This window comes from Bradyrhizobium sp. DOA1 (assembly GCF_001593325.1).
GTDB lineage: Bacteria > Pseudomonadota > Alphaproteobacteria > Rhizobiales > Xanthobacteraceae > Bradyrhizobium.
On sequence record NZ_JXJM01000001.1, the window covers coordinates 1,756,015 to 1,871,357 of the forward strand.

At 61.5% G+C, this 115,343-nt stretch carries 99 protein-coding genes and 5 pseudogenes (1 of these 104 running past the window's edge); 49 read left to right on the forward strand and 55 right to left on the reverse strand.

All coding sequences use genetic code 11. The features are described from left to right. Window positions 1-992: caspase family protein (locus tag SE91_RS08215; protein ID WP_061851043.1), on the reverse strand; the 992-nt coding region annotated here is incomplete at its 3' end. A gap of 161 nt (window positions 993-1,153) precedes the next feature. On the opposite strand from SE91_RS08215, the gene SE91_RS08220 reads away from it, so the two are divergent. Further along, window positions 1,154-1,936 carry an enoyl-CoA hydratase/isomerase family protein gene (locus SE91_RS08220; RefSeq protein ID WP_061847217.1) on the forward strand — a complete coding sequence of 261 codons (783 nt, stop codon included), beginning with the start codon at window positions 1,154-1,156 and terminating at the stop codon, window positions 1,934-1,936. A gap of 43 nt (window positions 1,937-1,979) precedes the next feature. Here the strand turns inward: SE91_RS08220 and SE91_RS08225 are convergent, their stop codons facing one another. Continuing rightward, entirely contained in the window at window positions 1,980-3,281 is a 1,302-nt protein-coding gene (locus SE91_RS08225) for a site-specific integrase (protein ID WP_156489516.1), read from the reverse strand. A gap of 310 nt (window positions 3,282-3,591) precedes the next feature. Between SE91_RS08225 and SE91_RS08230 the strand changes: the two genes are divergently transcribed. The 3 genes from SE91_RS08230 (at window position 3,592) to SE91_RS08240 (ending at window position 5,537) form a co-directional block, all read left to right on the forward strand. Continuing rightward, entirely contained in the window at window positions 3,592-4,062 is a 471-nt protein-coding gene (locus SE91_RS08230) for a glutamate-cysteine ligase family protein (RefSeq protein ID WP_156489517.1), read from the forward strand. 214 nt (window positions 4,063-4,276) lie between these two features. After that, window positions 4,277-4,756, forward strand: coding sequence for a DUF4142 domain-containing protein (locus SE91_RS08235; protein WP_082813689.1), 480 nt, complete (start codon window positions 4,277-4,279; stop codon window positions 4,754-4,756). 307 nt (window positions 4,757-5,063) lie between these two features. Beyond that, window positions 5,064-5,537, forward strand: a complete 474-nt coding sequence (locus tag SE91_RS08240) for a hypothetical protein (RefSeq protein WP_061847221.1) — start codon at window positions 5,064-5,066, stop codon at window positions 5,535-5,537. Between the two features lie 19 nt (window positions 5,538-5,556). Here the strand turns inward: SE91_RS08240 and SE91_RS38000 are convergent, their stop codons facing one another. Further along, entirely contained in the window at window positions 5,557-5,685 is a 129-nt protein-coding gene (locus SE91_RS38000) for a hypothetical protein (RefSeq protein WP_283806221.1), read from the reverse strand. 134 nt (window positions 5,686-5,819) lie between these two features. On the opposite strand from SE91_RS38000, the gene SE91_RS08245 reads away from it, so the two are divergent. Next, window positions 5,820-6,134: a nuclear transport factor 2 family protein gene (locus tag SE91_RS08245; RefSeq protein ID WP_061847222.1), complete on the forward strand. Its 315-nt coding sequence runs from the start codon at window positions 5,820-5,822 to the stop codon at window positions 6,132-6,134. 15 nt (window positions 6,135-6,149) lie between these two features. Here SE91_RS08245 and SE91_RS08250 read toward each other — a convergent pair whose 3' ends face one another. Next, window positions 6,150-7,265 carry a GGDEF domain-containing protein gene (locus SE91_RS08250; RefSeq protein WP_082813690.1) on the reverse strand — a complete coding sequence of 372 codons (1,116 nt, stop codon included), beginning with the start codon at window positions 7,263-7,265 and terminating at the stop codon, window positions 6,150-6,152. Window positions 7,266-7,616: 351 nt separating this feature from the next. On the opposite strand from SE91_RS08250, the pseudogene SE91_RS08255 reads away from it, so the two are divergent. Then, window positions 7,617-8,290 (forward strand): annotated as a pseudogene (locus SE91_RS08255) (class I SAM-dependent methyltransferase). 222 nt (window positions 8,291-8,512) lie between these two features. Here the strand turns inward: SE91_RS08255 and SE91_RS08260 are convergent. Then, window positions 8,513-8,956: a hypothetical protein gene (locus SE91_RS08260; RefSeq protein WP_197489443.1), complete on the reverse strand. Its 444-nt coding sequence runs from the start codon at window positions 8,954-8,956 to the stop codon at window positions 8,513-8,515. Between the two features lie 261 nt (window positions 8,957-9,217). On the opposite strand from SE91_RS08260, the gene SE91_RS08265 reads away from it, so the two are divergent. Further along, the gene (locus SE91_RS08265) at window positions 9,218-10,678 is read left to right on the forward strand and encodes a glucan biosynthesis protein G (protein ID WP_502687172.1); all 1,461 of its coding nucleotides are present in this window, start codon (window positions 9,218-9,220) and stop codon (window positions 10,676-10,678) included. Further along, window positions 10,666-12,786, forward strand: coding sequence for a glucans biosynthesis glucosyltransferase MdoH (gene mdoH / locus SE91_RS08270; RefSeq protein WP_061847225.1), 2,121 nt, complete (start codon window positions 10,666-10,668; stop codon window positions 12,784-12,786). Before SE91_RS08265 ends, mdoH begins: the two co-directional genes overlap by 13 nt. Window positions 12,787-12,805: 19 nt before the next feature. On the opposite strand, the gene SE91_RS08275 is transcribed toward mdoH, so the two are convergent. Both SE91_RS08275 and SE91_RS08280 read right to left on the reverse strand, forming a co-directional pair. Continuing rightward, window positions 12,806-14,203 carry a TAXI family TRAP transporter solute-binding subunit gene (locus SE91_RS08275; RefSeq protein WP_061847226.1) on the reverse strand — a complete coding sequence of 466 codons (1,398 nt, stop codon included), beginning with the start codon at window positions 14,201-14,203 and terminating at the stop codon, window positions 12,806-12,808. Window positions 14,204-14,251: 48 nt separating this feature from the next. Next, window positions 14,252-15,547 (reverse strand): Nramp family divalent metal transporter, encoded by a 1,296-nt coding sequence (locus tag SE91_RS08280; protein ID WP_061847227.1) that lies wholly within the window; start codon window positions 15,545-15,547, stop codon window positions 14,252-14,254. Between the two features lie 214 nt (window positions 15,548-15,761). On the opposite strand from SE91_RS08280, the gene SE91_RS08285 reads away from it, so the two are divergent. Together SE91_RS08285 and SE91_RS08290 are read left to right on the forward strand one after the other, a co-directional pair. Next, window positions 15,762-16,100: a DUF1236 domain-containing protein gene (locus SE91_RS08285; protein ID WP_061847228.1), complete on the forward strand. Its 339-nt coding sequence runs from the start codon at window positions 15,762-15,764 to the stop codon at window positions 16,098-16,100. 84 nt (window positions 16,101-16,184) lie between these two features. Further along, window positions 16,185-16,604, forward strand: coding sequence for a hypothetical protein (locus SE91_RS08290; RefSeq protein ID WP_061847229.1), 420 nt, complete (start codon window positions 16,185-16,187; stop codon window positions 16,602-16,604). A 79-nt stretch (window positions 16,605-16,683) separates the two neighbouring features. On the opposite strand, the gene SE91_RS35145 is transcribed toward SE91_RS08290, so the two are convergent. Then, window positions 16,684-17,112, reverse strand: a complete 429-nt coding sequence (locus SE91_RS35145) for a hypothetical protein (RefSeq protein ID WP_082813908.1) — start codon at window positions 17,110-17,112, stop codon at window positions 16,684-16,686. 546 nt (window positions 17,113-17,658) lie between these two features. On the opposite strand from SE91_RS35145, the pseudogene SE91_RS37535 reads away from it, so the two are divergent. Then, window positions 17,659-17,951: pseudogene (locus tag SE91_RS37535) on the forward strand (hypothetical protein). Window positions 17,952-19,845: 1,894 nt separating this feature from the next. Further along, on the forward strand, window positions 19,846-20,538 hold the full coding sequence (locus SE91_RS08300; protein WP_061847231.1) for an outer membrane protein: 693 nt from the start codon (window positions 19,846-19,848) through the stop codon (window positions 20,536-20,538). Window positions 20,539-20,861: 323 nt separating this feature from the next. Here SE91_RS08300 and SE91_RS08305 read toward each other — a convergent pair whose 3' ends face one another. Then, on the reverse strand, window positions 20,862-21,614 hold the full coding sequence (locus SE91_RS08305) for an SDR family NAD(P)-dependent oxidoreductase (RefSeq protein ID WP_061847232.1): 753 nt from the start codon (window positions 21,612-21,614) through the stop codon (window positions 20,862-20,864). A 119-nt stretch (window positions 21,615-21,733) separates the two neighbouring features. Beyond that, window positions 21,734-24,592: an ATP-binding protein gene (locus SE91_RS08310; protein WP_061847233.1), complete on the reverse strand. Its 2,859-nt coding sequence runs from the start codon at window positions 24,590-24,592 to the stop codon at window positions 21,734-21,736. 306 nt (window positions 24,593-24,898) lie between these two features. Here SE91_RS08310 and SE91_RS08315 point away from each other — a divergent pair, with 306 nt between their 5' ends. Both SE91_RS08315 and SE91_RS08320 read left to right on the forward strand, forming a co-directional pair. Beyond that, a complete protein-coding gene (locus tag SE91_RS08315) occupies window positions 24,899-25,810 on the forward strand; it encodes a helix-turn-helix domain-containing protein (protein ID WP_082813691.1) in 912 nt (303 codons plus the stop codon). Between the two features lie 251 nt (window positions 25,811-26,061). Further along, on the forward strand, window positions 26,062-26,379 hold the full coding sequence (locus SE91_RS08320) for a DUF1648 domain-containing protein (RefSeq protein WP_156489518.1): 318 nt from the start codon (window positions 26,062-26,064) through the stop codon (window positions 26,377-26,379). 100 nt (window positions 26,380-26,479) lie between these two features. Here the strand turns inward: SE91_RS08320 and SE91_RS08325 are convergent, their stop codons facing one another. Then, window positions 26,480-27,583, reverse strand: a complete 1,104-nt coding sequence (locus SE91_RS08325) for a DNA topoisomerase IB (RefSeq protein WP_061847236.1) — start codon at window positions 27,581-27,583, stop codon at window positions 26,480-26,482. A 230-nt stretch (window positions 27,584-27,813) separates the two neighbouring features. On the opposite strand from SE91_RS08325, the gene rnhB reads away from it, so the two are divergent. Next, window positions 27,814-28,638 (forward strand): ribonuclease HII, encoded by an 825-nt coding sequence (gene rnhB, locus SE91_RS08330; RefSeq protein WP_061847237.1) that lies wholly within the window; start codon window positions 27,814-27,816, stop codon window positions 28,636-28,638. Between the two features lie 28 nt (window positions 28,639-28,666). Here the strand turns inward: rnhB and ligD (SE91_RS08335) are convergent, their stop codons facing one another. Genes ligD (SE91_RS08335) through SE91_RS08345 form a run of 3 tightly spaced genes read right to left on the reverse strand, consistent with a single transcriptional unit; the run spans window position 28,667 to window position 31,873 of the window. Continuing rightward, entirely contained in the window at window positions 28,667-29,614 is a 948-nt protein-coding gene (ligD, locus tag SE91_RS08335) for a non-homologous end-joining DNA ligase (protein WP_061847238.1), read from the reverse strand. 13 nt (window positions 29,615-29,627) lie between these two features. Next, a complete protein-coding gene (locus SE91_RS08340) occupies window positions 29,628-30,191 on the reverse strand; it encodes an MOSC domain-containing protein (protein ID WP_061847239.1) in 564 nt (187 codons plus the stop codon). After that, complete coding sequence (locus SE91_RS08345) at window positions 30,191-31,873, reverse strand: DNA polymerase/3'-5' exonuclease PolX (protein WP_061847240.1); 1,683 nt, start codon at window positions 31,871-31,873, stop codon at window positions 30,191-30,193. Before SE91_RS08345 ends, SE91_RS08340 begins: the two co-directional genes overlap by 1 nt. A 503-nt stretch (window positions 31,874-32,376) precedes the next feature. Here SE91_RS08345 and ligD (SE91_RS08355) point away from each other — a divergent pair. The 6 genes and pseudogenes from ligD (SE91_RS08355) to SE91_RS08380 all read left to right on the forward strand — a co-directional run bounded on the left by ligD (SE91_RS08355) (window position 32,377) and on the right by SE91_RS08380 (window position 37,376). Further along, window positions 32,377-33,315, forward strand: coding sequence for a non-homologous end-joining DNA ligase (gene ligD, locus SE91_RS08355; RefSeq protein ID WP_061847242.1), 939 nt, complete (start codon window positions 32,377-32,379; stop codon window positions 33,313-33,315). A gap of 354 nt (window positions 33,316-33,669) precedes the next feature. Beyond that, a complete protein-coding gene (locus SE91_RS08360; protein ID WP_061847243.1) occupies window positions 33,670-33,903 on the forward strand; it encodes a hypothetical protein in 234 nt (77 codons plus the stop codon). After that, window positions 33,876-34,616 carry a recombinase family protein gene (locus SE91_RS36960; protein ID WP_197489444.1) on the forward strand — a complete coding sequence of 247 codons (741 nt, stop codon included), beginning with the start codon at window positions 33,876-33,878 and terminating at the stop codon, window positions 34,614-34,616. The genes SE91_RS08360 and SE91_RS36960 overlap by 28 nt, the downstream gene beginning before the upstream one ends. Window positions 34,617-34,759: 143 nt before the next feature. Then, window positions 34,760-35,122: a hypothetical protein gene (locus SE91_RS36965; protein WP_197489445.1), complete on the forward strand. Its 363-nt coding sequence runs from the start codon at window positions 34,760-34,762 to the stop codon at window positions 35,120-35,122. A 9-nt stretch (window positions 35,123-35,131) separates the two neighbouring features. Then, window positions 35,132-35,536: pseudogene (locus SE91_RS08375) on the forward strand (transposase); the annotation flags it as partial. A gap of 340 nt (window positions 35,537-35,876) precedes the next feature. Next, window positions 35,877-37,376 carry a DUF8728 domain-containing protein gene (locus tag SE91_RS08380; protein WP_061847247.1) on the forward strand — a complete coding sequence of 500 codons (1,500 nt, stop codon included), beginning with the start codon at window positions 35,877-35,879 and terminating at the stop codon, window positions 37,374-37,376. A gap of 1,009 nt (window positions 37,377-38,385) precedes the next feature. Here the strand turns inward: SE91_RS08380 and SE91_RS08385 are convergent. Further along, a pseudogene (locus SE91_RS08385) lies at window positions 38,386-39,145 on the reverse strand (outer membrane protein). A gap of 229 nt (window positions 39,146-39,374) precedes the next feature. Further along, on the reverse strand, window positions 39,375-39,971 hold the full coding sequence (locus tag SE91_RS08390; RefSeq protein ID WP_061851045.1) for an addiction module antidote protein: 597 nt from the start codon (window positions 39,969-39,971) through the stop codon (window positions 39,375-39,377). A gap of 108 nt (window positions 39,972-40,079) precedes the next feature. Here SE91_RS08390 and SE91_RS08395 point away from each other — a divergent pair, with 108 nt between their 5' ends. Then, the gene (locus tag SE91_RS08395) at window positions 40,080-40,874 is read left to right on the forward strand and encodes an outer membrane protein (RefSeq protein ID WP_061847248.1); all 795 of its coding nucleotides are present in this window, start codon (window positions 40,080-40,082) and stop codon (window positions 40,872-40,874) included. A gap of 1,284 nt (window positions 40,875-42,158) precedes the next feature. On the opposite strand, the gene SE91_RS08400 is transcribed toward SE91_RS08395, so the two are convergent. From SE91_RS08400 to SE91_RS08415, 4 genes are all read right to left on the reverse strand, one after another. Then, on the reverse strand, window positions 42,159-42,377 hold the full coding sequence (locus SE91_RS08400; RefSeq protein WP_061847249.1) for a hypothetical protein: 219 nt from the start codon (window positions 42,375-42,377) through the stop codon (window positions 42,159-42,161). A gap of 892 nt (window positions 42,378-43,269) precedes the next feature. Next, window positions 43,270-43,698 (reverse strand): GlcG/HbpS family heme-binding protein, encoded by a 429-nt coding sequence (locus SE91_RS08405; RefSeq protein ID WP_061847250.1) that lies wholly within the window; start codon window positions 43,696-43,698, stop codon window positions 43,270-43,272. After that, a complete protein-coding gene (locus SE91_RS08410) occupies window positions 43,691-46,666 on the reverse strand; it encodes an FAD-binding and (Fe-S)-binding domain-containing protein (protein ID WP_061847251.1) in 2,976 nt (991 codons plus the stop codon). Before SE91_RS08410 ends, SE91_RS08405 begins: the two co-directional genes overlap by 8 nt. A gap of 104 nt (window positions 46,667-46,770) precedes the next feature. Then, entirely contained in the window at window positions 46,771-47,508 is a 738-nt protein-coding gene (locus tag SE91_RS08415) for a GntR family transcriptional regulator (protein WP_061851046.1), read from the reverse strand. A gap of 133 nt (window positions 47,509-47,641) precedes the next feature. Here SE91_RS08415 and SE91_RS08420 point away from each other — a divergent pair, with 133 nt between their 5' ends. The 8 genes from SE91_RS08420 (at window position 47,642) to SE91_RS38005 (ending at window position 55,260) form a co-directional block, all read left to right on the forward strand. Continuing rightward, entirely contained in the window at window positions 47,642-48,844 is a 1,203-nt protein-coding gene (locus SE91_RS08420) for a pyridoxal-phosphate-dependent aminotransferase family protein (protein ID WP_061847252.1), read from the forward strand. A gap of 141 nt (window positions 48,845-48,985) precedes the next feature. After that, window positions 48,986-50,185 carry a pyridoxal-phosphate-dependent aminotransferase family protein gene (locus tag SE91_RS08425; protein WP_061847253.1) on the forward strand — a complete coding sequence of 400 codons (1,200 nt, stop codon included), beginning with the start codon at window positions 48,986-48,988 and terminating at the stop codon, window positions 50,183-50,185. 27 nt (window positions 50,186-50,212) lie between these two features. Beyond that, window positions 50,213-51,010, forward strand: a complete 798-nt coding sequence (locus SE91_RS08430) for an enoyl-CoA hydratase/isomerase family protein (protein WP_061847254.1) — start codon at window positions 50,213-50,215, stop codon at window positions 51,008-51,010. Window positions 51,011-51,159: 149 nt separating this feature from the next. Further along, entirely contained in the window at window positions 51,160-52,140 is a 981-nt protein-coding gene (locus SE91_RS08435; protein WP_502687173.1) for a Bug family tripartite tricarboxylate transporter substrate binding protein, read from the forward strand. Window positions 52,141-52,313: 173 nt separating this feature from the next. After that, window positions 52,314-52,856: a tripartite tricarboxylate transporter TctB family protein gene (locus SE91_RS08440; RefSeq protein ID WP_061847256.1), complete on the forward strand. Its 543-nt coding sequence runs from the start codon at window positions 52,314-52,316 to the stop codon at window positions 52,854-52,856. A gap of 12 nt (window positions 52,857-52,868) precedes the next feature. Continuing rightward, on the forward strand, window positions 52,869-54,386 hold the full coding sequence (locus SE91_RS08445; RefSeq protein WP_061847257.1) for a tripartite tricarboxylate transporter permease: 1,518 nt from the start codon (window positions 52,869-52,871) through the stop codon (window positions 54,384-54,386). Between the two features lie 210 nt (window positions 54,387-54,596). Then, complete coding sequence (locus SE91_RS08450) at window positions 54,597-54,806, forward strand: hypothetical protein (RefSeq protein ID WP_061847258.1); 210 nt, start codon at window positions 54,597-54,599, stop codon at window positions 54,804-54,806. A gap of 328 nt (window positions 54,807-55,134) precedes the next feature. Continuing rightward, a complete protein-coding gene (locus SE91_RS38005) occupies window positions 55,135-55,260 on the forward strand; it encodes a hypothetical protein (RefSeq protein WP_283806222.1) in 126 nt (41 codons plus the stop codon). A 191-nt stretch (window positions 55,261-55,451) separates the two neighbouring features. Here the strand turns inward: SE91_RS38005 and rfbB are convergent, their stop codons facing one another. Both rfbB and rfbA read right to left on the reverse strand, forming a co-directional pair. After that, window positions 55,452-56,537, reverse strand: a complete 1,086-nt coding sequence (gene rfbB / locus SE91_RS08460; protein WP_061847260.1) for a dTDP-glucose 4,6-dehydratase — start codon at window positions 56,535-56,537, stop codon at window positions 55,452-55,454. A 21-nt stretch (window positions 56,538-56,558) separates the two neighbouring features. After that, the gene (gene rfbA / locus SE91_RS08465) at window positions 56,559-57,434 is read right to left on the reverse strand and encodes a glucose-1-phosphate thymidylyltransferase RfbA (protein ID WP_061847261.1); all 876 of its coding nucleotides are present in this window, start codon (window positions 57,432-57,434) and stop codon (window positions 56,559-56,561) included. Between the two features lie 103 nt (window positions 57,435-57,537). On the opposite strand from rfbA, the gene rfbC reads away from it, so the two are divergent. The 3 genes from rfbC to SE91_RS36970 all read left to right on the forward strand — a co-directional run bounded on the left by rfbC (window position 57,538) and on the right by SE91_RS36970 (window position 59,403). After that, entirely contained in the window at window positions 57,538-58,092 is a 555-nt protein-coding gene (gene rfbC / locus SE91_RS08470) for a dTDP-4-dehydrorhamnose 3,5-epimerase (protein WP_061847262.1), read from the forward strand. After that, the gene (rfbD, locus tag SE91_RS08475; protein WP_061847263.1) at window positions 58,092-58,985 is read left to right on the forward strand and encodes a dTDP-4-dehydrorhamnose reductase; all 894 of its coding nucleotides are present in this window, start codon (window positions 58,092-58,094) and stop codon (window positions 58,983-58,985) included. Before rfbC ends, rfbD begins: the two co-directional genes overlap by 1 nt. Before the next feature lie 106 nt (window positions 58,986-59,091). Then, a complete protein-coding gene (locus SE91_RS36970) occupies window positions 59,092-59,403 on the forward strand; it encodes a hypothetical protein (protein WP_061847264.1) in 312 nt (103 codons plus the stop codon). 129 nt (window positions 59,404-59,532) lie between these two features. Here the strand turns inward: SE91_RS36970 and SE91_RS38235 are convergent. After that, window positions 59,533-59,861 (reverse strand): annotated as a pseudogene (locus SE91_RS38235) (sugar phosphate nucleotidyltransferase); the annotation flags it as partial. Window positions 59,862-59,930: 69 nt separating this feature from the next. After that, entirely contained in the window at window positions 59,931-61,124 is a 1,194-nt protein-coding gene (locus tag SE91_RS08485) for a CaiB/BaiF CoA transferase family protein (RefSeq protein WP_061847265.1), read from the reverse strand. 610 nt (window positions 61,125-61,734) lie between these two features. On the opposite strand from SE91_RS08485, the gene SE91_RS35170 reads away from it, so the two are divergent. Beyond that, window positions 61,735-64,290, forward strand: a complete 2,556-nt coding sequence (locus SE91_RS35170) for a M10 family metallopeptidase C-terminal domain-containing protein (protein ID WP_082813694.1) — start codon at window positions 61,735-61,737, stop codon at window positions 64,288-64,290. A gap of 1,000 nt (window positions 64,291-65,290) precedes the next feature. Here the strand turns inward: SE91_RS35170 and SE91_RS08505 are convergent. From SE91_RS08505 to SE91_RS08550, 10 genes are all read right to left on the reverse strand, one after another. After that, the gene (locus SE91_RS08505; RefSeq protein WP_061847268.1) at window positions 65,291-66,271 is read right to left on the reverse strand and encodes a glycoside hydrolase family protein; all 981 of its coding nucleotides are present in this window, start codon (window positions 66,269-66,271) and stop codon (window positions 65,291-65,293) included. A gap of 8 nt (window positions 66,272-66,279) precedes the next feature. Continuing rightward, the gene (locus SE91_RS08510) at window positions 66,280-66,984 is read right to left on the reverse strand and encodes an acetyltransferase (protein ID WP_082813695.1); all 705 of its coding nucleotides are present in this window, start codon (window positions 66,982-66,984) and stop codon (window positions 66,280-66,282) included. 43 nt (window positions 66,985-67,027) lie between these two features. Then, window positions 67,028-67,741 carry a class I SAM-dependent methyltransferase gene (locus tag SE91_RS08515; RefSeq protein ID WP_061847270.1) on the reverse strand — a complete coding sequence of 238 codons (714 nt, stop codon included), beginning with the start codon at window positions 67,739-67,741 and terminating at the stop codon, window positions 67,028-67,030. A gap of 7 nt (window positions 67,742-67,748) precedes the next feature. Then, window positions 67,749-68,666, reverse strand: a complete 918-nt coding sequence (locus tag SE91_RS08520) for a methionyl-tRNA formyltransferase (protein WP_061847271.1) — start codon at window positions 68,664-68,666, stop codon at window positions 67,749-67,751. A gap of 6 nt (window positions 68,667-68,672) precedes the next feature. Then, window positions 68,673-69,443 carry a TylF/MycF/NovP-related O-methyltransferase gene (locus SE91_RS08525; RefSeq protein WP_061847272.1) on the reverse strand — a complete coding sequence of 257 codons (771 nt, stop codon included), beginning with the start codon at window positions 69,441-69,443 and terminating at the stop codon, window positions 68,673-68,675. Then, window positions 69,440-70,363 carry a glycosyltransferase family 2 protein gene (locus SE91_RS08530; RefSeq protein ID WP_061847273.1) on the reverse strand — a complete coding sequence of 308 codons (924 nt, stop codon included), beginning with the start codon at window positions 70,361-70,363 and terminating at the stop codon, window positions 69,440-69,442. Before SE91_RS08530 ends, SE91_RS08525 begins: the two co-directional genes overlap by 4 nt. Window positions 70,364-70,365: 2 nt before the next feature. Further along, entirely contained in the window at window positions 70,366-71,871 is a 1,506-nt protein-coding gene (locus SE91_RS08535) for an amino acid adenylation domain-containing protein (RefSeq protein WP_156489523.1), read from the reverse strand. A gap of 23 nt (window positions 71,872-71,894) precedes the next feature. Next, on the reverse strand, window positions 71,895-72,629 hold the full coding sequence (locus SE91_RS08540) for an SDR family NAD(P)-dependent oxidoreductase (protein ID WP_082813696.1): 735 nt from the start codon (window positions 72,627-72,629) through the stop codon (window positions 71,895-71,897). Between the two features lie 3 nt (window positions 72,630-72,632). Further along, window positions 72,633-72,854 (reverse strand): acyl carrier protein, encoded by a 222-nt coding sequence (locus SE91_RS08545; RefSeq protein WP_061847276.1) that lies wholly within the window; start codon window positions 72,852-72,854, stop codon window positions 72,633-72,635. Window positions 72,855-74,200: 1,346 nt separating this feature from the next. Then, window positions 74,201-74,971, reverse strand: a complete 771-nt coding sequence (locus SE91_RS08550) for a WbqC family protein (protein ID WP_082813697.1) — start codon at window positions 74,969-74,971, stop codon at window positions 74,201-74,203. A gap of 178 nt (window positions 74,972-75,149) precedes the next feature. Between SE91_RS08550 and SE91_RS08555 the strand changes: the two genes are divergently transcribed. Further along, window positions 75,150-76,127: a class I SAM-dependent methyltransferase gene (locus tag SE91_RS08555; RefSeq protein ID WP_082813698.1), complete on the forward strand. Its 978-nt coding sequence runs from the start codon at window positions 75,150-75,152 to the stop codon at window positions 76,125-76,127. A gap of 399 nt (window positions 76,128-76,526) precedes the next feature. On the opposite strand, the gene SE91_RS08560 is transcribed toward SE91_RS08555, so the two are convergent. The 3 genes from SE91_RS08560 to rffA all read right to left on the reverse strand — a co-directional run bounded on the left by SE91_RS08560 (window position 76,527) and on the right by rffA (window position 79,512). Then, the gene (locus SE91_RS08560; protein WP_156489524.1) at window positions 76,527-77,147 is read right to left on the reverse strand and encodes a class I SAM-dependent methyltransferase; all 621 of its coding nucleotides are present in this window, start codon (window positions 77,145-77,147) and stop codon (window positions 76,527-76,529) included. A 39-nt stretch (window positions 77,148-77,186) separates the two neighbouring features. Next, window positions 77,187-77,546: a hypothetical protein gene (locus SE91_RS36090; RefSeq protein WP_156489525.1), complete on the reverse strand. Its 360-nt coding sequence runs from the start codon at window positions 77,544-77,546 to the stop codon at window positions 77,187-77,189. 823 nt (window positions 77,547-78,369) lie between these two features. Continuing rightward, a complete protein-coding gene (gene rffA / locus SE91_RS08565; RefSeq protein ID WP_061847279.1) occupies window positions 78,370-79,512 on the reverse strand; it encodes a dTDP-4-amino-4,6-dideoxygalactose transaminase in 1,143 nt (380 codons plus the stop codon). Between the two features lie 174 nt (window positions 79,513-79,686). Here rffA and SE91_RS08570 point away from each other — a divergent pair, with 174 nt between their 5' ends. Continuing rightward, window positions 79,687-81,261, forward strand: coding sequence for a lipopolysaccharide biosynthesis protein (locus tag SE91_RS08570; RefSeq protein WP_061847280.1), 1,575 nt, complete (start codon window positions 79,687-79,689; stop codon window positions 81,259-81,261). Window positions 81,262-81,275: 14 nt separating this feature from the next. On the opposite strand, the gene SE91_RS08575 is transcribed toward SE91_RS08570, so the two are convergent. From SE91_RS08575 to SE91_RS08605, 7 genes are all read right to left on the reverse strand, one after another. Then, window positions 81,276-82,487, reverse strand: a complete 1,212-nt coding sequence (locus SE91_RS08575) for a glycosyltransferase (RefSeq protein WP_061847281.1) — start codon at window positions 82,485-82,487, stop codon at window positions 81,276-81,278. After that, window positions 82,484-83,251 carry a class I SAM-dependent DNA methyltransferase gene (locus SE91_RS08580; RefSeq protein ID WP_061847282.1) on the reverse strand — a complete coding sequence of 256 codons (768 nt, stop codon included), beginning with the start codon at window positions 83,249-83,251 and terminating at the stop codon, window positions 82,484-82,486. Before SE91_RS08580 ends, SE91_RS08575 begins: the two co-directional genes overlap by 4 nt. Continuing rightward, window positions 83,248-84,369 carry a DegT/DnrJ/EryC1/StrS family aminotransferase gene (locus SE91_RS08585; RefSeq protein WP_061847283.1) on the reverse strand — a complete coding sequence of 374 codons (1,122 nt, stop codon included), beginning with the start codon at window positions 84,367-84,369 and terminating at the stop codon, window positions 83,248-83,250. The genes SE91_RS08580 and SE91_RS08585 overlap by 4 nt, the downstream gene beginning before the upstream one ends. A 36-nt stretch (window positions 84,370-84,405) precedes the next feature. Continuing rightward, on the reverse strand, window positions 84,406-84,852 hold the full coding sequence (locus SE91_RS08590; protein ID WP_061847284.1) for a cupin domain-containing protein: 447 nt from the start codon (window positions 84,850-84,852) through the stop codon (window positions 84,406-84,408). Between the two features lie 110 nt (window positions 84,853-84,962). After that, on the reverse strand, window positions 84,963-86,147 hold the full coding sequence (locus SE91_RS08595; RefSeq protein ID WP_061847285.1) for a CgeB family protein: 1,185 nt from the start codon (window positions 86,145-86,147) through the stop codon (window positions 84,963-84,965). A 141-nt stretch (window positions 86,148-86,288) separates the two neighbouring features. Continuing rightward, on the reverse strand, window positions 86,289-86,807 hold the full coding sequence (locus tag SE91_RS08600) for a D-glycero-alpha-D-manno-heptose-1,7-bisphosphate 7-phosphatase (protein WP_061847286.1): 519 nt from the start codon (window positions 86,805-86,807) through the stop codon (window positions 86,289-86,291). Window positions 86,808-86,893: 86 nt separating this feature from the next. Then, window positions 86,894-88,117, reverse strand: a complete 1,224-nt coding sequence (locus tag SE91_RS08605; RefSeq protein WP_061847287.1) for a phenylacetate--CoA ligase family protein — start codon at window positions 88,115-88,117, stop codon at window positions 86,894-86,896. Window positions 88,118-88,202: 85 nt separating this feature from the next. Between SE91_RS08605 and SE91_RS08610 the strand changes: the two genes are divergently transcribed. Further along, window positions 88,203-89,354 (forward strand): AGE family epimerase/isomerase, encoded by a 1,152-nt coding sequence (locus tag SE91_RS08610; RefSeq protein WP_061851047.1) that lies wholly within the window; start codon window positions 88,203-88,205, stop codon window positions 89,352-89,354. A gap of 3 nt (window positions 89,355-89,357) precedes the next feature. Here SE91_RS08610 and SE91_RS08615 read toward each other — a convergent pair whose 3' ends face one another. From SE91_RS08615 to SE91_RS08640, 6 genes are all read right to left on the reverse strand, one after another. Next, complete coding sequence (locus SE91_RS08615; protein WP_061847288.1) at window positions 89,358-90,197, reverse strand: ABC transporter ATP-binding protein; 840 nt, start codon at window positions 90,195-90,197, stop codon at window positions 89,358-89,360. Between the two features lie 164 nt (window positions 90,198-90,361). After that, entirely contained in the window at window positions 90,362-91,645 is a 1,284-nt protein-coding gene (locus tag SE91_RS08620; protein WP_061847289.1) for an ABC transporter substrate-binding protein, read from the reverse strand. Window positions 91,646-91,690: 45 nt separating this feature from the next. Then, entirely contained in the window at window positions 91,691-92,764 is a 1,074-nt protein-coding gene (locus SE91_RS08625; RefSeq protein WP_061847290.1) for a branched-chain amino acid ABC transporter permease, read from the reverse strand. A gap of 3 nt (window positions 92,765-92,767) precedes the next feature. After that, the gene (locus SE91_RS08630; protein ID WP_061847291.1) at window positions 92,768-93,661 is read right to left on the reverse strand and encodes a branched-chain amino acid ABC transporter permease; all 894 of its coding nucleotides are present in this window, start codon (window positions 93,659-93,661) and stop codon (window positions 92,768-92,770) included. Window positions 93,662-93,779: 118 nt separating this feature from the next. Then, window positions 93,780-95,711, reverse strand: a complete 1,932-nt coding sequence (locus SE91_RS08635; protein ID WP_061847292.1) for a long-chain fatty acid--CoA ligase — start codon at window positions 95,709-95,711, stop codon at window positions 93,780-93,782. Then, on the reverse strand, window positions 95,708-96,529 hold the full coding sequence (locus SE91_RS08640; protein WP_061851048.1) for an ABC transporter ATP-binding protein: 822 nt from the start codon (window positions 96,527-96,529) through the stop codon (window positions 95,708-95,710). The genes SE91_RS08635 and SE91_RS08640 overlap by 4 nt, the downstream gene beginning before the upstream one ends. Window positions 96,530-96,861: 332 nt before the next feature. Between SE91_RS08640 and SE91_RS08645 the strand changes: the two genes are divergently transcribed. Beyond that, a complete protein-coding gene (locus tag SE91_RS08645) occupies window positions 96,862-97,536 on the forward strand; it encodes a Crp/Fnr family transcriptional regulator (RefSeq protein ID WP_061847293.1) in 675 nt (224 codons plus the stop codon). 6 nt (window positions 97,537-97,542) lie between these two features. Here the strand turns inward: SE91_RS08645 and SE91_RS08650 are convergent, their stop codons facing one another. Then, complete coding sequence (locus SE91_RS08650) at window positions 97,543-98,805, reverse strand: MFS transporter (RefSeq protein ID WP_061847294.1); 1,263 nt, start codon at window positions 98,803-98,805, stop codon at window positions 97,543-97,545. A gap of 126 nt (window positions 98,806-98,931) precedes the next feature. Beyond that, complete coding sequence (locus tag SE91_RS08655) at window positions 98,932-99,774, reverse strand: uroporphyrinogen-III synthase (RefSeq protein ID WP_061847295.1); 843 nt, start codon at window positions 99,772-99,774, stop codon at window positions 98,932-98,934. 87 nt (window positions 99,775-99,861) lie between these two features. On the opposite strand from SE91_RS08655, the gene SE91_RS08660 reads away from it, so the two are divergent. The 3 genes from SE91_RS08660 to SE91_RS08670 all read left to right on the forward strand — a co-directional run bounded on the left by SE91_RS08660 (window position 99,862) and on the right by SE91_RS08670 (window position 102,595). Further along, a complete protein-coding gene (locus SE91_RS08660) occupies window positions 99,862-100,269 on the forward strand; it encodes a hypothetical protein (protein WP_061847296.1) in 408 nt (135 codons plus the stop codon). Between the two features lie 104 nt (window positions 100,270-100,373). After that, window positions 100,374-101,237, forward strand: a complete 864-nt coding sequence (gene purU / locus SE91_RS08665; protein WP_061847297.1) for a formyltetrahydrofolate deformylase — start codon at window positions 100,374-100,376, stop codon at window positions 101,235-101,237. 29 nt (window positions 101,238-101,266) lie between these two features. Further along, window positions 101,267-102,595 carry a hypothetical protein gene (locus tag SE91_RS08670; RefSeq protein WP_156489526.1) on the forward strand — a complete coding sequence of 443 codons (1,329 nt, stop codon included), beginning with the start codon at window positions 101,267-101,269 and terminating at the stop codon, window positions 102,593-102,595. 40 nt (window positions 102,596-102,635) lie between these two features. Here SE91_RS08670 and SE91_RS08675 read toward each other — a convergent pair whose 3' ends face one another. Then, window positions 102,636-104,477, reverse strand: a complete 1,842-nt coding sequence (locus SE91_RS08675) for a DUF6077 domain-containing protein (protein ID WP_156489527.1) — start codon at window positions 104,475-104,477, stop codon at window positions 102,636-102,638. 98 nt (window positions 104,478-104,575) lie between these two features. Next, complete coding sequence (locus SE91_RS08680) at window positions 104,576-106,321, reverse strand: class I SAM-dependent methyltransferase (RefSeq protein WP_061847300.1); 1,746 nt, start codon at window positions 106,319-106,321, stop codon at window positions 104,576-104,578. 253 nt (window positions 106,322-106,574) lie between these two features. Between SE91_RS08680 and SE91_RS08685 the strand changes: the two genes are divergently transcribed. Beyond that, window positions 106,575-107,972, forward strand: a complete 1,398-nt coding sequence (locus SE91_RS08685) for a hypothetical protein (protein ID WP_061847301.1) — start codon at window positions 106,575-106,577, stop codon at window positions 107,970-107,972. A gap of 44 nt (window positions 107,973-108,016) precedes the next feature. Here the strand turns inward: SE91_RS08685 and SE91_RS08690 are convergent, their stop codons facing one another. Continuing rightward, window positions 108,017-109,279 (reverse strand): oligosaccharide flippase family protein, encoded by a 1,263-nt coding sequence (locus SE91_RS08690; RefSeq protein WP_061847302.1) that lies wholly within the window; start codon window positions 109,277-109,279, stop codon window positions 108,017-108,019. 208 nt (window positions 109,280-109,487) lie between these two features. Here SE91_RS08690 and SE91_RS08695 point away from each other — a divergent pair, with 208 nt between their 5' ends. From SE91_RS08695 to SE91_RS08725, 7 genes are all read left to right on the forward strand, one after another. Further along, window positions 109,488-110,228 (forward strand): glycosyltransferase, encoded by a 741-nt coding sequence (locus tag SE91_RS08695; protein WP_061847303.1) that lies wholly within the window; start codon window positions 109,488-109,490, stop codon window positions 110,226-110,228. Window positions 110,229-110,414: 186 nt separating this feature from the next. Continuing rightward, window positions 110,415-111,554, forward strand: a complete 1,140-nt coding sequence (locus SE91_RS08700) for an N-acetyl sugar amidotransferase (protein ID WP_061851049.1) — start codon at window positions 110,415-110,417, stop codon at window positions 111,552-111,554. After that, the gene (hisH, locus tag SE91_RS08705) at window positions 111,551-112,165 is read left to right on the forward strand and encodes an imidazole glycerol phosphate synthase subunit HisH (RefSeq protein ID WP_061847304.1); all 615 of its coding nucleotides are present in this window, start codon (window positions 111,551-111,553) and stop codon (window positions 112,163-112,165) included. Before SE91_RS08700 ends, hisH begins: the two co-directional genes overlap by 4 nt. Before the next feature lie 2 nt (window positions 112,166-112,167). Next, window positions 112,168-112,950, forward strand: coding sequence for an AglZ/HisF2 family acetamidino modification protein (locus SE91_RS08710; protein ID WP_061847305.1), 783 nt, complete (start codon window positions 112,168-112,170; stop codon window positions 112,948-112,950). 25 nt (window positions 112,951-112,975) lie between these two features. After that, window positions 112,976-113,854, forward strand: coding sequence for a dTDP-4-dehydrorhamnose reductase family protein (locus SE91_RS08715; protein ID WP_061847306.1), 879 nt, complete (start codon window positions 112,976-112,978; stop codon window positions 113,852-113,854). Continuing rightward, a complete protein-coding gene (locus SE91_RS08720) occupies window positions 113,841-114,875 on the forward strand; it encodes a polysaccharide biosynthesis protein (RefSeq protein ID WP_061847307.1) in 1,035 nt (344 codons plus the stop codon). Before SE91_RS08715 ends, SE91_RS08720 begins: the two co-directional genes overlap by 14 nt. A gap of 108 nt (window positions 114,876-114,983) precedes the next feature. Further along, window positions 114,984-115,343: the 5' portion of a class I SAM-dependent methyltransferase gene (locus SE91_RS08725; RefSeq protein WP_061847308.1), read on the forward strand. 909 nt of this gene lie beyond the right edge of the window; the window shows 360 of its 1,269 coding nt (coding positions 1-360); it begins with the start codon at window positions 114,984-114,986; its stop codon lies beyond the right edge, outside the window.

Genomic DNA, 115,343 nt, shown 5'->3' on the forward strand with positions numbered 1-115,343 from the left:
GCGTAGGCACGCTTGGTCGCATAGACTTGGCCGCGCTTGTAGCGCGAGGCGACATCGTTGCCATTGGCCGCAATCTTGCGGCTGAGATCGGCAATGATGGGATCTCTTGCAAGATCGCCCGCGGCCGGGGCGGGCTCGGCTTGCGGCACCTCGCAGACTTGCGTCTGCGTCCCCTGTTTCTGCGCTTCCGGCTTGATCGACGTCTTGTCGTCTGGCGGTCGCGTGACGGCGCCTGCGAACGAGAATTCCGTCGTCAGCGAGGATGACAGCCAGGGCTCCTGCTCGCGGTTGGTGGCGGCGACGACGCCGTTCTTGGTATTCGCCAGGGCCTGCTCGGCGCTGATCTTCGGTGCGCGCATCTCGCGCAGCAGTTCGGCGACGAACAGGCTGCGGTCGCTCTTTCCGGTGGGCGCGACTGCACCGAGCGCGGCGGAGTAGAGCACCAGCGAATTGTTCGGCGCGATCGCGGGCGCGAGGCCCGCCGAGTAGCGGCGGAAGCGCCGCTCGAACGGGTTGCGGCGGGAAGCGTCGATCAGCGCGATCTTGATCGCGGCACCGCGCGTGTTCATCTCGGCGAGGATGGCGTCAAGGCTGAAGCCGTCGCGCGAGACGTCCGGCTCGGTCCAGATCTGCGCGTCGACCGGCAGCAGATAGCTCTGGCGGTTGGACTGGATGCCGAAACCGTCGAAGAAGATCAGCGCCACCGCGCCGCGCTCGATGCGGGCATAGAAGCGATCCAGCGCCCGCCGCATGGCATCGCCCGTGACGTTGCTCTGGCTGTCGACGACGAAACCGGCGCGCTTCAATTCCTCGGCGACGACCTGCGCGTCGTTGGCGACGTCGCTGAGCACGGATTCGTTGTCGGGATATCTGGCATTGCCGATCACCAGCGCGATCTTCGCGGCATCGGCTGCGCGGCTGGCGGTGCCGCCGCTCAGCATGACCAGGCCTGCCAGCAACAACAGAAATGCAGCGCGCATGAAATGGCTCATCAGCGGAATCTCCAGTCAGGATAGCGGGCACATCCCGTAGTTCAATCGACATGCGAAGTTGCGCCCACACGCTATGATGACGGGCATCGCAGATTGCCCTTGCGCGCACTGCCCGACCTGCCGCAAATGGCTGCAAACAGGAGCAAGGAAGCGAGCGAGCCATGACCAACACCACTGGCGTCATCATCGAGAAGCGCGGGCAGGCGCTCTGGATCACCATTAATCGGCCGGAGAAACGCAACGCGTTGAACGGCGATGTGATCGCCGGCATCACCAAAGGCTATCGCGACGCGCATGACGACAAGGACGTCCGCGCCATCGTGCTGACGGGCGCGGGCGACAAGGCGTTCTGCGCGGGCGCCGATTTGCAAAATTCCGGCGCGGCTTTCGCGATGGATCATTCCAAACCAAATGTTGACTATGCCGATCTGTTACGTTTGTCACAGAACTCCACCAAACCGGCGATTGCGCGGGTCGGCGGCGTCTGCATGGCCGGCGGCATGGGCCTTCTGTGCATGACCGACATGGCGGTTGCGGCCGACCATGTCGTCTTTGGCCTGCCGGAGGTGAAGGTCGGTGTGTTCCCGATGCAGGTGCTTAGCCTGCTCCAGCGCATCGCGCCGCCCCGTCTCGTCAACGAATGGGCGCTCACCGGCGAGCCGTTCGACGCAAAGGCCGGGCAGGCCGCAGGCCTGCTCAACTACGTCGTGCCCACCGCCGAGCTCGACGCCAAGGTCGACTGGCTGATCGGCCGCATCGCCGACAAATCGCCGACCGCGATCCGCCGCGGCAAGTACGCCATGCGCGCGATTGCCTCGATGTCATTCGACGAGAGCATTGCCTACACCGAAAGCCAGATCGCGCTGCTCGCGATGACCGAAGACGCCAAGGAGGGTCTGAAGGCCTTCAGCGAGAAGCGGAAGCCGGTCTGGACGGGTAAATAAGCGACCATTTCAGCCAATTGGGCGTCCGATAGTTGCCGCATCTTCATTCCGAAGGCGCGATGGTATTCAGTCGAAGAAGGAATGATCTTGTCCGCTCTGCTCGACGCTTCTTAGTAGCCGCGATCAGCTGCTTGCCGGTGCGCTTGGCGTAGGTTGGCAGCTGACGGCCGGTCCTATGACGGCCCGCGGCTCGCAATTCTGCATCCGTGAGATCGCTGTCGGCACCCTCGGTGAAGCCTCCGTGCCGGAAGGAGGTAAAGGAGAGTTCCTCGCGAAGGCCGGCCGCCGCAACTATCTTTTTCACGACGTTGCGCAAATAGCGCAGATCCTTGCGCGGTGTAATCCATGGAAGGGGGATGGCCGAGCTACGATGGGCATGGGTGCGCCGGAACACCAGGCCGGGAGGCGAAGCCTTCTTGATCTCGTCGAGTTCATCCGTAAGCTCAGGAAAGAGAGCGGCGCCTGTTTCGTCAAATAGGGGCCACCAAGCCTCCTCTCCATTCTTTGGATGCACGATTCTGACGCTGTTTGGTCGCTCGCTAGGGCGATAGTGCGATAGATCGAAGGCGCCAAAGACGTGCTGTTCCCGCTGCAGCCATTCCCACGACAACAAAGCAGCAGTTCCGATCGAGCGATAGTCCAGCCTTACTGCGGCAGCTCTGAACGCCACGAGTTCATCCCATGTTGCCGTTGGAGTGGGTCGTATCGCTTGCCCGGGGGCACGCGATCTCAATCCCATTCGTGAAAATGGATTGCTCGCTGGCACAACCTTCTCCTGAGCCCGCTGACCAACGAACCAAGCACGCCGGCAGCTCGCCATTGCTACGTTTACATAGCGACGGCGCTCGCGGACGATTACATCTCCATTCCTGCTTACCTTTGTTACTACCAGCAACTTACCGTAGACTGCGTCGACGAACGCCTTTGTGAAATCAGACAGCCTCTTCGACCCTACGCGGCTTCCATCTTTTAAAATGTGATCGGCGAAGAGTGCGAGACTTTTGGTGTACTGGCGCTGCGTGGTGCTTTCGAGTTCGCGCCACTTCTGGTGAGCTTGGTAGATGCCGATGAGCCAATCGAATGTGCCGGGTTCAGCAGTGACCGGCGTCATGTCGCTCAAACCCCGTGAGCGCCAACTCTCAAATGCGGGCAAGAGGATTTCCTCGACCCGCTCGACGGCACGGAAATAATCGGTCCCCAAAGCCTCGGGCATTAAGTCGCAGCCCTGTCCGCGAGCCCAGGTTGGCGGGGCAAAATAATAGGCCACCCTGTTATTCGCCAACAGTTTTCGTTGACAATATCGAGGCAGTTTTGGTGGCGTATGAACTAAGATCATACCAGACATAAGAGATCCTCCCGTTCCCTGGTATCCGCTGTTCGAATAGGTGCTGCGAAGTGGTCCATCGCCGACTTTGACCAGATCGGCTGCCGGAGCCGTCCTGTTCCGCGACAGCTTACTGGGGGCGGCGCGTCTCCTCGCCGGATCGCGCACGCGAGTTTGACGGTGTCTTCAAAATCCAGGTAGGCGGCCGCCATGTCCGCTCTCATCATTGCGGGCCAGGTTCCGGCGGGTGGATAGCGAGCAGGTATCGGGGTGCGTGGCGAAAATGGGCGGTCTGGTCTCACTGGTGTCTAACAGAGCTGAAGTTCAGTGAATGCCTGACGAGACTCATGTTTGGTGGGCGATGCGGCCCTCATTCAGACACCCGACAATCGAACTGCGTGCTCCTGATGTTTGCACCAAACTCGAAGATGCAATCCTGCTGGCCTGCCTCTATCGATCCCTAGTCAGATATCTCTGCGAGAGGCCAGAGTTGGCGGAAGACGTCACGGTCGTTGACCGAGCCATCGCCGTGGAGAACAAGTGGCGCGCCCAACGATATGGGACAGAGTGCGTCTTCGCGACGAAGGGCGGCGGTGTGAGCATTCAGGAGATGCTTGGCCAAGTCATTGCTCGCGTGTCTGGGGATGCAGCCGCGCTGGGCTGTCTTGCCGAGGTAGAGCGCTGCCGCGACATCCTGGTGCGTGGAAGCTCAGCAGATGCCCAGATAAGAGCATACCAGTTAAGCGGGCACGACTTGAAGGCGGTAAACCAATGGATTGCCGAGGCGACGGTCGTGGGATGAGCGGACGGTCTCAGCGGGCTCCATTTTTGCCCCGAGTCGCAGCATGTGCCGTTACGTGCACATGCCCGGCTTGCAGGCGCGTCGCAGCGGCGCCGTTCATTGGCGATAACTTGCGTTAACTGGCGGCGTTCTTGTTGGCTGAAGTTGAACGCGAGTTGGAACGGCCGACGTCCTGAAACGTCTGTCGCACACACCCTTACTTTGGAGGTTCAAGATGCTGAGGAGATCCTTTCTGCTGGCTCTGGGCGGGCTCGGCGTATCCACATGCGCGGCACAAGCCCGAACAGCCCCGCCGAGAGATTTTCGCACCGCCGACCTGATGGGCGGTGCATTTGCGATGCAATCCAGCCAGCTCGCGTTGACACGCACCCGCAACCCCGAGGTCGTCAACTTTGCCAACGCAGAGATCGCAGAGCAGGTTCAGGTCGCGAATGCGCTCAGGGCGGCTCCTGGGTCAGCCCCGCTTCGGCCCGACCACGCTGTATTGCTGAAGCGGCTCCAAGCAACACCATCGGGCTCCTTCGAGCGCATGTTCGTCCAAGGACAAATCCGTGGACATCAGGAGCTGCTTGCCCTCAACGAATCCTACCTGCGCAGCGGGAGCAATCCGCAGGAGCAGCAGGTTGCGCAGATGTCGCTGCCAATCATTCAGCAACACCTCGCAATTCTCAATAATTTGAGGGAGTTGGCTTAGCGCAACGAGAGAAGCTTGAGCGCCCTGGGCTGAGGAGCTGGGCTCGCCGGAAGAGTGCCTCTCGACGTAGTCCAGAATCAAATCCTCACGGAGATTGCCGACGTTAATCTTGAAGATGCAGCATCTGGGGCTTAGCCGCGGACAGGATAGATCCATATGCCGATGAGCGACACCTGGCGAAGGTCGAGACGGCGCTGTCTTGGCTCCAGCCGGAGCGGGACTAGTGATCCGCTGCCGTTTTAATCAAAGACCTGGAACGTGAAAGGGATTGCGGTCTTCTCCCACCGTCCAGTGGAGGAGGCAATAGATGAACATAAGACCGTTGGTTCCAGCCGTAGCGTTCGTGCTTATGGCCTTAAGTTCTGCGGTACCGGCCCAGCCCGCAAGATGGGCAACCTACGCCATCCCGGAGACCGGTACCTCGGTCGACGTTCCAATATCGATCTTCACTGTAGAAGCGGGCAAGCCCGATGGTAGCGGTCAACGCTTTCGGACGCCGGACGGGCGGGCCGACCTGACCATTCAAGCCGTGCCGAACGTTGCCGAGGATTCGCCCGCCGCGTTTCTTGCGAAGAAGCAGCCGCCGCCCCGCATCCAGTACAAGCGGGTGACCTCGCGGTTCTTCGCGGTCTCCAGTTACAAGGGAGACAAGGTTTGGTACGACCGGTGCAACTTCTCCGCAACGACCGTCCACTGCGTGCTCATCAACTATCCGGCCAGCGAGGAGCGCGAATGGGACGAGGTCGTCACGCGCATCAGCCTGTCGCTTCGGGGCAGATAGCTCTCGTTCCACCGACGGATCACTGGAGCTTGCGGCCGAGGCGCTTCATCATCACTCGGAGTTCGTCGATGTACTCCTGCACGATTCTGCGAGCCTCGGCGTCGCGTTGCGGATCAAGAGCAGGCTCCTCAGGTTCCTTTTCTGCCATGTCGGCAGACTAGTCGCCCCCATGGCTCCCGTCATCATGAACCCGCGATAACTGCGCTTTCACACCCTGTTCATTCGGCGCGGGCTAATCCGCCCACGCTCATGGCGTGAGGTAGGCCGACGCCCTTCGACCCCATGGCCGCCGCGGTCGATTGGCTCGATGCCTACCGCGCCGGCGATATCGAAAGCTTTTTGGACATGTACGCCGATGATGCCGTGGTGCACTTTCGCTGCGGCGGTGCGGCGATCTCCGGCGGGACGGCTCTGCGCGATTTCTGGGTCGACCGCTTTCGTCGGTACCCGGCGTCGGAGCTGGAAACCCTGGAGCCGTCCGCGGACGACATTTTGATCACGTACCGTGTTCCTGCCGGCCTGGCGAGCGCGATTATGATCTTCGATGCGGATGGGAAGATCGTTTTGGTGATCTGCAGCCCGATCGCAACGAAATAGGACCGATGGGTTGCCTCAGCTGCACACGCGATTTCTACCGGCGTTCTTCGCCCGATAGAGGGCCAGATCCGCCCGGCTCAGGATCTCGTCCGGCGCTTTGTCGCGTCTCACCTGAGCGACGCCGGCGGACATCGTCACCGCCACGCCTTCTCCGAGCGCATCCCAGTTCATCTCGGCCACGATCCGTCGTATCCGGTCGACGACCTGCACCGCTTCGTCCTGCGGAGCGCCAGGAAGAACCAGAAGAAACTCCTCGCCGCCATATCGCCCGAGCTTGTCGACCGCCCGGATGTTGGCTGCGACGCAGATCGCGAAGCTCCTCAGCACCTCGTCTCCGACGGGATGTCCATGACGATCGTTGATCCTCTTGAAGAAGTCCAGGTCGACGATGGCGACCGAGCACGGCGACCCGCTCCGCTGGGCGCGAAGCATCTCCTCGTTCAGGGCACGCATGACGTACCGGCGGTTCAGGACTCCCGTGAGCTCGTCGACCTGCGCCAGCTCCTCGATGCGAGCGTGCGCCTCCTTGAGTTGGTTGCCGCGCTTGTAGAGCATCTCGCGAAGGGAGCTTCCATAAAGCCCCGTAAAGGCGCAGCGCCCCAAGGCGGTCACGAAACACAGAAGGGCCAGCTGCCGCTCGGCCGGAGTACCCATCGGCATCGCGATCGGGCGATCGGTACAGACGAACAGAACCGTCAGTCCGACTGCGGCGAAGGTCCATACCGCGCCAGTCTGCTTCGCGCTCATGCGGAGCGCGCCGAAACCCAGGACGATGAAGAGGACGCTGACGAAGTAGAACCCTACCTCGGGCGCCAGGTAGATCGCCGTCAGCTGAATGGCGATGCTGCCGAAGCTTTGTGGCACCGTAAGATAGTGATCGCGAAAACGGTCCGTGAAATGCAGCTCGGACGCGGCCAGCATCAGACCGGTCCAGCCAACGCCGGCCGCCCCGTACCCCACGCCGATCCACCCATCGGTCGTGCCGGCCAGATGATAAAGCCAAAGGATTGCGGCATCCAGAACGTAGCTGACCGACTGGGCGACATAGGTCGGGCGCCGCCGGCGCGCGCGCTTGACGGCGTCCTTGGACGCTTGAGCAGGAACCGAGATGTCGGAGAGGGCCTGTGCCATTGCATCGTTTTCCCGGCCCACAGGAAGACGCAAACCGGTTAAGAATCACTTCTCGGAAAGCTCCCGGCGACGGACTAACAACCTCGGCAGATGCTCTTGATCTTCTTTTCCAAGGCTATGTCGGCCGGGGAGGCAACCGACGGTCCGGGACTATCAAGCCGCCCAGCTCCGCTGGCGGCTTCTCTTTTGGCTCGCCCCTCCCTCAGGAGGCATTCGCCCTCGCTCGTTCACGGGCTTCACGGCGACGCTCCCGGCGATCTTTCGAAGCGGTTTGCAGCCGCTCTGCGTCCGCCTTCGCGGCGCGAGACGATTCGTGCTAGACATCAGGGGACGAGACAACGACGGCCCGCCTTGACAGCCCATACCATTGCCGACCCGCAATCCTTCATTCGCGCCAACACCCGGCTGCGGTCGGTACCACTGGTGCCGGAAGTCGCGGTCTTCCTCGCCGATGAATCGGTGCCGCTCTGGCAGCAGACCGAGAACGAGCTGAACGAGTCCGGCCTTCCCCGCCCTTCTGGGCCTTTGCCTGGGCGGGCGGCCAAGCGCTGGCTCGCTACGTGCTCGATCATCCTGATACCGTGCGGGACCGGCGCGTGCTCGACATCGCTTCCGGCTCCGGGCTCGTCGGCATCGCGGCGATGAAGGCGGGCGCGGGCGGTGTGACCGTGTCCGACATCGACGCCTTCGCGATCGCGGCGGCCGAACTTAATGCGGAGGTCAACCAAGTCCACCTCACGTCGTGCGGCGATGACGTCCTCGACACTCAACCAAACCACCGATGGCAGACCATCCTCGCGGGCGACATTTTCTATGAACAGGACACCGCGGCGCGTGCCTTCGCATTTCTGGCCGACCATGCGCGGGCCGGCGCGACCATCTTGATCGGCGACCCCGGGCGCACTTTCCTTCCGAAGGCAAAACTTGTCCGACTCGCCGACTATCGCGTACCGGTGATCCGTGACCTAGAAGACGCCGAGATCAAGCATACGTCGGTTTGGACCATTTCGTCGGATTCAATGTAAGTTGCGTTGCGCGGCGTCAGTCGTGGTCTCGGCGAATTCAGGCGCGCAACAGCGCATGCACCACCAGATCAAAGGCGGCCTCGAGGTTGCCGCGGCGCGGGTTCCAGATATGAGCCACGTACTCCACTGACACCGGCTAAGTGAGACGCGCCTAGCTGAACCGGCTTTCCCTGTTAGAACGAAAACGAGATCCCAGTCTCGACTTCAGATCTCGGATCCGCGTCAGAGCTTCAGAGAGCACCGGCGGGAAGTCTGCCACGCAGACGTGGACTCCAGAAAGTCCATCATTCGCCGCCAGTAGCCGTAGGCCCACGCGAAGAGAGGGATCGACAGCAGCTTCGTCTTGTTCAACTGAAAAAGTCTCTCGACCACGGTCAGCTTGAGGACTTCCGCGGCGATAAATACGGTGGCTCCCGGAAGGAAATGGCCGGTACCGAGCAGATAGGCGCTCAGCGGCTTAGCGGGCTCCAGAATGACGACAGGTACCGCAAACAAGGCGAAGGACTGATAAGGGCCCAAAGACGTCACCCAACGCCGAACCCTCTCCAAGAGCCTCTTTCTGCTGAGCCAGGCGGTGATCGGCCCCGTGATCGCCGAGAACAGCGCATCGACGGTAAAATAGACGGTCGCGATCGCGAATATCGGTGCTTCCCAGACGCGCGCCATTTTGTCCTCCAACCAGAGAAGGCGCATGACGCCAAGTCGTTCCGCCGCATACCCACAAGTTCCGGCCGGGACGAGGAAGGTCCAGGGCCTCCGATTTCAGCTCGTTTTCGCGGCTGACGTGGCCGCTGCGCCCACGTGAGCGAGTTACGGCCGGGCGTGGAACTCGCGGGCGTAATTGTCGTTGCTTGGCCGCGGCAGCAGTAGCGAGGAGAACACGTGAACCGACGCCAGCTTGTTCAAGGGTCGGCCGTGTTGCCGGCATTGTTGCTCGCTCCGCGCAGCGGTTTCGCCGCTGCGTCGGACGACGCCTTCGGCCCGTCCACGGTGAGGGACCTGGCCCGTACGATCGCGAGCAAGCCGTTCGAGGCGCCGGACGAGAAGCTCCCGAGCGGATTGAAGGACGTGGATTACGATCAGTACCGTTCGATCCGCTTCCTGCCCGAGCGCGCGCTCTGGCGCGGAAAGAATCTCCCGTTCGAAGCGCAATTCTTCCATCGCGGCTTCTTCTACAAGAACAGAGTCAACATCTTCGAGGTCGCGGACGGAAAGGCCGCCGAGATCAAGTACCGCAAGGCGGACTTTTCGTTCGGCGAGAAGGTGCCGGCATTCGAGGACGCTGATCTCGGGTTCGCAGGTTTCCGCATCCACACGCCCATGAACCGTCCCGACTATTACGACGAGGTCTGTGTTTTCCTGGGCGCAAGCTATTTCCGCGCCGTCGCCAAGGGGCAGACATACGGGCTTTCGGCACGGGGTCTTTCAATCGATACCGGCGAAGCCAAAGGGGAGGAATTTCCGCTCTTCAAGGCCTTCTGGCTCGAACGGCCGGCGCCCGGTGCGACCTCGATGGTCATCCACGCCCTGCTGGACAGCAAGAGCTGCGCGGCGAGCTACCGATTTACCGTGCGGCCGGGAGATACCACGGTCTTTGACGTCGAAATGTCGGTCTATCCGCGCGTCGAAATGCAGCGGGCCGGTCTCGCGCCCATGACCAGCATGTTCTTCTACGGTCCGAACGACCGCAACGACATCGATGACTTCCGCCCGTCGGTCCACGATTCCGACGGTCTCGCGATCTTCAACGGCAAGGGCGAAAGCCTTTGGCGGCCGCTCAGCAATCCCCGCGATCTCCAGATCAGCACCTTTCAGGATCTCAATCCGCGTGGCTTCGGGCTGATGCAGCGGGAGCGGAACTTCTTCGCCTACCAAGACATCGAATCCAGCTTCGAAAAACGTCCAAGTCTCTGGATGGAGCCGATCGGCGATTGGGGCGAGGGCGGTGTCACGCTGTTGGAGATCCCGACGAAGGAGGAGGTTCACGACAACATCGCTGCATTTTGGCGGCCAAAGAATCCACTGAAGGCGAAGGGTGAACACATCTACACCTATCGGCTGCATTGGGGGCCGGATAGCCCAAAGCCGCATTCGCTGGCTCGCTTCACACGAAGCGGGATAGGGGCGCGGGGCGAGGACGCTCGCCTCTTCGTCCTCGATCTGGTCGGTGAGAACCTGAAGGGCATCGATCCTGCCCGGGTCAAAGGCGTCGTTACAGCGGAGAAGTCCGAGGTCAAGAACATCGTCACGCAGCCCAACTCCTACACAGGTGGCTGGCGCCTGAGCTTTCAGTGCCAGGTGAGGGGGGAACCGGTCGAGCTGCGGGCTTTTCTAACCGAGGGCGACAAGCAGTTGTCGGAAGTCTGGATCTACCGATGGGCCCCTTGACCACGGCGCCACGGCCGGTCGCCGCCGATATCGCGACGCAGCGCCTGTTGCCCCGCGAGACGCCGCTTCCGATGGCTCCTGGCGACCTGAGGAAAAGCCAGGTCCCCGACCGCGTTCCTGCGGCGGTGGGTCCCGCGGTGGCCTTGCGACGCGGCCTCATTCTGCTCGCGACGGCGGCGCTCACCGGGGCGGGCGGTTATGAAATGTATCGCGTGCTGGAGGTCGGCGGCGTCACCGTCCTCGAAGCCATGGTGCTGGCGCTCTTTCTGGTCCTGCTCGCCTGGGTCGCCTTTTCGTTCACCTCCGCGCTGGCCGGCTTCTTCGTGCTGCTTGCCCATCGTCCAGGCGTCTTCGCGCCAGACGCGGAACTGCCTGCGATCGCGAGCCGCACCAGCATGCTGCTTCCCACTTACAACGAGGACCCGCACCGATTGACGGCGCGGCTACGGGCGATCATCGAGTCCGTGGAAGCGACGAACTATGGCGAGCTGTTCGACTGGTATGTTCTGAGCGACAGCACCGATCCGGACATCTGGATCGCCGAGGAAAAGGCGCTTCTCGCGCTGAGGCAGTCTGTCGGAGCGCCACGGCTCTACTATCGTCATCGGGCCGACAACACGGCGCGCAAGGCCGGCAACATCTCGGAATGGATCACGCGGTTCGGCGCCGTTTACGACTTCATGATCGTGCTCGACGCCGACAGTCTCATGAGCGGACAGACCATCATCCGGTTGGTCCATGCCATCGAGACCAATCCGACCGCGGGGCTCGTCCAAACTCTCCCGATGGTCGTCAACGCGCGAAGTCTGTTCAGCCGCGTCCAGCAGTTCGCGGGCCGGCTGTACGGGCCGATGATCGCAGCCGGCGTGGCCTGGTGGCACGGCTCGGAAGGCAACTACTGGGGCCACAATGCGATCATCAGGGTGAAGGCATTCGCAGAAGCCGCGGCGCTGCCACAGCTTCGAGGACCCAAACCGTTCGGCGGGCACATCCTCAGCCACGATTTCGTCGAGGCCGCACTGATGCGGCGGGCCGGATGGGGCATCTACATGCTGCCGACGCTCGGCGGAAGCTATGAGGAGGTTCCGCCTTCGCTGCTCGATTTCGCAGCGCGCGACCGGCGCTGGTGCCAGGGCAATCTCCAGCATCTCGCCGTTGTCCCGGCGCGGGGGCTCCACTGGGTTTCTCGACTGCATTTCATGTTGGGGATCGGAGCCTATCTGACGGCGCCTCTGTGGCTTCTATTCCTGCTGCTGGGGATGCTGATCTCGCTGCAGGCCCGCTTCGTACGCCCGGAGTATTTTCCCAAGGGTTTCTCGCTCTTTCCGACTTGGCCGGCCCAGGACGCAGTGCTCGCCATTTGGGTCTTCGTCGCCACAATGGGACTGCTGTTGTTGCCGAAGCTGCTCAGTCTGGTCCTCGTTTGGACGCGGGGCTCGATGAGGCGCCAATTCGGTGGAGCGTTGCGGACCTCGGCCGGAGTTCTCGCGGAGATCGTAATCTCCGCATTGATGGCGCCCGTGATGATGATCTTTCAGTCGATCGCGGTCGTCGAGATTCTGGCCGGCCGCGATGCCGGATGGCAGACGCAAAGGCGGGACGACGGCACGGTGGAGCGCCGGGAGCTCTATCGGAAGTACGGCGTCCCCACCTTGTGCGGCGTCGCAATGGCCGCAAGCGCCTACGCCGTTTCGATGTCGCTTCTGCTCTGGATGTCGCCGGTTATCGCCGGGCTGCTGTTCGCCGTGCCTATCGGTGCGCTGAGTGCCAAGCCCGCTTCCGGCGAACTGTTTGCCACCCCTGAAGACCGAGAGCCACCTCCGGTGCTGCGCCGGGCGAACGACTTGAGCGCGGCGGCGCATGTCGGCATCAAACCGGCTCTGGTGGAGCTTCGCGGATCCGCCGAACTGCTGGCCTTTCATCTAGCCCAGTTGCCGCCTCCTCGCGCCGCACGGCCCGACTCTGTCGATGCGAACCTTGCGGTCGGGCGCGCCAAGATCGATGCCAGCGATACCTTCGAGGAAGCCGCCGCGCATCTGTCCTCGCGAGAGGTTTTCTCCATCTTGAACGACGGCTCGGCGCTCTCGACCGTGTTGCAGAAGCGATGAAGTGTGTCCCCCGCTGCGACTATCGGCGAGAGGCGATGGTTGGTCCCGGGGACTTTGCCTCGACGAAGCCACCCTGCAATGCCGCCCGCCTTTCCGCGACCGCATGATCGAACAGCTCAAGAACGAGGCCGAACGCGGCCATGTCCTCTTGTTCGATGGCTCCCTCGTCGTAGCACTTGAGGGTTTGCGCGATGATCGCGTCGACTTCCCGCTGCGAAGCCAGCAGATCCTGCTCGGATCCGGCATCGCGCACCTCGGCAACAACCGCAAGAATTCGGTTGCGGTAGCTGGTGTTGTCATCGCGTTCGTCCCGGTTCAGATAGCGCCGGAGCCAGGCGGCGGCTGAGCCGATGCCGGAAAGCAGAAGCAGGGCGAACCAGAAGTAGTCGCTATACTTGTCCAGAAATGTCCGCTCGGTGCCGTTGATGACAGCCGCAGCTCCCCTGTGCACCGAGGGCTCCGCCTCCTTTTCCGTATCCGGCTTTGTGATGCGCCCGGCGCCGGCGACGCGTTGCGTGATAGTATCACGTACGGCGAAAAGCTGCCGATAGAATGCCGCCGCTTTGGCTTCCGACAGCTCTTTCCTGGCCAGGACGAGATGGTTGACGCTGATGGTGTCGATCTTGTCCTCTGGCCAGGCCGGTTTGGCGTTGAAGACACTGCCGGGGATCTCCTCGGCTTCGTAGCGGGGGTGCCGCAGGGCGATCGCCTCGGATGCTTCGACGGGAAGAAATTTCGGCGCTCCGCGCGATCGGGTCGTCGCCACGATAGCGGCATTCGTGATTTTGCTGTCGAGGGGACCGACGGCGAGATACGCATCCAGCGTGGTGTCCTGCGCCAGCTTTTCGATCTCTTCGGTCCCGAACTGAGCCGTGGCAACCTTATCGGGCGGCACCCCCGAGCCCTCAAGAATCGTCCTGAGGAGCGCGACGTTGGCGCCGGTCTTTCCGATGATACCGACCTTGTGTCCCGCAAGATCGGCGATCTCACCGATTTTCGCGGCGGCCTTCTTCTTGGAGTCCTTGCCTCTTCCGGAAGGCGACCAAAACACGACGTAGTTCTTGCGGAGGACGGCGAGCGTCTGCGCGTCGGCCGGCATCGCAAGGTCGCTGCGGCCGACAGCCAAATCGGCTTTGCCGGCGCCCATGAGCGCGAGCGATTCCGCTGCTCCTGCGGTGGTGATCGGCAAGATCCTGACCGTCCTGCTTTCCTCCTCGATGGCCTCGGCCATCTCCTGAACAACCTGGTGGTCTTCACTGCCTGAAGGGCCAACGGCTATCCGAAGGGTCTCGGGCTGCAAGATGTATAACAGGCCGGCCGCTGCGGCCCCGAAGGCGACGAATCCTGCAGCCAACAAGATCAACAGCCGTCGTTGCCGTCGATCGGCAGGACCATTGATCGGGGTAGAATCCGACATCAGCAGACCTTTTTGACGGGCTAGCGCTTTGCGGTCGTCTCCGTGGGATTATGACAACATCATCGAGCAAGCCATGCCGATGATGCACAGGAACATCGCGATGGTCGCGGCCCAGCCTAGCCAATAGACCGGCCCCGAAACCATGAGATCGCCCATGACCGATTTTCGCCGTACCAGCAGCATCATCACGGTCATGATCGCGACCAGTATACCGTTGATGACCGCGCTCCAATAGAGTGCTTTGATCGGATCGAGCGCCGTGAAGTTGAGCCCGACGCCGAGCGCGACGGAGAGTGCAAGCACGCTGTAGAAGGCGATCGCCTCCTTCGGCTTTCGCGACAATCCGACCGGCCACTTGCGACCTTCTCCGATAGCGTAGGCGGTCGAGCCGGCCAGCACTGGGATCGCAAGAAGGCCTGTCCCGACGATGCCGAGCGCGAAGATCAGCTCTGCCAGAGCTCCCGCGACGGGTCGTAAGGCTTCAGCGGCCTGGGCTGACGATTCGATGTCGGTTTTGCCGGAGGCGTGCAACGTTGCGGCCGTCGTCATGATGATCGCGATGGCGATGACGTTCGACACTCCCATACCGACAAGTGTGTCGATCCGAATCCTTTTGACCTCTTCGTCCTCCTTCTCTGGCTCGCGCTTGAGTGGCTTCTTGTCGGGATCGATCCGCTGCTCCTCCGCCTCCTGAGAGGACTGCCAGATGAACAGATAGGGTGAAATCGTCGTCCCAAGGATCGCGACTAAAGTCGTCAAGAACGGACCATTCCACTCGATCGTCGGGATGAGAAGTCCCTTCAGGGCCTCGACCCAAGGCACCTTTGCGAGAAAAAGGGCAATTACATAAGCCAGCAAAACGAGCGTCAGACATTTCAGGATCGCCACATAACGCTCATACTTGAAGAAGATCTGCGCGATGACGGACACCGCGCCGAAGAGCACGACGTAGAGCGTCCCCGGTCCCCCGATTAGAAGCTTGAGAGCATCGCCCATCGCCCCAAGGTCGGCGGCGACGTTGATAGTGTTGGCCACGAAAAGCAGCACGATCATAGACCAGATGACGGGAGTGGGGAAATTCCGGCAGACGTTTCCGGCGATGCCGTGCCCCGTCACACGGCCGATGCGACCCGAGATCTCCTGGATCGCGGCCATCAGCGGATAGGTGATCAGCATGGTCCAGCCGATGCCAAATCCCAACTGGGCGCCAGCCTGGCTGTAGGTGCCGATCCCGGATGGATCGTCGTCGGATGCGCCCGTGATGAGTCTTGGCCCCAAGCGCTGTAGGAAGCTGTCCTGATCTTTATCCTCGACCGGCTTCTTGCGCGTTTTCTTCCTCGCCACTCGTCGCCCTCGCTGCCGTGGATCCGATTCCGGAACTCATAACGTCGGTGCAGGCGAATTTGTTCGGCGCACTCTTGGCGAGGCCGACTTCGAAAGGGCTCTCGGGCCCGCCCACGCTCTCGGGAAAAATAGGCAGTGACCCTGCTGTTTTTCCGGAACCTTGCCATCTTTAGCGGGTTCTCGCATGCCGCATCTGGCGGCGAGGAGAAAAACAATGAACAAGTTTCTACTGGCGACGACCATGGCCGCGCTGCTCTCGACGGGCGCGATGGCGCAGTCGACGGTCGTCACCACCACCGGCACTGGTCACGTGGCGGCCGTGCAGATCGAGCCGGAATATCGCACCAAGATCCGCACCTACGTGACCCAGCACCAGGTTCGTCCGGTGCAGCAAAAGATCGTGGTCGGCCAGCCCGTGCCGCGCGAAGTAGAACTCGATGCGGTGCCCGCCGACTGGGGTCCTTCGCTGACCAAGTACCGCTATGTCTACTCGGGCGAGCGTGTGATGCTGGTCGATCCGTCGACCCGCACGGTCGTCCAGGAGATCGACTGAGCTCCCGGCGGGTCGCTGATCGTTGCGGCCCGCCACCCCAACCGCCCCGCCGTACCTTGATTTCCCATTTGCGAGCGGCCGTCCATGCCGATTATTCGTTATTTCGTCTTCGTCGGCGGGCTCTTGCTGGCGCTGCTCTTCGCTGCGGATCGGTACATGCCCGCTCCCGTCGAAGCCGTCGCCGTGGCCGACCCCGACAGGACTATCATCCGGATCACATCGGCGAGGAGCCTTCCGGAGAAGATCGTCTTCGATACTAGGCAGCGGGCCGAGGCACCGATGATCGTGCAGGCCGAACCGATCCCCGAAGAGCCCCTGCGAGAAGTGCGAGAAACCATGGCCGCCTTGCCTGCAGCACCTTCCGGCGAGGCCCGGAAGGAAGCGCCGGCCCGCGCTGCGGCGGTCGTCACGCATCCGAAGCGGTCGGCAAAGCTGCAGAAGCGGACACCCGACCGGCGTCTCGCCTTCGAGCGGACTGATCCATTTGCCGGCAGATGGTGGTGAGCGGAAGCGCGACCGGGGTCCAAAGGAGAAGGCCGCTCCCTCGGGGTGCGGCCTTCGTTGCCTTCACGTGCGCCCGCTCTCACCAGTGGCGGTGGTGCCGATGCCAGTGATGGCGAACGAGCGGATAAGACCCGCGATAGTAAGCGTAGGCCGGGCGGACGACTCGGCGGTAGCGATAACCGTAGGACACCGGCGCCGTGTAGTAGGTCGTGGTGTAGCCGCTGCCCCAGCGATAAGGCTCGTCGTACCCGTAGTCATAAGCGTAGGGACCGCCGTAATAGCCGGCTCGATAGTAACGAGGGCCGCCGTAGTAACCATAGCCAGGTCCCCAGCCGTACGCGGAGGAAGCAATCCCTCCGATGACGGCACCGGCAACAAGGCCGCCGGCGATGCCTGGTCCCCATCCGCCCCAGCCGCCTCGCCAGTGAGCTTCGGCGGGAACTGTCGTAGCTACGGAGGCCAAACCGAGGGCGCCGACCATCAGCGCCGACATTGCGAACTTCTTCATCGATGATCCTTTCACGTTGTTCAAGCGCCCCGCCGACAACGGGAAAAAAGGGCAAATGTTTCGGCCGCCCCGGCAGCGGACGAGCAATAGGGTTCGGTGCCAGGGCAAGCCACACTCGACATCGTCGAGCTTTGGACCACAACAAAAGGCTTAGGTAGAGTTCAGTTCATGCGGCGGCGCGAGGTTTCGGACGCTTACCTCGATGCGATCTGGTCGCGTCATCACTGTTGAATTCGCCTGCTTCTGCGGTAAAGCTAAACCTTCTCGCGCTGGGATTCCCATATTCGATTTGACTACAACGGGCCTTTGCGCGCCGATTCGAAGAGGTTTGAGTCTCGCGCTATTAAACCGGGGCGCGCATCCACGCGGCCACAAGGATTCTGGAAGCGGCGACGAATGGCTACACCTCGCCGGATAAGCTGAAGCAAGTGGACGCGAGGCGCTCCCGGACGTTCCGACGATGTGGCGATAGACGGAGAAGGCGGGGCAAACTTCCAAGTTACCGTGCTCAAGATCCTGGTGAGCTATCCCGATGGATTCGCCGCCATGGCTTACCTCAAGGGCAATTCAGGCGACGAGCGGACGCGACCGGGCCGAGCGGACCAAGCGCCTCGCCGCTCGGGTACCGGTGCTCGACATCTTCTCCCAAGGCCTGGGCGAGCGTCTGAACGGCGGATGGGCGGATCAAGGAGAAGGGCCGTGCCGTGCTCGACTTCATGGAAGCAAGGCCTGCCGAGAGGACGACGGAGAGCGCTGCGCCCGTCGTGGCCGCCGGCTTCAAGAGCCCTTTTGCATCGCAAAGGCGATTATTGGGCCAAAGTAGACCTCGCCCAATCTGATCGGCTCGATAATTTTACCTTCGAGACAAGTCCCTGGGGGTCGTGGCATGCGGGATTATCCGCAGAGTAGCCAGCGTTGCGACCGGTTCGCTCAATTCGCGATCGTGCTGAAAAAGCGTAGGCGAAGCCGCTGGAAATGGGGTGTCTTTGGCGCCACGGGACAGGCTCTTATGTCCGGCTTGGAGCACACTCGAGCGGGAGCACGATACAAGGCGGATCGCGCCCTCTTCCTTCTGCTGTGCGCCAGTGCTTCTCGCCTGTCCGAAGCGTCCTTTGAAGAAGATGAGCTATTGCTTCGCGCCGACGCAGTCTTGTCAGAGGCCCGCCGGCGCAGGCACGAAAGCGAGTTTGGGATCGCAAGGCTCCGCCGACCAAGAGAAGCTCTTTCCGAAAACGTCAAGAAGCTCCGTTCGGCTCTTGAGGCAATCGCTCTCCAGGCCGCATCGGCGCGATCTTTTATGCGGCGCGCATCGGAGAAATTGGATGACGCCGCTGCATATCGGTCGCCGGCTGCTAAAGATCCTTACGCAGGTCCTTGAAGCGAGGCCGAGAAGAACCCGCTGGCACATACATAGCAGACTGTTCCTGACCGCCCGACGGCACTGCGGACGCTCCGCCTATTGTTTTGAGATTCGACGCTGCCGGAAAGATCAAGGCCCTGAGCTGTGGTTCGCCAGAACAAATATATGTGCCATGTCTACTTTGATGGCCTGAGATCTCGCCTTCTCCGATTGGAATACAGGACACTGTATCAATTGAGATCACGCCGCTGGATTTCTGGCCGCAGGATATCACCGCGGCCGGCATTGCGTCGGCGCGTCGGCGGTCCCGGTGCGTCTTGGTCCGGCCCCGGGGACGCCCGGGATCGTCGCGGTGGAACGTTTGCGCGTTTGCCTAGTTTTCCCGATGCCCTTTCCCAAGGGTACCCCAAGTGAAGTGGCCCCAGCTCCACCCGCCCCCCCTGCGAGCTGGGGCAATTCTTAGCCCACTAAGATCCTGCGCTGCGGACAGGCGTTGCAACAATGTCATGGATCAGACCGCACTGTTTGATGAGCTGAGGCGGATCGAGCGATGTAGTCGAAGGAGAACGACGGCTTGCTGAGCAGGAGGCTGTGGTTCTTGATTTGAAGCGCAACGGTCAAGACACGACCCAAGCAGAGGCTGAACTTGAACGGATGCGCCAAGATCAGCGAAGTCGCGACCAAGACCGACAACGACTCCTCTCGCGGCTCCAACCCTGATCGCCTCCGAACCAGGAAAATGATGCCGTTGTGCTTCTCCGTGACTCTGCATCGACAAATTTGCGGATTGTCGGCAACGGGGTCACAAGCTGACAATTCGGCAGGCGCCGCTGTGTGCCAGCAACGGGCCACAAGCGGAACGGCTTGTCACAATACCAAAGCAGCCGTCAGAAGCGGTCTACTTGCTCTCGAGCAAGCTGGCCATGACTGATTAGGCGTTCGCCTGAGGCGGGAGCAGCATCTATGTAATGGTACCGCGTTCAGAGAGCGGGTCCGAAGCTGATTGCTTCAGGGGCTCAACCTCGATCAACTTATTTTCACGTTGCAGTTTATGCAGATCGGGAGCGCCATGTTTCTTGCGGCTGACATTTTGTAGGACCTCTTTGTCGCGAATCGCAAAGCTGGGAACTCGCAAGTCATCGCCTCACCGCACGATCTCTCACCATGGAAGCCAACTCTCTGCATTATCGACTTCTTGTCGCGACCGTGCACTTGGCACATTGGGCTGCCCGTCCCGGGTCGACTCGGTTCCTCAGTTAACAAATGATCGTACTGCAAACGAAGATGGCCACGTGTGTCTGTCACGCTACAGCAAATACACTGAAGCGGGGGCTAAGGATTTGGTACAGCAATCGAAAAATGAGAGATTCGAAATGAAAAAGTTCCTTCTCGCTACTGTCGCTTTGACTGCTCTTGCGGGTACGGCATCGGCAGCTGACATGGCCGCGCGTCCTTACACCAAAGCCCCAGCGATGCAGGCTTCGCCGATTTACAATTGGACGGGCTTCTACATTGGCGGACACATCGGCGGCGCATTCGGCGGCGACAACAACATTCTGGCTCCCGGCTTCACCGGCACCAGCAGCAACGACGGTGTGTTCATGGGCGGCGCGCAGGTCGGTTACGACCATCAGTTCTCACCGAACTGGGTGCTAGGTCTGGAAGCGAACTACAGCTTCCTCGACACGAACAGCAATCCCTTCGTGAACCGTGGGCTCGGTTCGGTCACCGGTCGCCTCGGCTACACCTGGGGTCCGGCGCTGCTGTACGTCAAGGGCGGCTATGCCTGGGCTGACTCCCGCCTGACGAACGGTTTCGGCGGCGGCACCTTCACCAACAACGGCGGTGGTCGCGACGGCTATACAGTAGGCGCTGGTCTCGAATACATGTTCGCCCAGAACTGGTCAGGCAAGGTCGAATACCAGTACTACGACTTCGGCACCCGGAACGCTCTCTTCACCAGCGGCGCTGGTGTTGTTACGGCCGTCGGCTTCCGCAATGACGAGCACACCATCAAGGCTGGCCTGAACTATCGTTTCAATTGGGGTGCTGGCGCGGGCTTCTAACTGGTCACGACTTACACGATATACCTAGAGGGTCAGCCTTCCAGGCTGACCCTTTTTCATGAGGAATAGGTGGCGCGAGAGAGTTCTTTCTTCTCCTCTCCTCGATTGGCCTCGGTCGTAAGGCTCCTGCGCGTACGACTGCGGTACCGTGGCGGATACGGACCAGGGGTCTCACAATCGGCAAGCCGCCGATCACGCACAATGTGGCAGACTTGCGCTTTGCATTCGTAAGCCGACGCTTATGAGTGCACGCCCCAGTTTCCGTTGCGCTGAAAAGGAATGGCGGCGCCAATAACGGCTGAGCGGCGCTACCACGCAATTGTCTAAATCGACATGCCGCCGGAAACTTCGATGCGCTGGGCGTTGACCCACCGATTGTCATCGGAAAGTAGCGCGGCGATCATCGGGCCGATATCGTCAGCAACCCCTGCACGACCTAGCGCAGTCATCTCGGCGACTTGCCTATTCAGCTCCGGATTGTCCCGAACCATTCCCCCACTAAAATCGGTCTGAATCGCTCCGGGGGCGACAGCATTGACCGTAATCCGGCGGGGTCCCAGCTCCTTGGCCTGATAGCGTGTCAACACTTCTAGGGCTGCCTTCAACGCGCCGTAAGCTCCACTCCCAGGCACAATAATTCGAGCGAGACCACTGGAGATATTGACGATCCGGCCGCCATCGTTAATCAATGGAAGCAATGCCTGGGTCAGGAAGAAAACACCTTTAAAGTTGACCCGATAGATGGCGTCGAGCTCCTCCTCCGTCGTGTGCTCGAAAGTGTTGTGATGAGAGATGCCTGCATTGTTGACGAGATAGTCAAAGCGGTGTGCCTCAAGCTCAGACAGCGCTTCCGCAACTCTGGCGACAAACGCCTCAAACGCGCTGGTTCGCCCCATATCGAGTTGAATCGGAATGGCCTTGCGCCCAAGCCCTTCGACATCTCGCGCGACCTCGTCGGCTAGGGCGACGGCCGAATTATACGTGAAAATCAGATCTACGCCCCGTCGTGCAAGGCCCAATACGGTGGCCCGCCCGAGTCCACGGTTACCGCCGGTTACTAATGCAATTTTCTCAATTGGCCCACTGCAACCTCCGGATGTTTAGTTGAGATAGGTAACTGTGGAGGCATCAGAGGTGATACACACGTTATTAATTGATAAAGAATGCAAAATCAGGACCCTGCTGGGAGCCGAAGTTAGCTAGTCGCGCTGAGAATGTTCCGTGCCTTCAAAAGGGCAGGTGAGCCTGACTTATGCGAATGAGCCTTGAAGGCGGGTAGGACTAACGCGCGAGCCTCGGTGCCCAGGCCGAGGGAATCCAGCAATTTTGCGAGCGAAACGGCAGCCTTCAATTCCCAACCATGTGCATGATGATACTTTGCATGATCCATAGACTGGCGAAGAGCCACCTGCGCCGCCGCGCAGTCTGCATTTGGACCCATCAGATATATTTCTGCTTGCGTTCGCAAAAGATCCGGCAACCAGAATGTCTGGCGCATCCGCACAGCGGTTGAGACCGCCGACTTGATAGCTGCACGCGCCTCATCCAATCTTCCGCTTCGAGCAAGTCCGTCGGCCAGCGCGCGTTCAGTTGGCGGTATCACCATATGAAGTTGCTCACGGTAGAGGCTTCGCAATGCACGGCGTAGCTCCTCTACTCCGGCCGCAGGCTTTCCGGTCATCGCGAGCCACTCCCCGCGAAGCGCGTGAGCGGCAGCTGCGAGGCCTTGGAGCGCGTGCTTCTCCGACTGAGCAATTGCTCGGTCCACGTGTTCGAGGACGCCCTCGGTGTTATCATTCCACAACATCACAGGAATCGAATGAATTACGGCCATGCAATAGTTGGAGATGGGATGTAGGCAAGCCGCCTCATTCATCTCGTCGCTTGCCCGGACACAAGCTTCCTCAGGAGAACCGAGTAGCCATAGACAACGTGCCCGCGCAATCTCTGCTCGCAGATGATGATCATAGCCAAACAGATTTATCTGAAGACGACCAATCGACCTTTCAAGCTCAAATCCGTTTTCGCAGTGTTTCAACGCCGCAGATTGATCGCCCGCGAGGTGACAAGCCGCGGCGACCATCCACTCGGCGATGACACGTTCAGATAAGGCAACGCCATGCCCGGCGACCGCTCTGCATCTCTTGGCGACCGCGAACGCCCCCTCAAAATCGCCGAGCCTGGTGAGAAATAGATTAAGGCCCGCTAAAAGGCGCAGCTGCGGTAAAGTCTCTTTGCCTGCTTGGTGCAACTCCAATCCACGCTGTATTGCATTTTGCACCTCGGGCGTGTTGCCCAGAGTATGCATCGACGAAACTGCATAGGCCTCCTGTAAGCGTGCCTCTCGATGCGACAGCTCATCAAAGTCCTCAAGCGCCTTCAATGCGCGATGAGACCAATCCCGGCACTCCATCAACAACCATAGCCCCAGAAACAGAGGAGCAGCATCGGCGGCAAGCTCGATTCCCGTGGCGAGACTTCCCCTCGCGAAGCTCCATTCAAGTGCCTTCCGAACATTTCCAATGTGGGGCGCGTGCCGTGCTATGTCGGTGTACGCGCCGTGCTTCAAAGCCAAGGCTTGGAAAGCCGTCGCAAAATAGAGGGCATGACGATCCGCTATCACGCGAGCTTCGCCGATTGCTTCCAGTTTTGCGACGGCATAAACGCGGGTTGTATCCGGTAGCCGGTAAAACACTTCATCGCCAATCGGATGGACCCAAATGAGTGACTTGTCGACAAGCCTGGCAACGATCGCCGCGATATCGACATCACTTGGCTGACCTACTTCGGCGACGAAGCAAGCGGCGTCGAGCGTGAACAGGCCAACAAACCTTGAAAGATAGGATAGGACGCGCCGCTCTGTCTCTTCGAGTAGGCGAAAACTCCAATCGAGTGTCGCTTGGAGCGTGCGGTGCCGAGGAGTAGCGTTTCGGCGGCCATCCAATGACAGCTCCATTTCATTTGCAAGCAGCCCTGCGACGCCTCGAATCCCATACGTTCCCACGCGACTAGCTACAAGCTCGATCGCCAGCGCGATGCCGTCGGTACGCCGACAAATTTCGGTCGCGATCATGGCATCTTCGTCGCTCAGCGGACCTTCAAAACCGCTGAATGACGCTCTATGCAGAAAAAGTGTCACCGCTGGCGTGGCTATCGCGTCAGCTACGCTTGGAGGATCGCACTCTGGATAGGCAAGCGGACCTAGCAGGTATACCGTCTCGCCGGCTACTCGCAATGCTTCCCTTGATGTAACCAGCAGATGAACACCGGGAGCTTCTTCGAATATTTGACTTGCCAGCGCCGAGACGACTTCTAAGAGATGCTCGCAACTGTCCAACAGTAGCAGAATGCGTTTGTCAGCAAGGAAGCTCAGAAGCTCGGCGATGGGATCCGTTCCCCCGCGTGAGCATTCAATTGCCGAAATAACAGCTCCTGGAACAAGTTTAGGGTCGGTAATGGCGCCCAAATCCACGAAGACAACTTCATCATCACCGAACTCGGCTTGCAGTCGACGGACTAGAGCCGCGGCGACGGTAGTTTTGCCAATCCCACCAGCTCCAACGATGCTAACAAAACGCCGGCTCATCAAACGCGTGCTTAGGCTCTCAATTGTCGCGTCGCGGCCAACGAGCAGCCGGGGCGCAGACGGCAATTGACGCCCCGGCTTAGGAGCTGAAATGCGCATCTTAGGCGATGCCTGACCGTGGTGCTTGCGCTCAATGGAGGCAACAAAGCTGTAACCGCGACCGGACACGTTGATGATATATCGAGCGCCGTCCCGGCCATCACCGAGGGTCCGACGTAGGGTCGCCACATGTACCCTCAGGCTTGCCTCGTCGACGCTAACCTCTCGCCACACCGTCTTTAGCAAGTCACGTTGGCTGACAATTTCCCCCGCGCGATTGATCAAGGTGATGAGTATATCGAGATCGCGTGAGCCTACGCGAACTTCGACACCGTCTTTCAGGAGCTGGCGACGAGAAGGCTTTAATTGAAAACGCCCAAAGAAGATGTCCGCGTCCGCACTGTCGAAAGTAGAAGGGCTGTTCACCATGCGTGGCTTCCCACGGTTTGTCGGCAATCCAAGCTGATTATACGTTCGTTTGCTCACCCATCGGGGTGACTTGCCAGTTCGCACGATAAGTATCTCTGGTGAGATAGCACTGGCGCTCTGCGACAGACTGCCACATGCGTTCGTTTGCAAATCTCTACATTCGATAACACGCCTCCGGATGCGTCCCGCGATACGGTATCGGCAGTATCGGCAAGTGGGTCGAAGCTCCGACGAAGAATACCGTACGTAACATGGCACGCCCCGGCCACCAGCCGGCTCGAGGCCGCAGCGAAGGCAATTGCGAAGATGCGCGACCACGTCGGCGGCTGCTCTCAGGAGGAACAGAAATTCCAACAAGCAGATAGCAGCTTATCGGTATTTCGTCGCCAAGATCGACGCTGCGCTCCGCACTTCGAAATGTTGGTGACGCCAAATGATCAATACTTCATAGGTTTAGCGCTAAAGGATACGTATCTTAAGCTGACTAAAGAAAGTGAGACAATTTTTGACGGCACGCTGTGCACTGGTATGGCCTATGTACAGGCCCCGTCGAGCCGCCTTTCCGCACAGTTCGACGGATCTTGCGATCTTCTATGCCTCCGAGTCAGTGCCTTGGAATTTCGCGTTTGGCGCTCCTCGGCTCGGTCGTCCGTCTTAAACCATGAAGAGGTCGTGGTTTTACACGACCGGTTCGCCGTACAACTCGCCAGACTTTTCATGGAGGATGCCTGCGCCACCAATCAGCAGTTTATTCATTGTCTCGGACAAACCTTGGCCATGCATTTAGCGCGACTTGAACTTTCCCGCATTAAGGTGGGCGCTTTGCAAAAGTGGCGTCTGCGGCGCGTCGAAGACTATGTCAAGGTTCACTGTGATCGTTCTATCAGTTTGGCTGAGCTGGCTGCCGTTGCAGGTCTGTCGCGAATGCATTTCGCAGCCCAATTCCGTAGAGCGACCGGACTTCGCCCGCATGAATACGCAATGCGCCAACGGATTGAGCGGGCAAAACTCCTATTATTGAAGCGAGAGCTTCCACTAGTGGAAGTCGCGCTGGCGGCAGGCTTTTGCACACAGGCCCATTTCTCGACCGTCTTCAAACGGATCGTTGGAGAGACCCCGGCTTGCTGGCGCTGCAGAGTCGGGTTGCCTGCCCACCTGGCGGATACTTGTTTAAAGGGGCCCGATGAAATGGTCAGAGTAGATGTGTCGACCGCATGATCGAGACTTGCGGTGTCCGCGTTGGCTCAAAAGCACCGTTTTGACCAGCGGTTGGACGCTTCCGGTTTACGCCCAGCTTCGGACATCTCTGCGCGACGCAGTAACAGGCGACATGGGCCAGAAGCGTTCGTTGCGCCCAGTCAATATCCCAGCAACCATAAGGAGCTACACGCGAACAGTTCCATCTAAACAAGAATGGATTGCTTCTCCGCTATTGGATAGACTCAGCTGGTATTTGGAAGGCGGAAAACATGGGGCCAGCAGACTACGTCTTTGGCTTCGCCATCGCGGTGGTCGTCGGGGCAAACCTTTATCTTGGCCCGCGTATCGCGAGCGAGCGCGTTGCTATGCAATGGGGACCCAACGGCGAGCCAACTTGGTACGCCCCCAAATGGTTCGCTATGTGGGGGATGATTGCCTTTATGGCGACCGTCCGGCTCTTTATTTGGCTGGCTTCAACATATGCGCCGCAGCATGTGCACGGTGCTGAATTAGGGATAATCATTTTTTCGCTGATCGCTGCCGGTTCTCACCTGTTCGTTTTGACGAAGGCGAGAGCGTCTCTTTGAAACGAGGCAAGTCGGCTGTGGGTCAAAGGCCGACGTTCCCCACACCTTTGGGGCAGTTCGCTCTACCGCAACCCGGTTCACGCGTTTATGAGTACGCACTCTAGGCGGGGGCCTTCAAAGAATCGAGACGCTTGCGCAGAAACGCCAGAACCATGATCTCGTCGGAAGTGAGCTTGGCGTACTGTCGCTTGAACTTCTGCGCGATCTTACCTTCGATCATCTTGACGAGCTCACCCGACATGTAGGCATTCAGGACTTCCGGGTGCACGTAGCACTTGCGACAGATGGCGGGCGTGTTGCCGAGCTGTTTGGAGACGCTCTCGATCGCGGCCACAATATTGCGCTTCGCCTCGGCCTGGCTATCGTACTTCTTGAACTCGGCCAGAGCCAACGCAGCCAGAACTGTTCCCGCCCAGGTGCGGAAATCCTTGGCGCTGAAATCCTCGCCCGTGATGTCCTTGATGTAGGCGTTGACGTCCCCGGAATCGACCGTGCGGGGTTGTCCGTCGTCGTCCAGGTACTTGAAGAGCTCGTGTCCCGGAATCTCCGCGCATCGCTTCACGATCGCGGCTATACGCTTGTCCTCGACGCGAAGCTTCCACTGTTTACCGGACTTGCCCGTGAAGTCGAACCGAAGGACGCCGCGGCCCACCGCGACGTGCTTTCGCCGCATGGTGGTAAGCCCGTAGGATTTGTTCTTCTCGGCATATTCGGCGTTGCCGACCCGGATCAATGTCTTCTCCAAAAGACTGACGATCGTGGCCAGCACCTTCTCGCGAGGCAGTCCGTCCCGCTTCATGTCGGCGGCGACCCGCTCCCGCAGCGCTGGCAGCGCGACCGCGAACTGGATGATGTGTTCGTACTTGTTCTGATCGCGCAGCTCGCGCCATTTTGGGTGGTAGCGGTACTGCTTGCGGCCTCGCGCATCGATCCCGGTCGCCTGGATATGGCCGTTGGCCGAAGGGCATATCCACACGGATTCGTAGGCCGGCGGGATGCCGATCGACTTGATGCGCCGCACGATGGAAGCGTCGGTGATGCGCTCTCCGTCCTGGTCGTAGTAGCTGAAAGTGGTTCCGGTCCGCTTGCGGGTGTAGCCCGGCGCGGAGTCGCTGACATACCGAAGCCCTTCTTCCGCGATGGTGGCCGCCACTTCGGCGGTGCGGTCAAGAACCTGTTCGTCGTTGCCGGTCTCTCGGAGCATGAGCCTGTCCCTCGGAAGCACCCTGGGATCGAGGCTCCACTTCTCGTAAAGGGATGAAAACACCGGTTGGTTCCGTTCTGAGATCGGTGGATGCATCCATTTCAGGTGAAAGCCGGGCCGGTTCCTTTTGGACAAGCCGCTGCGAGTCGTTCGGCGGCGTAGCTTAGCTTCAGACAATCGCCACAAAGTTCACCGACACGGTCCGCAACAGCCAGTCTCCACGAAGCTTCATGTCCCAGTATCCACTCGATGTCTTGCGCCGGCGCTATGTCGTCGAGAAAAGACCACTTGAGGCCAGCGTCGAGCAGATGTTGCGGGCCGACACCCGCGCAGGAGCCCGTGCCATCCTGGCTTCAATCGATAAACGGCGCTTCGAAAACAGGTCCGAAGGACAGCGGTTGCGCAAGATCCTCAGCTTCGAGACTGCTCTCTGGGAGAGCGGCCTTCACGCCGTGGCGGGCGTAGACGAGGCTGGAATGAGCCCTCTCGCCGGGCCAGTCTCCGCCGGCGCCGTGATCCTGAAGCCCGGCACGCGGATAGTCGGGATCGACGACTCGAAAAAACTCGACGCTGCCGCTCGCGAGGAACTCGCGAAGGAGATCAAGGCAAAGGCAGAGAGTTGGTGCGTGGCCTTTGTAGAGGTCGAGGAGATCGACGCGATCAACATCTATTGGGGGGGCATCCAGGCCATGCAGCGCGCGGTCAGGGGACTGGGATTGACGCCGCAGCACTTGCTGATCGACGCGAAGCGGTTGAAGGAGATCGACATCCCCCAGCAGGCCATCATCAAGGGCGACGCCAAGTCCGCCAGCATCGCTGCTGCGTCGATCCTGGCGAAAGTCGAGCGCGACGCGGTCATGCGGACGCTTGACGAGCGTCACCCCGGCTACGGCTTCGCGGATCATAAGGGCTACCCGGTGCCAGCTCACTATGAGGCGCTCGCCAGGCTTGGTGCATGCGCAGCTCACCGTCGGTCGTTCGGACCTGTACGCAAGGCTCTCGGGTTGCCGCCCCTGCCGCCGTGGCCTTCTGCAACCGAGCGCGAAGCAGGCTGACCCCGTCGGACGTCTCTTCTCGGCGGCGCTATTTGCGCGACCAACTCTTCTCGCGAACCACATCCTTGGCCTTTTTGTCGGACCGCAGTCCTAGATAGACCGGCTGGCGCAGTTCTCCCTTGCTGGTCCACTCGGCGAACTTCACTTCCGCGACCAACGAGGGCTGCACCCAGGTGGTGACCCCCTCGTCCTTCACCTTGGCAGGGAAGGGCGACTTGGCTGTTCTGAGCCTCACCAGCTTGCCGTGAAGCTCTTCGAGAACCTGGTGGCTGAAACCGGCGCCGACGTGGCCAATGTACCGCCACCCACTGCTTTCGCGCACCGCCAGCACGAGCGCTCCGAAGAAGGGCCGGGTTCGCCTCGGTGCCGTGAAGCCGGCGATCACGACCTCCTGCCGCTGCGCGGTCTTCACCTTCAGCCAGTCGGCGGTCCGGCGCCCGGACGCGTACGGGCTGTTGGCGCGCTTTGCCATGATGCCTTCGAGATGCCGTCGCTCGGCTTCCGCGAAGAACTTCGTTCCATTGCCTTTGCGGTGGTTACTGAACGCGATGAGCTGGTGGCGCGGCAGGATGGCCTTGAGCCTCTTCTTGCGCTCCAAGAGCGGCAGCGCGCGTAGGTCCTCGCCGTCCACGAACATGAGGTCGAACGCGCAGTACAAGAGCTTGGCCTCATGGCGCAGGGCGTTCTGAAGCAACTGGAAATGGGATGCGCCGTCCTTGCCGATCGCGACAAGCTCGCCATCGATCACCGCGTCCTTCTTCACGCCCTCGAGTGCTTTCGCGACCTCCACATAGGAGTGGCTGATGATCTTCCCGTTGCGGCTGTAAAGCGCGACCCTACCATGCCGAATCTCCGCGACCATGCGGAAACCATCGAACTTGTCCTCGAAGACCCAATCAGGATCGTCAAACGGCGCGTCCGTCAGCGTGGCCAGCATGGGCTGCAGGCGAAGAGGCAAGGTCGATTTTCGGGCCATGGCAGGGTCTTTTCTACATGGACGGCAACGGCCGAAACGAGGAGGACGGAAGGCGAATTCGCGCCGCATCACCAGCCGCGACCGGTCCCCCGGCCCGGACCACGCCTAGCACCCCGCATTTGAAGGGAGGGCCGGTTTCCGCCGACGAGCGCACTTGTCGCTTCAGGCCGGCCCGGAAGCGGTCGATGAGGACACAGGGCGTCCGGAGACCGGTCAGCTCGACGATTGCCGATGGACCCAACTCGATGAAGGCGCCGAGCGGCATCCGCTCCAAGTCGAGGCCAGTCGTTGTGATGTTCTCACCCATGTCCCCGGCTGCGACCTCGAAGCCGGCTTCCGAGAGGGATGCAAAGAGCTCGGCCGCGATCAGGTGGACCTGCCGAAGATTGGGCAGGCGGGGCCGGCGACGTGCCAAATAGCGGTGTCGGACGAAAGGGCCGGCGTGGGCGTCGCCTTGGACGCCGTGGCCTTCCACCAGAACGATGCGGTCCTGGAGCGGTTTGCTGAAGTGGTGCCCAGGGTCGGCGGCGACCGCCGTCACCTTCCCCTCAAGCGGGAGATCGTGCGCCTGGCGCATCAGGCGGCGCGGGCGAGGGAGCGCCGCTTCTGGCGTAGGTAGCGCGTGATCTCCGGAAGCGTCATCGCGTTCAAGACCCGGTCGGCAGGAACTCCGCCCTTTCGGGCCATCTCGACGCCCCAGTGCATGTGGTCGAGTTCCGGAATCGAGTGCGCGTCGGGATTGATGCTCAGCATGCAGCCGAAGTCGAGGGCCGCCCGGTGCCAGCGCCAGTCCAGGTCGAGCCGCCATGGGTGGGCGTTGATCTCCACGACGACGTCGTGCTTCGCGCAGGCCCGCAGCACCTTCTCCACGTCAATTTCGTAGCCAGGCCGCCGCTGGAGCTGCCGCCCGGTCATGTGGCCGATGATGGTGGTATGAGGATCGGAGATGGCCCGAAGCAGGCGCTGCGTCTGCGCCTTGCGGTCCAGTTTGAAGCGGCCGTGGATGCTGGCGACCACGAAATCGAAGCGCTCCAGAACGTCGTCGTCATAGTCGAGCGACCCGGCCGCCAGGATGTCGGACTCGATGCCTTTGAGGATCCGGAAGTCCTTGCCGAAGCGCTTGTTCAGTCGATCGGCCTCCCGGTGCTGCTGCGCGATCTTCTCGACGGAGAGGCCGCCGGCGTAGTGGGCGGACTTGGAATGGTCGGCCACGCCGAAATACTCGAAGCCCCGCTGGCGCGTGGCCTTAGCCATGGTCTCCAGCGTCTCGGTGCCATCGGAGGCATCGGTGTGGCAGTGAAGGATGCCGCGCAGGTCCTGGTCGGTGACGAGCTTCGGGAGCTTGCCTTTCAGAGCCGCCTCGATCTCGCCGCGCCCCTCCCGAAGCTCTGGGTCGATGAAGGGCAGACCGAGCGCGCGGTAGATCTCGGCCTCCTCGCCGGCGATCAGCGTGCGCCCCTTGTGCAAGCCGTCGGCTTCCAACCGCATCTCATTTTCGGCGGCCAGCGTCCGAAGCTGCTCGATGTGGGCGGCGGAGCCGGTCGCGAACAAAAGCGCGGCGCCGAAGTGCTTGCGGTCGGACAAACAGATCTGCAGTCCGTCCGTCGGCGGCGGCTTCGCCGCCTTGCCGGCCTTGGGGATCTCGGCAACGATCGAGAGATCGCCGACGAGTTCGCACCCCCGTCGGAAGTCGCCTGCGATGGTGACGCGTTTCAGCTCGGGCCGAGACTTCCGGATCGACTCCTTCGCGTGCGCCAGCAGGGCGGCCGCACGGTGCAGGTGGAGGCGGCCCTCTCCATTCTTCGCGATAGCCAGGTTCTGCAGAATCTTGGTCTGCAGCGCGGCGCCGAGCCCTTTGGCCTTCTTGATGCGTTCGTCCTTGGCGGCTGCCTCCAATTCCGCAAGCGACGCGATACCCAGGTCCTTATAGAGACGCAGCACCTTCTCCGGGCGCAGCCCCGGCACGGAGAGCAACTCGAGCACGCCCTCGGGAATCTCCTTCCGCAGCTTTTCGAGGCTCGGGTGAGTGCCCGTCTTGTGAAGATTGGTGATGATCTCGGCTATCGCATCGCCGACGCCCGGGATTTCCGTAAGTCGATCTTCGGCGATGAGGACGTCCAGCGGGAAGGCAAGAGCCGCGAGGCTGTCGGCGGCCCGAGAGTAGGCCCTTGCCCGGTAGGGATTGCCGCCCCGCAAGGCGGTACGCTGCGCGTATTCTCGCAGGAGACTTGCCACGCTGCGAGTGTCGAGCGAAGGCATTCAGCGAGCCTCCCGGTTCGCGTTTTGCGGCGCCGCCGAAGTGGGGCTACCGCTGGAGTGGTCACTTGGCCAGCGATCGAGAGAGCGCTCGAGCTTCTGGGCTGCGCGAAAGTCCTCGAGGTGCTGGATATTGGGGCCGTAGGCAGCTTCCTTCTTGAGGAGATTGTAGATTCGGCCGGCCACTAGTTGCAGATGCTTCATCCTGCCCCGCGGCATGGATCTCGCTTTGCAGAGAGCTCGGACTGCGTAGGCCCGGAAGTAATCGAATGCATCTGACATGATGTCAGTTAACGCCGGCTCTCGCCGGGAGTTCGATTGGCTTCGCGGAGCACCGGATTGACCATCGGCACCCGTCGCGGCCAAGCCCAAATTCGAACGTTGCGAACCAGCGGGTCTTCGGAACTCCTTGCGGTCTTCAGCGTTGCTGGACTCGTAAAGAAGGTAGGTTTCCTGCCCGCCGTCGGCTCCCAACACCGGCGGCGGGCTTTTTGTGAGTTGCGTTAGTGGCGAAGCGCACCAAGGCACCGGCCAAAAAGCCGGTAGCCTCTCCGATGCCGGTGTTCATTGCGCCCCAGCTTGCGACCCTGAAGATGAAGGCACCTTCAGGGTCTCAGTGGATTCACGAAGTCAAATACGACGGCTACCGCATCCAGCTCCACATCGACGGCGATAACCGGAAGGTCTTCACCCGCAACGGTCTCGATTGGACGCACAAGCTTCCCGTCATTGCCGGCGCCTTCGACATGGAAGGGCAGGCCATCGTTGATGGTGAGGTGGTTGTCATCCATGAGGGCCGCACCAATTTCTCCGAACTCCAAGCGGACCTCGCCAGAGGCGATCAAGACCGCCTGCTGTACTTCGCCTTCGATCTTCTGTGGCTCGACGGGAAAGAACTTCGCAAGGAGCCGCAGATTGAGCGCAAGCGGTTGCTGAAGAATCTGATTGAGAGCAACGAGCTGGAGAAGCCAATCTTATACAGCGAACACCACGAAGGTGACGGGCAAGCGCTGTTCGAGGCGGCCAGCAAGCTCAACTATGAGGGCATCGTTTCGAAGCGTGTTGACGCGCCGTACCGATCACAGCGCGTGGAAGCCTGGCAGAAGGTCAAGGTCGTCCAAAAGGACAAATTTCCCGTCGTCGGGTTTATCAAAGACCCCACCGGCGTAGCAGCTCTCTACCTCGGCAAGAAGGAAGGCAAAGACTTGGTCTACATGGGCAAGGTTGGGACTGGTTGGAGCCGGACCACTTCGCGCAAGATCAGGGATGCCCTCGACACGGTCGTCAGCCCAAAGCAGAAGCTCACCAAACCAATCAAAAAGCCAAAGGCGACGTGGGTTGAGCCGAAGTTCTATGCTGACGAGGAGTACCGCGACATCACGTCTGAAGGGCTGCTGCGCGCCAGCTCCTTCAAGGGCCTCAGCGAAGGAACACGTCGTTCCTGACGGCGTTTTCTCCACAAGTGAGTGGAGTACCGGCATGCCGGATCGCGTACGGTCGCCTCCCGACATTGGAGAAGGCTTTATGATGCGAGCTGCGGACATCGGCCTTCAGTCGAGCCTGGCGTGGACTGTTCTCCGCCCGCGAGTCACTCCTTGATCAGCGCACTAGAATAGAGGCAACTCGGTCCCCAGAACCAGCCGCTGGGAATAGGGGAGACCTGCTAACTGGATCGCAACAGATAGGTTAATAACTAACGGCGATCGGAGATATTTTGTTTTACCGAAATTTCAATTGCTCCGTCGGGCAAAACAGGAGTTTATAGAGCGCTGGCTTCCAATGAGGGAGATCAGCGCCAAATGACCGACGGAACCGAGGGCTCGTCTGAGCTGTCAAAGATCGCTAAGCTCAATGGGGACTTTAGGAGAAATTACGGCACGCTGCTGGGCGCGTTCTTGTACCTGCGTTCGATCAGCGCCGCCCGCCCTCGGCCCTGGTTTTGGTCCGCCTTGGCGACGGTGGCGGGTTCGCTCGCACTTGGCTGGATCGGCAAGCACGGCGCATCTTGGCTTTCAGGCTGGCTGATGGGCTGAACGTGGCGAAACGGGAGGGCGTTCCATGGGAACTGCACTCACTGTCGAAAATGCCAACTTGCCGCGACGGCGCGAGCATGAACCGCGCGCAGCCCAATACATCCGAATGTCGACAGACCGACAACAATACTCGATCGCAAATCAATGGCTTTGATCGCGAGCTACGTGGCGAGCATCAACTCGAGATCGTGCGCACGTACATAGATGAGGGAAAAAGCGGGCTTAGGATCAACAATCGCCCAGGCCTTATCGATCTTAACGACGTGCAATCGGGAGCAGCTGATTTCGCCACGGTGTTGGTGAGGGATGTCAGCCGCAGGGGACGGTTCCAGGATCCGGATGAGAGTGCGTACTACGAGTTCGTTTGCAAGCTCGCCGGTGTGAAGGTGATCTACTGCGCTGAAATCTTCGAGAACGATGGAAGCCCGATGTCGGGCCTCTGGAAAAGCATGAAGCGCTTGATGGCGGCCGAGGACAGCCGCGACAAGTCGGCAAAGGTTTTGCGGGACACAGCCGCATCGTTGGCCTCGGCTATCGGGTGGGTGGGCGGCCGGGCTTTGCCCTGCGCAGAGAACTGGTCGACGCAGCGGGCAAATCGAGAGGCTTTCTCCAGCCCGGCGGGCAGAAGGCCTTACATACAGACAGAGTCTTGCTACGGGCAGGGTCCCCCGACGAATTCGCGGTCGTGCGGTGGATATTCGAAAGGTTCGTAGTCGGGAGAGGAGAAACCGACATCGCCCGGGACCCGGAACGCCGCGATGGTTGCTTATGCCCCGTGCTCAAGGGCGCCCTCCTTGCGGATCCACTTGGTCTTGTCGTTAATAACGCGAGGTTGCCGCAAATAGCTCGATGTCCGATGATAGATGGTGTTGCCGATGTAGTTTTCATTGCGAAGGATGCGGCCAATAATGTGTTCGACAACGCTCAGCAGATTATCGAACGTCGGGTGCGGCAACCCCTGTCCCCTGACATGTTGCTCAAGAAGTTGCGCGTTCTTCAACTCCGCCTGGGCACCTTGTCTGCCGATGCGATCAATCGTGCGAAGGGGATACCTTGCGCGTCAATCTATGAACGCCGCTTCGGCAGCCTTCGCAAAGCGTATGCGCTGATCGGCTTCGCTCCTGCAGCAGACTACAGTTACATCGATACGCGGGGGCGACCGCGTGAGCATGGTCCAGCAACTGGCTGCGGAAAATTGTTGCTAGCGTGCCTTCCGTGAGCCCGGCCAATGGGCCGTCTGAAGAGTGACCAAGGTCAACTGTTCTACGAGTTCCGTCTTGGCGACGCGATTCCTGAAGATCATCTGGTGCGGAAGATCGATGCTGCTCTCGATCTGTCCTGGCTTCGCGGTGAACTAGCATCTCGCTATTCGTCGATGGGGCGCCCGTCGATTGATCCGGAACTGATGATCCGGATGCTGGTCGTGGGGTATGTCTTTGCGATCCGCTCGGAACGGCTGATCTGCCGTGAAGTGCAGGTGAACCTCGCCTATCGCTGGTTCTGCAAGCTCGGTATCGAGGACGCTGTCCCGGATCATTCGGCGTTCTCGCGCGCCCGCAATGAGCGCTTCCGCGATGGAGATGTTCTCCGCCGCGTGTTCGAACGGATTGTCGAGACATGCATTGCCGCCGGTGCCCCCTGCGCCCACAAGCGGCGCCGGGACCGACCGCAACACAGCTTAGCGAGTTTCCGGAGGTTCTGGGCGGGCGCGCCTTGCGCGCACCCGCGTTAGAATGCGAATGCTGAAGGATCGGCGAAAAAGGAAGTCGCCAGTCCTCTCGGAATGACAGAATCGATAACATCAAGCCGCGCAACCAGGACTTTTTCAACATAATCGGCCAAAAGCGGGCGCGAAACGTTGGTCCCAACCAGGGCGTTAGACGTCCTGAATCATACGTGGAGGAGGCAGTGTATTAACAGAATCTTTTACCTGAGATTGTAAACGGACCGCATACCGTGAGGAAGCTGGCCATATGACGAGTGATTTGAGAAGCCGGTGGACTGATGCTGGAGCCTGCGCACTCGTCACAATCGCCATCTTTACAATCGTTCACTCCGTAAATGGAGGTGCTGCGTTTCCGACAGACGATGCCTTCATCAACCTACACAATGCGCAGGTCTTGCGTCTCGGCCGAGACGAGCGTTATGAGGGAGTGCCGGCTCTTGTTGGAGCGACGAGTGGCGTGCATCTCGCAATGCTACTGGCTCTCGAGCAATTAGTGCATCCTGATACTGCCGCGCTGTATGTGCTCAGCTCGCTGAGTGGGGTCGCCTACGTGCTCGGGGTACTCTTTACGTGCCTCAACGTTGGATGCCGCCGGCTCGAAGCGGCACTCATTGCATTGGTCAGTCTCCTTTTCGCCGGCACTTTGTTCCAGGTCTTGAATGGGATGGACACTAGCTTGGCAATGGCCGCGGTGGCATGGGACCTCAAATTACTTACCGACAAAAGGCGCACCTTGTGGCTTCCGGCTCTGTGCGGCGTCATGCCGTTCGTTCGACCAGAACTCAGCTTTCTCTCAGCCGGGTCGATGTGCATTGTATTCTTGGACAGGTACACTGCCACTAGCTTCAAAATTGCTTCCGCGGCGATCGCTGCTCTGAGTTCCGTGCCCTTCGTACTCTGGTATTGGATCGACACTGGCTCATGGGTGCCCAACACAATCGGTGCGAAGATGTACTTCTTCGCGGAACGCCACGCAGATTGGTCGTATAAATCATTCTTGATGTTTTTTGCGGTTTGCCAAGCCGCCTTGGCGAGCTTTCCGCTTTTTATTTGTCTCCGCTTCGCGCGGCCGGCGGCTCTTAGAAGCATGTTTGCTCTGTTTATTGCCGTCTTCCTTAGCGCCTATTTCTGGAGATTTCCAAGCGGCTTGCTGCACAATGGCGGACGATACCTTTATGTTCTCGCACCAATCATCCTGTTTGGCGTTGCGTGTGGGCTCTCGTCGACCTCTCGCAAGCAAACCCTTCGCATGGTTGCGGTCTCGACGTTATTCGTGCCGCTGGGATTTGTGATGCAACTTAACGACTACAGAACCCATATCGTCGGCTTCCACGAAAGTCTTGCGGATGTGGTGAGATGGATGAATGCAAATTTGCAGGATCGGCCGGTAGTCATGGTTCACGACGCCGGCTATGTCGCCTACGCTGGACATGCTGCACTGGTCGATTTGGTGGGGCTCAAGACGCCCGCTGCAATGGACGTTCATAAGCGAGTGACTTACCCGAGCGCCGGCTTGCAGCGGTCCAAAGCGGTCGCAGAGATCGCGGAACAATTCCAGCCGCAATATTTACTGGTTGTCCAAGACTGGGACCAGAGATTCCGCCTCGTCGAGGGCCTTCGAGCCGAGGGGTGGATTGCGCGAGAAGTCTATGCGGGATATGCACCGCCGAAGACGCCCTCAGCGCTTATCTATCACCTTTACGAATTGAAGCGACCGCTTAAAGGATTTGCAAGTCCAAGCTCATAAAGTTCTGCTATTGGTACCCTGCCTTCATGACAGCTTGTGAACGAGCCGGCAGCTCTTTCCATGCCGGGCTTTATCGGCCCGCAGCTTGCGACCCTGAAGCTAAAGGCACCTTCGGGAGCTCAATGGATTCCATAGTTCTTCGCTATCCGGGCATGCAGGGCGACCGATGCCAGTAGGCCGACCTCCGACGGGTGCGCCTAACGCGCGGGATACTGGCGCTGCTCCGGCTCTGCGTCGCATCCTATCGCTGACTGAAACTGTTTTGCTTGGGATTAGACAGAAGCTCATGACAGACGAGCACCCTTCAAGCTGGGAAGGAGATTGGCGAGGTGTAGACGCCTTCGCTCAATCAGCATGCGATTGCTGGTTTTGTCTGTTCACTTCAAGCTATGCCTTCGTGAGTCAGGGGATTCATGGGGCGAAAGCCACTTGAGAGCATGCTGCTTGAGGAGCTGTGGCAGCTTCACAGCCTGGTCAACCATGTTCTCGCCGTCAAGCTTCTTGCGAAGAAAGATCAGCTGGAACGCTGACTAGAGCTGCTCAAACGAGACGACAAGGCTCTCCATTGAGACCGCCGCGATCGGTGCCCGCCGCTTCACGGCTTGTGGGCCGTTCTTGCTAGGCGAGTTCACCCCGATCGCTCGCGATCTCGCGTTACCGCTCGCAATGGTTGGTTCGAATAGGCGCCTGCTGCCGATCGTTCTGGTTCACACGTTTTGAAGTGTCTTCCAATTCCGCGGTCGAGAACGAAGCAGTGGCTCTGGAACGGGTTTCTCGTGGGCCTATCGCCTTAAGGTTTCTAGCCGCAGACTCTTGCTCTAGGCTGTTGCACCTCTGAAATGTTGAAAGCTTTGAGCGCTCCTCCGATCGCGATGCAAATTATTTGCGGGTCCGCTGAAGCGCCTGCTCGGTTCAGCTCATCAGCGAGTTGCGAGGAATTGACCGGCCGGTAGGTCTTCGTCACTAGAGCGTCTTAGGCAGAAGGGCCATTGCTCTTTAGCAGAACTACTTAGTATCTCGACATAAGCGAACCGCCAAACCGATAGTTCAAGCGCACGAGGCCGATGTCGACATCTTGGCGGATGCGTTCACTACCCGCGAAGACTCCGGGCGGAGTGGTAAAGTCGATCGTGCGATCACGCAAGAAGATGTGGTTGTATTCGACACCAACAGACCAGTTCTGAGCAAAGCTAAACTCGAGGCCGGCCCCGACAATACCTCCCCAACGCGTTTCGCGCGCTGACGAGAAGAGCGCTCCGGTCGGGATATCGAACACATCATACCGATCGCCGACGACTGCCGCGCCACCTTTGATGTAGAGCAGAACACTGTTTAAGGCGTAACCGATCTGACCTGTGATCAACCCAAAGGAATCGATGCGAAAGCGGTTGCGGTCGGCGCCGAATATCAGGCTGGTGTTGTCACCGGTAAAGTCTGCCCAGTTGCCTTGGCCTTCGAAGCCGAACCCCCAGTTGGCGACTGCCAGCGATAGCCGATCTGAAAACCGACCGTTCAGCCGACGGCATTGTGGCAACCCTCGGCTGCCAGCACACCCGGTGTGCCAGTCACCACGCCAGTAGCGTCCACGAAGTCCCAGCACTTGCGGCTGGAGCCGCCGCCGCCGTTAATGCCGATATAGAAGCCGCCCAGTCGTAGATTGCGGCTACGGGGGCGGAGCTTTGGTGTGGCCGGGCGGCGGCCATGTCCGCCGCACTGGCAGGAGCTGCCAGAGCGAGAGCTAGGATTCCGGCCGCAGCCGCAAGATACATTTTCAGGCGAGTGTCTCCCCAGAATAAGGAGTTGAATGAAACGGCGCGTTCGCCCACCCGCAGCGTGCAGTGTAGGCTGACTACTGTAGGTTGGCCGCCTTGCAAAACCTGTTGCTAAAGCCGGACGGCGATCTGAAAGTTTATCAATCCCTTGCAGCTTTATGGCCGCTGACGTGCATATCGATTTTGATCCGGGAGTCGCCACCTCGCTGGGAAGTTTGCTTGAACTTCAGACACCTTTATTGTTTGGCGGGCGGCCTCGCTTCGGGCGCGGAGGCCTGACCTTTGGCTCCGCCAGCATCGCCACCGCCATCCTCACTCGGAAGACCGTAAAGAGGTTAAGTATCCTGCTAAGATGGGGATCGACGGTGCCCCCGAACGTCTTGTAGACGGTCGTTCGCATAATGCCGAGCTCGGTAGCGAGCGCGGTCACGTTCTGCGATTTTACGATGCTGCTAAGTCGGCGGATGGCTTCCGTCGGGTCTTCTTGGCCGAAGGCGTCATTCAGACGTGCTGCGATCGCGTCGGGGCTGTTGATGCCGGACAGAGGCACAACCTGGGCGCTTACGTTCATCGCTGAAAATAGCTTCAGGATCCGGCTGAGCTGAGGGTCGATTCGGCCTCCGAACGTCCTGTACAGCGCGTCCCGGCGCAAACCCGCGTCCCGCGCCAACATTTGTACGTTTTGCGCCTTCATAACAACGCTTAGCGCTTTTTGCGCCTTTGACGCGTCGTTTTCCGCAAAGTTTTCAGTTAGATAGGCGGATATGGCCGCCGGATCATCGCGGACTAAATCGGCTATATTCGCCTCATTGCTTGCCAGCATCGCCAACGCGTTTGTCTCTCACTGTGGCCGCTGAGCTACAGCATTTTCGGCCGTTCCGTCTAGATTGTGGTCATCAGACATTGACCGCTTTCACTGGGGACTTCGAAAATGAAAAAGACTTTGCTCGCTCTGGCCGCGGTTGCTGCCATGACCGGTTCGGCCTCGGCGGCTGACCTCGCTGCCCGTCCCTACACGAAAGCCCCGATGGCGGCTCCCGTCGCGAACTGGACCGGCTTCTACATCTTCGGCGGTGGCGGCGGCGGCCTCTCCAATGCCGACCAGAGCATCGTGGACACCGCCACCGGCACGCCGCTGACGATCACGCAGCGCCAGGGCGGTTCCGGCTGGTTCGGCACGGTTGGCGCCGGTTACGACTGGCAGTTCAGCGGCACCTGGGTTGCCGGTGTGTTCGGTGACGCTCAGTTCGGTAGCATCCGTTCCACTATCCAGGATCCCGTTGGTATCGGCTTCGGCGCGCTGACCGGCACCCAGAAGCTGGAAACCTCCTGGGCTGCAGGTGTCCGCCTGGGCTGGCTCGCCGCTCCTAACGTACTCACCTACGTCAACGGCGGTTACTCCGGTGCGCACTTCGGCAGCACCAACTTCATGACCCTGGCTGGTGTTGACGCTGGCTTGCATCTTAATGGCTACGATCGTCACGGCTGGTTCGTCGGCGGCGGCGTTGAGAACAGCCTCAACTTCTTCGGCATCAACTCGCCCGGCTGGTTCATGAAGACCGAATATCGTTCAGCCTTCTATGATACCAAGACTGAGGTCATTCGCACCAATGTCGGCGACCTTCCGACCATCAACAGCGTCCGTGCCAACAGCTGGAACCAGACGATCTCGACCTCTTTGGTCTACCGCTTCAACTGGTCCGGACCGGTCGTCGCGAAGTACTGATCTGATCTGAGGATCAAACGTCAAAGCCCCGGCATCGCCGGGGCTTTTTCATTGGCGATGATCAGGTTTCGGAGCATCGACGGAAAACTTTCAGATTGGCGGATCACTCGGCCAGCGCAACGGCGACGGCTCACGTGTTGTCCAGTGACTAGGCGTGGGTCAAGTTGATGCACACCAGCGGGAAGGCTTATTGGCCGGAGAGGAAGCCCTGCAAGCCAATGCAACGCCGAGCCACTTCTATCTCTATCAACGGCTCGGTTGGGGGGGGCGGGGGCTCGCCTCCCAGGCGTCCAGCACATAGCAAGGAAGCCGGCCTGATTGAGTGCGCTTACGATCCGGAATGCTGCGGAGCGTTTGGCTATCTGTCCTTTGCGCTCAGTCGTTACGATATCCCGCATGGAGAGCGATTTCGATCCACCGGCACGGCCGAAGCGGCAATGAAAGAGGCTGTGCACGCCGATGGTCTGGAGAGGCAGCGCTGGATCCAGATCGCGCAGGCTTGGCTCGAGCTCGCCCGCCCTCGCTCAAGTGCGGCCCACTCCGACCAGCCGGCTGATTGGCGCTAGGCGCCGGATGCTGACGTGCGAAGTCGCGCGCGCCCTCGCGAGCGTAACGGGCCGCTCGGTCTTGAGCACAAACGCCTGCTCGTTCCGAGCGGTAACCATGGAGCGAGGAATGCATTGTGCAGGCCACGCATTTCCACTTGTTCTGCAGCGCTCTGTGCAAAGCGTTGCGCTCCAAGCGCAGGATCTTCCTTCACTTCGCTAGCGACGATACGGAGCGTACCGTCGGAAGCGGTCGCTGTAGCTTCCAGGCTTCTTCCGCGGACGCCGTCATCCGGGTCTCATCTCCGGGGGCTGAACCATGATTGCGAAGAGCGCGAATTTTGCCGCGGCATCTCCGTCGCGATAGGCATCACCGACGGGACGCCCCATTCCAAGTATTGGATTGATGAGGAATTTGACCAGTCACTTCCCCGGCTTTCTCCTCAGAGACGCGCCAAGCCGCGACCCCGACGTACACTGTGAGCGTCAAAGCCGCAGCCAGAAGTAGTACGGATAAGAAGTGGCTCACGCCCTCACTCCGCAACCAAACCATTCGGTGAGGAAGCACGAAGACGCGATTCGGAAAATGCAGGCCGGTTGACTTGTCGGGCCTTTGTCCTCAAGTTTATGCTTGGTGGTTTTAATCTCTTCGCGCCATAGACCACCGGTTAGTAGGATGATCGGTTTATTAAATGGCGACCTGAGGCAAGAGTAGTCGACGAGGCGGGATTGGAAGCAATCATTCCTGGTCAGTCAGGTTGGCCGCCAGGTGGAGCAGCCCGGAAACGAGGGCGAAAATGGTTGCGGTCACGGCAAATGGTTTAATGGCATTGAGATCTTGGATAAGGAATTCAAGCTGATCTCGGGCTCCGAGTCCAACGACAGCGGAGTAGAGCGCGAGTGCCGCCGAAGCGACAGTGAAAAGGTTGGCAGTTACCCGAAGTAAGCGCAGGTTCATTCCTAATGCTATCAAGTTCTGCTCGCTGGACCAAATCGGCGCGACTAGGGGAGAGGTAGATACGCTCACTCAGATGCTGCCGAATGAGGCCCGGGCGGTTATCCGAAGTCGATGATCCGCCACCGCAATCCGAGTACAAGCGCAGAATGAGAGCCTCTGGCAAATGGCTGGCCGAGAGGCCATCTTTCGCACGCGTCTGAGGAGGCAACAGTATGTGCTTCCTTCAAAGGGCCCTGATCGTTTTTCTGCTAGCCAGCGCTGGTACTGCGGCTTTCGCCAAGACCGCGCCGCAGGATCCAGCACCTAAATCGCAATGCATCGTGAATGCTTCCGAACTGCCGTCGGGAACGCCGATGGTCATGTGTGCAACCCGCAGCTCGTCGGGAAGCTTTTGCGTCTGCCCCAAATTTTCGAGGAGCGGCGAAGTTGAAGGATACTATCCCGGGACGGTAAAATAGCCTGCAGCCCGCGAGAGGCCGGGCTTTTTGGCCATGAAACACGCGTAATCGTTCATGACATTTACTCTTCTCAACTTCCCTGGCTCGTTCAACGCTCGCTCGCCTTAACTCCGGCCTTCAGCTGCCCTTTCACTTATTGTAGCGAAGTGCGATTACCGGAATAATGGCTCGAGATCCACGATCGGTTTCTCGCCATCTTTACGGGCCTAATGGTGGTCGCCTGCGGCTTTGCTGCTGCGCTGCCGGGCAACATCACCAACAGAATCAGAGAGCAGAAGTCTCGCTCGCCGGTTCGCGCGGCCGAGCCTCCGTACTAACACCTGCATAACCGATCGATTTGATTGAGCCCGATTCCTGTTTCTTGGCCACAAAGTGCCTGACTTGGTTGCCAGAGCGCTGCTGTGCCCCCCAATAGAAGACTCGGCAAGATCGGTTTACCCCGCGTTGGCCTTCAGCCCTGCCGCCTGGATCCCCGCAACCGCGCAGGCTTCGTCATTGTCGGAGGTGTCGCCGGAGACGCCGACGGCGCCGAGCAGGGTCGCGCCGTCCATGATCAGGACGCCCCCGGGCACCGGCACCAGCGCGCCCTTGGCGATCGTGTTCACGGCATCGACGAAATAGGCCTGCTCCTGTGCGCGCTGGAACAAGGCGCGCGAGCCCATGCCCATGGCGAGTGCGCCATAGGCCTTGCCGTGCGCGATCTCGGCGCGCATCAGGCTGGTGCCGTCCTGCGCGGCGGCCAGCTTGAGCACGCCGCGTGCATCGAGGATGGTGACGACCAGTGGCTTCAGCTTCAACTCGGTGGATTTCGCGAAGGCGGCGTCGAGGATCTTGCGGGCGGTATCGAGCGTGAGGTCAGCCATGGCTGGTTTCCTTTGCAGCTGGAGAAGTGGAATTGATTTCGGCGCGATCGAGACTCATCGCCAGCACCCGGGCGACGTGAAGCGCTTCGCGCTGGGCGCCGTCTTGGATCTGGTGACGGCACGAAGTGCCGTCGGCGATGACCAGTGTCGTCTGCGCCGCACGCCGCACGGCCGGCAGCAGCGACAGTTCGGCCATCTCGACCGAGGCATCGTACGTGTCGGCACCATAGCCGAACGCGCCGGCCATGCCGCAGCAGCTGGACTCGATGGTCTCGACCTTCAGGCCCGGCACGAGCCGCAGCACCTGCTCGACCGGCTTGAAGGCGCCGAAGGATTTTTGGTGGCAATGGCCGTGCACGATCGCCTCGTCGGCGATGGTGCCGAGTGGCAATTGCAGCCGGCCGCCCTCGGCCTCGCGCACTAGAAATTCCTCGAAGGTCAGCGCGTGGGCGCCGACCGCCTTGGCGTCATTGTCCTTGCGCAGCGAGGAGAGTTCGTCACGCAGCGTCAAGAGGCAGCTCGGCTCCAGGCCCACGATCGGCACGCCGCGGGCGGCGTAGGGCGCGAAGGCGGTTACCAGCCGGTCGAGCTCCGCCCTGGCTTCATCGACGAGACCGGCTGAGAGGAATGTGCGGCCGCAGCAGAGCGGACGGCCGCCGCTCGCGGGCTTCGGCAGATGCACGCGATAGCCACCCGCCACGAGCACGCGCAGCGCGGCGTCGAGATTCTCGCGCTCATAGATGCGATTGAACGTATCCGCGAATAGAACGACTTCGCGCCCGGTCTCTGGGCCGACACTGTCAGCCGGCGGCGCGAACACGTCGCTGCGGAAGGCGGGTAGCGCCCGTCGCGCGCTGATGCCGGCAAAGCGCTCGAACAGCCTCCGCAGCAGCGGGGTGTTGTTGCGCAGGTTCGCCAGCGGCGCGAAGCGCGACGCAAGTCCGGCATAGCGCGGGAGGTAGCCGACCAGCCGGTCGCGCAATGTCAGGCCGCGCGAAGCGGCGCGCGCGGCGAGCACCTCGATCTTCATCTTGGCCATGTCGACGCCGGTCGGACACTCGTGGCGGCAGGCCTTGCAGGAGACGCAGAGTTTGAGCGTTTCCATCATCTCGTCGGAGGAAAGCGCATCGGGGCCGAGCTGGCCGGAGATCGCAAGGCGCAGCGTGTTGGCGCGCCCTCGCGTGACGTCCTTTTCGTTGCGCGTCGCGCGATAGGACGGGCACATCACGCCGCCTTCCAGCTTGCGGCAGGCGCCGTTGTTGTTGCACATCTCGACCGCCCCCTGGAAACCGCCGCCGGCGCCGGGATAGGCGGACCAGTCGAGCCTGGTCTTGAGCTCGCCGACGCGATAGTCGGGCTTGAAGCGAAACAGAGAGCGGTCGTCCATCCTGGGCGCATCGACGATCTTGCCGGGATTGAGCACGCCCTCGGGATCGAAGCGCTGCTTCACTTCCCTGAAATCGGCGACGAGCCGTTCGCCGAACATCGTCTCGTGGAATTCCGAGCGCACGAGGCCGTCGCCGTGTTCGCCGGAATGCGAGCCCTTGTATTCGCGCACCAGCGCAAATGCTTCTTCGGCGATGGCGCGCATCGCCTTGACGTCCTTCTCCAGCTTCAGGTTCAGCACGGGCCGCACATGCAGACAGCCCTCGGAGGCGTGCGCATACATCGTGCCGCTGGTGCCGTGCCTGGCAAACACCTCGTTCAGCCGCGCGGTGTAGTCCGCGAGGTGCGGCAGCGGCACGGCGCAGTCCTCGACGAAGGAGACCGGCTTGCCCTCCTGCTTCATCGACATCATGACGTTGAGACCGGCGGCGCGGAAATCGGCGATGCCGCTCTGCAGCGCCGGCTCGGTGATTTCGACCACGCCGCCCCATTTGCGCGTGTCGTTGTTCCAGCCGAAGCCGAGATCGCCCATGAGCTCGCCGAGCTGCTTGAGGCGCGTCAGGTTGTCCGCCTGGTCTTCCTCGGCGAACTCAACCACCAGCACCGCATCCGGATCGCCCTTGATCGCCGCGGAGATGATCGGTTTGAACATCGCGATGTCGCGGCCGAGCGCAATCATGGTGCGGTCGACCAGCTCGACCGCGATCGGCTTCAGCTTGACCAGATGCTGGGCTGCGTCCATCGCCTCGTAGAAGCTGCCGAAATGGCACACGCCGAGCGCCTTGTTGCGGATCACAGGCCACAGCTTCAGCTCCACCTTGGTGGTGAAGGCGAGGGTGCCCTCGGAGCCGACGAGCAGATGCGCCATGTTGTTCGGCGCATTGCGGGGCACCAGCGCATCGAGATTGTAGCCGCCGACGCGACGCTGCACCTTTGGGAAGCGCGCCGCGATCTCCCCGGCTTCCCGCGCGCCGAGATCGAGCATGTCGCGGAACAGGGCGCGCGCGCTGTCGCCGGCCTGGAGATCGGAGAGATCGCGCGAGACCTCGCCGAAGCGGCTCAGCGTGCCGTCGGCCAGCGCGGCCTCCATGGACAACGTGTTGTCGCGCATGGTCCCGTAGCGCAGGCTGCGGCCGCCGCAGGAATTGTTGCCGGCCATGCCGCCGATGGTGGCGCGCGAGGCCGTGGAGACATCGACCGGAAACCACAGGCCGTGCTTCCTAAGCTGGCGGTTGAGGTCGTCGAGCACGATGCCGGGCTCGACCACGCAGGTCCGGTTCTCGACGTCGAGCAACAGGATCCGGTTGAGGTGCTTGGACAGATCGACCACGAGGCCATCATTGACGGTCTGGCCGCATTGCGAGGTACCACCGCCGCGCGGGGTGACCTTCAGCCCCTCGTCGCGGGCGATCGCGAGTGCCCGCAGCGCCTCGTCCATGGTCCGGGGCACCACCACGCCGGCCGGGATGATCTGGTAGAACGAGGCGTCAGTTGCGTAGCGGCCGCGGCTGAAGCCGTCGAACAGGACGTCGCCGGTCGTTTCCGCGCGCAAGCGCCGTTCGAGTGAGGAGCCGTTCGTCATCCCTGATCCCGGACTGATCCAACGAGCTGGCCCAGCCTTGCTGCGTTATCCATATCGGCTCTTGGTCGGTTAGATTGTGAATTCAAAATGAGCAGGCGGGCGACTCAGGGCGCGGCTGGCGCGCCTTCTTCGGGCTCGGCGAGGTGCTCGATCGCAGCTGCGCGCTTGTTGCGCAGGTGCTGGAACAGGATGTCGCTGAGCTCGCTTGCGGCCCTGCGGCGCAGGGCATCGAGGATGGCCTCGTGCTCGCGCATCGCCTCCGCCCAGCGCTGCCGCTTGCGGGCGAAATTGGCGGAGTAGCGGACGCGGCGGATCCGGCCTGCGAAATTGGCGTAGGCCGTCATCAGCGTCTCGTTGCGGGCGGCCGCGACGATGCTCTCGTGGATGCGCTGGTTGGCCTGGAAATAACCGTGCATGTCGCGATGAAGATAACGGCCGTACATCTCGTAATGCAGCTGCTCGATCGCGGTGATTTCTGCATCCGTGATGGCTTCGCAGGCGAGACGGCCGGCGAGGCTCTCCAGCCCGGCCATCACGTCGAATAGCTCCTCGAGGTCGCGCTGGCTGAGCTGGCGCACCCGCGCGCCGCGGTTGGGCAGCAGCTCGATCAGGCCCTCGGCGGCGAGCACCTTGAGCGCTTCGCGCAGCGGCGTGCGGGAAATGCCGAGCATCTCGCACAGCTGCCGTTCGGGAACGCGGGCTCCTTCCGGGATGTTGCCCTCGACCACGTAGTCGCGCAGCCGCAGCAGGATCTCGCCGTGAAGCGAGGCCTCCTGGCGGTCGCCGCCATTTGCGGCGGGCGGGGCGATCGGAACTCCGGTATCGGGAATCGTGGATTTCATTTGCAGCACAGTAGTTTGCCCGTCTGGTCGCGTCGACGATGACAATCGAATACCAAATTTCGATTGAAAGGACAAAAAATGAATGCAAAATAGCGCTCCAAAAGCCGGTCCAATCTGCCGACTGGGAGGTTTCATGCATCAGGGACGCCATTTCCTCCAGATTCCGGGCCCAAGCCCGGTCCCCGAGCGTGTCCTGCGCGCGATGGACATGCCCGTCATCGACCACCGCAGCGCCGAATTCGGCGAGCTCGGCCGGACCGTGCTCGAAGGCAGCCAGAAGATCTTCCAGACCCAAGGGCCGGTCGTGATCTTCCCCTCCTCGGGGACCGGCGCCTGGGAGGCCGCAATCGTCAACACGCTGTCGCCGGGCGACAAGGTGCTGATGGTCGAGACGGGCCACTTCGCCACGATGTGGCGGCAGATGGCCGGCCGCTTCGGCATCGAGGTCGATTTCGTTCCGGGCGACTGGCGCCGCGGCGCCGATCCGGCCGTGATCGAGGCAAAGCTCGCCGCCGACACCGCGCACGCCATCAAGGCCGTGATGGTCGTGCACAACGAGACCTCGACCGGCGCGACCAGCCGCATCGCCGAGATCCGCGCCGCGATCGACCGCACCTCCCATCCGGCGCTCCTGATGGTCGACACCATCTCCTCGCTCGGCTCGGTCGACTACCGCCACGACGCATGGAAGGTCGATGTCAGCGTCAGCTGCTCGCAGAAGGGGTTCATGCTGCCGCCCGGTCTCGGCTTCAATGCGATCTCGGAGAAGGCGCTGGCGGCGTCCAAGACCAACAGGATGCCACGCTCCTATTTCGACTGGGAGGAGATGCTCAAGCCCAACGCCAAGGGCTTCTTCCCCTACACGCCCGCGACCAATCTGCTCTACGGCCTGCGCGAGGCGATCGCGATGCTGCTCGAAGAAGGGCTCGACAACGTCTTCGCTCGCCACCAGCGGCTCGCGGCCGCCACCCGCGCCGCCGTCAACCATTGGGGCCTCAAGATCCTCTGCCAGGAGCCGGCCGAGTATTCGCCGGTGCTCACGGCGGTGCTGATGCCGCCGGGGCATGACGCCGACCAGTTCCGGAAAGTGGTGCTCGACAATTACAACATGTCGCTCGGCTCGGGCCTGTCGAAGGTTGCCGGAAAGGTCTTCCGCATCGGCCATCTCGGCGAATGCAACGCGCTCACGCTGCTCGGCGCCCTCACCGGCGTCGAGATGGGCCTGTCGGTCGCCGGCGTGCCGCACCGCGCCGGCGGGGTCGACGTCGCGATGAAGCTGCTGGAGCAGCGCCCGCAGGGCAATGCCTCGCCGCATCTGAAGATCGTCGGCACGTAAGGGGTGGTTGCGATGGACGGGATGGCAGGCGAAGGCACGCCGGTCCGCCATGCACGGACGGAGCCTTTCGAGAGGGGACAAGCCGGTCAAATGGTGCTATTCGGCGCCCACCAAACCAAGGCTAGACCGGGAAGGACGCCGATGACCGTGCATACTGGAAGGCATTTCCTACAGATTCCAGGACCGACCAATGTGCCCGACCGCGTGCTGCGCGCGATGGACATGCCGACGCTGGACCATCGTGGTCCGGAGTTCGCCGAGCTCGGTTTCGCGGTCCTCGCCGCGATGCAGCGCGTGTTCCGCACCAAGCAGCCCGTGATCATCTTCCCCTCGTCCGGCACCGGCGCCTGGGAAGCGGCGATGGTCAACGTGTTCGCGCCCGGCGACAAGGTGCTGATGTGCGAGACCGGCCAGTTCGCCGTGCTGTGGCGCGGCATCGCCGACAAGTTCAAGCTCGACGTCGACTTCATCCCGAGCGACTGGCGTCATGGCGCCGACCTCGCCGAGATGGAGAAGCGCCTCGTCGCCGACAAGCAGCACGCGATCAAGGCGGTCTGCGTCGTCCACAACGAGACCTCGACCGGGTGCGTGACGCCGCCGCTGGAGGTGCGCAAGCTGCTCGACCGCGTCAAGCATCCGGCGCTCTTGATGGTCGACACCATCTCCGGCCTCGGCTCGATGGAATACGAGCACGATGCCTGGGGCATCGACGTCTCGGTCGCGGGCTCTCAGAAGGGTCTGATGCTGCCGCCCGGTCTCGGCTTCAACGCCGTCTCGGAGAAGGCGCTCAATGTGGCGAAAGCCAACCCCGGCATGCGCTCCTACTGGGACTGGCAGGAGGTCATCAGCTTCAACAAGCTCGGCACCTTCCCCTACACGCCCGCGACCAATCTGCTTTACGGCCTGCGCGAGGCGGTCAAGATGCTGGAGGAGGAGGGGCTGGAGAACGTCTGGTCCCGCCACAAGCGCCACAGCGCCGCAACGCGCGCCGCGGTCAAGGTCTGGGGCCTGGAGACGCAATGCGCCGATCCTGCCGCGCATTCGCCGGCGCTGACCGGCGTGCGCGTGCCTGATGGTCACGACGCCGACGCCTTCCGCAAGGTGGTGCTGGAAAACTTCGACATGTCGCTCGGCACCGGCCTGAACAAGGTCAAGGGCAAGGTGTTCCGCATCGGCCATATCGGCCATTTCAATGATCTGATGCTGATGGGCACGCTCGCCGGCGTCGAGATGGGGCTCGATCTCGCCAAGATCCCGCACCGGAGCGGCGGCGTGTTGGCGGCCATGGACGTCCTGAAGGGGCGCGATGCGGTGCCAATGGCCCAAGCTCAGGTGGCCTGAACCAAACTGGAAGAAGAAGTGAGCGCGATGAACCTACCTGCGACGACGAACGAAGACCTGCTCTACTCCGTCCAGGAGGGCATCGCGCGCATCACCTTCAACCGCCCGCAGGCGCGCAACGCCATGACCTTCGCCATGTATGACCGCATGGCGGAGATATGCCAGGAGATCAACGCCGATCGCTCGATCAAGGCGCTGATCCTGACCGGCGCCGGCGACAAGGCGTTCGCCTCCGGCACCGACATCTCGCAATTCCGCGCCTTCAAGACCGCGCAGGATGCGCTCGACTACGAGGCCCGCATCGACCGCGTGCTCGGCACGCTCGAGCAGTGCCGCGTGCCCGTGATCGCGGCCATTGCTGGCGCCTGCACTGGCGGCGGTGCCGGCATCGCGGCCTGCTGCGACCTGCGCATCGGCACCGAGACGACGCGGATGGGCTTTCCGATCGCACGCACGCTCGGCAACTGCCTGTCGATGTCGAACATCAGCCGCATCGTCGCGCTGGTCGGTCCCGCCCGCACCAAGGATCTGATCTTCAAGGCGCGCCTCGTCGAGGCGCAGGAAGCGCTCGCGCTCGGCCTGCTCAACGAGGTCGTTCCCGACGTCGAGACGCTGCAGCGCCGCGCCGACGAGACCGCAAAGCTCGTTGCCAGCCACGCGCCGCTCACGCTGGAAGCCACCAAGGAAGCGGTGCGCCGCATTCGCCGCACGCTGTCGCGCGAAGAGGGCGAGGACCTGATCCTGAAGGCCTATATGAGCGAAGATTTCCGCGAGGGCATGGACGCCTTCCTCAACAAGCGCACGCCGAACTGGAAGGGCAGGTAAGTCTCACGGGCTTCCGGCTTCGTCAGTCGAAAGTCCTAGGCGTTGAATTGCCCGTCTGCTTGAACTCGTCAGGATTAGTCCGCACTATGCAGGGATAGAATTTTCCGCACCTACAACTCAAAAAACATCAGGGGACGAAACTCGTGCGAATTCCAGTGAAAGCCGTCGGCGCTGCGACGGCGCTGTTGTTGAGCACGCCGGCGTTTGCCGGCTGGGAACCGGCAAAGCCCGTCGAGATCGTGGTGGCCGCGGGCGCGGGCGGCGCCTCCGACCAGATGGCGCGGATGATGCAGGCCGCGATCCAGAAGAACAATCTGATGAAGCAGCCGGTGGTCGTCTCGCTCAAGGGCGCGGCATCTGGCGCGGAAGCGCTGATGTACATGAAGTCCAGCGACGGCGATCCGAACAAGGTGCTGATCGCCTATTCGCTGATCTACATGTTGCCGCTGTCGGCGAAGATCCCGTTCAACTGGCGCGAGCTGACCCCGGTCTCGGTGATCGCGCTCGACCAGTTCGTGCTGTGGGACAACAGCGCAGGCCCCAAGACGGTGAAGGAGTTCGTCGCGGCCGCGAAGGCTGCAAGCTCGCCGTTCAAGATGGGCGGCACCGGCTCCAAGCGCGAGGACCACGTGCTGACCGTCTTCCTGGAGCAGAAGACGGGCGCGAAATTCTCCTATCTGCCCTACAAATCCGGCGGCGAGGCCGCGACCCAGCTCGTCGGCAACCACACCGAAGCCAACGTCAACAACCCGTCCGAAAATCTCGAAGTCTGGCGCGCGGGCCAGGTGCGGCCGCTCTGCGTGTTCGACAAGGAGCGGATCGCTTACACCACCAAGGTGACGGAGACGCAGTCCTGGGCCGACATCCCGACCTGCAAGGAGGAGGGTGTTGACGTCCAATATCTGATGCTGCGCGCGATGTTCCTGCCCGGCAAGGTCACGGCCGAGCAGCAGGCGTTCTACGTCGATCTCTTCCACAAGGTGACGCAGACCGCCGAGTACAAGGAGTACATGGAGAAACAGGCGTTGAAGCCGATCTTCCTCACTGGCAAGGACATGGTGCAATTCCTCGAGGAGGACGATGCCATCAACAGGTCGCTGATGACGGAAGCCGGATTCGTCGCGAAGTAGCGGCTTCGCCTCTGCGCGCCGGCGGGAGAGGTCGCATCGCATCGTCGGATACAATGCGGGTGAGGGGGCGCTCCGCGAGTCCCATACTCACCGATCCCGCCTCCCCTTCACCCCGACCCTCTCCCTGCAAGCTGGGGAGAGGGAAACTGAACGCACTCCGTCCCTGACAGAGCATGTCTCAAACCGATCTTGAAATCGTTGTCGACGACCCCACCGCGCCCGAAGAGGACTCCCCCTCCGTCGTTTCCTCCGGCACGATCGAGATTATCGTCTGCCTGCTGCTGCTGGCTCTTGCCGTCACGCTCGGCTACGACAATTGGCGCACCGGCGCGGCCTGGGATGCGACCGGGCCCGAGCCCGGCTATTTCCCGTTCTACCTCTCCATCATTCTCGGCGGCGGCAGCCTCTACGGCCTTGTCGCGGCGCTGGGCGCGCACCGCGCGGCGCGCGAGACCTTCGTCACGCGTGCGCAAGCCCGCCGCGTCATGGCGGTGTTCGTGCCGACGCTGCTGTTCTGCCTGACGATGCAGTTCCTCGGACTCTATGTCGCGAGCTTCCTGCTGATCTCCGGCTTCATGCGCTTTGTCGGCAAGATCGCGCTGTGGAAGTCGCTGCTCACAGCTTTCGTCTTCACGGCGATCATGTTCGTCACCTTCGATGTCGCCTTCGACGTCATCATGCCGAAAGGGCCGCTCGAAGCGGCCTTCTCTCGCTAGGACGGGTCTGCGATGGAAGCTCTCGGTCTCCTGCTTCACGGCTTCGCCGTCCTGCTGACGTGGAAGACGCTCGTGCTGATGATGGTCGGGCTGGTGCTTGGCATCTTCGTCGGCGTGCTGCCCGGCCTCGGCGGCCCCAACGGCGTGGCGATCCTGCTGCCGCTCACCTTCACGATGGATCCGACCTCGGCGATCGTGATGCTGTCCTGCATCTATTGGGGCGCGCTGTTCGGCGGCGCGATCACCTCGATCCTGTTCAACATCCCCGGCGAGGCCTGGTCGGTCGCGACCACGTTCGACGGTTATCCGATGGCGCAGCAGGGCAGGGCGGCGGAGGCGCTGACCGCGGCGTTCACCTCCTCCTTCATCGGTTCGCTGGTCGCGGTGATGCTGATCACCTTCCTCGCGCCGATGATCTCCTCCTTCGCCTTGAAGTTCGGCCCGCCCGAGTTCTTCGCGGTGTATCTCCTGACCTTCTGCTCCTTCGTCGGCCTCGGCCGCGAGGCCAAGCACAAGACCGTCATCTCGATGTCGCTCGGCCTGCTGCTCGCCGGCGTCGGCATGGATACGGTGTCCGGCCAGTTGCGCATGACCTTCGGCTCGGCCGAGCTGCTCCGCGGCATCAACTTCCTGGTCGCCGTCATCGGCCTGTTCGGCATCAGCGAGATCCTGCTGACGATGGAGGAGCGGCTGGCCCTGCGCGGGCATGCGGCGAGCATCTCACTCCGCGTCGTGCTCGGCGTCTGGCGGGACCTGCCGAAATATTGGATGACGCTGCTGCGCTCTTCCTTCATCGGCTGCTGGCTTGGCATCACCCCGGGCGGCGCGATCGCGGCCTCTTTCATGGGTTACAATCTGGCAAAGCGCTTCGCCAGGGAGCCCGAGGGCTTCGGCAAGGGCCGCATCGAGGGCGTGTTCGCGCCCGAGACGGCAGCGCATGCCTCCGGCACCGCTGCCTTGCTGCCGATGTTGGCGCTCGGCATTCCCGGCTCCGGCACCGCCGCGATCCTACTCGGCGGCCTGATGGTGTGGGGCCTCAATCCCGGCCCGCTGCTGTTCGTCGAGCACAAGGATTTCGTCTGGGGCCTGATTGCCTCGATGTATCTCGGCAACGTCGTCGGCCTCGTCCTGGTGCTGACGACCGTGCCGATCTTCGCCTCGATCCTGCGCGTGCCCTTTGCGGCGGTGGCGCCGATGATCGTAGTGTCCTGCGCGATCGGCGCCTATGCGATCCAGAACGCCATGTTCGACATCTGGCTGATGCTGGGCTTCGGAATCGTCGGCTATGTCTTCAAGAAGATCGGCATTCCGCTGGCGCCGTTCACCCTGGCGCTCGTTCTCGGCAACCGCGCCGAGGATGCCTTCCGCCTGTCGATGATCGGCTCTGGGGGCAACCTCAAGGTGTTCTGGTCGAACGGGCTGGTCGGCTCGATCACCACGCTGGCGATCTTGCTGCTGTTCTGGCCCGTGATCGATGGTGTGCTCGGCCGTGCCGGCTGGAGGCGACGGGCCAAGACGACGGCTCAATGAAAAGCGAATTCGATCAGCGTCTCAGCTTTATTGTGTCGCCATAGTCTGGGTCGCTGATGCCTAGTGGTTGTTCCCAAATGTTGCTGTTGTGCGACAGCCTGGGCCGGCCCTGCCACTTATGCTCCCCATGGATGTCTTGTTTTTACGGGGCGTTGCCATGAAGCGGATCATGATGGGATTGCGGCGGCATCGCTGGTCGCAACCAGCGCATTGGCCGCTGATCCGGCACCGAAGCCTTTGAAGGCTTCGGCCCTCGTCGATCTGGTCTGGAGCTGGACGGGCTTCTATGTCGGATTAAACGCCGGATACAGCTGGGGCCGCACGACCGTGGCGCCGATCGCGCTGCCGCTCCCGGCCACGCAACTCGGCGCGTTTGGCCAGAATGTCGATGGTTGGGGCGGTCAGCTCGGCTACAATTAGTAGGTCGATCCGAAATGGGTCGTCGGCCTCGAGAGCTACGTTCAGGCGACCGGCGTGCGATCGTCGCGGACCGGTGACCACGACGAGCGCGCGTTACGGCTCGAACATCATCGGTCTGCCAATCGGAAGTAAGTCTCGCTCCCGAAATCCATGTAGAGATATTCGAATGGAAGGTCGGCTAGAGCTAAGCGCCGGCGTCAAAGGTATCTTGGCTTATAGTTCGAGAGTCGAACTTGAATAAAGCCTAAAGTGGGATGGATTAGACTGAATCGATTTGGATTCCTAAATCAGCGGCTTTTGATTACCATGCTGGTTGGACGGGGCCGGCATGATGGGCAAGCCGTACTTTCTTGAGCTTCGCGAGCGTGTTGTGGTCGCGATCGAGGGCGGGATGTCCCGCAATCAGGCCGCCAAGCAGCTTGGGGTTGCAACTATCGCTCGTGAAGTGGCTTGATGAGACCAGCAGCGTCGAGCCTAGCCAGATCGGCGGCTAACGAGCCGAAGGCAGTCTCGAGCATCGCGGTCTGGCTGTCGCAGCGGATCAAGGACGGCGATTTCACCAGCGCGATCTCGTGGCTGAGCTCGCCGGGCGCGGCTTGAAAGTCGATTATCACTAGGTATGGGACTTCGTGCATGCCAAGAAGCTCAGCTTAGGATGCGCGCACTTTCTCCTAGACCAACCCTCGTTGCAGTGTAACCGCGAGCTAAGATTGCCTGCCACCAAGGCTTCTGATCGATGTACCATCTCACGGTCTTCTCGATCCCGCTCTCGAAATTCTCTCTTGCGCGCCAGCCGAGCTCGCGCTCGATTTTTGAAGCGTCGATGGCGTAGCGACGGTCGTGGCCGGGGCGGTCCGCGACGAAAGAAATCAGACGGCGGTGTGAGCCGTCAGCATTCGGGGAGAGCTCGTCGAGCAGGTCGCAAATGGTTTCGACGACGTTGAGGTTGGTGCGCTCGTTGCGTCCGCCAATATTGTACGTTTCGCCAATTTTACCGCTCTCCAGCACCATGGTCAGTGCCTTGGCGTGGTCCTCGACATAGAGCCAGTCGCGAATGTTTTTGCCGTCGCCGTAGACCGGCAGCGGCTCGCCAGCCAAGGCCTTGATGATCATGTGTGGGATCAACTTCTCAGGGAAGTGATAGGGCCCGTAATTGTTTGAGCAATTCGTCACCATGGTCGGGAGCTCGTAGGTTTCCCGCCACGCGCGCACCAGATGGTCGGACGAGGCCTTGCTCGCTGAATAGGGCGAGCAGGGCGCATACGCGGTCGTCTCGGTGAAAAGGCCGCCCTCGCCGAGCGAGCCGAAGACCTCGTCGGTCGAAATGTGCAGCAAGCGAAACCCTGCGCGCTTCTCAGCGGTGAGCGAGCGCCAATAACGAAACGCCTCCTGCAATAGCGTGAACGTTCCCACGATATTGGTCTGGATGAACTCACCCGGTCCGTCAATTGAGCGGTCGACATGACTTTCTGCCGCAAGGTTCATCACGGCGTCAGGCTGATATCTTTCAAATAATCGGCGTAGGCCGGGGGCCTCGCAGATGCATTGCTTTTCGAACACGTAGTTCGGATTGCCGTCCGCGCCCGCGAGCGAGTCGAGATTGGCGGCGTAGGTTAGCTTATCGATGTTCACGACGCGCGCGCCGGTGTCGCGAAGCAAGTGTCTTACGACCGCGGAGCCAATAAAGCCCGCACCGCCAGTCACGAAAATCGTTGATCCCTTGAAGCGCATATCTCGTCTCCGCGAAGCGGCTTAGACCTTGTAGGAGCGGGCAACAGATTTCAGGTACTCGCCATAACTGCTCTTGGCTGATTTCTCAGCAGCCTGCTCAAACTGCTGCAGCGAGATGTACCCCTTACGGAGTGCGATCTCCTCTGGGCATGCAATGCGCAAGCCCTGGCGCTGCTCGAGGATCTGGACGAAGTGGCTGGCTTCCACGAGCGAGGCATGGGTCCCGGTATCAAGCCAGGCAAAGCCTCGTCCGAGAACTTCGACATAGAGGTCGCCGCGCTGAAGGTAGGCACTGTTCACGTCTGTGATCTCTATTTCGCCACGCGCCGACGGCCTGACGGTGGCCGCAATATCGAGCACGTCATTGTCATAGAAATACAATCCAGAAACTGCGACGTTTGACTTCGGATGCTCGGGCTTTTCCTCGATCGACAGCGCGCGGTGATCTGCATCGAGTTCGACGACGCCATACTGGCTGGGCGAGTTGACGAAATATCCGAAGATGGTTGCTCCCTTCTCGCGAGAAGAGGCCTTCAACAGCATTTCCGGAAGCCCGTGGCCGTAGAAGATGTTGTCACCCAGGATCAGTGCCACCCGATCCCAGCCGACGAACTCGCGGCCGACAATGAAGGCATCGGCGAGGCCACGGGGGGTCTCTTGGCTGGCATATTCGAAGCGCATGCCGATCTCGGATCCGTCGCCGAGCAGGCGCTGGAAGAGGGGTTTGTCCTGCGGCGTCGAGATCACGAGAATTTCCCTGATCCCCGCCAGCATCAAGGTCGAGAGCGGGTAGTAGATCATCGGCTTATCGAAGATTGGGAGAAGCTGCTTCGATACAACCGTCGTCACCGGAAATAGCCGCGAGCCGGTACCGCCGGCCAAGATGATCCCCTTCATAAAACCTCGCGCAAAGTCCATTTTCGGAGATATAGCAGATAGCCCGTCGCCGACAAGTTTGCTATATGGCGACGCCACTTAGCCGCGGACGTGTAGCGCCCCAATGAACTTCGTTGCAACAGAGATTCCAGAAGTCCTGATCATCGAGCCAAAGTTGATTGGCGACCGACGCGGCTTTTTCGTGGAAACCTACCAGTTCCAGCGCTACCGGGAAGCCGGTATTACACGCACTTTTGTGCAGGACAACATGTCCCGGTCAGGCCGCGGCGTATTGCGTGGTCTGCATCTGCAGAATCCGTCGAGCCAGGGCAAAATCGTGACCGCCCTTAGGGGGCACGTACTCGACGTCGCGGTTGACGTTCGCATCGGTAGTCCCAGCTTCGGACGTCACGTCGCTGTCGAGCTCAGCGAGCAGAACGGTCGTCAATTGTGGGTTCCTCGTGGTTTCGCGCATGGCTTCCTGGTCCTATCCGAGACGGCCGACTTCTTCTACAAATGCGATGAAATCTACAGTCCAAATGACGAGATATCGATCCGCTGGAATGATCCCGCGATTGGGGTCAAATGGGGTATTGAGTGTCCTTCTCTTTCGGCGAAGGACGTTGCCGCGCCATTGCTGGCCGAGGTCAAGAACCTTCCGATCTACGGGCAAGTGTGATGCGCATTCTGCTGACAGGCTCTTCAGGGCAGATAGGGAGCGCCCTCCTGCCTCTCCTTAAGGAACGTCACTCCGTCATTGCACCAACGTCAGGCGAATTCGATCTATCGAAGCCCAAGGCATTGGGAGCGTTGCTCGATGCGATGAGACCCGATCTCATCATTAACCCCGCAGCGTATACCGCTGTAGACCGTGCGGAAGACGAGCCCGGGCGCGCCATGCTGATCAACGGCGAGGGACCGGGTGCGTTGGCGCAATGGGCGGCTCCCCGCGAGGTCCCCATCGTGCATCTGTCATCGGATTATGTGTTCGATGGGCGTGGCGAGCGCGCGTGGCGCGAGGATGATCCGACCGGTCCACAGTCTGCGTACGGCCGAAGCAAGCTCGCTGGCGAACACGTCGTTCGCAACGCGGGCGGCCCGCATCTCGTGGTGCGTACGGCTTGGGTCTATGCCGCGCTCGGCAACAACTTCATGCGTACGATTATTCGACTTGCTAGCGAACGGGAGACACTGCGTGTGGTTGCGGACCAAAGTGGAGCGCCGACGTCCGCACGCACGGTTGCAGCCATGCTGACAGATATTATTGAGCGGAACGAGGCGCAATTGGCGGCGGCGTTCGCGCGCGCGAACGGGCTCGTTCACCTGACGAATTCCGGCGCTACGAGCTGGCACGGCTTTGCCAGCGCGATCGTGGAGGGACTGCGTTCGCGGAACGTGGTGCTGAAGGCGGGCGAGGTTGTTCCCATCGCCAGCAAGGACTATCCCCTCAAGACGGTGCGCCCGACGAATTCCCGGCTGGATCTGGCGCGCCTCAAGGATGCATACGGTCTTGAGCCGCGGAGCTGGGAGAGCGCGCTTGCCGACGAGCTCGATGCATTCCTGTCGCTGTAAGCGCTCTGTCGGTTGGCGATGCGCATGATTCCATGGACCCGGTCGGCATCATGCTGCGGCTACCCCGGCTGCACGGCGCCCGTTTGCCTGGTGGGAAATCGATCTGATGGAGCGACAATTGGCAGGGGTCGCGGTTCTCGCCGAGCACCTTGTACCGGTCAATGGTAAGGCGAAGTCCGTGGTCCAGATCGAGGCGCGGCAGCCAGCCGGGCCGCGTTCGCGCCTTGTCGCAATCGAGCCTGAGAAGGGCGGCTTCGTGCGGATGCAGACCGCCGTCGCCGGCCCAGAGCGCGCCATTCCCTACAGAACACTCGAACAACCGGCGATGACACGAACCGGTAACTCGCTTGCGGGGCCGGGCCCATGTGCTGGCGAAATCGGGATGTCTCGCGCCATCCGTTCGATCAGGATCAGATAGTCCCAGCATCGAGTCTAGCACGTGCTGCCATGATCGCACCGAGTCGGCAATGCGCAGGCGCAGCGCTTCGCCAGCAAGGAAGGCTTGCACAGCGTCGGACATCAGGCTTTTCGCGCACAGTGGTCGCTGCACGCGCTTGAGCCGGTCGCCGGTCTGCATGGTGTCGCCGATACCCACCAATGTCACCCCGCCATGGTTCGGCGGTCTTGTGGCTCAACTCCATGCGGTTTTCGGCGAGATGAAAGTGACGTCGGACATGTGAAGGAAGTAGTTGGCGAAGTACTCCTTGATCATTGAGCCTTGTAGCAAGGCACATCACGAAGTCCTGAAGCGCGATGGCTGTAGATCTTCATGATGTGCCACAGGATGGGCCGGCCGTCGATCCCGATTAATGGGCTTTGTGCGGGTCTCCTCGGAAATCCGGGTGCCAGACCGCCCGCGAGGATCACGACTTTCATCAACCAGCTCCGAGGGACATTTTGAGACTCTTCCGATGCGATCAGGGCAGCGGAAAGCAGCTGCCCCGATCAGACCACCTTGGCCTTCCTGAGCGCCGCGATCCCATCCGATTCAAAGCCGAACTCGGCCAGCACCTCGTCGGTCTGCTCGCCGAATTCCGGCGGCCGCGCCACCATCCTGCTCGGCGTGCGTGACAGCGTCACGGGCTGGCCGACCAGGCGGATAGGGCGGTCTTCCTCGTTCGGCACGTCCTGGGCGATGCCGAGATGCTTGACCTGGGCGTCCTCGAACATCTGGTCGATGGCATAGATCGGTCCACACGGCACGCCGGCCTCGTTGAGCTCGCGGACCCAGATTTCGGTCGACTTCGTCACCGTGCGCTTCTCGATCTCGGCATTGAGCGCGTCGCGGTTCTTGGAGCGGGCAGGGGCCGTCGCGTAGTCGGGATGGGCGTAGAGCTCCGGGGCGCCGATCGCCTGAGCGCAGCGCTCCCAGATCCGTCCGCCCGTGGTGGCGATGTTGACGTAGCCGTCCAAGGTCTTGAACACGCCGGTCGGGATGCTGGTCGGATGGTTGTTGCCGGCCTGCTTGGCGACTTCCTTCTCCATCAGCCATCGCGCGGCCTGGAAGTCGAGCATGAAGATCTGGGCCTGCAGCAGCGAAGTCTGCACCCATTGTCCCTTGCCCGAGACCTCGCGCTCGAGGAGTGCGGTGAGGATGCCGATGGCGCAGAACAGGCCGGCGGTGAGGTCGGCGACGGGAATGCCAACCCGCATCGGGCCTTGGCCCGGTGCGCCGGTGATCGACATCAGCCCGCCCATGCCTTGCGCGATCTGATCAAAGCCGGGCCGCTCGTGATACGGACCGTCCTGACCGAAACCGGAGATGCTGCCGTAGACGATGCGTGGGTTGATCGCAGCGAGGCTGTCGTAGTCGATACCGAGCTTCTTCTTCACGTCGGGCCGAAAATTCTCGACCACGACATCGGCCTTAGTGGCGAGGCGCTTGAAGACCGCGAGCCCGCGTTCAGCCTTCAGGTTCAGCGTCATCGCCCGCTTGTTGCGGTGCAAATTCTGGAAGTCGGAACCCCGTCGCGGCCCGCCCGGCTGCTCGCCGCCGGCATCTTCGGTCAGCGCGTCGATCTTGATCACGTTCGCGCCCCAGTCCGCCAGTTGCCGTACACAGGTCGGCCCGGAGCGAACGCGGGTCAGATCGAGCACGGTGAAGCGCGACAGGGCTTCCGAGGCATGCGGAAAGGTCATCTTGAAAGGCTCCGGGACAGGTTGCGGGCCTACCATAGAGCCGAAAGATCACGCGACAAGCCGGCTCGGCGCCGGTCCCATCTGCCGAAATGCCTTGCCTGATGCTGAGCCTGCGAGATCATCGCGGCAAGCGCTTCAATGCGGCGCGCGCCTGATCGGCTAGAGGATCATCGCCGTGGCGCGCAACGAAGAGCTCGAGGGCCTCCCGCGTTCCCTTACGGCGGGCAGCTTCGTATTCCTCTGCCACCGCAGCGGCAGGATCTCGCGCTATTGGCATGGAGGGCGCCGGCCTCGCCTTCCCGCTGTCGCCTGTCTTGGCCGTCTCCACCATGACAGGCAGTCCTCCCAGAGGTTGATGGGACAGTCCGGCAAGCGCGATCAAGGCGCCAAACAGGCCTGCTAAGAGTGCATGTCGTTTCATGAAACCCTGCGACTCGCGGGAACGAAACTCTCTATTCGTGTTTCCGTATGACTACGGGATTCGATGGCTAACACAGCCTTTTGGAGGCGGCGCGAACGCCGCTGCCCCATTTAAACCAAACGTTTAACTCTCTAGCTAGAATCATGTGCCCCCGCGGCGAATCAGACGACGCGCGTCTTGGAGAGTCCATTGGCTACCGCTGTTAATGTCAGTGCCACCAACAACGCTGAGATCGACGGCCTGTTGTCGGGCATCAAATGGTCAGGCACGATCACCTATAGCTTCCCCGACTCTCCGAGCGACTATGCCAATCCCTACAGCGGCGGCGACGGCGAGCCGACCACGTCGGGCTTTGCCTCGGCGCCCACGCAAATCCAGGCGGCGGTCAATTACGCGATCGGGCTGATCCTCAGCTACACCAACGCCAACGTCCAGTACGCAGGCACGAATGGCGCCGACATCATGATCGCGCAGTCGCCGGCGGCCAATCCGACCGCCTACGCCTACTATCCGGGTAACTACGCGCCCGGTGGCGACATCTGGTTCGGTACCCAATATAGTTTCTCGCTGGCCAAGCTAGGCAATTACTACTTCACCACCGCGCTGCACGAACTCGGTCATGCCTTCGGCCTCAAGCACAGCCAGGAGGCGGGCGGCCCCGCCAATGTCGCGGTGCCGAGCGCGCACGACGACAGCGAATACACCGTCATGAGCTATCGCAGCTATGTCGGCGCTTCGACCACGGGCGGGTATACCAACGAAGCCTACGGATATTCGCAGACCTATATGGCCAATGATATCCTCGCGCTTCAGACAATGTACGGCGCGGACTACACCACCCAGAGCAGCAACACTGTCTACAGCTGGGATCCGATGACCGGGCAAGAGTTCATCAACGGTGTCGGACAGCTCGCGCCCGGCGGCGGCGTCGCCGGCTCGCCCAACCGCATCTATGAGACGGTCTGGGATGGCGGCGGCTTCGATACCTACGACCTGTCGAACTACACGATTAATCTAAGCATCAATCTCAATCCCGGCGCCTCGTCGGTATTCTCGGCCGTGCAGCTGGCCTATCTCGGCAATGGTCATTACGCGTCGGGCAACGTCTACAACGCCTACCTCTTCGACGGCGACGCGCGCTCCTACATCGACAACGCCAACGGCGGATCGGCCAACGACAGCATCATCGGTAACGCCATCGCCAATACGCTGAACGGCGGCGGCGGCAACGACACGATCACGGGGGGCGGAGGCAACGACACGATTATCGGTGGCGCCGGCACCGACACGGCGGTATATTCCGGCAGCAGGGCGAACTACGGGATCAGCTACGATACGACCACGCAGGTCTTCACGCTCGTCGATCAGCGGTACGGCGAGCTCAATGGCAGCGATATCGTGTCGGGTACGGAATATTTTCAGTTCGCTGACGGCACGATCTCAAGTATCACCTTGATCGGCCAGCTCACTCCGGTTGTGATCGAAACGATCGGCGACACCAGCCTTGTTCAGGTAGGCAGCACCTATGAGCTAAATCCGGCGGCCGGCGGTACGGGCCCCTCCCTGAAATATCAGGGCGCGACAGTAGGCAGCATCGCGCCCTGGATCCCAATTGCAGCCGAACGGACCTCAACTGGATATGACGTCGCCTGGAAAGACCCAACTTCCGGCCAGTTTTCGATCTGGACCACCAACAGTAACGGCAATCACACCTCGTTCCTGACCGGAGCGGTCTCCGGCACCAGCACGACGCTGCAAAATATTGAGAATACCTTCCACCAGGATCTCAACGGCGACGGCACGATTGGCATGCCGGCCGCGCCAAGCGCCGAGAGTCTCGAGTCGGTCGGCTCGACGAGCCTGACAAAGGTCGGGAGCAATTACGCGCTCTATGCGAACGGGACGAGTGTTGGTCCGGTCCTGAAAATGGGCGGAACGGCCGTTTTCGTCGGGCAGGCCGGAACCTGGTCGCCGATCGCAGCCGAGCAGACATCGACCGGCTATGATGTCGCGTGGAAGGATTCCAGCACCGGCCAGTTTTCGATCTGGACCACTGACAGCAACGGCAACTTCACTTCGTTCCTGACGGGCGCCGTGTCGGGCACCAGCACGACTCTGAGATCGGTCGAAGATATCTTCCACCAGGACTTGAACGGCGACGGAACGATCGGCATTCTTACGCTGGTGATCGAATCCGCGGGTGTGACGAGCCTAGTCGCGAGCGGGACCAACTATTTGCTCTCGACCGGTGGTACCGGCCCGCTGCTCAAGATGAGCGGCTCCCTCGTTTCCGTCGGCCAGGCTGGAACGTGGTCCCCGATCGCGGCAGAGCAGGTCAGTGTCGGCTACGAGGTTGCGTGGAAGGATTCGAGCACTGGCCAGTTCTCGATTTGGGGCACCGACAGCAACGGCAACTTCACGGCCTTCCTCACCGGCGCCGTTGCCGGCAACAGCAGCACGTTCCAGTCCTACGAAGCGATCTTCCACCAGGATTTGAACGGCGATGGATTCACCGGCGTTCACTCCGCGTCGTTGGCGCCCTCGGGTCGGGCCGTTACCGTGACGAGCGACGGTTTCGTCTTCGCAGAATTCGGCACCGGTCTGGATGCTCCGGCCGAGCAGCCCAATAGCATGCCCGAGCCCGCGTCATCGGGAGCCGACGTCCACGAGCACGATGCGGGTGTGTCTGCGACCTTCAGCGATTATCTGATCGGCCTCCTGCACGATCACCAATTGCTCGCCTGAGAGAGATGTCGGGGACATTTGATCGCCAGATCAGGTCCCTCGCGCCCCGCCAACTCATCCTGCTATTATCGGACTCAAGGGCGGTCGTTTACGTGCGAGGCTTAGTAACCGATTTGATTTACAACCAACTGCAGCTAGGTCGGATCCCGAGGAGGGAGGGCACTTCCGGGCGGTTTCTATTTCAAGACAGGGTCGGATCGAAATTTCGGTACGATGGAACCATGGGCATGCCTGTCGTGGTCCATTCGTTCGGCTCGACGACATTCACGCGGGTCGGAAGCATCCATGCCCTCTATGCGAGCGGCCCGCATTGGTCCGATCCTGAAGACAAGCGGAGCGGCCTTATCGTCGGCTGGGACCTGGTCGCGGCGAGCAGACTTCGAGCAGCTATGACGTCGCGCTGAAAGACTCGAGCACCGGTCACTGCTTGATTTGGAACCGACAGCGATGGCAACTTCAAGTCCTTCTTGACCTGAGCCGGGACAAGCAACAGCTCGATGCAAACGATCGCGAACACTTCCAGGCCAAATGGCGGCGATACGATATGTGCTTCGTCAATGCGATCCCCGCGGGCTCGACGAGCTTGGCCGTGAGCGGCGACAACTATCTCCTCTCGACCGGGGGACTGGTTCGTTGCTGAAGATGAACGGTGCGCCGGGAAACCTAGGCCGAGCCGGAATGTGGTCACCCGTTGGCGCCGAGGCGGTCGGTGGCGGCTGCTATGACGTCGCCTGGAACGATTTGGCAGGGGCGTGGCGCGGCTGGCATCGCGAGGAGCCGTCGCGGCCGTCATGCGAAGGTTTCGCTTTGTGGCGCCGACGCCGTGAGCTCCATCGCTCAGCAGCCGGATCCACCTGTGCCGGCGTCATGGCCGTCCGAGGCGGTCGCGCATCTAAACCACACGGGTGACAAGACGACGTGCTGGCAGAGTATTTGGCGGGCCTGCATACCGATCATCAGATCGTAGGCTGACGGCAGTTGGCAGGACGCCTCGCAGAGATCAGGTCCAGCGTGCTGCGCCGAACCCGTCCTTGCCGTACGCGTTGCCGTTATAGAGCAGGAAGTTGCCCTGCGGCGTTTCCAGACGGCTGCCGTAGCAGACCATCTCGGAATCCCATCCTGACGATGCAACGTCGATCATCGGCGAGGCCTCGCGCTGCCACGACAGCCCATCTGGGGAGGTCGCACTGTAGATCCGATACGTCTCGCCGAGCCGACGCGCCGAATAGATCATGCGGTAGCCGTCATCAACCTTCATGACGACGGGGCGCGCGATCGCGTGTTCATTCTCCAGATAGGGCAGGCAAAGCCGATCATTGACTTGCCAGGTGATGCCGTCGTCGCTCATCGCATGCTTGATCGAGTAGTAGTGCGTCGGAGGCTCGCTTAGGGTCGCACCCGGTACCCATTCGGTGCCGGAGATGTACCACATGCGCAAGCGGCCGCCTTCCGCGACCACCCAGGGGGCACCGGTCAAAAACGGGTCGAAATGATTTCGGCCCAGTACCGGCGCTTCCGACACTTTCTGGAAGGTCTTGCCGCCATCGCGCGATTCCGCCGCGCCGATGAAGAAGGTGAAGGGCACCGCGCGCGCCAGCGTCCAGCCCGTGTAATACATCAGGAGACGCCCTTGATGCGCCACGATGCTGCCCGGCATCGCCCCGCAATCGTCGAAGGCACCGAGCCGGCCGAGCGTGAGCGAGGGCGCGGGTGCGGCCTCCTTCACCACGAGACCGGCGCCGGTCACCTCGATATCGGCCCACGCGCCCTGCGACCGGTTCTTTTCGTCACGCGCGGCAAAATGCACGCGATAGAGGGTCGGCGAAAGCTGCTGAACGAACGGATTCTGGCAATGCGAACGATGCCAGCTCGCGCCGGTCGCGCCATAGACCAATCCCAGTCGCTCGTAATGCTCGGCCATGATGGATTCCTGTTTGGGCATGATCTCTTCGGAAAACCGCTGCACACTTTTCCGGATCATGCCCCGTCCTAGTGGTGGTTCTTTAGCAGCTTAATGAAGCGCATGCTGTCTATGCCCATGGCGGGCGTCGCTTCGACGACGTGAACCGCGCGCTCGTCCGTGTCCTTCGTGATCAGCGCATTGGCGCCAATGAACGACTGTCGGCCGACGCGGACGCTGTTGGAGATGTTGCAGTTGCTGCCGAGATAGACGTAGTCGTCGATCGTGACGTCGCCGTTGAGCACGACGTGTGAGGCGAGAAAGGCATGGTTGCCGATCCAGCTGCGGTCACCGATCTGGCAGCCGCTCCAGATCACGACGTTGTCGCCGATGACGGCGTCGAAATTCACCGACTGGTTTTCCAAGATGAAGCAGTTCTCGCCGATCTCGCAATGCCCGGCCAGCCGGTTCGATCCGTGCACATAGGAGATGAAACGGTAGCCGAGCGATTTCATGAGCTCGTACTTTTCCGCCCGCAACATGTTCATGCGCCCGGATCCGAGCGGAACGAAAGCGAGGTAGTCGCCCGGGGGGAAGCGGCCAACGGCCTCGTCGACGGCCACCACCGGGCGCCCCTTGAACTCGCCTGCGGTGAAGAATTCGCGGTCGACCACGTAGCCGCTGATTTCGTGAGGCGTATCCCATTCGAAGTAGCGGCGGGCGGTGTCTGCGCCCTGACCGGTTCCGAAGATCACGATGCGGCGCGGCCGCTCCTCGCCGGAATACAAAGCCATTGTCAGGTGTCCAGGTCAGGTGTCTCGCTCGGACGCCCGAACGTCAGCCGGCCTTGCGGCAGGCGACAGTCCAGACGTGCTCTTCGATACCCCAGAAATCGTTGCGGCACGAGCCAATTTCGAAGTCCGTGAAGGCCGGTGAAAGCGCGTTCACGATCTCGGCTTCGTTATCGAATTTCTTGAGAACGTAGCCGTTGCGCAGCCCGTAGGGATCGGCGGCGATCTCCATGTGCCCGTCGCCGTGATCCTTGGCCTCGCGCAACACGTAGGTGGTGCCGATCGGAGCCGAGAACACGAAGGATCCGCCGGGGCGCATCACGCGGGCGATCTCCCGCACATTGTCGGGGAAGCGCGTGCCGGGATCGACGTAGTAACAGGCATGACAGGCCAGGACATTGTCGAAGAAGCCGTCCGGGTAGGGCAGGGCGTGATTGCGCCCGACGGCAAGGGTCGCCTCGATGCCGAGATTTTTCATCCGCGCCGTGGTGAGATCGCAGATCTCCTGCGAGATCTCGGTGCCGTGCACCTCCATTCCGAGATTGCGGAGCAGCGGCATGTTGCGGCCGTCGCCGCAGCCGAGATCGAGCACGCGTTTGCCGTGATAGCTGGCGGCGTCGGTCTTGTGCCGCGGATAGTTGCCGAGATAGGCGCGGACGACGAACTCAACGGGGTAGACATGCGCTGGATTGCGCTTCTGGTAGAAGGCGCCATAGGTGCCATCGATCGCGGCCGGTGACTTTCTCTCTTCGTCGGTCATGGTGTCTTCAGAATCGGTTGCCGGGGCGGATGTGAAGGGCGATATCGTCGGGCCGCAGGATCGGAAACAGGTCGTAGTCCTCGATCAGGAGGCATCCGTCGACGCAGGAGACGACGAACGACATGTTCTCGAACACCTTGCAGATCGTGCCGGATCCCTGTGCACGATAGTCGTCGAGATCGATGAACGAGGCCTTGTTGATGGTCACGCATTTGTTCAGCAGGAATGCGTGGGCCGGGAAATAAGGTCTTGCGTGCACGCGGATCTGGTTGCGGATCTCGGAGCGCGGCTGATGCCAGTCGATCCGGTATTGCGGCGCGATCCTGTTGTAATAGGAGCCGCCGGCAGGCTGCTTCCGCGCCGTCAGTTCCCCGCGCAGGACCTTGTCGAAATTCTCGATCAGGAGGTCGGCGCAGAGCTTCATCGATCTCTTGTAGAGCTCGTGCCCGGTCTCATCGGGCCCGATCGGGTGGAGCCGCTGCACCAGAATGTCGCCGGTGTCGATCCCCTCGTCCATGTAGTGCAGCGTGACACCGATCTCTTTCTCGTTGTTGAGGATGCACCACGGAGACGGGAAGGTGCCGCGATAGTGCGGCAGCAGTCCGGGATGCACGTTGATGCAGCCGAGCGGGGGAATCGCAAGCAGGCGGCGCGGGAAGATGCGGGGATAATACGCGCAGACGATCAGGTCCGGCGCCAAGGCCTCGATCTCGGTCAGGAACGCGTTGTCGATCCGCTTCGGCGTCAGCGCGGTCACGCCCTTTTCCAGGCAGAGATCGAGCGTCGCCCGATAGCCGTAGATCTCGTCGCGTTGCGTGCGCTGGGTCACCACGGTGAGGTCGATGTCGTTGCGCGCATGCATCCACGAGAAGACATCGTTGCCGATGTCCTGCGAGGTGAACAGCAGAACCTTGGTCTTCTTCATCGCGGCCTATTCCTTGATGAAGTAGCCGCCGGGCCGGATCGAGTAGGACAGCTTGCGCAAGCGCGGCAGGTGCTGGCCGATCTCCTTGAAATAGTGCTCGAAGGCGGTGGTCTCGCCAAGCCAGGGCGGCGAGCCGTATCCGTTCATGGCGACGACGCCGCCGGGCACGAGCAGGGGATAGAGCGCGCGGAAGGCGGTCAGCGTCGGCTTGTACAGGTTGACGTCGAAGAAGATCATCGACAGCCGCGTGCCCTGGTTGCCTGCGGCGAAGGCCGGCACCGTTTGGAGGATGTCGCCGGAAATCACGCGGCAGCGCTCGACGCCGGGCAGCAGATTGTCTTGGTTGGTCAGCTTCACCATGCGCTCGAGATAGCGGTCCGGTACCTCCTTGCGCCCGACCACGCTCTCGATCCAGGGCCTGGGGTCGCCGTCCTCCGGCGCGAAATCCTGATAGCCGCCGCCGCTCTCGAAGCCGAACACCTTGCGTGAACGGTCACCCGGAACGAATGTCTCGAGCAGCTTCGACCATGTGAAGAGGCCGGCACCGAGGAAGACGCCTAGCTCGACGATGGAGCCGGGTAGGTCCTTGACCATGCGGAACAGGTCGTAGTCCGCCAGAAGGCGCGTCATTTCCCGCCGCCGAACGAACGCCGGATAGTTGATGAGCGTCTCCTGCAGCGAAATCTCGCCGTCATCGAGAATGCTCTTGAGCTCCGTCCAGTGCTGCTCTTCTCGGGTTTGATAGGCGGCTCGGGCGGGATCAATCTTATCGGTCATGGCTGAGCTCTCTGGTGGACCCTGCGAACGATGACGTAGGGCCGGTTCTTGGTCTCGACGAAGATGCGGGACACGTAGATGCCGATCACGCCAAGGCAGAACACAATGATGCCGCCTATGAACCAGATCGAGAACATCAACGAGGCCCAGCCCGCGGAGGCGTTATAGATCAGCTTCTGGAGGATCACAAAGATGCCGAACGCGAAGGAGATCATGGCGATGATCATGCCGCACATGACCATCAAGTTCAGGGGCACGGTGCTGAAGGACGTGATGCCGTTTACGAGTGTGCCGAGTCGCAACCGAGGAGAATAGGTCGTGTCGCTGCGATTCCCCTTGGTGATGGACGCTCCGACCTGGCGAAATCCGGTGATCACCCAAAGCCCGCCGATCACAGTGTTGCTTTCGCGGTGCATCAGCAGGGCGTCGACATATTCGCGGCGCATCAGCCGCACCGTGCACTGGTTCAGAGGAATGTTAATCGAATAGAGTTTGTTGATCCAGTACCAGGCGACCCGGCCGCCGACGCTCTCGAAGGTGCCGCCCTTGCGTCGCTCCTGGAAACCGTAGACTACGTCGCAATCGGTCGTCTTCATCCTTTCGAAGAAGGTGCGGAGCAATGCCGGGTCTTCCTCGAGGTCGCTGTCGATCAGGAAGCAAAGCTCGCCGCGGGCATGGTCGAGACCGGCCATTAATGCCTTGTGGTGGCCGAAATTGCGCGAAAGCTCGACGACGCGCAAATGAGGATCGTTTTCGCCGAGCGCGCAGGCAAGCTCGAGCGAATTATCCGGCGAGCCATCGTCGACCATCACGATCTCATAGTCGTCGGTGATCCGTGCCGCGGCCTCGCTCGCGCGCCGGTGAAACTCCGCGATATGGGCGGCCGACCGGTATAGCGTGGTGACGATCGAAAGCTTCATCGTTAGGCCATCTGCTCAATGAACGCGCGCGCCGCCTTGCGATCGACCTTCCCGTTGGCGTTGCGCGGCAGCTCGTCAAGCTGGACGATTTTCGCAGGGCACATATAGGCAGGCAACATTTCACGGCAGCGGGCTGTGATCTCCCTTGACGGGATGACGCGGTCCGCAACGTAGGCGACCGCAATCTCGGTGCCGTCGGAACCGTCGAGGACTACTGCCAGGGCGCGCCGGACGCCGGCAAGGCTCTGCACCGCGAGGTCGATCTCCTCGAGCTCAATTCGATGGCCGCGAATCTTCACCTGGTTGTCGACCCGGCCGTGGAACCAGAGGCGCGCGTGCTCGTCTTCGCGGACGCGGTCGCCGGAGCGGTAGAAGATCGAGCGGTAACGATCATGTCTCGGATCCTGCCGAAACTTCGCCGCGGTCTCCTGCCCATTTGCGTAGTAGCCGAGGCCGACGCAGGGGCCGCCGATCCATAGCTCGCCCGCTTCGCCCAGCGGCACAGGCCTTTGCTCTTCGTCGAGAATGACATGCGTGAAATCCGGGTGCATCGCGCCAAGTGGAGGAAATTCGGTATCAGGTGCCGTCAGGATATCGGGGATAATCTCGATGCTGGAGCAGATGCAGCTCGTCTCAGTCGGTCCATAGACGTTAATGAGGCGCGCGCGGCCCGCGAAACGCGCATAGAACTCGCGCAGTTTGCCGATCGGGTAACCCTCGCCGCCGAACTGGAAGACCCGCAGATCAGGGAGGGCTTGCGGCGTCAATAGGCCTAGCTGGTCGAGGATCAGGAACAGCGTCGGCACCGCAAACATTACGCTCGCTTGCCCTGCCCGGATCATCTTCACCCAGCTTGCGGGATTGCTGACTTCCGAGGTCTCGATCGGTACCAGTGCCGCGCCGTTGAAAAGGCCGCAATAAACGTCGAAAACCGAATTGTCGAAGTGCAGCGGGTTGATACTGGTAAAGCGCTCGTTCGGTGAGGCGCGCAGCATCTCCTTCGCCCACGCGATCAGACTCAACACGCCCTGATGCGGGATCACGGCGCCCTTCGGCTCTCCGGTCGAGCCTGACGTAAACATCACATAGGCCGGGTCCGTCCCGGTGATCGGCTGCGCGGCGGCCGCAGGCGGGAGCGTCGCGTCCCCGAGCCAGTCGTAGTCGGTGCCATCTGATAGCTTCACCACCGCACCGAAGGGATTAGTGGTGTCGGATGAGCTGAACAGCAATTTTGGACGAAGCTGCTCCAGGATGCGCAGGCTACGCTCGGCCGGATTTTTCGGGTCGATGAACACGTAGGGTACGCCGAGTTTGAGGCAGCCGAGTAGAAGCGCATAGGTGATGCGGCGCTTGGGGAGCTGCAGAGCCACTACGTCGCCCTTGACGATGCCGCGAATAAAGAGCTCCGCCGCACAGTGTTCAGCCAGCGACTTCAACTCACCAAAGCTGCAAACGGTATCGCGCAGGATCAGCGCCGGCGCGGTCTGATCGGCGTCGGCGATCTCCATGAAGCTGCTCCAGAGATCCGTCACTAGAGACGCAAGCCTCCGTCGAGCTTCACGACTGTGCCGTTGGCGAAGCTATTAGCTGCAAGGAACTCTACGGCACTAACGATATCCTCGAGCTGCCCGAGGCGGCCGACCGGTGTCTTCTGCACATAGCCTTCAAGCCGCTCGCCTGTGACCGCATCACGGGTAGTCGCAACGTCGATGAAGCCAAGCGCCAGCGCATTAGTGCGCACGCCGAGGGGCCCAAGCTCGACCGCCATGGTGCGGGTCAATCCCTCGATGCCGGCCTTGGCCGCGCCATAGGCAGCCTGGCCTTGGTTCCCTTCGCTGGCGATCGACGAGAAGTTAACGATCGCGCCGCCGCCGCGCCGTGCCATACGCGCGGCGACGTGGGCTGCGACAACGAAGGGCGCCGTCAAATTTGCTTCGATCACGTTTCGCCAGGAGCTTAGGCCGTGGGGCACGAGTTTCGCGCCCTTGAAGCTGAGCGTGGGTTCGTTCCAGATTAGGCCGACGGCGTTGATCAGCAGGGCGATCGACGCATTCGCGGGAATCGCTTCTGCCAGAGTCTGCCGGAGCTGTGCTTCATCGGTGAGATCCAGCTTCCGGGATACCGTCCGCGGATGCGCAGGGGCATCGAAAGTGCGATCGAGCGCCAGGACCGGATGTCCCTTGTTTGCGAAATGTGCCAACAACCCACGCCCAAGCGCGCCGTCGGCGCCTGAGACAACTACCCAGCGATCATCAGTCGGAGCCATTGCTCATATGGCCTTCAATAGCCGCTCGACGTCGCCGACCGACTGAAGGCGCTCAATATCGTCCTCGGAAAGCTCCCTTCCGACGATCTCCTCAAGGCGCAGCACAAGCCGCACGCCCTTGAGCGAATCCCAGCCCTCAAGCTCGGCTAGAGGGGTGTCGCCGGACGGAATGTGAGCGCCACTGCTTCGGAGCACTTCTGCGATCAATTCGGGCGCCTGCATCATCGTCTCTTGGAGAATTCCCGGCAGTCAGTAGAAATGCCGTAGTATTGCAATGTCTTAGGTCGCCGTCCTGGGGCGGTAGCCGGCAGCGTGCCCTTAATAAGGCAACTAGGCGAAAGGCGCAAATAATTGGAAATCACGAAACAACCTTGGACGTGCTTGAGAATTCGCCTCGAATTAGGACGCATTTTATGAGATATCGACCCCACTTGTGGTTGCCATCCGGCATGAATTGTCCGAAATTTTATTTCTTTATGGAATTCCAATCTTGCCTCGCCGCTCAACTTCTGCACTACGGCATCGATATCAGCGGCCAACGAGCCCGTAAAGAAACCGAACTACTCGTTAATTCTGTGGTTATTTCGATGTCTCCAACTTTTGACCCAAGTATTTGCTTGAATACGGCCGAAGTACAATGTCGTCTTGGCGGTCTAGTCGGATGAGCCATCTAATTGTTCAGGGCCTGCGGCTAACAACGGTTCGCGAGGCCCGCAACACCCAGATGGTCGAGATCTCCGCGCAGTGGCCACGCCGTTCAAGAAATTCGCTCCTCGCTGCCCTTTCGTGGTTTCGTCACCCTCATGGTGGTGGCGGGAGTAGGTCTGATACAGAGGCTCCCTTGCTTTGATCCCTCAGTGACAGTGCTTTGGTCTTCCTACTTCTCTGCGACGTAGAATCGAAAAGGCCCTTAGCGACCTCTGCAGGTCCGACCTGCTACTCCCCGAGCAGTTCGAAGTATCCCGCATGCAGGGTTACCAAGCCCTCCGTACCATTGCTTTGACCCAAACAGTTCCGCTTTCCCTCCGCCGCCGAGGCGCAGTCTCGCCGAAGCTCCAATAATTAGCCTGCGACTCGCTTTCAGCTGGTACGTGCATCGGCGCGTACGGGTTCACGATTGTTTTGAGTACGAGTGTTATCCCCGACTGTACGCTTTGGAGTTTCAGAAACCTACACATCCGACGAAAATGGGACATTTGATGCAATGTGCCCGTTCAGGCTAAGCACCGCAGCGATCCAATCACTTTTCCACCGTGCATGTTCGCGCGATGAACGCTATTGTTCATCAGCGGTGCGCTCAACATCGAAGCAGCACGGCCAGGACAATACGCCGGCATGGTGTCGACCAGCAGTATCCGGCTGTCGAACTCCGACAATTCCTTCAACAACTCGGCTTCAGCGGTGCAGCCATTTGAGCGACCGCACGGTTGGGAACCACTACACTTGGTACGCCGGCGCGCAGTGCGATGCGGCCCGACGACTAGGCGCGGTCCAAGGGTCTAGTTGCAGCCGGCGCGGCGGTTCGCATCTCGGCGAGAGGTAAGCCCCTGCGTTCACGGCAATCAACAGCGTCATAGGCTGCGCGGCCCAACAATTGAAGATCCCGGGACTCGTTCCGGGACTTTTTGCTGCGAGCCCGAATCCGCCGACTTATTACGCCTCAGGCGCGCGAAGTGCCGCGCCTCGGGGCCGGTATTGAAGATCAGGTCCAGGATGCTGACGGCATGTTCGAACCCAGCATGGAGCTGCGGATAGTCGGGGTAGCCGTGATAGCTCATCCACTCTGTGGCAATACCCGCGGAGGCAAACATCTCTTCGTCGAGATAGGCCCGAGCGGACGGGCCGCTGAGATAGCTGTCGGCGCCGGCGGCTCGGGCGATTGAAAGCAGCCGCGCTGTCTTCACGCCCTCTCCAGGATAGGCCGTGTCCCGAACGATCCGCGTCTTCAACCCGAGCAGGCCCGCGATCTCGCGCGTGAATAGCTCGTTGACGCCGGTCAGGCGCCTCTCCTTGTCTGCACGCTCGTACCAGGCGCGAACCGCAGATGCAAATGCATCGAAGAACGGCGCGCGTCGGTAGGCCAGTTCCAGTGTTCGCCAGTGTTTCTCCGCCCAGGGCTTTTCGATCTCGACCTCGTCGATCGGCTGGTCGAACCGTCCCTTTGTCACGACGGGAATGGTTAGCCATTCTACTCCACTCGCGGTCTTGATCCGGTTGCGGTTGTGCCAGTGCCGCTTCACGTATTGCATGCGGTCGAAGATCACGTATTCGTCGCATTGCCCGATCAGGTCGAAGAAGCCCTTCCAAGGAATATAGCAGGACTGGATGATCGAGATACGCACAGGTTTGACTTCAGTGAGACCGGACGGCATGCCGCGATGGGCTTGACGCGCGTGATTGATCCGAACAGGTTGCTGGCAGGCCCTCGTCCGGCCGCCATCAGGGCCGTGTTTACAGTGACTCCGCGATGAATTCACCCCCAATTGTTGGTCATGCCCAAACCGCCGCTGCGTGTTTCCTATGATCGGTCCAACTCAAGGGCGCCGCCGCTGCCCCGCGTGCGGTTCCGAAGAGGAAATCGACGATCGCGAGCCGATCTGGCCGGTGGGCTGGCAGTGCCCGGCTTGTGGGATCGCCGTCGCTGAGCGCGAAGGCATCCCAATGTTTGCGCCGGAGCTCGCCGACACGATCAGCGGGATGGACCCGCACAACTTCGAGGCGCTCGCCAAAGTCGAGGACGAGCATTTCTGGTTCGTCGCGCGCAACGAGCTGCTGGTCGGCCTAGCCGAGCTCTTCTTTCCCGATGCGCGCCGGTTCCTTGAGATCGGCTGCGGCAACGGCGTTGTGCTGCGTGCGTTTGCGCAATCGCGCCAGTGGCGCCGGCTGGTGGGTTCGGAGCTGCATCCGTCCGGGCTCACCTTTGCCCGAACGCGCCTCCCGCAGATTGAATTCGTGCAGATGGACGCACGTCATATTCCGGCGCGCGGTGTGTTCGACCTGGTGGGTGCGTTTGACGTGATCGAGCACATTGCCGATGACGAGGGCGTCTTGCGCGGGATCCGCGCGGCAACGGTGGACGGCGGCGGCATCATCATCGCCGTACCCCAGCATCCGTGGCTGTGGAGCCGTGCCGACGAGATCGCATATCACGAACGACGTTACCGCCGCGGCGAACTCGAAGAGAAGATGCGTCGCAACGGCTTCGAGGTCCTGTTTTCCAGTTCGTATACGTCACTGCTCTTGCCTTTGATGGTCGCAAGTCGGCTGATGACCCGCAGCAAGCCGGGCACCGAGGGGGTCGAACGTGAATTCACGCTCGACCCGCGCGTTAACGGCATCTTCACTGCGATCCTGCGTGCAGAGGTGCGCATGACACTTGCGGGGCTGCGCTGGCCGGCTGGGGGCAGCCGCGTCGTGGTTGGACGAGCGGTAGATAGTCTGCTGCCCGATGCTGACGGGATGACCTGCCAAATGAGCGGCGCGTCTCCAAGCTGGTAAGTCGACACAAGCATTGGATGAAACTCAAGGGCTCTATCGTCGCAGTCAAACGCCGTATTGATCCTTCCTATTTGGTTTATCTGCGCGGGTTGGCATTTGGATGACCAGCGCCCGACCAGCTGCGTCGAGCGCCTTGCGTGGCGTCCACTAAGTATTATGGCAAATTTTGTGCTTAAGCCAAGCTGACGTGGAACGGAACTCCAACCACGACGATCTCGAACTTGGACGTCTCGTTCAAGGCACCGCGAAACATGCAACACAGGAGCGGGTGCCGCCCGAGCCTCGGCCATCGATAGTCACCAGTGAATGTGCAACTCGCTTCGACGCATGGTTGTGTGCGAGCAGGAGAGAAAGGCCCGGGCGTGGGGCCGGGACCTTGCATTTGACCGGGCCGATAACTCACGATGAGGGCGCCGGATTGCTTCGGGCAACCATGACGAAGTGATCGTAGGGCACTCGCAGCAGGTCATGAAAGATCCGGGCTTGAATATTGTAGCCAAGGCCGCTCATCAGACTTAGATAGCCTTCCGGAGTCCTGATGTTCATCCCGGAGTCGAGATTGTTGATAAGCTTGACGACGGCGCGCTGGCCGGGAAGCCAGACGTTGTCGATCGTGGTGATCCGTCCGCCCTCGTTGAGTAGTGACTTCAACGACTTGAACAGATCATCATCGAGATGATGAAGGATGGCCGACACGTTGATCAGGTCGAAGCTTTCCCCGCTCTGCTCCAACTGATCGGCCGAACCGACGATGAAGCGGCCGCGACCGTCATAACGCTGGCGCGCAAACGCGATGTGGCCCTCATTGTGATCGATACCAGTATAATCCAACTCGGGTAGATAAGCGAGAACATTGGCCGGTCCGCAGCCGACATCCAGCATTGTGATGCCGGGTGCTGGCTCGAGCACCTCGCTGACGTATCGCCTGATCGCATTGTCCGCGCCGAGTACGGACATCAGTCCTTTGTAGACTGCCGGAAGCCGGATCGCTCGATAGAGGCCAGTGATTCGCTCTGCCACTTCTTTCTCCCGAAAGCGACCTGTTCGCGTCCCCGCGACCTATAGAGGCTCGGGATCGCGGAAGCCATAGGGCTGTGGATTATGCAAGGATGACTGCCATTGAAACGACCACGTTCCTCTGTTGGGTTCGGGTTGTCCCGGCTGCAGTGGGCAGGTCCGCTGTACGCCCTGTCTCGGCAGGCCGCCGCCTTCAGACTTTGTGAGCGCCTCGCGGGCGTTCATTCCGTTGGCCGAACGGGGCGTGCCGCCGTCGAGTTCCATCGGGGGGCAGGCATCGCAATCGTAGCCCGGGTCTCGCGCGCCCGCCGCAGTCGCAAGATTGAGCTTTTCGAGGCCGCGGCAATATTGCTTCCGCACGCCCTGCACGCGATCTTCGCACCAGTCGTCGTGAACGAGCATAGCTTGTGCACCCCCTTGGCATCAATTCGAGGGCGCCCATGCTCGCCTCCGCGATCTCGGGGCGGTCATTGTGGTGGTCGCGTTTCTGTGCCGGTCAGAGTGCCACGGAAATCGTGAGCCAATTTGCCGCCAAAACTTTTCCAGATAGCCTGCCGGATTGCCGGTGCGGCAACAGGCCAAACGGCAAGAAGGAGTCGCGCTCAGCGGTTTTCTTTGGGGTGCAGCATTGATGGGCGGCATCGCCGACAAGATCGCCGGCTCAACCGCCGTGGCGACCGTAATGGGATCGAGCCAGGCGTCGGCGACCCCAGCCAGCCTGACGTTGTCGCCGCCAAGGCCAAGCCCGTCTCGGTGCGGCAGGACCACCGCGAGGGTCGCAGGGCCGCCCACAGCAGGGTCTCTTCGCAGGCCTCCGGCCCGATCGCCGAGGTGCGGAGCAGACCGCGGCGGTGAAGACGTTCGGGACACGGTACTTGTCCTGGTGGGAGCCGTGGTCGGGGGAGAGCGCGCCATCGTAATCTTGATCGACCGGACCGAGCAGAACGTGATCCAGCCGCCTAGGCGGAACCCGTGCCGGTTGAAAGCTGAGCGCGGTCCAGGTGCGTAAAGTGATTCTCAGGTAGGGCGATGGCAGTGAGGCGCCTGTGCTGCAGCGTCTAGACACGCGAATTGCCCCACCCCGCTCCCGCCCGGCGTGCCGGGTGTGGCGAGCGCACCCGTCGGAGGCGGCAAGCGCTGGTGGCCCCGACGGCGCGCGACCAATCTTCGCGCCCTTTGTGCCGCGCGCGACGCCAAGAACGGTGAATCGGACGGGGTCTAGAGATTACCGCCCGAGGATCATCCCGAGCGTGTCACAGATTCGCTCCTGCTGAGCTTGTTGAAGGGCCATCCACATCGGCAGCCGGATCAGACGTTCCGAGAGTTCGGTCGTCAGCGCCAGATCGCCAAGCGTCCGTCCGAACCGCTGCCCCGCGGGCGAGGAATGCAGCGGCACGTAGTGGAAGACCGCCTGGATGTTTTCGTCCCTGAGCTTGCGCAGCACCATGGAACGGTCGATCTCCGGTGGCAGCAGCACGTAATAGAGATGTCCATTGTGGCGGCAGTGGCCCGGCACGATGGGGCGACGCAGCAGGCCGCGCTGCTCCATCGGCGCCAGCATGTCGTGATACCTGTTCCAGATCGCCAGCCGCTCGCGCGTGATGCGCTCGGCCTCCTCAAGCTGGGCCCAGAGGAAGGCGGCGGTGAGATCGCTCGGCAGATAGGACGAGCCGATATCCTGCCAGGTGTATTTGTCGACTTCGCCGCGGAAGAACCGGCTCCGATCGGTGCCCTTCTCGCGCATGATCTCGGCGCGCAGCGCAAGCTCGGGGTCGTTCACTAGCAGGCAGCCGCCTTCGCCGGACATGATGTTCTTGGTCTCGTGGAAGCTGAAGGCGCCGAAATCGCCGATGGCGCCGAGCGCAGAGCCCTTGTAGCTGGCCATGATCCCTTGCGCGGCGTCCTCGACGATCCGCAGATCGTGACGCTTCGCGATCGCGACGATCGCATCCATCTCGCAGCCGACGCCGGCATAGTGCACCGGCGCAATCGCACGCGTGCGCGAGGTGATCGCAGCCTCGACCTGCCGTTCGTCGAGGTTCAGCGTGTCCTCGCGGACATCGACGAAGACGGGGATCGCACCGCGCAGCACGAATGCGTTCGCGCTTGATACGAAAGTGAAGGAGGGCAGGATGACCTCGTCGCCGCTCTTAAGGTCGAGCAGCATGGCGGCCATGTCGAGGGCGGACGTGCAGGAATGCGTCAGCAACGCTCGCGCGCATCCGGTGCGCTGCTCGATCCATTGGTGGCAGAGTTTGCTGTAGCGACCGTCGCCGGACACGTGAAGGCTCTCCAGCGCCTTCTGGATGTAGCCGGACTCTTTTCCGGTCGGATAGGGCCGATTGAACGGTATGAACTCGGATGCCATTGCCTAAGCCGTTGAACCACCTTAAGACGCGCTAACGCTCTGCTTCGAATCCACGTTGGCGTTTTCCGCTGCGGGAATCAATGGCGATCCTGCGGCGTCCGTAGGAACCGATGCGCCAGCGATCGCGGACGATCGGGACGGTTCGTGGCGCGCGGTCGCGGGGAAGGATGCGGCTTGACCGATACGCAAGTTGACGCGCCAGGTAGGACGGACGATCCCAAGAGCGAAGGGGGCAACGGCCGCCTTCAGCGGCTGATTCAGGGCTGGTCGGCGAACCTCGTGCAGATGGTGTTGGGGCTGACGCAGCAGCTGCTTCTCATCCCCGTATTCCTGCATTTCTGGAACAGCGACATGCTCGCGGCCTGGCTTGCGCTCTATGCGGCCGGAGCCCTCGTGATCGTCGCGGATTGCGGCTTGCAGCTTCGTTCGATCAACCGGTTTCTCGCCTTCAAGTCCTGCGTCGATTGCGACGGACGCACGGCGAGCTTCTTCGCCCGCATGAAGCGGATCTATCTGTGCATCGTCGTCGTGCTCGGCGCGTTGCTGATCGCCGGCACCGAGCTGTTTCCGCCTGCCGCGGTTCTCGGATTTCAGGGGGTGCCGACCTTCGACAGCGCGATGCTCGCGATCACCCTCGGCGTGCTGCTCGCGTTGCCGGCCAATCTCGTCGCCGGCCTCTATCGCGTGCGCGGCAAGTACGGCCGGGCCGTGTGGTCGCAAAACATCGCGACGGTGCTTGGGCAGGCCGGCCAGCTCGTCGCGATCGCCTGGTTCGGCAGCCTGCTCGCGGTCGCGCTCGCCTATGTCGCGGCCCAGATTCTGTTTGCGCTGTTCCTGATCGTCCATGACGCGCCGCGCCAGTTGCCGTTCCTGCGGCGCGCCCGTGGGCTCTCCTCTGGGTCGTGGCGCTGGAGCGCGGGGCAGTTCGGCCTTGCCTTGCCCTTCTCCATCGCCAACCTCACCGAGCTTGCGCTCATCAACGTGCCGGTGCTGCTGGTCAGCGCGATGGTCGCCGATCGCGTCGCGGTGGCGCAATGGGCCCTGGTCCGCGTCATCTCGAGCTTTGTGAGGAGTGTTTGCATCCTGATCACGCTGCCGATCGGCGCGGAGCTCGGCCACGATTATGCCATCGGTGATAAGGTGCGGCTGCGCACGCTCTATGCCCAGGGGTCGCTGCTCGTCACCGCCGCGGCCAGCCTGATCGTTGCCGGGGCGTTGCCGTTCTGGTCGGACTTCTTCGCGTTGTGGACCCACGGCAGCATCCCGAACAACGCCACGCTCGCTATCACGCTGCTGTTCGGTTCCGCAATCATTGCGCCATCGCTGATGGCTTTCGTCTTTGCCAATCACAGCAATCGCGGCGACCTGCTGGTCCGGACCAAGGGGCTGCAGCTGATCGCGTTCCTGATCCTGTCGGGCCTGCTCATCCCCAGGTTCGGTCCCCTCGGCGCGGCGATCGCGATCGTGGCAAGTGACCTCCTGACCCAGTTCGGAATCCTGACGGTCGTCATCATGCTTCAGACGCTGGATCGTCCGCTTCGCCACATGCTGGTGCTCTTCGCGGTCATGGTCACGATCGTGTTCGGTGGATGGGAGCTTGGCTTCGTGATCCACACCATGGTGCCGGGAGTGGGGATGCTCCGCTTCCTGGCGGAATGCGCGATCTGGAGCATCGTCGTCGCGCTTGCGGCGAGCCCGCTGCTGATCGCGCGCGTGCGCACGCGGCTGCTGGCAGCGCTGCCGAACTGACCAGCGGGCTGATCTCAGTAGATCTGAGGGTAACGACGATACCTCAGCCGCATCAGGTGCCGGGCAAGCTGCCGGTGTCCTTCGTCGATCCGCTCGCCGAAATGGGCAAGCCGTTGCCTGCCTGCGGCGGCAAGCCGGGCGCGCTCTTCGGGTGAGCCGACCTTGGCGATGGCCTTCGCGAGCGAGGCCGGATCGTCGTAATCGAACAGAATGGCTGCATCGCCAGCCTGCGCCTCGAAGGCTTCCGGATAGATCACTGGCGTGCCGACCGCCCACGCCTCGAGCGGGGGCAGGTTGGTGGGGCCGAAATAGGTGGCCATTACCAGCGCGTGGGCGCCCCGGTAGAGCGCGCCAAGCTCCGCGTTGGGGACGAAGCCGAGCATGTGCACGCAATCGGCGAGACCGTGCTGCGCCGCCAGTGCCTCGAACGCAGCGCGCGCGCCGCGATCGGAGCCGCAGAGCACCAGCCTGTTTGTCTCCCCCTGGTCCCTCAAGAGGCGCATCGCAAGCAGGATCGTTGCATGGTTCTTGTGCGACCAGAATTGCGCCGGATAGAACAGATAGCCGGGCTGGATGCTGTACTTCCTGAGGATCGCTGCGTCCGCGTCCTGATCGGCCTTATCCGATCGCGACACGTAGAGCGACGGCGAGAACGGGATGCAGACGGCGCGGTCGCGCTCCATGGCGTAGCGCCGGTACAGCATGTCAACCAACTCATCCGCGTTGGTCACGACCACCGCGGCCTTGACGGCGGCGCTGCGCCACACGATGTCGCGGCGCTCGAACTGGGCGAATTCCCGCACTTCGTCGAATTCAGGACGGTCACGGAAGCAGCCGTCGAAGATCGTGATGATGAACGGCAGCTTGTAAAGCACCAAATTCCAATTCGATGTCGTGGTGAAATAGACGATGTCGACGCCGGCCCGAATCAGCTTCTTCTCGAACGGTGCGCACAGCCGCATGGAGTACTGCAGCAGGTCGAACGGTCCGGAATATTTGAGGAACAGGAACAGGCGATCGAGCCAGCCGAGCTTGAGATACACGCTGTTGACGCCGAGATCGGCGAGGATCGCGACGTTGTCGTGCAGTGTCGTGAACACCGTGACGTCGATATCGGCGGTCTTCGCCCAGTCGCGCATCCACATGATGTCGGTGAGCGACTGCTGGAAGCCGCCGCCGACGTCGAGCGGCAGTTCGAGAAAGATGCCGACGTGATAACGTTTCACGGCCGCGCAGCCTTTCTCGCGATGGACCAGGCGGCCCAGTCCTTCACGTTCGGCGCAACGTCCGACAGCCAGGCATGGCTGCCGGCCGGCTCGAACCCGCAACGCTTCAGCACAGCTTCGACCTCAAAGGGAAACCAGTAACGCATGCGATGGGTCTCATCGACGCGCCGGATCGTCGCGCGGTCCATGTCCTCGCAGAACAGAGTGTAGTTGACGGACACCGTCGCATTCGGCTCGTCATGGTCGGATTGCGCGATCCGGGTCAGGCGCAGCGGCGCCTGCTCGATCACCTTGACGCGCGTCTCCACGCCCTGCGCCAGCACCGCGCCGCCATACCAATAGTCGAACAAGAACACGCCACCGGGCTTGAGGGCCGCATGCGCGGTCCTGAACAGCGCTTCCAGCCGGTCGTGATCGTTCTGATAGCTTGCGACGTGAAACAGCGACACCACCGCGTCGTAGCCGCGCTCCGGGCCGGTGTCGCAAGCATCGCCCTGGCGGAAGGGAATGGCGAGGCCCGCCTGTTCGGCGCGTGTCTTCGCCTCCTCAATCATGTCTAAGCTGAGATCGACTCCGGCGGCGCTCCAGCCGCGGCGGGCGAATTCGATCGCGTGCACGCCGGTGCCGCAGCCAAGATCGAGCAGCTTGCCCGTGGCGACGCCGTGCGCGCGCAGACGGCTTTCGACGAAGTCGGTCTCGGCTGCGTAGTCCTTGTCCCGGTACAACAGATCGTACCAGGGCGCGTAGTCCGCGAACACGGTCACGGCAGGATCTCCCTGAGCGCCCGCGCCGACCGGGCGATCTCGTCCTCGGTCAATGCAAGCCCACTAGGCAGATAAAAGCCGCGGCGGGCAATGTATTCCGCGTGCGGATGGGATTCATCCAGCATTAACCCCATGCGGCGCAGCACCGGCTGCTCGTGCATGCACCAGAAGAACGGCCGCGTGCCGATGCCCTTCTGCGCCAGGCGCCGCATCGCCTCCTTGGCGTCGAACGGCACGGAGTCGTCCAGGACGATCCCGTAGACCCAATAGATGTTGTCGGCGTAGTTGGTTCTGGCGACGGGGCGACGGATGCCGGCGACATCGGCAAGATGCTGGTCATAGAGCTGGCCGATGCGGCGCTTCATCTCGACGGTCCGCGGCAGGCGCTCGACCTGGGCGACGCCGAGGGCCGCCTGCAAATTCGTCATGCGCGCGTTCCAGCCGAGCTCTTCGTGGACGAAGCGCTGCTGCGGCTGGAAGCAGAGATTGCGAAGGCTTGCCAGGCGCTCGGCAAGTGCGTCGTCGTCGGTGACGATCATGCCGCCTTCACCGGTGGTGACGTGCTTGTTCGGATAGAAGCTGAAAGTCGAGACATCGCCAAAGCTGCCGCAGGGCGCGCCGCGATAGGTCTGGCCGTGCATCTCGGCGGCATCCTCGATCACCTTGAGGCCGCGCGCCCTGGCGAGCTTCATGATCGGTTCGAGATCGACCGGCAGGCCGTAGATGTGAACCAGCATGATGGCCCGCGTGCGCGGCGTGATCGCGGCCTCGACGCCCTCGATGGTCATGTTCCAGGTCGCGGGATCGCAATCGACACCGACCGGGATCAGCCCCGCCCGGGTCACGGCGGAGGCGCAGCTGATGATCGTGAAGGTCGGAATGATGACCTCGCCGCGGGGCTCAAGCCCGAGCGCATGCACGGAGATGTCAAGCGCAACCGAGCCGTTGGTGACGGCGACGCCGTGGCGGCGGCCGGCGGCTTGCGCCATCGCCTCCTCGAAGCGCTTGATGAACGGGCCTTCGGACGAGATCCAGCCGGTGCGGATGCACTCGGCCAGATACTCGGCTTCGTTGCCGTCGAGCAGCGGCGTGTTGACGGGGATGAACGGGTCACTCACAGGCTTTGCTCACAAGCTTTCAGTTACAGGCTTTGCTCAAAGTCCTGGACCTTTGACCCTGATCTCGGAGGGCGCTGCCTCGGGGAAACGAGTCTTGTCGTTCTCGCCGGCGTAGGGGCCTTGCTTGATCTCGAACATCTCGAGCGGCTCGAGCACATGGAAGCCGTGCGCGCCGCTGCAGAGCAGGATGATGTCGCCCGGGCCCAGGATGCGGCTTTCCAGATATTCCTCGGCCACGGTGTAAAAATCGACCTGAAGTTTGCCCTTCTGGATCAGGAGCACTTCCTGGGTGTAGTGCACCTCCCGCGTCACCTTGTTGTGGCGATGTGGCGCGATGCTCTTGCCCTCGGGATGGCTCATGAAGGCGAGCTGCTGCGACAGTTCGGGCGTCGAAAAGAAATGGATGCCGGGCTCGCGGAACGAGGCGCGCACGATGATGGCGTAGAGCTGATCGCCGAATCGAACTTGTTCGACGTGTTCCATCGTCTGCCTCGAAAAAGCTTAGGAATTAGAGTGACATAGCGTCCAAGTCCAACACTTTGGCCATTTTGGCCCGTACCGTCAAGGGCGGATGCCGCCAGCGCCGCGACGCGCTAGATTTGACTGGCCAGGTGAAGAATGTGGTCGATCCGCTGCCTGAATGCGTGTGTCGACAGCGTCCGCGCCTGTCCGGCCGCGGCAACCGCGCGGCGCTCGTCGTCGTTTGCGAGGTAATGATCGATCAGGCCGAGGCATTCGTCGATCGAGCGCCAGGCCGCGACCTCGCGGCCATTATCGAACAGCGTGTGAAGATTGTCCTTGTAGTCGGTGAGCAGGCAGGTTCCGACGCCGGTCGCCTCGAACAGGCGCGCATTGCCGGCCTCGCGTCCGGCCATGTCGATATGTGAATTCAACGTGACGCGTGAGGCGCGCAGCGCCTGATACATCTCCACACCCCAGACCTCGCCCTGATAGCAGCGGTGCAATGGTGATGAGGCGGGAAGGCTGTCGAGGCCGCTGCCGTAGAGCTTCAGGTCGAATTTCCGCGCGACCGCCTCCAGTTGCGCGACCCGCTGCTGGTGATCGGCCGAGATCGCGCCGACGAAGGAGACGTCGATATTTCGTTCAGGCGCCGGCGGCAGCACGTCGAGGATGCCAGGCTCGAAGGCGAGGTGGATCATCTCGGATCGCGCCCCCTGGGCTCGAAAGGAATTCACCACAGCCGATATCTGCGAGATCAGGAGATCGTAGACCGACCAATCCTCGCCGCGCGACGGCACGATGCCGACCTGTCCGAGCAGAACGGGACGGCCGATCTGCTTGATCCGGCGCGCCAGGCGCGTGTCGACGTGGAAGAGATCCTGATTGAGGATGAAGTCCGGCTTGAATTCCTCGATCTGCGCCAGCAGAATTTTTTCGGCCTCCGCGTCGAGCCGCGGGCTCAGTCCCACCTTGCGCGCGAGCGGTCGCAGTATCGGCTTGAACGGTGCGACCGCGCGCAGCAGCCAACCGGGAACTGCTTGCCGGTGCACCGAGGCGGCGGGCGACGGCGGCTGCTCGACCGCAAGCCCGTGCTCGCGCGCCCACGCCGCTCGCATCCAGGGATTGTTCACATGGATGTCCGCGGCGGTATGTCCAGCTGCAGCGAAATTGCGCGAATAGAAATTGGCAACGCCGAACAGGCTGGCGTTACGTGCCGCCATTTGCGCGTCGTAGGATGCGCCTTCCAGGCCCGGATTGCGCCGGTAGAGCCAGGTCAGGAAGCGCTGATAATCAGCGTTGAGGATAAGGACACGCACGAGACTTGGAACTCCGGTTCGCCAGGCGCCGTGCGGTGCCGAGTACCACAAACGAAGGAGTACCACTGCGCTGCGCGTTAACGCTCGCTGGGACGACTAGCCCGGAAACGGGGGAATTTCAACGCCTTGGACCGACCGGCTTCAGGCGAGCTTCAGTGCCTTGCGCACGAACGCCGCAAGGTTGCCTTCGCGAAACAGCAAGCCGCGAATGCCGGCGGCGTGCGCCGCATCGACGTCGCGCTGCTGGTCTCCGATCAGGAAGCTGTTTTCGGCTGCAACGGGAAATCGCTTCATCAGGTCGGTGATCATGCCGGGCCCGGGCTTGCGCCGGTCGCTGTCGCGCCGGTAGCGCTCGACGGTGCCCTCCGGATGGTCGGCACAGTATTCGAACGCATCGATACGCGCGCCGACCGCGGCGAGCTGGTCCGACATCCAGCGATGCAGGGTCTCGACATCGCTCTCCTGGTAGAAGCCGCGGGCGACGCCGGACTGGTTGGTGACGACGAAAGCGAAATAGCCGGCCTCGTTCACGAGCCTGACCGCTTCGCGCGCGCCGTCCATCCATTCGAACTTGCTGACCTCGAACAGGTAGCCCGCGTCGTGATTGAGAACGCCGTCGCGATCGAAGAAGACGGCCGGGCGCGTCGATGTCGTTGTCATGGGATGCCGCAACATATGTTTCGGGCCCTTGTTCGCCGGTTCTCCGGCACCTTGTCAAGGACGCCCAAACGCGCCGCGCGGCGCCGCTAGCGCTCGTCGGCGATAACCTTACCGTCATTCGGCAACGCGCCCGGGCTGACCAATTCGACGGCACCGCCGAGCTTGGTCACCGCGCGCAACGTGGCCGCGATCTCTTCGCGCAGTGCCTCGCTCGCGGACGCCGTCTCCGCCTTCAGCGTCATCGCGTCCGCTTCGCCCTGGCGCGAGACGACGAGGCGCAGGCGGCCCAGCGCGGGGTGGCGTTTTGCGATGTCTGCGATCTGTTCGGGGCGAACGAACATGCCCTTGACCTTGGTGGTCTGGTCGGCGCGGCCCATCCAGCCCTTGATGCGCATATTGGTACGGCCGCAAGCGCTCGCACCCGGCAGCGCAGCGGTGAGGTCGCCGAGCGCGAGCCTGATCCAGGGATGATGCGGATCGAGCGAGGTTACGACGATCTCGCCGACATCGCCGTCCGCGACGGGCTCGCCCGTGCCGGGCTTGACGATCTCCAGAATCAGGTCCTCGGTCACAACCATGCCGTCGCGCGCCTCGGTCTCGAATGCGATCAGGCCGAGATCGGCGGTGCCAAAAGCCTGGTAGGCGTCGATGCCGCGCGCCTTGATCTCGGCCTGCAGCGAAGGCGGAAACGCAGCGCCCGAGACCAGCGCTCGCTTGATCGAGGACACGTCGCGCCCTGCGGTCGCGGCGGCATCGAGCAGGATCTTCAGGAAGTCAGGCGTGCCGCTGTAGCCGATTGGACGGTAGGCTTCGATCAGCTCGAACTGCTGCTCGGTATTTCCCGGCCCTGCCGGGATCACCGCGCAGCCGAGCGCGCGTGCCGAGCCATCGAAGATGAAGCCACCCGGCGTCAGGTGATAGCTGAAGGTGTTGAGCACGACGTCGCCCGGCCGGAAGCCGGCTGCGAACAGTGCCCGCGCGCCGCGCCAAGGATCTGTGCCCGTCGCCTCCGGCTCGAAGATCGGGCCCGGCGAGGTGAACAATCGCGCAAACGAGCCGGGAGGCGCCTCCACAAAACCGCCGAAGGGCAGGGAGGCCTTATGCAGGGCCGGGAGTTCCGATTTGCGCAGCACCGGCAGGCGCGCCAGCGCCGCCCGTGAGGTCACCGAGGCTGGATCGATGCCTTTGAGGCGCTCGGCATAGGCAGGCGCGGCGAGCGCGCTGCGCAGGACCTCCGGCAGCCGGGCGAACAGCGCGTCCTCCCGCTCGTTCGGCGCGCGCGTCTCAAGAGCGTCGTAATGGGCGGTCATGGCTGATCCTCGATCGGACGTATCCGTTGCATGCGGTTCCCGGGGTCGGTATCAGTCGGCACGCGAGCGGATTTGGAGACAAATGATGGCAGGCGAAGGCTCCGTTGCGGCGGACGAGGCAGGCGATGTCGTCGCGCGGCTCAAGCGCCGCATGATCGAGGACGCGCTGCCGCTGTGGTCGACCGCAGGCTGGGACGCCGCGTCCGGCGGCTTCATCGACCGCTTGCACAGGGACGGCACGGCGGATTCCGCCGCGCCGCGGCGGGCGTTCGTCCAGGCGCGGCAAATTTATTGCTACGCCAAGGCGGCGCAGATGGGCTGGTACCCGGAAGGGCGCGCGATCGCCCTGAAGGGGCTGGAGCACATGCTGGCGCGCGCGAAGTCGCCGGACGGCAAGCCCGGCTACGTGCATCGCTTGACGCCTGAGGGCACCGTGCTCGATGGCAAGCGCGATGCCTATGATCACAGCTTCATCCTGCTGGCGCTGTCCACGGCCTACGCGCTCGACAAGGACGCGCAGATCCGCACCGAGATCGATGCGCTGCTCGCCTTCATCGACGGCCATCTGCGCTCGCCGCATGGCGGTGTTCACGAAAGCCTGCCGGTTTCGATGCCGCGGCGGCAAAATCCGCACATGCATCTGTTCGAGGCGATGATCGCCTGTTTCGACGCGACCCACGACCTGTCGTTCCAGAACCGCGCCGGCGAATTCTTCGCGCTGTTCCTCGCCAACTTCTACGACAAGCAGAAGCGCGTGCTCGGCGAGTACTTCGAGGAGGACTGGTCCAGGATCGAGCCTGTCAGCGTCGAGCCGGGTCACCAGGCCGAGTGGGTCTGGCTGCTGAAGGGCTTCGAGCGCATTACGGGATGCCCGACCGGACGCTTTCGCGGCGAGCTGATGCAGGCGGCCATGCGATCGTTCGACACCGTTTCGGGCTGCCTGATCGACGAGGCCGACACCGAGGGCAACATCCGGCGTCACTCGCGCCGGCTGTGGCCGCAGACCGAGATCGCGAAGGCGTGGATCGCGCAGGCCGAATCCGGTGAGGCGGGCGCTGCGGACGAGGCGCGTGCGGCGCTGGTGCGGCTGGAACGGCATTACCTCAGCCATCCCGTGCGGGGCGGCTGGTACGATCAGTTCGATCGCGAGGGCAAGTCGCTGGTCGACACCATTCCTGCGTCGTCGTTCTATCATGTGCTTTGCGCGGTCACGGAAGCGGAGCAGGTGCTGGCCTAAGGGTTACAACCACCGCTTGCGCCGCTTGAAGCTCTTGAGGTTCTTGAAGCTCTTGCGCTGGTCGCCGGCGCCGCCGAGATAGAATTCCTTGACGTCCTCGTTGTCGCGCAGCTCGTCGGCGGTGCCGTCGAGCACGACCTTGCCCTGCTCCATGATGTAGCCGTGGCTCGCGACCGAGAGTGCGGCGCGCGCGTTCTGCTCGACCAGCAGAATAGTGACGCCGAGGTTGCGGTTGATTTTCTTGATGATCGAGAACACTTCCTTCACGAGCAGCGGCGACAGACCCATCGACGGCTCGTCCATCAAAATCATCTTCGGGCGCGCCATAAGCGCGCGGCCGATCGCGAGCATCTGCTGCTCGCCGCCGGAGAGATAGCCGGCAAGGCCCGTGCGCTCCTTCAGGCGTGGGAAATAGTCGAACACCATGTCGAGATCGGAATCAACCTCGCGGTCGTTGCGGGTGAACGCGCCGAGCTTGAGGTTTTCCAGCGAGGTCATGTCGGCAACGATGCGTCGGCCCTCCATCACCTGGAAGATGCCGCGGCGGACGATCTTGTCGGGATCGATGCCATCGATGCGCTCGCCGTCGAACACGATCTCGCCGCGCGTGACCTCGCCGTCCTCGGTCTTGAGAAGCCCCGAGATCGCCTTCAGCGTCGTCGATTTGCCGGCGCCATTGGCGCCCAGCAGCGCGACGATCGCGCCCTTGGGCACCTCGAGGCTGAGGCCGCGCAGCACCAGGATGACGTCGTCATAGACGACCTCGATGTTGCGCACGTTGAGGAGGGGCGCGGTGGCGACTGCGGTTGGATTGGTGCGGATGGCTTCGGCGGTCTCGGTCATGCTTCAAAACTCCGCTGTCGTCGCCCCGGCCTTATGCGCAATTGCGCATCGGGACCGGGCGACCCAGCATTCCAGAGACGCCAGAGATTCACTGAGAAGCCGCGGCTTACTGGATCCCCCGCTCTCGCGGGGGATGACAGTTGCGTATGTGGTGAAGGCGGGGCTCACCAGCCCAGCCATTCCGGCTTGCGCGGCAGCTCGACGGTCTTGATCTTCTCGATCTTGATCGTGCCCTTGGCCATGAGGTCGTTGAGCTCGCCATCGGTCGCGCCGGAGATCTTGGTCTGATAGAGGTCGACCTTCAGCGTGCCGCGGTGATCCTTCTCGGTCCAGGTCGAGGGATTGCAGACGCCTTCCATGCCGACCGGCACCCAGTCCTTCTTCTGGTGGAACGCCTTGACGACGTTCTCGCCGTTGGCGCCGCCGTTCTTGGCGGCCCAATCGAGCGCTTCCTTCATGTACATCGCCGAGCAGACGGCGGCGACATAGTGCACGGGACGATACACCTTGCCGGTCGGATCGGAGATCTTGGAGATTTCCATCACCGTCTTCATGCCCGGGGCATCGCCGCCCCAGCTCACGGCCGTGCGCAGCGGGAACACCACGCCATTGGCCGCATCGCCTGCGGTCTTGGCGGCGTTCTCATCCATGCCCCAGACGTTGCCCAGGAACTGGATCTCGACGCCGGCGGTCTTGCAGGCCTTCATGACCGAGATGTTGGAAGCGGCGGTGTTGCCGAGATAGGCGTAGTTGGCGCCCGACGATTTCAGGCTCAGGCACTGCGCGCTGTAGTCGCCGGGGGTAAGCGCGAACACCAGCGGCGGCAGCACTTCGAACCCGAGCTCCTGCGCCAGCGCTTCGCCGGCCGCCTTCGGCGCGTTCGGGTAGGGGTGGTTCGCGCCCATATGGACGAACTTCGGCTTGCCGCTCTTGCCCTTGGCCTTCCAGTCGTCGGTCGCCCACATCAGCATCGCGCGCAGCGCATCGGAGTAGCTCGGGCCGTAGAACAGATTGTAGGGGGCGGGCTTCGCCTTGCCGCTGGTGCCTTCGGGATCGGTCAGCGCGGCAGCGTAGGAGCCGGACATGTCGGGGATCTTGTCCTGCGCGAGGAAGCCGGTCAGGGCCTCGGTGTCGGCCGTGCCCCAGCCCATGATAGCGGCGACCTTGGTGTCCGGCGCCGACCACTTCTTGTAAAGCGCGATCGCGCGCGGCACCTGGTAGCCGTAGTCGTTGGTGTCGACGTTGACCTGCTTGCCGCCGATGCCGCCGTTCTTGTTGATCCAGGCGAAGGTGTCGGCGACAGCCTGGCCATAGGGCGTGCCGACGTCCGAGGTGCCGCCGGAATAATCGGCGAGATGGCCGACCGCGATCTGAGCGTGCGCGCCGGCCGAAAACGCCGCGATCGCAAGCGCGAGCGATGCGGTGCTCAAAAGGGATTTTGTCTTCATCAGTTGCTTCCTCCTATTCGTTGCTTTCAGACTAGTTGCCCATGCTCAATGCGAGAACGGGTAGAGTTTCCAGTAGGCCTTGATCTGCCGCCAGCGATGCGCGAGCCCATCCGGCTCGAACATCAGGAACGCGATGATGATGAGCCCAATCGCGATCTCGCGCAGGAAAGTGATGTTGGTGTTGAGCAACAGCGCCTTGTCGATGGCGCCCCCCTTCAGATAGTGGCTGAAATATTCCATCGATTCCGGCAGCAGCACGACGAAGGCGGTGCCCATCAGCGTTCCCATGATCGAGCCGGTGCCGCCGATGATGATCATGGCGAGGAACAGGATCGAGCGCTCGATGCCAAAGCCTTCTTGCGAGACGACCTGCTGGTAGTGCGCGTAGAGCGCACCCGCGATGCCGGCGAAGAAGGCGGCCAGCGCGAACGACAGCGTCCGGTATTTCGTCAAATTGATGCCCATGATCTCGGCGGAGAGATAATGGTCGCGGATCGCCACCAGCGCGCGGCCGTCGCGGGTGCGCATCAGATTGGTGACGAGGATGTAGCTCGCGAGCACATAGGCCAGCACGACGTAGAAATACTGCCTGTCGCCCCGCAGCGTGTAGCCGAAAATCGAGAACGGGTTGGCGCTCGCCGGTACCGAGCCGCCGGTGAACCATTCGGCGCGCGAGAAGAAGTCGAGCAGGATGTATTGCGCGGCGAGCGTCGCGATGACGAGGTAGAGGCCTTTCAGACGTGCCGCCGGAATGCCGAAGATCAGGCCGACCAGCGCGGTGATGATACCCGCGAGCGGGATCGCGAAGAACACCGGGACGTGCACGTGGTTGGAGACGTAGGCGGAGGTGAACGCGCCGAGCAGGAAGAAGGCGGCGTGACCGATCGAGATCTGGCCGGTGAAGCCGACCAGGATGTTGAGGCCGAGCGCTGCGATCGAGAAGATGCCGATCTGGATCAGGATGCTGAGCCAGTAGCCGCTGAGGAATTGCGGCGCGAGGCACAGCAGCAGCACGCCGAGAACCGCGAAATTGCGGCTGGTCCGGGTCGGGAAGATCGTGGTGTCGGCCGCGTAGGAAATGCGGAAATCACCAGCGGGAATGAGGGCAGGGCCGGCCATGGATCAGATCCGCTCGATGTCGTGGGTGCCGAACAGGCCGTAGGGCTTGATCATCAGCACGATGATGAGGACGTAGAACGGCGCGATCTCGTAGAGATTGCCCCAGTGCAGGTACTCGCTGTCGACATATTGCGCGATGTTCTCCAGCAGCCCAATGATGATGCCGCCGAGCACGGCGCCGCCGACGGAATCGAGCCCGCCGAGGATCGCGGCCGGGAATACCTTGATGCCGTAGGCGGCAAGGCCAGAGGACACACCGTTCACAACGGCGACGACGACGCCGGCGACGGCCGAGACCGTGGCCGAGATAGCCCAGGCCATCGCGAACACGCTTTTCACGGAAATGCCGAGCGACTGCGCGACCTGCTGGTTGAACGCGGTGGCGCGCATGGCGAGGCCGTATTTGGAGGCACGGAAGAACCAGGCCATCCCGATCATCATCGCGACCGACACCACGAGGCTCATGACGTAGACGGTCTGGATCTGCAGGCCGAGCAGATTGACCGACTGGCTCTCGAACACGCGCGGGAACGGCTGCGGGTTGACGCCGAACATCCATTTCAGCGTGGCCTGCAGCACGGTGGAGAGGCCGATCGTCACCATGATCACCGAGATGATCGGCTCGCCGATCATCGGGCGCAGGATCAGCACCTGGATCGCAATGCCGAACACGAACATGAACACCAGCGTCATCGGCATGCCAATCCAGAACGGCACCTGGTATTTCGCCAGCAGCGCCCAGCACACCCAGGCGCCGACAAGCAGCAGCTCGCCTTGTGCGAAATTGACGACCTGCGTCGCCTTGTAGATCAGCACAAACGACATCGCGACGACGCCGTAGAGCGTGCCGACCACAAGGCCGTTGACCAGCAACTGGATGAGGAAGGCGGTGTTCATATCGATTGACCCAGCGCGTCATTGCCGGGCTTGCCCCGGCAATCCATCGAAGTGGAAAGAAGCTTGCTCGGAAGAGGATGGATGCGCGGGTCAAGCCCGCGCATGACGATCACCTGTATCACTCCGCCGCCTCCGCAACGTGGCCATGTCCGCCGAGATCGACGACCCGCAGCGTGGTGCGCACGCGCTGGGTGGTGCCGTCCTGGAAGCGGATCACGGTGTCGACGGGGATGTCGGAATCGCCGCGATAGATCGCGTCGATGATGCCTTCGTATCTCTCGTTGATGACACTGCGGCGCACCTTGCGTGTGCGGGTGAGCTCGCCGTCGTCGGCGTCCAGCTCCTTGTAGAGCAGCAGGAAGCGCGAGATCCGTTGAGCCGGCGGCAGTGTGGCGTTGACGGTCTCGACTTCTTTTCGAAGCAGCGCGTAGACCTCCGGCCGCGAGGCGAGGTCGCTATAGGTGGTGAAGGACAGGCGGTTCTTCTCGGCCCATTTCGAGATGATGGAGTAGCGGATGCAGATCATCGCGGCGAGCGTGTCGCGTCCGGCGCCCAGCACCACGGCTTCCGCGATGTACGGCGAGAACTTCAGCTTGTTCTCGATGAACTGCGGCGAGAAGCGCTCGCCGCGCGAGGTCTCGGCGAGGTCCTTGATGCGGTCGATGACGACGAGTTGCTTGTTGTCGTTGAAATAGCCGGCATCGCCCGACAGCATCCAGCCGTCCTTGATGTCGGCAACGCTCGCCTCCGGGTTCTTGTAGTAGCCCAGGAACATGTTGGGATGACGCACCACGATCTCGCCGACGCCGTGAACGTCGGCATTGTCGATGCGGATCTCGACGCTGTCGGCCATCGGTATCCCCGTGGTATCGGGATCGACCTTGCCTTCGGGATGCAGCGTGTAGGCGCCCAGAAGTTCGGTCTGGCCATAGAGCGTGCGCAGCGGCACGCCCATGGCTTGGAAGAACTTGAAGGTCTCGGGCCCGAGCGCCGCGCCGCCGGTTGCGGCCGAACGCAGGCGGGAGAAGCCGAGGCGGTCGCGCAGCGCACGGAACAGGATTGCGTCGGCAAAGCCTGAGCGCTTGCCGTGAGCGAGCGCGGCGAGGCCCGTCTTCATGCCGATTTCGAACAGGTACTGTTTGTACGGCGTTGCGTCCATCACCTTGGCGCGGACGTCGGCGGCGATGGATTCCCAGACGCGTGGGGCGAACAGCACGAAGGTCGGCGCGATCTCGCGCAGATCGTTCATCATCGTGTCCGGCTCTTCGACGAAGTTGATCTTCATCCGGCAGAGCAGGCCTTTGCCCAGCACATAGACCTGCTCCATGATCCAGGGCAGGGGCAGCACCGAGACGTATTCGTCGTCCGGCCCCTTCGGGTCGAAGGCAAGATAGGTCGCGCAATGGCCGAGCACGCGGCCGGCGGCGAGCATCGCAAGCTTTGGATGCGAGGTGGTGCCCGACGTGGTGCAGAGGATGGCGACGTCCTCGCCCTTGGTGGCGTCGACGAGCTGATCGTAAAGCTTCGGCTCGCGCGTGGCGCGGGCGCGGCCAAGCTTGGCGAATTTTTCCGCCGACATCAGCCGCGGGTCGTCGTATTTCCGCATGCCTCGCGGGTCGGAATAGATGATGTGCTTCAGCTTCGGCACGCGCTCAGCAAGCGCCAGCAGCTTGTCAACCTGCTCCTCATCTTCGGCGAAGACGAGCTGCGCCTCGCCATAGGTGAGGAGGTAGGAGGCTTCCTCGTCCAGCACATCGCGATAGAGCCCGAGGCTGAGGCCGCCGATCGCGTGGGTGGCGATCTCGGCGGCAACCCAGTCCGGCCGGTTGTCGCCGATGATGCCGACGACGTCGCCGCGCCCGAGGCCGAGCTCGATCAGGCCGAGCGCGAAGTCGCGGACCCGGGTCTGGTAGTCGTTCCAGGTGAACAGGCGCCAGAGCCCGAGATCCTTTTCGCGCAGCGCGATCTCTTGGCCGTGCTCCCTGGCGTTGAGGCGGAGCATCTTCGGATAGGTGTCGGCCTGCGCGACGCGGCCTGCGTAATCCATCATGCCGCGCTCTCCTGCGCGGTCGGAGCGTCGTCCGGGTCGACCAGCACTTCGTCCTCTTCGCCGAGATAGGCGCGCTTGACGTGGGGATCGGCCAGCACCGCGGCCGGATCGCCCTCGGCGATCTTCTTGCCGAAATCCAGCACCATGACGCGGTGGGAGATGTCCATCACCACGCCCATGTCGTGCTCGATCATCACCACCGTCATCCCGAACTCCTCGTTGAGATCGACGATGTAGCGGGCCATGTCCTCCTTCTCCTCGAAGTTCATGCCTGCCATCGGCTCGTCGAGGAGGATGAGGCGCGGCTCCAGTGCCATGGCGCGGGCCAGCTCGACGCGCTTGCGCAGGCCGTAGGGCAGGGTGCCGGCGGTGGCCTTGCGCACCGACTGCAGGTCGAGGAAGTCAATGATCTCCTCCACCTTGCGGCGGTGCTCGAGCTCTTCCTTGCGGGCGCCGGTGAACCAGTACAGCGAGCCCGTGAGGAAATTGTTCTTCAGGAGGTGATGGCGGCCGACCATGATGTTGTCGAGCACGCTCATATGGTGGAACAGCGCCAAGTTCTGAAAGGTACGGCCGATGCCGAGCGAGGCGCGGGCATTGGGCGTCAGCCCCGTGATGTCCTTGTCACGGTAGAACAGCTGGCCTTCGGTCGGCTTGTAGCGGCCGGAGATGCAGTTGACGATCGAGGTCTTGCCGGCGCCGTTCGGGCCGATGATCGAGAACAGCTCGCCGTTCCGAATGGAAAAGCTGACATCGGTCAGCGCGCGGACGCCGCCGAATAGCAAGGACACACCGCGCACTTCCAGATCGCTAGCCACCAACGACTTCCTCCCCGCGACGGCGCTTTTGCGCTCATTCGTCCATTGCCTCGCTGCGATCCTAGTACGGCCGCGCCGGTGAGACCATGCAGCTGATGGTCACCTCCGATCGCACCCGCCAGCTCATTCCCGTGGGAACAAAAGCCGCATCGCGCAAGGTGGTTCTCCATACGGGAAAGCGCTATTTTGAAATGTCTCCCGCCTGACATTTCGGCGACAAAGTTTGCCGGCCGGAGACGGCCTTCATCTTTCGTCGGATGGACGGCCGAGCGGTTATGCTGCGATGCAGCAGAGGAGCGGAGTGACGACACGGTGCGGCTGGCTTCGGGATCATGATTTCAGAGGATCATCTGAAGCGCGTGGCCGCCTGGTCGCGCGAGCTCACCGAGCGCGAGATCGAGGTGGCCCGGGCCGGGATCACCGAGCGGTCCTATGGCACCGGCGAGACCGTCTTCATGCGTGACGACAGGTTCGACTATTGGGCCGGCATGGTGAGTGGTCTTGCCCGGATGGGCGGGGTCTCGCGGGACGGCAAGGAGACCAGCCTTGCCGGGCTCACGGCCGGCGCCTGGTTCGGCGAGGGCAGCGTGCTGAAAAACGAGCCCCGCCGCTACGACGTCGTCGCGCTGCGCGACAGCCGCGTCGCGCTGATGGAGCGCAGCGCCTTCATGTGGTTGTTCGAGAACAGTGTCGGCTTCAATCGCTTCCTGGTCCGCCAGCTCAACGAGCGGCTCGGCCAGTTCATCGGCATGCTCGAGGTCAACCGCACGCTGGATGCCACCGCAAGGCTCGCGCGCAGCATCGCCTCGCTGTTCAACCCGATCCTGTATCCGGAATCGACCACGCATCTGGAGATCACCCAGGAGGAGATCGGCGCGCTGTCTGGCATGTCCAGGCAGAACGCCAACAGGGCGCTGAACAAGCTCGAGAAGGAAGGGCTGCTGCGGCTCGAATATGGCGGCGTCACCATCCTCGATATTGCGCGGCTCAGGAGTTACGGGGACTGACGCCTATCATCGCGCATTGGCGGGGGCGTGGATCGGCCAGAGATCGGCGCGCCAGCGGATGGCGATCGCCAGCATCGCGAGGATGCCCGAGATCGCGTAGAGCGAGCCCGTCGCGGAAAAGCCGATGACGTCGATGAGGCTGCCGGCCGCGAGCAAACCGATCGGCAGCCCGTAGATCACCATCATGCGCACGCCCATGACGCGGCCGCGCAGATGCGCGCTCGCAGCCTTCATCAGGATCACGGCGGCTGCGATCATCGACATGCTCTGCGCGATGCCGGTGAGCACGAGGCAGGCCATCGCCACCGGCATGGTCCTGATCTCGACGAATACCAGCAGCATCGCATACCACGCGATCGTAGCTATGATCAGCAGCCGGGCAATGCGCACCCCGCTCACGACGCTGAGCGTGATGGAGCCGATCAGCGAGCCAACGGCAAAGCTTGCGGACAGATAACCCAGACCGGTCTGGTCGGTATGGAAGATGTCGCGTGCGACGTAGGGCATCAGCCCGTTGGTGAGGGGGAATGCGGTGAGGTTGGCGAGGAAGGCGACGCACAGCGCCGCGCGCATTCCCGGGCCACTCCAGGCGTAGACGATGCCTTCCTTGAGGTCGCCGACCAGTCTCGAGATGGCATGGCTGTTGGCCGGAAGTTCGGTCGTGACGATGGTTCTCTCCGGCCGGCTCAGGCACAGCATGAGCAGCGCAGCAGCGATGTAAAGGCAGACGATCGCCACATAGACGTAGCCAATGCCCAACGCGGCGAACAGGCCGGCGCCGGTCAAGGCGCCGACGATGCGAGCGCTGTCCTGCGTCGTGCGCGCGACGCTGATGGCGCCGACCAGCTGCTCGGGCGGCATGATGTCGGCGAGCAGCGCGCCGCGGACGCCGAGATCGGAGGGACGGATCAGGCCCGTGATCGTAACGATGATCATGACGGTGAGCGGCGTCAGGTGGCCGGTCAGCGCCAAAACCATGATGATCGACGAGAGCGCCGTGTAGGCAAGGCGCATCATGACGAGGAGATCACGATGGCCGATGCGGTCGCCGATCATCCCGAACACCGGCGCGACCAGTGTGCCGACAAACTGCAGCGAGGCGAGCACCGTGAGCAGCAGAACGGAACCGGTCTCGACCAGGATGTACCAGCCAAGCACGAGTGTCTCGACTTCGAACGCCCAGGAGGTCAGCAGGTCGGACGGCCATTGGAAGCGGTAGTTGCGGATGCGGAACGGTGCGAGCGTCGATGGTCGTATGGTTGCGCTCAAGACGCGATGGCGCGTGTCACGGCGATTCCCTGCCTTGCTGTTTCTTCTTACCCGGGAGCAAACTAGCGCTGGTGATCTTGGTGTCAATTAATGCTGGCGCATCGCCGCAATGCGCTTCTTGTGATCTCACCGCGATGCACCCATGGGCCGCTTTGCAGCAAGCCTTGTTGCCATCGCCGAGATCAGCGGCCGCATGAAATAGGCGTCTTCGGCCGGCACGATATCCGGGCGCAGGCCGTGGCTGGTGAGCTCGCCGTTCACGGAAGGCCCGACCGAGGCGATCAGTGTACGGCCCAGCGCTTCGCGCAGACGTGCTTCGCCGCCATGAGTCTTCGCTGCGTCGAACAGCCGGCGGATCTGGCCGAGATTGGTCAGCGCGATGCAGTCGATGCGCCCATCGGCCATCTCGTCGATGGCGGCGACGATGTTGGCGTCCGCGGCCTTCGAATCGTAGACATAGGGGAGCACCGTATCGACCTCGGCGCCCTGGTTCGTCAACGCGCCGATCAGCGCGCCGTGATCCTTGTCGGGATAGAGCTGCAGGCCGAGGCGTCGTCCCCTGAGGTCGAGCTTGCCGAGCATCTCGATCACGCCTTTGGTGGTCGGCTTCTCCGTCGTCTGTTGCGGCTCCAGTCCGACCTCGCGCAGTGCCTTGCCAGGCTTCGGTCCGCGGCAGAATTTTCGCGATGTGCCCAGAGCCGTAACGAGCGCGCCGTCGAGCCCGCGGGCGCGGGCCAGCTTCATGATGCGACGCAGACCTTCGCCGGTCATCAGCACGAGGTCGTCGAACGGCCTGTCGACGGCGCGGCGCATCCAGGCTTCGATCGGCGCTGGATCAGGCGCATCGTGAATGGTGAACATCGGGCATTGCACCACTTCGGCGCCCTGCTCGGCGAGCAGCTTGGAGAATTGCGCCTCCTCCCGCGTCTCCAGGATCAGGATGCGGGCGCCGTTCAAACGGTCGGCCATGGGCAAGCTCCAATCTAGCAATGATCGATTCATCCTGCCCTTCCGCCCGGGATTGGCGCAAGACCGTCGACGGTGCTAGATCAGGCCATGCGCGAGTTCCTGAAGGTTGCCGCCGTCGCGGTTGCGATTTTGGCCGGCTGGTTCGGATACGTTTTCGGTCTCAAGCCGGAGGCCGCTGCGTCGCGGGTGCAGGACGCCGGGCTCATGGCGTTGCTGGAGAAATATCATAGCGCCAAGGGGGGCTATCCGGTCTTCAACGCACGCGATGTCCCCGTCGAGGAACTTGTCGAGATGCTTGCGAGCAACGGCATCAAGCTTCCTCCCAACCTCAAGCTCGAAAGCCGCAACCTGCCAACCCGTTATGTCTCGGTTACCGGTCAATACTATGTGCTGCTGCACCAATTCAGCCAGTCCGGGCAAAGCGTGACATGTGTCGTAGAGGTCCGCGCCCGCAATACCGGGTGGTGGGGACAGCTGCCGACCTGTCCCCCCTAGCGCAGGTTGCGATCTTCTGGAGTTGGCAGGAGGGTGCTCCGGATGATAGAGCTGGGCGCGAATTCAAAGGGTTCCATGAGGGTGCCCGCAGTCCAACAAGTGCCATGCCCGACCATCAATACGTTCTGACCCTCTCGTGCCCGGATCGCCCCGGTATCGTCTCGGCAGTGTCGACCTTCCTCGCCCATAATGGGCAAAATATCCTCGACGCCCAGCAATTTGACGACGTTGAGACCAGCAAATTCTTCATGCGGGTGGTGTTCACGGCGGCCGATCTGGCTGTCGAGCTCACTGCGTTGCAGACCGGTTTTGCCGCAATTGCCGAGCGGTTTGGCATGGACTGGCAAATGCGCGACCGCGGGGCGCATCGCAAGGTGATGCTGCTGGTGTCGAAGTCCGACCACTGCCTGGTGGACATCCTCTACCGCTGGCGTACCGGCGAATTGCCGATGATCCCGACTGCAATCGTCTCCAACCATCCGCGCGAGGTCTATGCCGGGCTCGATTTCGGCGGCATCCCGTTCCACCATCTGCCGGTCACCAAGGAAACCAAGCGCGAGCAGGAGGGGCAGATCATCGACCTCGTCGGCAAGACCGGGACCGATCTCGTCGTACTCGCCCGGTACATGCAGATCCTGTCGGATGATCTCTCGGCAAAATTATCGGGGCGCTGCATCAACATCCACCACTCGTTCCTGCCAGGGTTCAAGGGCGCAAAACCCTACCACCAGGCCCATGAGCGCGGCGTCAAGCTGATAGGCGCGACGGCGCATTACGTGACGCGCGACCTCGACGAGGGGCCGATCATCGATCAGGACGTCGAGCGCATCAGCCATCGCGACACGCCGGAGGACCTCGTCCGCAAGGGGCGTGACATCGAGCGCCGCGTGCTGGCGCGAGCAATCCGTCATCACCTCGATGATCGCGTGATCCTGAACGGTCGCAAAACCGTCGTCTTTATGGACTAAGGACGTTGCAGCAGAAGGAGAGCAGTGCATTGCCGGCCATCGGCCCCATGACCGGAGGCTGGCCCACGCGACCGCTGCTCGTGCTGCTGATTGCGCTTTCCGTGGCCGTCTTCTGCATGTCGGCCGCAAACGTCTCCAAGTACTTCGTCACCTATCATCTCGTATACAATCCCCTGACGCTGAACTCGGCCTTGCTCGCGGTCGCGCTATTCGCGCCGGTCTTTCTGCTGTTCGTTGTTGCCAGGTTCAGCTTCGGTTATTTCGCGAGCTTCTATCTCTGCTCCATGGTGCTCAGCTATCTGTGGCTCAGCTTCTTCTCCCTGCGCGTCTACGACCAGGAGGGCGCGAGACTGTCTGCGGCCGTCTCGGCGATCCTCTTCCTCCTGCCTGCATTGTTCGTGTCCTCGCCGCTGCCGCAGATACCGAAGCTGTCGGTCAAATCGTTCGACCGTCTGTTGATCGCGACCTTCCTGGTCTGCGCGGCGACGGTCGCGATAGCGGCGAGCTACAATTTCACGCTGGTTTCCCCTGATCGAGCGTCCAGTATGCGCACTGACGCTTTGCCGAGGGTCGTGAACTATCTCATCGGCATGGAGACAGGCGCGCTTCTGCCGTTCCTGTTTGCGTACTGCGTCGCGCGCAGGGCAATCTGGCAGGCGGGTGCAATCGCGGTGCTGATGTTGCTCTATTATCCGATCGCCGTCAGCAAGATGACGTTCTTCGCGCCTGTCTGGCTGATTGGCCTCGCCGTACTTGCGAGGATGTTCGAGGCGAGGGTGGTCGTCGTCCTGTCACTGCTGCTACCTATCGCGGCTGGTGCACTGCTGTTCATCTTCATGGGCGGCACCGGTCCTGTTGCTCGATTTGCCGGCGAGTACAACTTCATCGTGAATTTCCGTCTGCTCGCGGTGCCGGCGCTTGCTCTCGACGTCTACAACGAGTTCTTCTCACGGCACGAACTCACCCACTTCTGCCAGATCGGCGTCCTGAAGCGTTTCATGGATTGTCCGTATCAGAACCAATTGGGGGTCGTGATGCTCCACTATTTCCCGGGCGGTGGGACCTATAACAGTTCGCTGTTCACGACTGAGGGGATCGCGTCGGTGGGCTGGCTGTATGCCCCCGTCACGGTGTTCATTTGCGGTGTCGTGATCGCCCTCGGGAATCGTGCCTCCGCCGGCCTGCCGCCATCGTTCATCGTGGTCTCGAGCGGAATGATGGTCCAGAACCTCCTGAACGTTCCGCTTTCGACGGTGCTGTTGACGCACGGCGGCGCTGTGCTTTTCCTGCTGTGGTATCTCATGCCACGGCAGGCGCTACCGGCGGAATCCGCGCAGGCGGCCGGCGATCCGGCTTGATCTTCCGCGAGGCGAGACGACGCTCGGTCCGGCGTGTCGCCTAGAGCGGAGCTGCGATGAAGAGGGCGTAGGGCGCGGAGGCGAGATGCCGCATCGCGTAGTTGTTGCGCTCAAGCAACCCGCGGATCTCGGGGATCGCGACGGTTCGGTCCGGCAAGACCACGACCTGCGGCCGGCCAGGTGACGCCAGAATCCGGTTCAGCAATTCCTTTACGGCAGGATTCTTGCTGTCCTCGTAGATGAACGAATAGATGCTTGATCGGTCGAGAAACAGCTGGTCCACGCCTGATTGACGCGCCACATGGACGAAAAAGTCCTCGCGCGTATGAAACTGTCGATAGTTCGGTGAATAGATCAGCAGGTTGCTGGAGATGGGGATCGGAGCGAGCATGCTGCCCGCCGGAACGGTCTCTGCAATCTCCCGGACGGCTGAAAGTTCCGGCTGCGCAATCTTCACGCCAGGCCAGCCCAGGGTCATGTCGGGCTTCTTCCTGATCACCGAGGTGGGTCCAAGAATCACCGCGAGCGCCAACACCGAGAATGCGGCGATCGCGATCGCGGAAGACCGCGGTCTTCCGCGCGTCGCGAAAAACGCCGTCACGACGACGATCGGAAACGGAAGCAGGAAGATCAGCCGCCAGTAAATCGTTTCCGGGGCGACGGTCTTCAGCATGAAGCGGAACACCAGCGGGTTCAGAAATGCCGCAATGATCACGGCGACCCAGATCGCAAAAAATCGGCGATGGGGTGAGTAGCACAAGGTCACGAACAGCGCCGCGCAAAACAGGATCGGCGTCAGTGGAAGATGAGGATTTACGAAGAACGCGATCTGCTTGCTGAAGGTGAGGGGAAATCCGGTGCTGACCGGAGAGCCGGTGCCGAGCGATCGCTGGGCAATTGCATGAAGCTCCCATGCAGCCCAAGCAACTGGCGCAAGAGATGAAACGTAGGCAAGCCCCAGCTCGACATTCTTGCGGGTGAATATCTCCTTTCCGCAGCATATGTAGGAAAGAAAGATCACTGCTGAAAACAGCGGCAGCAGGACGAGTGCCGTGGTGGTGGCCGCCATGAAGCAGACCCCCGTGGCTACGAGGAAGAGCCAGGTTCCGAATTCTCTCAACGTCAGGAATCGAAGCGAGAGATAAAGCCACGCAGGCAGCCCGACTGCGATGAAAAAGACCTTGCCTTGAAATGCGCGGGCGATGCTGTAGTTGCCGAACGTGACGTCTGTCTCACCCAGCGACAGTGTGACCAGCGAGAATAGCAGCAATCCAAGCGCCAGAGCCCCTCTTCGCTGCTCGAAGACCGACAACGCCAGCAACGTCGCAAGAACCATCAGAAAGCCGACGATTGCGGGAGCGATGACGTGATAGACATCGAGGAATGGGAGATCGAAAAGATTGGCTACAGCTGCTAGTATGGTTTCATAGTACTGGAAGCTGATGAGCTCAGCAGTCGACGGCAGGCCTTCGATCCAGTTGATCTTCTTGTCCAGGATCTGGTTGGGATACGCTTGGTAGAAGACCGCCTTGGTCGCGTAAACGGAGTCGTCCTCGTTGGGCCGATTGATCGAGCTGGCAAGGAAGCCCGTCGCCGTACACAGCAGCAGGACGCAAGCCGCGAAGATGACGTCGATCCGCTCGCGCCTGTCGGCTCTTATGCCCCTGAGCTGAAAAAATACGGGAATCAGAGCGAGCAGGAAGGACGCGGCCACCCATGCCGCAACAGAACGGAAGGTCGCGGAGATGCCAAGCCCGACGAAGAAGCCCGACGCCGAGAGAGCGATGAACCATACAAAGTATAGAACCGGAATGGAAAGGAGCGCAATCGTTCGATCGCGAAAATTCACTTCGCTGATACTCATCTGCAGGGTCGCGAACACTCGAACATCATTCATTCCCGCGCCAGTTCGGCCGAGTATAGCACAAAGGAGATCGCGTAAACGGAGCTGTCAGCTCAGCGAGGACGATCGGGGCCGGATCATCTGGACTTCAACCGGCCAATGATCCGGGAGGACAGGGAAATGGCCCGGGCCTTCCATCGCGAGAGCGCCTGAACGTTGGCCATGAAGGCCCGCAGGGACGGCCGGTCAGCCAGGAGCCAGCGGCAATACAGCCGAAAACGTCTCTCGTCTGCGCCGGTGACGATGCTCTGCATGCGAGACTCGATCGCAAGGAAGCGCTCGAAATCTTCGGATGACAGGTTTACCCCGAGCGATCGCGCCACGGCTTCGATCACGTGCCGACCAGCCCGCCCATTCAAGGCGGGGTTGCGCGTTGGGCTGTACTCCAACCTGGCGAGGAAATCGAAGACTGCGCGGATGACGAGCACGTTCAAGGGAAAGCTCTCGGCTAGCTTCCATTCCTGGTCCGCGAGCTTCAGCTTGTCTTGCTCGAAATAGGCGTTCGGCCAGATCGAATCGATGAACGGGCCGTCGAGCATCCGTACGCCATCGCGCTCATGCGAATTTGCAACGAGAAACGCGAGCCATGCCCGACATGGCTCGAAAACATCGTCGAGTGAGATATTCTTCGACCTTGCCCGACGCATCACGCGCGTCAGGAGCGAGTTTCCGCCAATCCACGAAGAGTCATTTGCGACCAGCTGGATGAAGCCGCCGTCGACGGTCGAGGTGCCGGTCGTCGGCTTCTTCAGGACCTGCCAGGCTCCGCCGGGTTCACTGACGATGCGTGTCCGGGTCAGGAATTTGGACGTTCGCCCCGACGAATAGAGATCCGCAAGCTGGTCGAAGGAAATGCCATGAATCTGCGTACGGCCCGCGACGATGAGAAACGAATTGGAGAAGAACTCGAGCATTGCGTTCCGCGCGAGTTCCAACACGGTGGCCGGCTCATTCCAGAGTGGCTTGTATGGCCGGACATAATCGCGCGACGGGATTTGCGATATGAGCTCGCCGGCTTGGCCGGATCCAACAAACTCGGCGCTCAGCACTGCGTCCGGAATCTTGTAGTCCGGATAGGGGTAGAAGCTGCGAACGTCTCCAAAATGACGTCCGATGCGATTGACCAACTCGCCATGGCCGAACGTGCGGACGCGGGCCTGGCCGCCATGATAGCCTTCGACGCCTTCAAACTTGATCCCGAGATGATCCTCGTGGCAGCCGTTGAGGTATTTGAGCCCGAATTGATTTTCGATCGCGAGGACGATCATTCCGTCCGGGGCCAGGATGTCAGCGTAATATTGCAGCGCGGCTTCGTAGGGATCTTCGCCCTTGACGAACGATGCCGAGTATTCGAACACGCCAATGACGAAAATGATGTCGAACTTCTTGGAGAACCGGATCTCCTGGAAGGGTGCGCAGATCACCGAGACCGAAGGCAGGTCCTTCGTTCTGAGGCGGGCCAGACGGGCGCGCGCAATGCTGCCTTCGACCGAGACCACGCTGTCGAAATTTTCTCCGAGATAGCGCGTGATCGCGCCGCAGCCGCAACCGACTTCGAGGACGCTCAGATTGCGATCGAAGGTGAATCCGGAGAGAAGCTGGGACCGTTTCCTGCTCAGGTGATACTCGCTCGTCCAATCCTTGATGTGACTCTCGAGTTCGCTGGAACGAGAGCTCAGATCTTTTGAGGTGCGGAACACGCCATCCAGATAAATCTCGGAGGCGGCACCGTCTGAGTAAGCGAAGGTTTGATGGCCGCGGAGCAGCCAGACCGACGACGGATCCTCCACGAGTTCGTTTTCAACAAGGGTCTTTAGATGCATCAAGCTCTGTCTCTTGGCCGCGCGCAAATGTCTAATGGGAATGCCCCTGAAGCGGGCCAATCAATATCGTACTGGCTGTAAGTTCAGCTTACCATCAGAATTTTGGCATTGCACCTTGAGTCGGAGTGCGGGCTGCGACCGGACGTTGTCCACCGCAAGGCCGGCTCGCTTGATCTGCTTATCCGAAGATGGCATAGGTTCGCTACAGCCCGTCGTGTAGTCACCACGATTGATGTTTTGGATCTCGGTTATAATGCTCAGGTTCCTGCCGCGTTGGGCGCTGCTTTCGGCTGAGATCGTGTCGAGGCAGGCGATTGGAACTGCGCTGCTGGTGTTGGTCGTGGGCGACCTCGCGCTGGGCGGGAACGGCTATCTGATCAAGATCGGGCCGTTTCGGGTGCGCGAACTGCTCTTCATCCTGTGCATGGTCTGGACCGTCGCTGCGCTGGTCTCGCGCAAGGAGGGGAGGCCCGCGCCGGGGGTCTGGTGGTTGTTCGGTGCATTCGTCGCGACGACGGCGTTCGGAGTCTTCATCGGATTTCTCAACGACAATTTCAGCGCCGGAATAGCGACGAATCTCGGTCCCGTCATCATCGTCGATCCCAGTCCGCGCGCCGCGTTTGTCGGCGAACTGAAGCCGCTCGCCTATTTTCCGATGCTGCTGTTCTTCACGAGCGCAATTCAATCGCGCCGCGAAGTCACGATGGTGGTCACGATTCTGATGGTGGGCGGCGCAGTTCTCGCGACCGTCTATCTGCTCGCGCTCGCCAGCGTGCATCTCGGGCTTGTGCCGTATTCGACGTTGTTCGGGCATCTGAGGGTCAGCGACGAGATCATATTCCGGGTGAACCCCTTCGTGGGCTTCTTCTACAAGGGCATGTACTATGCCTGCGTGGCGGCGCTTTTGTTGCTGCTCGATCCATTCCGGATGACGAAAGTGATCGGCGTGATCGTGGTGCTGGCCGTGGCGCTTACTCTGACGAGAAGCCTGTCGGTGGCGTTAAGCGCTTGCATCATTGCGGCCATGTCATGGGGCCGCTGGCCGCAACGACTGCAACTCGCCGGTCAGGTGCTGCTGCTCACCGTCGTGACATCAGTTGGCCTCGGGATCGAAAGCGAACTTTCGCCGGTGCCTCCTCGAGACCGCTCGTCTAGCACGGAGGTGCAGCAGCAGCGAGACAAGGAGCCTGGGGCAGCAGGTCCTGCGATCGAAGTCAGCCGCCCCACCGATAGCATTCGACGGTTGGACATCGGGCTCGTGCGGGACAACATGACGCTTACGACCCTGGTGATTGGGCAGGGCTTTGCAGCGAAGATCGGCCAGAGGACGAAGATCGAGCTCACCTATATCGAGATTCTCTACAAGCAGGGCATAGTCGGTCTCGCATTCTGGTTCGCCTTGCTCGCCTATATCTGCTGGCTTTATTATCGAGTGCCTGCTGCCAACAAGACGCTCGGGCGGGCCTTGCTGCTGTGCGCGTTTTTCTTCTTCATCTCGACGGCGACCAACACGGTTCTCACTGGCTCGATTGGCCTCGGAACGGTGTTTATTGCTCTCGCGTGCTTGTCAGTGCTCGCGAACGAGCCCGGAAGCGTGGCGTGGTATGGAAGTCCTGCCCGGCCTCTGGACCGAGAGCCAATGACGGGCTGACCGCCGGCGCAGCCCGGACAGCGATCGCCACGCGGCGACCGGCTTCATCTGGGTGATTTGAAGTTGAGGTAGTTGACGGTGTTGATGTGGAGCTTGCGCCGGGCGATCCACCAGCTCACCACCTTCAGCACGGTCATGGAGGTTGCGGTGCTGATCGCAGCACCGAGCGCGCCGAGCAGGGGAACCAACAGCAGATTGCCGACGAGGTTGACGGTTGCCGACAGTATCATGTTGTTGCGCATCAGCTTTTCGTGGCCGGTCATGATCAGCAGCGACGTCAGCAGGCCCGTCGAAACATTGACGAGCTGAGCCAGGGTCAAGAGCCGCAACGGCCAGGCGCCGGCTTCGAACTGGGGACCGAATACGCGCAGGATCTCCGTCGGGAAGACCAGGAAGAGGACGATCAGCGGCGATGCGCTCGCCAGGGTCCAGAAGGTGCTGCGGCGCGCCAGTGTTTCGAGCTCGGCGTGCCTGCCGCTCGAATAGAGAGCGGCAAATTGCGGCGCAACGACGCTGTTGACTGCGATCAGCACGAATGACGTGGTCGCGGAGATCCGAAGTGCGACCCCGTAGATGCCAACCTGATCGGCGCTGGAGAGGATGCCCAGAACGAGCGTATCGGTCCAGGCCATCACGAGATTCAGGCTCGTCACGATCAGAATCGGCAGGCTGGTGCGGAGCAAGGTCGCTGTCGAGAAACTGGCCATCTTCCAGATGTCCCTGATGATCATTCTCCAGCGGACAAACGCCAGAAGCATTGCGACGAGGAAAGCGCCGGCATAGCACGCAAGGATAGAAGAAAGTTTAACCGTCCCGTTAAAAGCGAGCCCCGACGCCACCAGCAGCAACAGCAATTGCGGGAGGACGGCCTGGGTGAAGACGGCGGTTCCGGGACGCCCGATCGCCTTGAAGGATTCCGTTTGGACCGACAGGACAGCCACCGGGATCAAGGCAACCATCAGGACCGGTACCAGTGCGGCGAATTCGGCATGGTGGCTCGCGCCGATCGGCGCCCAGTTCAGAATGGGCCAGGCCGGCGCGATCATCCCGATGGCACAAAGCGCCGCGATTCCTACGCATTTGCGATATACGGTTGCGACGGTCCCGTCGTCGGCGCCGTTATTGGCGATCGAGATGAATTTCAACGCGGAAGTGTCCAGACCAAGCCGTGCAACCGTTGAAAAAATCTCGACACTTGTGACGCAGAGGAAATAGAGGCCAAGTCCCGTTGCGCCGACCAGATTGGCGAGCAGCAGGCTGACCACGAACGACAGGGCCGCGCCGGTGATCTGCATCGACAGCGCCATTGCGGCGCCGATCGAGTACCGGTTCCGAAGCTTTCGCAAGCTCAAGGCTGGAGGCCACCAATTCATCAGATCTGTTTCGATGCCAAAACGTCATCGGGGCATATCGGAACCGCAGGTCCACAACAATCAGTATTTGGCTTGGTGTCCAAAGCTGCTAGGGCATTCTGATAGACGGGTCGTGCTCGGTGCTTCCAGGTAGTTTTGCCCCATGAAAATCAGCGTCTGCATGGCGACCTATCAGGGCGCGGATTATGTCGAGCGACAGTTGCGGTCGATCCTGGAGCAGCTCGGCCCGGACGACGAGGTCATCGTCGTCGACGATTGCTCGCGCGACCGGACAGTCGAAATCATCGAAGCCATCGGAGATGCGCGCATTGCCGTTCACCGCAATCAAGTCAACCGACGCGAGGTCTATTCGTTTGGTCGCGCCATAGAACTGGCGAAGGGCGATGTCATCTTCACCGCGGACCAGGACGACGTCTGGATGCCTGGCCGCGCCGAGCTGATGTCGGGAAGGCTGCTGGCGTCAGGGGCAGCGCTGGTCTCCACCAATTTCGAGTGGATGGATGCCGACGAGCGCCCGATCGATGTCGCCTTCGATGGCGTGTCGGCGCAGGCCTCAACGCGGCATCTAGGCAACATCCTCGACATCTTCATTGGCAAGACCAACTATTTCGGTTGCGCGATGGCGTTCCGGCGCAGCCTGGTGCCGCTGATCACCCCGATTCCCGCCTACGTTGAATCCCATGATCTCTGGATCGCGCTTGCGGCCAATCAGATTGGTTCCAACCTTCATCTCGACGACAGGACTTTGCTGAAGCGCCGCCATGGCAGCAATACGACGAGCACAGTATCGAAACGCCCGCTGTTTCAAAAGCTGTTGTCCCGCTGGGTGTTCCTGAAGAGCATGCGGGAAATTGCTGCGCGCCAGCGCCGTTTGGCGCCCTGACCGGCAAAAACGGCCTTTTGACGGGCTGAAGGCCAAAAGTTGCCTGGGCGCGAAAATCGGCACCCTGACCGTCAATAGGTGTTTATCTGATAGGCCAGACCGATTAAAGGGTGTCCAGCACACCCGCACCGGACAAAAATTGCATTGTAGGTCCGGGGCATGGGTTCAAGAGCGATTTTCGTGAAGATGACTGCCAGGCCGTACCAAATCTGCACCAACTGCGTCATGGACACCAGCGATTCGACGCTCCAGTTCGATGGGCGCGGCTGGTGCCAGTACTGTTGCAACTTCCATGCGAACATCAAGCCGAACTGGCATCCCGATGAACGGGGCATCCAGGAGATCATGCCGGTCATCGAGAAGATCAAGGAAGAGGGCAAGGATCGCGATCACGACTGCATCATCGGGATCAGCGGCGGGCTGGACAGTTCCTACGTCACCTACATTGCCAAGGAAAAATTCGGCCTCCGGCCCCTGATGTTTCACTGCGACACCGGATGGAATTCCGATCTCGGCGTCAGCAACATCCAGAAGATCATCGAGGGCATGCATCTCGATCTCGTCACCGAGGTCGTGAACTGGGAGGAAATGAAGGACCTGCAGCGCGCGTTCTTCCTGTCGCAGGTCGCGTTCCAGGACCAGCCGCAGGACCTTGCGCTGTTTTCCGCGATGTACAATTTCGCCGCCAAGAACGGATTCAAGTACGTCATCACCGGCGGCAACAATTCCACCGAGTGCGTGCGCGAATCGATCGAGTGGACCTATTTCTCCACCGACATGGCGCACGTGCATGACATCCACAAGAAGTTCGGCACGCGTGAGCTGAAGACGTTCCCGACCTGCGACATTATGAAGTACCGGCTGTACTACCGCCTGGTGAAGGGCATGCGCGTCATCAAGCTGCTCGACAACGTTCCCTTCATCAAGAAGGAAGCAATCCGTGAGCTGCAGGACAAGTTTGGCTGGCAGCCCTATCCGCAGAAGCACTACGAGTCGCGCTTCACCCGCTTTTACGAAGCTTATTGGACGCCGCGGAAGTTCGGCTACGACAAGCGCCGCGCTTATTTCTCTAGCGAGATTCTGACCGGGCAGATGACGCGCGACGAGGCGCTTGCCCGGCTCGAAAAGCCCGATCTCGACGAGGACACGCTGCGCCACGAGTTCGAATATGTGGCGACGAAGCTCGGCTGGACGGTCGCCGAGTTCGAGGAGATCTTCCACGGCAAGAACAAGTCGTTCCGCGACTACAAGAACAACCTGTTCATGATCACGCTCGGCGCCAGGATCTCGAACGCGCTCGGATTGGACAACCGGATCTTCCGATGATCACCATCATCAACTACGGGCTCGGCAACGTTCAGGCCTTCGCCAACCTCTACAAGAGGATGAACGTGGCGGCGAGGATCGCGACCAACGCGACCGACCTTGAGGGCGCGACCAAGCTGATTCTGCCGGGGGTCGGTGCCTTCGACCACGCCATCGAGCTGCTCGACGCCTCGGGCATGCGCGATACGGTCGACGATCTCGTCATGAACCAGAAGGTGCCGGTGCTCGGTGTCTGCGTCGGCATGCAGATGCTGGCGAGTTCCAGCGACGAGGGCAAACTGGCCGGACTTGGCTGGATCGAGGGGCGGGTCAGGCGTTTCGACGAAGCGCGGCTGCCGCGCCCCGCGCGCCTTCCGCACATGGGGTGGAACGACGTCGTGCCGAAGCACGGGGCACGGCTCTTCGATGGCCTCGAGCAGGACTCCCGCTTCTACTTCCTGCATTCCTATTATTTCGACTGCGCCTCCAACGACAACGTCCTGGCCACGTCCGAATACGGCATGGCGTTCAGCTGTGCGGTCGGCGCGGACAACATCTATGGCGTGCAGTTCCATCCCGAAAAGAGCCACAGCTACGGAATGCGGCTCTTGAAGAATTTCGCGGAGCTGTAGTCGTGCTGCGTCCCCGGATCATTCCCAGTCTGCTCGTTCAGGACAAGGGCCTCGTCAAGACGGTCGGATTCTCCAGTCCGAAATATGTCGGCGATCCCATCAATGTCGTCCGCATCTTCAACGAGAAGGCCGTCGACGAGCTCGCGGTCTACGATATCGACGCGACCGTGCGCGGGCACGAGCCTGACTACCGCATGCTGGAAAACCTCGCCGTCGAATCGCGCATGCCGCTCTGTTACGGTGGCGGCGTGAAGACGGTCGAGCAGGTCAAGACCATCATCGGGCTCGGTGTCGAGAAGGTTGCGATCAGCTCTGCCGCGGTCGCCAATCCGCGCCTGATCGCAGACGCTGCGGAAGCGGTCGGGAGCCAGAGCGTCGTCGTCGTCCTCGACGTCAAGCCGCGTCCGCGCAGCAATGTCTACGAGGCCTTCACGCACAACGGCAAGGTCAACACCGGCCGCACCATGCTGGACGTCGCGGCGGAGGCCGAGAAGTTCGGAGCCGGCGAGATCGTGGTGAACGCGATCGAGAAGGACGGCCAGATGAAGGGCTATGATCTCGAGCTCGCGCGGCAGATCAATGCGGCGTCGAAGGTGCCGGTCACCATTCTGGGCGGCGCCGGCTCGCTTGCGCATATCGAGGAGCTGATTCGCAATTTCGGTGTCATCGGCGTCGCAGCCGGCAGCCTGTTCGTCTTCAAGGGCGTCTACCGCGCGGTGCTGGTGAACTATCCGACGGTCAAGGAGCGCGATCAGCTGCTCCAGAGCCTGGTGCAGGTTGCGTGATGCGCGCGCAGCGAAAGAGCATCCCGTGAAGGTGCTCGTGCTGGGCGCCACCGGCCTGCTTGGCAACGCTGTCTTCCGCAGCCTGTCGAAGATGACGGACATCGAGGTGACCGGGACCGTTCGCCAGGAGGCCGCACGGAAGCTGTTCGACCGCGCGACCGCTGGCCGCCTGACTGTCGTCGGCAACATCGAGGACCCTGCGCAGCAGGCCGAGTTGCTCGAGGCTGTTCGACCGGACGTCGTCGTCAATTGCATCGCCGTCGGCCGGCCCGCGCCTACCGACCCGATGCGGTCAGTCGCAGTCTATGCGGCGTTGCCGCAGCGTCTGTCGCAGCTTTGCAGGCGCCACGGGGTGCGTCTCATTCAGATCAGCTCAGACGGCGTGTTTTCCGGGCGCCGCGGCGCCTACACCGAAGACGACGTCCCCGATGCGGATGATCTCTACGGCACGTCGAAATTCCTCGGCGAGGTTGATGCGCCGCACGCCGTTACGTTGCGCACGTCGATCATCGGGCACGAGCTGCAGGGTGGAACCGGCCTCCTGGAATGGTTCCTGTCGCAGCAGGAGGAGTGCCGTTGTTTCACGCGGGCTATCTTCTCCGGCTTTCCGACGATCGTGCTGGCGGATATGATAAGGGATGTCGTGATCCCGCGACGGGACCTCTGCGGAATCTATCACGTCGCGACCAGGCCGATCTCGAAGTTCGATCTGCTATTGCTGGTTGCCGAGCGTTACGGCAAAAGGATCAAATTGATCGCGGACGACCGGACGGCGCCCGACCGCTCCCTGGTGGCCGACCGTTTCGGGCGGGCGACCGGTTACACGGCGCCGGAATGGCCCGTGCTGATCGATGCAATGTATCGCGATAAATTCGCTTCGGTAGGACACGATGTTCACGGATAAGGTTGTCGTCATCACGGGTGGAACGGGTTCGTTTGGCCAGCACATCCTCAGGGGCTTCTTGTCGACCGACGTCGCCGAGATCCGCATCTTCAGCCGCGACGAGAAGAAGCAGGAGGAGATGCGCGCGACGTTCAACAATGCCAGGCTGAAGTTCTATATCGGCGACGTGCGTGCCTACGACTCGATCCATCAGGCGCTGAAAGGCGCCCATTACGTTTTTCATGCTGCTGCGTTGAAGCAGGTGCCGTCCTGCGAATTCTATCCGCTCGAGGCCGTTCGCACCAACATCCTCGGCACCGAGAATGTCATGAGTGCCGCGATTGCCAACAATGTCGAGAAGGTGGTCGTGCTTTCCACCGACAAGGCCGTCTATCCGATCAACGCCATGGGCCAGACCAAGGCGTTGATGGAGAAGGTGATGGTCGCGAAGGCGCGCCAGCAGTCGCCGACGGAGACGCTATTGTGCGCGACCCGCTACGGCAACGTCATGGTGTCGCGTGGCTCGGTGATCCCGTTGTTCGTCCAGCAGATCAAGGCCGGCAAGGCGCTGACGGTGACGGATCCGAACATGACGCGCTTCCTGATGTCGCTCGACGATTCGGTCGATCTCGTGCTGCACGCCTATCAAAACGGTCAGCAGGGCGACATCTTCGTGCAGAAGGCGCCGGCGGCAACGATCGGCGATCTCGTTCAGGCGCTCAAGGAGATATTCAACGCCGACAATCCGGTGCAGGTCGTCGGTACGCGGCATGGCGAGAAGTTGTACGAATCGCTCGTCTCGCGCGAGGAGATGGCGCGCGTCCACGATATGGACCGGTACTATCGGATTCCCGCCGACAATCGCGATCTCAACTATGCGATGTATTTTACCGACGGACAGAGAGAGATTTCTGCCCTCGACGATTATACGTCGCACAATACCGAGCGCCTGACTGTCGAGGGCGTCAAGACGTTGCTCCTCAAGCTGGATTTCATCCAGCGGCATTTGCGGGGAGCGGACGGGGATATTGCCGAGATCTAGTTTCGCAGTGCCATCGACCTGATGGGATGAATATGCTACCCCGCACCTCCGTTACCGGCGGTTGTGGATGGATCAGCTGTTGAATGCAAGGAATAGAGGACTCTCGTGATGGAACCGGGTGATTCCGGTCAACCTTGCTGTGCGTTCTGCGACAGCAAGCGGCTCGGACTGGTGATGGACTTCGGCAGGGTCGGCCTCGCAGGCGGATTCCTCAAGCCCGAGCAGTTCGCGACCGAGCGGACCTTCCCGATGCGCCTGCATTTCTGCAAGGACTGCTACGCGGTGCAGGTGACCGACAAGGTGCCGGCTGACGTGATGTTCAAGGACTACTTCTATTTCTCGTCCTCGATCGGAACGCTACGCAATCATTTCCGCGACTACGCCGGCGAGGTCACCAGGCGCTTCCTCGATCCCGCCAAGGCGACGGTTCTCGAATTCGGCTGCAATGACGGCGTGCTGCTGCGGCCG

What these genes read in the sequence shown, in the direction of transcription:
- SE91_RS08505 (WP_061847268.1), bottom strand. Translation starts at nt 66,271, where the DNA reads ATGATCCGGAAAAGTGTGCAGCGGTTTTCCGAAGAGATCATGCCCAAA.
- SE91_RS08380 (WP_061847247.1), top strand. Translation starts at nt 35,877, where the DNA reads ATGACGAGTGATTTGAGAAGCCGGTGGACTGATGCTGGAGCCTGCGCA.
- SE91_RS08420 (WP_061847252.1), top strand. Translation starts at nt 47,642, where the DNA reads ATGCATCAGGGACGCCATTTCCTCCAGATTCCGGGCCCAAGCCCGGTC.
- SE91_RS08390 (WP_061851045.1), bottom strand. Translation starts at nt 39,971, where the DNA reads ATGCTGGCAAGCAATGAGGCGAATATAGCCGATTTAGTCCGCGATGAT.
- SE91_RS08685 (WP_061847301.1), top strand. Translation starts at nt 106,575, where the DNA reads ATGCTCAGGTTCCTGCCGCGTTGGGCGCTGCTTTCGGCTGAGATCGTG.
- SE91_RS08395 (WP_061847248.1), top strand. Translation starts at nt 40,080, where the DNA reads ATGAAAAAGACTTTGCTCGCTCTGGCCGCGGTTGCTGCCATGACCGGT.
- SE91_RS08430 (WP_061847254.1), top strand. Translation starts at nt 50,213, where the DNA reads ATGAACCTACCTGCGACGACGAACGAAGACCTGCTCTACTCCGTCCAG.
- SE91_RS08260 (WP_197489443.1), bottom strand. Translation starts at nt 8,956, where the DNA reads ATGGCGCGCGTCTGGGAAGCACCGATATTCGCGATCGCGACCGTCTAT.
- SE91_RS08290 (WP_061847229.1), top strand. Translation starts at nt 16,185, where the DNA reads ATGCCGATTATTCGTTATTTCGTCTTCGTCGGCGGGCTCTTGCTGGCG.
- SE91_RS36090 (WP_156489525.1), bottom strand. Translation starts at nt 77,546, where the DNA reads ATGCTCGTTCACGACGACTGGTGCGAAGATCGCGTGCAGGGCGTGCGG.
- SE91_RS08690 (WP_061847302.1), bottom strand. Translation starts at nt 109,279, where the DNA reads ATGGCGCTGTCGATGCAGATCACCGGCGCGGCCCTGTCGTTCGTGGTC.
- SE91_RS08220 (WP_061847217.1), top strand. Translation starts at nt 1,154, where the DNA reads ATGACCAACACCACTGGCGTCATCATCGAGAAGCGCGGGCAGGCGCTC.
- SE91_RS08510 (WP_082813695.1), bottom strand. Translation starts at nt 66,984, where the DNA reads ATGGCTTTGTATTCCGGCGAGGAGCGGCCGCGCCGCATCGTGATCTTC.
- SE91_RS08310 (WP_061847233.1), bottom strand. Translation starts at nt 24,592, where the DNA reads ATGGTGAACAGCCCTTCTACTTTCGACAGTGCGGACGCGGACATCTTC.
- SE91_RS08285 (WP_061847228.1), top strand. Translation starts at nt 15,762, where the DNA reads ATGAACAAGTTTCTACTGGCGACGACCATGGCCGCGCTGCTCTCGACG.
- SE91_RS08555 (WP_082813698.1), top strand. Translation starts at nt 75,150, where the DNA reads ATGATCGGTCCAACTCAAGGGCGCCGCCGCTGCCCCGCGTGCGGTTCC.
- SE91_RS08605 (WP_061847287.1), bottom strand. Translation starts at nt 88,117, where the DNA reads ATGACCGCCCATTACGACGCTCTTGAGACGCGCGCGCCGAACGAGCGG.
- SE91_RS08300 (WP_061847231.1), top strand. Translation starts at nt 19,846, where the DNA reads ATGAAAAAGTTCCTTCTCGCTACTGTCGCTTTGACTGCTCTTGCGGGT.
- SE91_RS08415 (WP_061851046.1), bottom strand. Translation starts at nt 47,508, where the DNA reads ATGAAATCCACGATTCCCGATACCGGAGTTCCGATCGCCCCGCCCGCC.
- SE91_RS08320 (WP_156489518.1), top strand. Translation starts at nt 26,062, where the DNA reads ATGGGGCCAGCAGACTACGTCTTTGGCTTCGCCATCGCGGTGGTCGTC.
- SE91_RS08535 (WP_156489523.1), bottom strand. Translation starts at nt 71,871, where the DNA reads ATGGAGATCGCCGACGCCGATCAGACCGCGCCGGCGCTGATCCTGCGC.
- purU (WP_061847297.1), top strand. Translation starts at nt 100,374, where the DNA reads ATGCCCGACCATCAATACGTTCTGACCCTCTCGTGCCCGGATCGCCCC.
- SE91_RS08680 (WP_061847300.1), bottom strand. Translation starts at nt 106,321, where the DNA reads ATGCATCTAAAGACCCTTGTTGAAAACGAACTCGTGGAGGATCCGTCG.
- SE91_RS08515 (WP_061847270.1), bottom strand. Translation starts at nt 67,741, where the DNA reads ATGACCGACGAAGAGAGAAAGTCACCGGCCGCGATCGATGGCACCTAT.
- SE91_RS08410 (WP_061847251.1), bottom strand. Translation starts at nt 46,666, where the DNA reads ATGACGAACGGCTCCTCACTCGAACGGCGCTTGCGCGCGGAAACGACC.
- SE91_RS38005 (WP_283806222.1), top strand. Translation starts at nt 55,135, where the DNA reads ATGATGGGCAAGCCGTACTTTCTTGAGCTTCGCGAGCGTGTTGTGGTC.
- SE91_RS08540 (WP_082813696.1), bottom strand. Translation starts at nt 72,629, where the DNA reads ATGGCTCCGACTGATGATCGCTGGGTAGTTGTCTCAGGCGCCGACGGC.
- rfbB (WP_061847260.1), bottom strand. Translation starts at nt 56,537, where the DNA reads ATGCGCTTCAAGGGATCAACGATTTTCGTGACTGGCGGTGCGGGCTTT.
- hisH (WP_061847304.1), top strand. Translation starts at nt 111,551, where the DNA reads ATGATCACCATCATCAACTACGGGCTCGGCAACGTTCAGGCCTTCGCC.
- SE91_RS08700 (WP_061851049.1), top strand. Translation starts at nt 110,415, where the DNA reads ATGACTGCCAGGCCGTACCAAATCTGCACCAACTGCGTCATGGACACC.
- SE91_RS08720 (WP_061847307.1), top strand. Translation starts at nt 113,841, where the DNA reads ATGTTCACGGATAAGGTTGTCGTCATCACGGGTGGAACGGGTTCGTTT.
- SE91_RS08590 (WP_061847284.1), bottom strand. Translation starts at nt 84,852, where the DNA reads ATGGAACACGTCGAACAAGTTCGATTCGGCGATCAGCTCTACGCCATC.
- SE91_RS08400 (WP_061847249.1), bottom strand. Translation starts at nt 42,377, where the DNA reads ATGAACCTGCGCTTACTTCGGGTAACTGCCAACCTTTTCACTGTCGCT.
- SE91_RS08445 (WP_061847257.1), top strand. Translation starts at nt 52,869, where the DNA reads ATGGAAGCTCTCGGTCTCCTGCTTCACGGCTTCGCCGTCCTGCTGACG.
- SE91_RS08230 (WP_156489517.1), top strand. Translation starts at nt 3,592, where the DNA reads ATGCCTGACGAGACTCATGTTTGGTGGGCGATGCGGCCCTCATTCAGA.
- SE91_RS08325 (WP_061847236.1), bottom strand. Translation starts at nt 27,583, where the DNA reads ATGCTCCGAGAGACCGGCAACGACGAACAGGTTCTTGACCGCACCGCC.
- SE91_RS08610 (WP_061851047.1), top strand. Translation starts at nt 88,203, where the DNA reads ATGGCAGGCGAAGGCTCCGTTGCGGCGGACGAGGCAGGCGATGTCGTC.
- SE91_RS08695 (WP_061847303.1), top strand. Translation starts at nt 109,488, where the DNA reads ATGAAAATCAGCGTCTGCATGGCGACCTATCAGGGCGCGGATTATGTC.
- SE91_RS08275 (WP_061847226.1), bottom strand. Translation starts at nt 14,203, where the DNA reads ATGTCGGATTCTACCCCGATCAATGGTCCTGCCGATCGACGGCAACGA.
- rfbA (WP_061847261.1), bottom strand. Translation starts at nt 57,434, where the DNA reads ATGAAGGGGATCATCTTGGCCGGCGGTACCGGCTCGCGGCTATTTCCG.
- SE91_RS08360 (WP_061847243.1), top strand. Translation starts at nt 33,670, where the DNA reads ATGACCGACGGAACCGAGGGCTCGTCTGAGCTGTCAAAGATCGCTAAG.
- SE91_RS08655 (WP_061847295.1), bottom strand. Translation starts at nt 99,774, where the DNA reads ATGGCCGACCGTTTGAACGGCGCCCGCATCCTGATCCTGGAGACGCGG.
- SE91_RS08660 (WP_061847296.1), top strand. Translation starts at nt 99,862, where the DNA reads ATGCGCGAGTTCCTGAAGGTTGCCGCCGTCGCGGTTGCGATTTTGGCC.
- SE91_RS08625 (WP_061847290.1), bottom strand. Translation starts at nt 92,764, where the DNA reads ATGGCCGGCCCTGCCCTCATTCCCGCTGGTGATTTCCGCATTTCCTAC.
- SE91_RS08250 (WP_082813690.1), bottom strand. Translation starts at nt 7,265, where the DNA reads ATGGCACAGGCCCTCTCCGACATCTCGGTTCCTGCTCAAGCGTCCAAG.
- rfbD (WP_061847263.1), top strand. Translation starts at nt 58,092, where the DNA reads ATGCGCATTCTGCTGACAGGCTCTTCAGGGCAGATAGGGAGCGCCCTC.
- SE91_RS08600 (WP_061847286.1), bottom strand. Translation starts at nt 86,807, where the DNA reads ATGACAACGACATCGACGCGCCCGGCCGTCTTCTTCGATCGCGACGGC.
- SE91_RS08615 (WP_061847288.1), bottom strand. Translation starts at nt 90,197, where the DNA reads ATGACCGAGACCGCCGAAGCCATCCGCACCAATCCAACCGCAGTCGCC.
- SE91_RS08345 (WP_061847240.1), bottom strand. Translation starts at nt 31,873, where the DNA reads ATGCCTTCGCTCGACACTCGCAGCGTGGCAAGTCTCCTGCGAGAATAC.
- ligD (WP_061847238.1), bottom strand. Translation starts at nt 29,614, where the DNA reads ATGGCCCGAAAATCGACCTTGCCTCTTCGCCTGCAGCCCATGCTGGCC.
- SE91_RS08525 (WP_061847272.1), bottom strand. Translation starts at nt 69,443, where the DNA reads ATGACCGATAAGATTGATCCCGCCCGAGCCGCCTATCAAACCCGAGAA.
- SE91_RS08485 (WP_061847265.1), bottom strand. Translation starts at nt 61,124, where the DNA reads ATGACCTTTCCGCATGCCTCGGAAGCCCTGTCGCGCTTCACCGTGCTC.
- SE91_RS08225 (WP_156489516.1), bottom strand. Translation starts at nt 3,281, where the DNA reads ATGTCTGGTATGATCTTAGTTCATACGCCACCAAAACTGCCTCGATAT.
- rffA (WP_061847279.1), bottom strand. Translation starts at nt 79,512, where the DNA reads ATGGCATCCGAGTTCATACCGTTCAATCGGCCCTATCCGACCGGAAAA.
- SE91_RS08340 (WP_061847239.1), bottom strand. Translation starts at nt 30,191, where the DNA reads ATGCGCCAGGCGCACGATCTCCCGCTTGAGGGGAAGGTGACGGCGGTC.
- SE91_RS08645 (WP_061847293.1), top strand. Translation starts at nt 96,862, where the DNA reads ATGATTTCAGAGGATCATCTGAAGCGCGTGGCCGCCTGGTCGCGCGAG.
- SE91_RS08425 (WP_061847253.1), top strand. Translation starts at nt 48,986, where the DNA reads ATGACCGTGCATACTGGAAGGCATTTCCTACAGATTCCAGGACCGACC.
- SE91_RS38000 (WP_283806221.1), bottom strand. Translation starts at nt 5,685, where the DNA reads ATGGCAGAAAAGGAACCTGAGGAGCCTGCTCTTGATCCGCAACGCGAC.
- SE91_RS08630 (WP_061847291.1), bottom strand. Translation starts at nt 93,661, where the DNA reads ATGAACACCGCCTTCCTCATCCAGTTGCTGGTCAACGGCCTTGTGGTC.
- SE91_RS08235 (WP_082813689.1), top strand. Translation starts at nt 4,277, where the DNA reads ATGCTGAGGAGATCCTTTCTGCTGGCTCTGGGCGGGCTCGGCGTATCC.
- SE91_RS08635 (WP_061847292.1), bottom strand. Translation starts at nt 95,711, where the DNA reads ATGATGGATTACGCAGGCCGCGTCGCGCAGGCCGACACCTATCCGAAG.
- SE91_RS08245 (WP_061847222.1), top strand. Translation starts at nt 5,820, where the DNA reads ATGGCCGCCGCGGTCGATTGGCTCGATGCCTACCGCGCCGGCGATATC.
- SE91_RS08315 (WP_082813691.1), top strand. Translation starts at nt 24,899, where the DNA reads ATGCGCGACCACGTCGGCGGCTGCTCTCAGGAGGAACAGAAATTCCAA.
- SE91_RS08620 (WP_061847289.1), bottom strand. Translation starts at nt 91,645, where the DNA reads ATGAAGACAAAATCCCTTTTGAGCACCGCATCGCTCGCGCTTGCGATC.
- SE91_RS35145 (WP_082813908.1), bottom strand. Translation starts at nt 17,112, where the DNA reads ATGAAGAAGTTCGCAATGTCGGCGCTGATGGTCGGCGCCCTCGGTTTG.
- SE91_RS08405 (WP_061847250.1), bottom strand. Translation starts at nt 43,698, where the DNA reads ATGGCTGACCTCACGCTCGATACCGCCCGCAAGATCCTCGACGCCGCC.
- mdoH (WP_061847225.1), top strand. Translation starts at nt 10,666, where the DNA reads ATGGGCCCCTTGACCACGGCGCCACGGCCGGTCGCCGCCGATATCGCG.
- rnhB (WP_061847237.1), top strand. Translation starts at nt 27,814, where the DNA reads ATGTCCCAGTATCCACTCGATGTCTTGCGCCGGCGCTATGTCGTCGAG.
- SE91_RS08240 (WP_061847221.1), top strand. Translation starts at nt 5,064, where the DNA reads ATGAACATAAGACCGTTGGTTCCAGCCGTAGCGTTCGTGCTTATGGCC.
- SE91_RS08530 (WP_061847273.1), bottom strand. Translation starts at nt 70,363, where the DNA reads ATGAAGCTTTCGATCGTCACCACGCTATACCGGTCGGCCGCCCATATC.
- SE91_RS08520 (WP_061847271.1), bottom strand. Translation starts at nt 68,666, where the DNA reads ATGAAGAAGACCAAGGTTCTGCTGTTCACCTCGCAGGACATCGGCAAC.
- SE91_RS08440 (WP_061847256.1), top strand. Translation starts at nt 52,314, where the DNA reads ATGTCTCAAACCGATCTTGAAATCGTTGTCGACGACCCCACCGCGCCC.
- rfbC (WP_061847262.1), top strand. Translation starts at nt 57,538, where the DNA reads ATGAACTTCGTTGCAACAGAGATTCCAGAAGTCCTGATCATCGAGCCA.
- SE91_RS36965 (WP_197489445.1), top strand. Translation starts at nt 34,760, where the DNA reads ATGATAGATGGTGTTGCCGATGTAGTTTTCATTGCGAAGGATGCGGCC.
- SE91_RS08545 (WP_061847276.1), bottom strand. Translation starts at nt 72,854, where the DNA reads ATGATGCAGGCGCCCGAATTGATCGCAGAAGTGCTCCGAAGCAGTGGC.
- SE91_RS36970 (WP_061847264.1), top strand. Translation starts at nt 59,092, where the DNA reads ATGGAGCGACAATTGGCAGGGGTCGCGGTTCTCGCCGAGCACCTTGTA.